This is a genomic window from Sorangium sp. So ce693, assembly GCF_051521375.1.
Taxonomy (GTDB): domain Bacteria; phylum Myxococcota_A; class Polyangia; order Polyangiales; family Polyangiaceae; genus Sorangium; species Sorangium atrum.
This window is the reverse complement of sequence record NZ_CP150347.1, coordinates 6,655,807-6,771,149: the sequence shown is the minus strand read 5'-3', so window position 1 is coordinate 6,771,149 and position 115,343 is coordinate 6,655,807. Positions and strand designations below refer to the sequence as shown.

At 70.9% G+C, this 115,343-nt stretch carries 86 protein-coding genes (2 of these 86 only partly in view); 34 read left to right on the top strand and 52 right to left on the bottom strand.

Annotated elements, in window-relative coordinates:
• The 4 genes from WMF14_RS25100 to pilB form a co-directional block, all read right to left on the bottom strand.
• A protein-coding gene (locus WMF14_RS25100; protein ID WP_012237102.1) for a DUF4398 domain-containing protein crosses the window boundary here: on the bottom strand, positions 1 to 243 show its 5' portion. 84 nt of this gene lie to the left of the window's left edge; the window shows 243 of its 327 coding nt (coding positions 1-243); it begins with the start codon at positions 241 to 243; the stop codon falls past the left edge of the window.
• A gap of 108 nt (positions 244 to 351) precedes the next feature.
• Positions 352 to 1,044 (bottom strand): transcriptional repressor LexA, encoded by a 693-nt coding sequence (gene lexA, locus WMF14_RS25095; RefSeq protein ID WP_272093389.1) that lies wholly within the window; start codon positions 1,042 to 1,044, stop codon positions 352 to 354.
• A 197-nt stretch (positions 1,045 to 1,241) separates the two neighbouring features.
• Positions 1,242 to 2,381: a type IV pilus twitching motility protein PilT gene (locus WMF14_RS25090; protein ID WP_272093388.1), complete on the bottom strand. Its 1,140-nt coding sequence runs from the start codon at positions 2,379 to 2,381 to the stop codon at positions 1,242 to 1,244.
• 4 nt (positions 2,382 to 2,385) lie between these two features.
• Positions 2,386 to 4,086, bottom strand: coding sequence for a type IV-A pilus assembly ATPase PilB (gene pilB / locus WMF14_RS25085; protein ID WP_437790089.1), 1,701 nt, complete (start codon positions 4,084 to 4,086; stop codon positions 2,386 to 2,388).
• Between the two features lie 105 nt (positions 4,087 to 4,191).
• On the opposite strand from pilB, the gene WMF14_RS25080 reads away from it, so the two are divergent.
• Positions 4,192 to 5,415, top strand: coding sequence for an FHA domain-containing protein (locus WMF14_RS25080; RefSeq protein ID WP_272093386.1), 1,224 nt, complete (start codon positions 4,192 to 4,194; stop codon positions 5,413 to 5,415).
• The gene (locus WMF14_RS25075; RefSeq protein ID WP_437790087.1) at positions 5,412 to 6,743 is read left to right on the top strand and encodes a serine/threonine-protein kinase; all 1,332 of its coding nucleotides are present in this window, start codon (positions 5,412 to 5,414) and stop codon (positions 6,741 to 6,743) included. The genes WMF14_RS25080 and WMF14_RS25075 overlap by 4 nt, the downstream gene beginning before the upstream one ends.
• Before the next feature lie 14 nt (positions 6,744 to 6,757).
• On the opposite strand, the gene WMF14_RS25070 is transcribed toward WMF14_RS25075, so the two are convergent.
• Entirely contained in the window at positions 6,758 to 6,946 is a 189-nt protein-coding gene (locus WMF14_RS25070; protein ID WP_437790085.1) for a hypothetical protein, read from the bottom strand.
• Between the two features lie 266 nt (positions 6,947 to 7,212).
• Between WMF14_RS25070 and WMF14_RS25065 the strand changes: the two genes are divergently transcribed.
• Positions 7,213 to 10,014 carry a tetratricopeptide repeat protein gene (locus WMF14_RS25065; protein ID WP_437790084.1) on the top strand — a complete coding sequence of 934 codons (2,802 nt, stop codon included), beginning with the start codon at positions 7,213 to 7,215 and terminating at the stop codon, positions 10,012 to 10,014.
• A gap of 117 nt (positions 10,015 to 10,131) precedes the next feature.
• On the opposite strand, the gene WMF14_RS25060 is transcribed toward WMF14_RS25065, so the two are convergent.
• Both WMF14_RS25060 and WMF14_RS25055 read right to left on the bottom strand, forming a co-directional pair.
• Complete coding sequence (locus tag WMF14_RS25060) at positions 10,132 to 12,279, bottom strand: M3 family metallopeptidase (RefSeq protein ID WP_437790082.1); 2,148 nt, start codon at positions 12,277 to 12,279, stop codon at positions 10,132 to 10,134.
• A 186-nt stretch (positions 12,280 to 12,465) separates the two neighbouring features.
• Entirely contained in the window at positions 12,466 to 13,980 is a 1,515-nt protein-coding gene (locus WMF14_RS25055; protein ID WP_437790080.1) for a PPC domain-containing protein, read from the bottom strand.
• 444 nt (positions 13,981 to 14,424) lie between these two features.
• Between WMF14_RS25055 and WMF14_RS25050 the strand changes: the two genes are divergently transcribed.
• Entirely contained in the window at positions 14,425 to 14,700 is a 276-nt protein-coding gene (locus WMF14_RS25050) for a hypothetical protein (protein WP_437322513.1), read from the top strand.
• Between the two features lie 40 nt (positions 14,701 to 14,740).
• Here the strand turns inward: WMF14_RS25050 and pruA are convergent, their stop codons facing one another.
• The gene (gene pruA, locus WMF14_RS25045) at positions 14,741 to 16,381 is read right to left on the bottom strand and encodes an L-glutamate gamma-semialdehyde dehydrogenase (protein ID WP_437790078.1); all 1,641 of its coding nucleotides are present in this window, start codon (positions 16,379 to 16,381) and stop codon (positions 14,741 to 14,743) included.
• A gap of 197 nt (positions 16,382 to 16,578) precedes the next feature.
• On the opposite strand from pruA, the gene WMF14_RS25040 reads away from it, so the two are divergent.
• Positions 16,579 to 17,583, top strand: coding sequence for a DUF2804 domain-containing protein (locus tag WMF14_RS25040; protein ID WP_437790076.1), 1,005 nt, complete (start codon positions 16,579 to 16,581; stop codon positions 17,581 to 17,583).
• Between the two features lie 33 nt (positions 17,584 to 17,616).
• Here WMF14_RS25040 and ligA read toward each other — a convergent pair whose 3' ends face one another.
• Positions 17,617 to 19,641 carry an NAD-dependent DNA ligase LigA gene (gene ligA / locus WMF14_RS25035; RefSeq protein WP_272093378.1) on the bottom strand — a complete coding sequence of 675 codons (2,025 nt, stop codon included), beginning with the start codon at positions 19,639 to 19,641 and terminating at the stop codon, positions 17,617 to 17,619.
• Between the two features lie 13 nt (positions 19,642 to 19,654).
• Positions 19,655 to 20,140, bottom strand: a complete 486-nt coding sequence (locus tag WMF14_RS25030) for an NUDIX hydrolase (protein WP_272093377.1) — start codon at positions 20,138 to 20,140, stop codon at positions 19,655 to 19,657.
• Positions 20,141 to 20,292: 152 nt separating this feature from the next.
• Between WMF14_RS25030 and WMF14_RS25025 the strand changes: the two genes are divergently transcribed.
• Positions 20,293 to 20,985 (top strand): hypothetical protein, encoded by a 693-nt coding sequence (locus tag WMF14_RS25025; protein WP_437790074.1) that lies wholly within the window; start codon positions 20,293 to 20,295, stop codon positions 20,983 to 20,985.
• A 63-nt stretch (positions 20,986 to 21,048) separates the two neighbouring features.
• Complete coding sequence (locus tag WMF14_RS25020; RefSeq protein WP_437322507.1) at positions 21,049 to 21,867, top strand: carbon-nitrogen hydrolase family protein; 819 nt, start codon at positions 21,049 to 21,051, stop codon at positions 21,865 to 21,867.
• Between the two features lie 84 nt (positions 21,868 to 21,951).
• On the opposite strand, the gene WMF14_RS25015 is transcribed toward WMF14_RS25020, so the two are convergent.
• The 3 genes from WMF14_RS25015 to WMF14_RS25005 form a co-directional block, all read right to left on the bottom strand.
• Positions 21,952 to 22,527: a helix-turn-helix domain-containing protein gene (locus WMF14_RS25015; RefSeq protein ID WP_437790071.1), complete on the bottom strand. Its 576-nt coding sequence runs from the start codon at positions 22,525 to 22,527 to the stop codon at positions 21,952 to 21,954.
• A 393-nt stretch (positions 22,528 to 22,920) separates the two neighbouring features.
• The gene (locus WMF14_RS25010; protein WP_272093373.1) at positions 22,921 to 24,858 is read right to left on the bottom strand and encodes a DNA gyrase/topoisomerase IV subunit B; all 1,938 of its coding nucleotides are present in this window, start codon (positions 24,856 to 24,858) and stop codon (positions 22,921 to 22,923) included.
• 2 nt (positions 24,859 to 24,860) lie between these two features.
• Positions 24,861 to 27,263: a DNA gyrase/topoisomerase IV subunit A gene (locus WMF14_RS25005; protein ID WP_437790069.1), complete on the bottom strand. Its 2,403-nt coding sequence runs from the start codon at positions 27,261 to 27,263 to the stop codon at positions 24,861 to 24,863.
• A 309-nt stretch (positions 27,264 to 27,572) separates the two neighbouring features.
• Between WMF14_RS25005 and bamA the strand changes: the two genes are divergently transcribed.
• Positions 27,573 to 30,221, top strand: coding sequence for an outer membrane protein assembly factor BamA (bamA, locus tag WMF14_RS25000; RefSeq protein WP_437790067.1), 2,649 nt, complete (start codon positions 27,573 to 27,575; stop codon positions 30,219 to 30,221).
• 212 nt (positions 30,222 to 30,433) lie between these two features.
• Complete coding sequence (locus WMF14_RS24995) at positions 30,434 to 31,216, top strand: rhomboid family intramembrane serine protease (protein WP_437790065.1); 783 nt, start codon at positions 30,434 to 30,436, stop codon at positions 31,214 to 31,216.
• A gap of 42 nt (positions 31,217 to 31,258) precedes the next feature.
• Here the strand turns inward: WMF14_RS24995 and WMF14_RS24990 are convergent, their stop codons facing one another.
• The 9 genes from WMF14_RS24990 to WMF14_RS24950 all read right to left on the bottom strand — a co-directional run bounded on the left by WMF14_RS24990 (position 31,259) and on the right by WMF14_RS24950 (position 43,040).
• Positions 31,259 to 31,570, bottom strand: coding sequence for a hypothetical protein (locus WMF14_RS24990; RefSeq protein ID WP_272093369.1), 312 nt, complete (start codon positions 31,568 to 31,570; stop codon positions 31,259 to 31,261).
• Between the two features lie 123 nt (positions 31,571 to 31,693).
• On the bottom strand, positions 31,694 to 33,613 hold the full coding sequence (rpoD, locus tag WMF14_RS24985) for an RNA polymerase sigma factor RpoD (protein WP_437301468.1): 1,920 nt from the start codon (positions 33,611 to 33,613) through the stop codon (positions 31,694 to 31,696).
• A gap of 118 nt (positions 33,614 to 33,731) precedes the next feature.
• A complete protein-coding gene (dnaG, locus tag WMF14_RS24980; RefSeq protein WP_272093368.1) occupies positions 33,732 to 35,681 on the bottom strand; it encodes a DNA primase in 1,950 nt (649 codons plus the stop codon).
• A 199-nt stretch (positions 35,682 to 35,880) separates the two neighbouring features.
• Positions 35,881 to 36,438: an ATP synthase F1 subunit epsilon gene (gene atpC, locus WMF14_RS24975; protein ID WP_272093367.1), complete on the bottom strand. Its 558-nt coding sequence runs from the start codon at positions 36,436 to 36,438 to the stop codon at positions 35,881 to 35,883.
• A gap of 7 nt (positions 36,439 to 36,445) precedes the next feature.
• On the bottom strand, positions 36,446 to 37,870 hold the full coding sequence (gene atpD, locus WMF14_RS24970; RefSeq protein WP_272093366.1) for a F0F1 ATP synthase subunit beta: 1,425 nt from the start codon (positions 37,868 to 37,870) through the stop codon (positions 36,446 to 36,448).
• A gap of 242 nt (positions 37,871 to 38,112) precedes the next feature.
• Positions 38,113 to 38,943 carry a 16S rRNA (adenine(1518)-N(6)/adenine(1519)-N(6))-dimethyltransferase RsmA gene (gene rsmA, locus WMF14_RS24965; protein WP_272093365.1) on the bottom strand — a complete coding sequence of 277 codons (831 nt, stop codon included), beginning with the start codon at positions 38,941 to 38,943 and terminating at the stop codon, positions 38,113 to 38,115.
• A gap of 9 nt (positions 38,944 to 38,952) precedes the next feature.
• Complete coding sequence (locus WMF14_RS24960) at positions 38,953 to 40,623, bottom strand: DUF58 domain-containing protein (protein WP_272093364.1); 1,671 nt, start codon at positions 40,621 to 40,623, stop codon at positions 38,953 to 38,955.
• Positions 40,624 to 40,629: 6 nt separating this feature from the next.
• A complete protein-coding gene (locus tag WMF14_RS24955) occupies positions 40,630 to 41,607 on the bottom strand; it encodes an AAA family ATPase (protein WP_437322495.1) in 978 nt (325 codons plus the stop codon).
• Positions 41,604 to 43,040, bottom strand: coding sequence for a DUF4350 domain-containing protein (locus WMF14_RS24950; RefSeq protein ID WP_272093362.1), 1,437 nt, complete (start codon positions 43,038 to 43,040; stop codon positions 41,604 to 41,606). Before WMF14_RS24950 ends, WMF14_RS24955 begins: the two co-directional genes overlap by 4 nt.
• 276 nt (positions 43,041 to 43,316) lie before the next feature.
• On the opposite strand from WMF14_RS24950, the gene WMF14_RS24945 reads away from it, so the two are divergent.
• From WMF14_RS24945 to WMF14_RS24900, 10 genes are all read left to right on the top strand, one after another.
• Positions 43,317 to 43,499, top strand: coding sequence for a hypothetical protein (locus tag WMF14_RS24945; protein WP_157906850.1), 183 nt, complete (start codon positions 43,317 to 43,319; stop codon positions 43,497 to 43,499).
• A 401-nt stretch (positions 43,500 to 43,900) separates the two neighbouring features.
• Positions 43,901 to 44,167, top strand: a complete 267-nt coding sequence (gene rpsP, locus WMF14_RS24940) for a 30S ribosomal protein S16 (RefSeq protein ID WP_012237071.1) — start codon at positions 43,901 to 43,903, stop codon at positions 44,165 to 44,167.
• Between the two features lies 1 nt (position 44,168).
• On the top strand, positions 44,169 to 44,420 hold the full coding sequence (locus WMF14_RS24935) for a KH domain-containing protein (protein WP_012237070.1): 252 nt from the start codon (positions 44,169 to 44,171) through the stop codon (positions 44,418 to 44,420).
• 12 nt (positions 44,421 to 44,432) lie between these two features.
• Positions 44,433 to 44,945, top strand: a complete 513-nt coding sequence (gene rimM / locus WMF14_RS24930) for a ribosome maturation factor RimM (protein ID WP_272093361.1) — start codon at positions 44,433 to 44,435, stop codon at positions 44,943 to 44,945.
• Positions 44,946 to 44,985: 40 nt separating this feature from the next.
• Positions 44,986 to 45,780 carry a tRNA (guanosine(37)-N1)-methyltransferase TrmD gene (trmD, locus tag WMF14_RS24925; protein WP_437790060.1) on the top strand — a complete coding sequence of 265 codons (795 nt, stop codon included), beginning with the start codon at positions 44,986 to 44,988 and terminating at the stop codon, positions 45,778 to 45,780.
• Positions 45,777 to 46,352 carry an RNA methyltransferase gene (locus WMF14_RS24920; protein WP_437790059.1) on the top strand — a complete coding sequence of 192 codons (576 nt, stop codon included), beginning with the start codon at positions 45,777 to 45,779 and terminating at the stop codon, positions 46,350 to 46,352. Before trmD ends, WMF14_RS24920 begins: the two co-directional genes overlap by 4 nt.
• 71 nt (positions 46,353 to 46,423) lie before the next feature.
• A complete protein-coding gene (gene queG, locus WMF14_RS24915) occupies positions 46,424 to 47,605 on the top strand; it encodes a tRNA epoxyqueuosine(34) reductase QueG (protein WP_437790057.1) in 1,182 nt (393 codons plus the stop codon).
• Positions 47,606 to 47,677: 72 nt separating this feature from the next.
• Positions 47,678 to 48,625, top strand: coding sequence for a lysophospholipid acyltransferase family protein (locus WMF14_RS24910; protein WP_272093357.1), 948 nt, complete (start codon positions 47,678 to 47,680; stop codon positions 48,623 to 48,625).
• Positions 48,626 to 48,714: 89 nt separating this feature from the next.
• A complete protein-coding gene (locus WMF14_RS24905; protein ID WP_272093356.1) occupies positions 48,715 to 49,440 on the top strand; it encodes a DUF72 domain-containing protein in 726 nt (241 codons plus the stop codon).
• The gene (locus WMF14_RS24900) at positions 49,437 to 50,486 is read left to right on the top strand and encodes a hypothetical protein (protein WP_272093355.1); all 1,050 of its coding nucleotides are present in this window, start codon (positions 49,437 to 49,439) and stop codon (positions 50,484 to 50,486) included. Before WMF14_RS24905 ends, WMF14_RS24900 begins: the two co-directional genes overlap by 4 nt.
• Before the next feature lie 320 nt (positions 50,487 to 50,806).
• Here the strand turns inward: WMF14_RS24900 and rpmB are convergent, their stop codons facing one another.
• The 3 genes from rpmB to WMF14_RS24885 form a co-directional block, all read right to left on the bottom strand.
• A complete protein-coding gene (rpmB, locus tag WMF14_RS24895; RefSeq protein WP_012237062.1) occupies positions 50,807 to 51,031 on the bottom strand; it encodes a 50S ribosomal protein L28 in 225 nt (74 codons plus the stop codon).
• Positions 51,032 to 51,344: 313 nt separating this feature from the next.
• Positions 51,345 to 52,427, bottom strand: coding sequence for a hypothetical protein (locus WMF14_RS24890; RefSeq protein ID WP_437790055.1), 1,083 nt, complete (start codon positions 52,425 to 52,427; stop codon positions 51,345 to 51,347).
• 13 nt (positions 52,428 to 52,440) lie between these two features.
• Complete coding sequence (locus WMF14_RS24885; protein WP_437790053.1) at positions 52,441 to 53,301, bottom strand: N-formylglutamate amidohydrolase; 861 nt, start codon at positions 53,299 to 53,301, stop codon at positions 52,441 to 52,443.
• 158 nt (positions 53,302 to 53,459) lie between these two features.
• Between WMF14_RS24885 and xerD the strand changes: the two genes are divergently transcribed.
• Positions 53,460 to 54,350: a site-specific tyrosine recombinase XerD gene (gene xerD / locus WMF14_RS24880; RefSeq protein WP_437790051.1), complete on the top strand. Its 891-nt coding sequence runs from the start codon at positions 53,460 to 53,462 to the stop codon at positions 54,348 to 54,350.
• Between the two features lie 13 nt (positions 54,351 to 54,363).
• Here the strand turns inward: xerD and WMF14_RS24875 are convergent, their stop codons facing one another.
• From WMF14_RS24875 to WMF14_RS24840, 8 genes are all read right to left on the bottom strand, one after another.
• Positions 54,364 to 56,133: a serine/threonine protein kinase gene (locus WMF14_RS24875; protein WP_437790049.1), complete on the bottom strand. Its 1,770-nt coding sequence runs from the start codon at positions 56,131 to 56,133 to the stop codon at positions 54,364 to 54,366.
• Positions 56,134 to 56,137: 4 nt separating this feature from the next.
• Positions 56,138 to 56,767, bottom strand: coding sequence for a hypothetical protein (locus WMF14_RS24870; protein WP_437790047.1), 630 nt, complete (start codon positions 56,765 to 56,767; stop codon positions 56,138 to 56,140).
• Between the two features lie 170 nt (positions 56,768 to 56,937).
• On the bottom strand, positions 56,938 to 57,984 hold the full coding sequence (locus tag WMF14_RS24865; RefSeq protein WP_437790045.1) for a DUF4340 domain-containing protein: 1,047 nt from the start codon (positions 57,982 to 57,984) through the stop codon (positions 56,938 to 56,940).
• Positions 57,981 to 59,966: a Gldg family protein gene (locus WMF14_RS24860; RefSeq protein ID WP_437790043.1), complete on the bottom strand. Its 1,986-nt coding sequence runs from the start codon at positions 59,964 to 59,966 to the stop codon at positions 57,981 to 57,983. The genes WMF14_RS24865 and WMF14_RS24860 overlap by 4 nt, the downstream gene beginning before the upstream one ends.
• Positions 59,963 to 60,688, bottom strand: a complete 726-nt coding sequence (locus WMF14_RS24855; RefSeq protein WP_272093347.1) for an ABC transporter permease — start codon at positions 60,686 to 60,688, stop codon at positions 59,963 to 59,965. Before WMF14_RS24855 ends, WMF14_RS24860 begins: the two co-directional genes overlap by 4 nt.
• A complete protein-coding gene (locus tag WMF14_RS24850) occupies positions 60,685 to 61,767 on the bottom strand; it encodes an ABC transporter ATP-binding protein (RefSeq protein WP_437790041.1) in 1,083 nt (360 codons plus the stop codon). The genes WMF14_RS24855 and WMF14_RS24850 overlap by 4 nt, the downstream gene beginning before the upstream one ends.
• A 271-nt stretch (positions 61,768 to 62,038) precedes the next feature.
• Positions 62,039 to 62,929: a hypothetical protein gene (locus WMF14_RS24845; protein ID WP_437790039.1), complete on the bottom strand. Its 891-nt coding sequence runs from the start codon at positions 62,927 to 62,929 to the stop codon at positions 62,039 to 62,041.
• Positions 62,930 to 63,189: 260 nt separating this feature from the next.
• Positions 63,190 to 63,501 (bottom strand): cupin domain-containing protein, encoded by a 312-nt coding sequence (locus tag WMF14_RS24840; RefSeq protein WP_437331064.1) that lies wholly within the window; start codon positions 63,499 to 63,501, stop codon positions 63,190 to 63,192.
• Positions 63,502 to 63,709: 208 nt separating this feature from the next.
• Here WMF14_RS24840 and WMF14_RS24835 point away from each other — a divergent pair, with 208 nt between their 5' ends.
• A complete protein-coding gene (locus WMF14_RS24835) occupies positions 63,710 to 64,870 on the top strand; it encodes a BMP family ABC transporter substrate-binding protein (protein WP_437804290.1) in 1,161 nt (386 codons plus the stop codon).
• A 211-nt stretch (positions 64,871 to 65,081) separates the two neighbouring features.
• On the opposite strand, the gene WMF14_RS24830 is transcribed toward WMF14_RS24835, so the two are convergent.
• The 5 genes from WMF14_RS24830 to WMF14_RS24810 all read right to left on the bottom strand — a co-directional run bounded on the left by WMF14_RS24830 (position 65,082) and on the right by WMF14_RS24810 (position 70,206).
• Entirely contained in the window at positions 65,082 to 65,756 is a 675-nt protein-coding gene (locus tag WMF14_RS24830) for a cysteine hydrolase family protein (RefSeq protein WP_272093342.1), read from the bottom strand.
• Positions 65,753 to 67,342, bottom strand: coding sequence for an ABC transporter ATP-binding protein (locus WMF14_RS24825; RefSeq protein WP_437804288.1), 1,590 nt, complete (start codon positions 67,340 to 67,342; stop codon positions 65,753 to 65,755). The genes WMF14_RS24830 and WMF14_RS24825 overlap by 4 nt, the downstream gene beginning before the upstream one ends.
• A 2-nt stretch (positions 67,343 to 67,344) precedes the next feature.
• Entirely contained in the window at positions 67,345 to 68,040 is a 696-nt protein-coding gene (gene biuH, locus WMF14_RS24820; protein WP_437790036.1) for a biuret amidohydrolase, read from the bottom strand.
• Positions 68,041 to 68,176: 136 nt separating this feature from the next.
• Complete coding sequence (locus WMF14_RS24815; RefSeq protein ID WP_437804286.1) at positions 68,177 to 69,106, bottom strand: ABC transporter permease; 930 nt, start codon at positions 69,104 to 69,106, stop codon at positions 68,177 to 68,179.
• Positions 69,106 to 70,206 carry an ABC transporter permease gene (locus tag WMF14_RS24810; RefSeq protein WP_437790034.1) on the bottom strand — a complete coding sequence of 367 codons (1,101 nt, stop codon included), beginning with the start codon at positions 70,204 to 70,206 and terminating at the stop codon, positions 69,106 to 69,108. Before WMF14_RS24810 ends, WMF14_RS24815 begins: the two co-directional genes overlap by 1 nt.
• A gap of 484 nt (positions 70,207 to 70,690) precedes the next feature.
• Here WMF14_RS24810 and WMF14_RS24805 point away from each other — a divergent pair, with 484 nt between their 5' ends.
• The 4 genes from WMF14_RS24805 to pbpC all read left to right on the top strand — a co-directional run bounded on the left by WMF14_RS24805 (position 70,691) and on the right by pbpC (position 82,911).
• Entirely contained in the window at positions 70,691 to 71,674 is a 984-nt protein-coding gene (locus WMF14_RS24805; protein WP_437790032.1) for a hypothetical protein, read from the top strand.
• A 260-nt stretch (positions 71,675 to 71,934) separates the two neighbouring features.
• The gene (locus WMF14_RS24800) at positions 71,935 to 74,340 is read left to right on the top strand and encodes a GH116 family glycosyl hydrolase (protein WP_437790030.1); all 2,406 of its coding nucleotides are present in this window, start codon (positions 71,935 to 71,937) and stop codon (positions 74,338 to 74,340) included.
• A gap of 201 nt (positions 74,341 to 74,541) precedes the next feature.
• Entirely contained in the window at positions 74,542 to 80,310 is a 5,769-nt protein-coding gene (locus tag WMF14_RS24795) for an MG2 domain-containing protein (protein WP_437790028.1), read from the top strand.
• A 3-nt stretch (positions 80,311 to 80,313) separates the two neighbouring features.
• Positions 80,314 to 82,911 carry a penicillin-binding protein 1C gene (gene pbpC / locus WMF14_RS24790; protein WP_437790026.1) on the top strand — a complete coding sequence of 866 codons (2,598 nt, stop codon included), beginning with the start codon at positions 80,314 to 80,316 and terminating at the stop codon, positions 82,909 to 82,911.
• An 87-nt stretch (positions 82,912 to 82,998) separates the two neighbouring features.
• Here pbpC and WMF14_RS24785 read toward each other — a convergent pair whose 3' ends face one another.
• Complete coding sequence (locus WMF14_RS24785) at positions 82,999 to 84,273, bottom strand: DUF1501 domain-containing protein (RefSeq protein ID WP_437790025.1); 1,275 nt, start codon at positions 84,271 to 84,273, stop codon at positions 82,999 to 83,001.
• Positions 84,274 to 84,281: 8 nt separating this feature from the next.
• Entirely contained in the window at positions 84,282 to 86,624 is a 2,343-nt protein-coding gene (locus tag WMF14_RS24780) for a DUF1588 domain-containing protein (RefSeq protein ID WP_437790023.1), read from the bottom strand.
• 427 nt (positions 86,625 to 87,051) lie between these two features.
• On the opposite strand from WMF14_RS24780, the gene WMF14_RS24775 reads away from it, so the two are divergent.
• Complete coding sequence (locus WMF14_RS24775; protein WP_437331053.1) at positions 87,052 to 88,353, top strand: sigma 54-interacting transcriptional regulator; 1,302 nt, start codon at positions 87,052 to 87,054, stop codon at positions 88,351 to 88,353.
• A 48-nt stretch (positions 88,354 to 88,401) separates the two neighbouring features.
• On the opposite strand, the gene WMF14_RS24770 is transcribed toward WMF14_RS24775, so the two are convergent.
• From WMF14_RS24770 to WMF14_RS24760, 3 genes are all read right to left on the bottom strand, one after another.
• Positions 88,402 to 89,061, bottom strand: coding sequence for a hypothetical protein (locus tag WMF14_RS24770; protein WP_437790021.1), 660 nt, complete (start codon positions 89,059 to 89,061; stop codon positions 88,402 to 88,404).
• Between the two features lie 68 nt (positions 89,062 to 89,129).
• Complete coding sequence (locus WMF14_RS24765; protein ID WP_437790019.1) at positions 89,130 to 90,278, bottom strand: GNAT family N-acetyltransferase; 1,149 nt, start codon at positions 90,276 to 90,278, stop codon at positions 89,130 to 89,132.
• Positions 90,268 to 91,404, bottom strand: coding sequence for a quinone-dependent dihydroorotate dehydrogenase (locus tag WMF14_RS24760; RefSeq protein ID WP_437790017.1), 1,137 nt, complete (start codon positions 91,402 to 91,404; stop codon positions 90,268 to 90,270). The genes WMF14_RS24765 and WMF14_RS24760 overlap by 11 nt, the downstream gene beginning before the upstream one ends.
• Positions 91,405 to 91,700: 296 nt before the next feature.
• Between WMF14_RS24760 and WMF14_RS24755 the strand changes: the two genes are divergently transcribed.
• On the top strand, positions 91,701 to 92,993 hold the full coding sequence (locus WMF14_RS24755) for a M18 family aminopeptidase (RefSeq protein ID WP_437804284.1): 1,293 nt from the start codon (positions 91,701 to 91,703) through the stop codon (positions 92,991 to 92,993).
• Between the two features lie 201 nt (positions 92,994 to 93,194).
• On the opposite strand, the gene WMF14_RS24750 is transcribed toward WMF14_RS24755, so the two are convergent.
• The gene (locus tag WMF14_RS24750) at positions 93,195 to 94,247 is read right to left on the bottom strand and encodes an agmatinase family protein (protein WP_437790015.1); all 1,053 of its coding nucleotides are present in this window, start codon (positions 94,245 to 94,247) and stop codon (positions 93,195 to 93,197) included.
• Between the two features lie 414 nt (positions 94,248 to 94,661).
• Between WMF14_RS24750 and WMF14_RS24745 the strand changes: the two genes are divergently transcribed.
• The gene (locus WMF14_RS24745; RefSeq protein WP_437790013.1) at positions 94,662 to 95,606 is read left to right on the top strand and encodes a fatty acid desaturase family protein; all 945 of its coding nucleotides are present in this window, start codon (positions 94,662 to 94,664) and stop codon (positions 95,604 to 95,606) included.
• 240 nt (positions 95,607 to 95,846) lie between these two features.
• Here WMF14_RS24745 and WMF14_RS24740 read toward each other — a convergent pair whose 3' ends face one another.
• Both WMF14_RS24740 and serC read right to left on the bottom strand, forming a co-directional pair.
• Positions 95,847 to 96,167: a KGG domain-containing protein gene (locus WMF14_RS24740; RefSeq protein WP_020737259.1), complete on the bottom strand. Its 321-nt coding sequence runs from the start codon at positions 96,165 to 96,167 to the stop codon at positions 95,847 to 95,849.
• A gap of 546 nt (positions 96,168 to 96,713) precedes the next feature.
• Positions 96,714 to 97,799, bottom strand: a complete 1,086-nt coding sequence (serC, locus tag WMF14_RS24735; RefSeq protein ID WP_272093292.1) for a 3-phosphoserine/phosphohydroxythreonine transaminase — start codon at positions 97,797 to 97,799, stop codon at positions 96,714 to 96,716.
• Positions 97,800 to 97,992: 193 nt separating this feature from the next.
• Between serC and WMF14_RS24730 the strand changes: the two genes are divergently transcribed.
• Both WMF14_RS24730 and WMF14_RS24725 read left to right on the top strand, forming a co-directional pair.
• Positions 97,993 to 98,967, top strand: a complete 975-nt coding sequence (locus WMF14_RS24730) for a ferritin-like domain-containing protein (protein ID WP_272093291.1) — start codon at positions 97,993 to 97,995, stop codon at positions 98,965 to 98,967.
• A 14-nt stretch (positions 98,968 to 98,981) separates the two neighbouring features.
• Entirely contained in the window at positions 98,982 to 100,148 is a 1,167-nt protein-coding gene (locus WMF14_RS24725; protein WP_437790011.1) for a 1-aminocyclopropane-1-carboxylate deaminase/D-cysteine desulfhydrase, read from the top strand.
• 34 nt (positions 100,149 to 100,182) lie between these two features.
• Here the strand turns inward: WMF14_RS24725 and WMF14_RS24720 are convergent, their stop codons facing one another.
• Positions 100,183 to 100,815, bottom strand: coding sequence for a hypothetical protein (locus WMF14_RS24720; protein WP_272093289.1), 633 nt, complete (start codon positions 100,813 to 100,815; stop codon positions 100,183 to 100,185).
• Positions 100,816 to 100,974: 159 nt separating this feature from the next.
• On the opposite strand from WMF14_RS24720, the gene WMF14_RS24715 reads away from it, so the two are divergent.
• The gene (locus tag WMF14_RS24715) at positions 100,975 to 102,186 is read left to right on the top strand and encodes a hypothetical protein (protein WP_437790008.1); all 1,212 of its coding nucleotides are present in this window, start codon (positions 100,975 to 100,977) and stop codon (positions 102,184 to 102,186) included.
• A gap of 59 nt (positions 102,187 to 102,245) precedes the next feature.
• Here WMF14_RS24715 and WMF14_RS24710 read toward each other — a convergent pair whose 3' ends face one another.
• Positions 102,246 to 103,298 carry a rhomboid family intramembrane serine protease gene (locus tag WMF14_RS24710; protein ID WP_272093287.1) on the bottom strand — a complete coding sequence of 351 codons (1,053 nt, stop codon included), beginning with the start codon at positions 103,296 to 103,298 and terminating at the stop codon, positions 102,246 to 102,248.
• Between the two features lie 193 nt (positions 103,299 to 103,491).
• Here WMF14_RS24710 and apaG point away from each other — a divergent pair, with 193 nt between their 5' ends.
• On the top strand, positions 103,492 to 103,875 hold the full coding sequence (gene apaG, locus WMF14_RS24705) for a Co2+/Mg2+ efflux protein ApaG (protein ID WP_044965505.1): 384 nt from the start codon (positions 103,492 to 103,494) through the stop codon (positions 103,873 to 103,875).
• A gap of 239 nt (positions 103,876 to 104,114) precedes the next feature.
• Here apaG and clpA read toward each other — a convergent pair whose 3' ends face one another.
• From clpA to WMF14_RS24685, 4 genes are all read right to left on the bottom strand, one after another.
• Entirely contained in the window at positions 104,115 to 106,436 is a 2,322-nt protein-coding gene (gene clpA / locus WMF14_RS24700) for an ATP-dependent Clp protease ATP-binding subunit ClpA (RefSeq protein WP_437790006.1), read from the bottom strand.
• On the bottom strand, positions 106,433 to 106,756 hold the full coding sequence (gene clpS, locus WMF14_RS24695; protein ID WP_272093285.1) for an ATP-dependent Clp protease adapter ClpS: 324 nt from the start codon (positions 106,754 to 106,756) through the stop codon (positions 106,433 to 106,435). Before clpS ends, clpA begins: the two co-directional genes overlap by 4 nt.
• A gap of 272 nt (positions 106,757 to 107,028) precedes the next feature.
• Positions 107,029 to 109,605 carry a glycogen/starch/alpha-glucan phosphorylase gene (locus WMF14_RS24690; RefSeq protein WP_437790004.1) on the bottom strand — a complete coding sequence of 859 codons (2,577 nt, stop codon included), beginning with the start codon at positions 109,603 to 109,605 and terminating at the stop codon, positions 107,029 to 107,031.
• Positions 109,606 to 109,833: 228 nt separating this feature from the next.
• Positions 109,834 to 110,697, bottom strand: coding sequence for a hypothetical protein (locus tag WMF14_RS24685; protein ID WP_437790002.1), 864 nt, complete (start codon positions 110,695 to 110,697; stop codon positions 109,834 to 109,836).
• Between the two features lie 692 nt (positions 110,698 to 111,389).
• Between WMF14_RS24685 and WMF14_RS24680 the strand changes: the two genes are divergently transcribed.
• Positions 111,390 to 111,650, top strand: coding sequence for a hypothetical protein (locus WMF14_RS24680; protein WP_437790000.1), 261 nt, complete (start codon positions 111,390 to 111,392; stop codon positions 111,648 to 111,650).
• Positions 111,629 to 115,343 carry the 5' portion of an RHS repeat-associated core domain-containing protein gene (locus tag WMF14_RS24675; protein WP_437789998.1) on the top strand. 755 nt of this gene lie beyond the right edge of the window, so the window shows 3,715 of its 4,470 coding nt (coding positions 1-3,715); it begins with the start codon at positions 111,629 to 111,631; its stop codon lies off the right edge, out of view. Before WMF14_RS24680 ends, WMF14_RS24675 begins: the two co-directional genes overlap by 22 nt.

Below are 115,343 nucleotides of genomic sequence, written 5' to 3'. Positions count from 1 at the left end.
CGCGTCGCCGTAGTCGGCGGCCGCGGCCTCCTCCCGAGCCTTCCAGAGGTGCTCGCGCGCGGTGTAGTACTCGTACGGCGCATACTTCTCTGCGCCGAGCGCCTCGGCCGTCTCGAGCTTGCTCGAGGCCGAGTTCGCGGTGAACGCGTAGAGGGTACCGCCGCAGCCGCCCGTGAGGGCCGCCGCGAGCACCATGCCCGCGCCTGAAATCCAAGTCCCGAATCGCCGCCCGTGCGTCGTCACGATCGCGTTCTTTCTGGAGCGGGCACCTAAGACCGTCTGCCCGGCCGTCGCGACGCTATCAAGGCCGCTCGGCGCACGTCAACCGGCTCGGGGAAGGGAAGTGTGAGGTCAGAGCTTCCGGTAGACGCCGACGACCACGCCCAGGAGCATCGCGGGCTTGAAGTCGCTCGCCCGGACCAGGATCGGGGCCATCGCCGCGTTCGCCGGCTGGAAGCGCACGTAGTCCTTCTCGGGGAAGAAGTACTTCACGGTCGCCTCGTCGCCGATCAGCGCCACCACGATGTCGCCGCGCTGCGCGGTGAGCTGCCGGCGCACGAAGATGTAGTCGCCGCTGAAGATGCCCGCCTCGATCATCGAGTCGCCGGTGACGCGCAGGCCGAACACCTCGCGCCCGCCGCGCACGAGCGTGCGCTCGATCCGGACCGTATCGAGGACGTGCTCCTCGGCGAGGATGGGCAGGCCCGCGGCGATCCGGCCGACGACCGCGATCTCGACGAGGTCGTCCTCCTGGTCGTTCGCGGGGGCGTCGTTCCCGCCGTTCACGAGCGCGCCGCGGAGATCGGCGCCGCCGCCGGAGCCGGCGCCGTCGAGATCCCGCGGCCGGAGCGCGCGCGACTTCATGTCCTCGCGCGTGAGGTAGCCCTTGCGCTCGAGCGCCCGGAGGTGATCGTTCACCCCGTTCGTCGAGCGAATCCCCATATGCGCGCCGATCTCGCGCAGCGTCGGCGGGTACCCGCGCTCGCTGATCGACTGCCGGATATAGTGAAGCACCTGCTGTTGTCGCTCGGTGAGCCCCTGCATCGGGCGGAACCTACTGAACGGTTGGGTAGATGTCAAAAAAGTGTGGAGCCCTCTCGCCAGGGGCTCGATTTTGCTGCGAATTTCTGGAAGCCAGCGGCGCTCGTCCGCCCGTCCGTCCGCCTCCCGCCGCGCCGCGCCGTGAGCCCCGAGGCGCGTCGAGCGTGCAGGGTGAACCGAAGGGCAGGGGCCCGCTGTGGTCAAGGCTGCTTCGGGACGTTGTTCCGTGAGCTCATCGCCTGACGGGGCTCCAGCATCGCCCGGATCTCGTCGGCGTCGGCGGCGGCGGCGAACGCCTCCTCCATCGTGATCATCCGGCGCTGGTAGAGGGACACGAGCGACTGGGCCATCGTCTGCATGCCGCTGCCGGCCTGGCCCACCTGCATCTGCGAGTAGATCTGGTGGAGCTTGTCCTCGCGGATGAGGTTCCGGATCGCGGCGTTCGGGATCATCACCTCCATCGCCATGACGCGCCCCGGGCCGTTCGCGCGCGGCAGGAGGAGCTGCGTCATCACGGCGACGAGCGTGAACGAGAGCTGCTGGCGCACCTGCGACTGCTGGTGCGGCGGGAAGACGTCGATGATGCGGTTGATCGTCGAGATCGCCGAGTTCGTGTGGAGCGTGGCGAACACGAGGTGGCCGGTCTCGGCGATCGTCAGCGCCGACTCGACGGTCTCCAGGTCGCGCATCTCACCGACGAGCACGACGTCCGGATCCTGGCGCAGGGCGTACCGCAGGGCGTCCTTGAACGACGCGGTGTCGGAGCCGATCTCGCGCTGGTTCACGAGCGACAGCTTGTGCGGGTGCAGGTACTCGATCGGATCCTCGATCGTGAGGATGTGCAGCCGCTGCTCCGCGTTGATCTTGTCGATGATGCTCGCGAGCGTGGTCGTCTTGCCCGAGCCCGTCGGGCCCGTCACGAGCACGAGGCCGCGGGGCTTGGCGGTGATGTCGAGCACGACCGGCGGCAGGCCCAGCTCGTCGAAGTTCATGATCCGGAAGGGGATCTGCCGGAAGGCGGCCGCGACGGCGCCGCGCTGCATGTAGATGTTGGCGCGGAAGCGGGCGAGCCCCTTCATGCCGAACGAGAGATCGAGCTCGTTGCGCTGCTCGAACGCCGCCACCTGCTCCTCGCTCAGCACCGAGTAGCAGAGCTGCTTCGTGTCGCTCGGCATGAGCGGCGGGAGCTTCAGCGGCACCACCGTGCCGTCGATGCGCAGGAGCGGCGGCGTGCCGCTCGTGATGTGCATGTCGCTCGCGCCCTTCTCCACCATCGCGCGGAGGAGCTGCTGGAGCGTGTACCGGAGGCCTTCCTGCTGTCCGACGAGCTCGGTGGTCATGCGCTCAGTCCCCCATCGTCACGCGGCCGACCTCCTCGGTCGTGGTGACGCCCGCGAGCACCTTCTCGATCCCGCTCATCCGGAGGGTCAGCATCCCGCCCTTGATCGCGGCGGCCTTGAGCTCGGCCGTGGACGCGCCCTGGAGGACCATCTCCTTCAGCGCGTCGGTGAAGCGCATGACCTCGTAGAGCGCGACGCGGCCCTTGTAGCCCGAGCCGTTGCACGTCTTGCAGCCCGCGCCGCGGACGAGCTCCGCGCGCGCCACCTGCTGCTCGGTGAAGCCGAAGTCGAGGAGCACCCTCGCGTCGACCTTCAGCGGGACGCGGCAATCGGAGCAGATCTTGCGCGCGAGGCGCTGGGCCAGCACGAGGTTCACGCTGGCGGTGATGAGGAACGGCTCGACGCCCATGTTGAGGAGGCGCGAGATCGTCGACGGCGCGTCGTTCGTGTGCAGCGTCGAGAGCACGAGGTGGCCGGTGAGCGCGGCCTTGACCGCGATCTCGGCCGTCTCGAAGTCGCGGATCTCGCCGACCATGATGATGTCCGGGTCCTGCCGGAGGAACGACCGCAGCGACATCGCGAAGTTCAGCCCGATGTCGTCGTGCATCTGCACCTGGTTGATGCCGTGCAGGTTGTACTCGACAGGGTCCTCGGCGGTGCTGATGTTCGAGCCGATCTGGTTGAGCTCCGAGAGCGCCGAGTAGAGCGTCGTCGTCTTGCCGGAGCCGGTCGGGCCGGTGACGAGGACCATGCCCCACGGCTGGCCGATCGCCCACTTGAAGTCCGCGAGCGGCTTCGGGTCGAAGCCGAGCTTCACCATGTCGAGCTGCAGGTTCGACTTGTCGAGGAGGCGGAGGACGATCTTCTCGCCCCAGATCGTCGGGAGCACCGAGACGCGGAAGTCCATCTCTCGGCCCCTGCCCATCTTCAGCTTGATGCGGCCGTCCTGCGGGAGCCGCCGCTCGGCGATGTCGAGCGAGCTCATGATCTTGAGGCGGCTCGCGATCGCGTTCTTCAGCTTGATCGGCGGCTGCATCTCCTCCATCAGCACGCCGTCGATGCGGTAGCGCACGCGGAGCTTCTTCTCGTACGGCTCGACGTGGATGTCGCTCGCGCCCTTCTTGATGGCGTTCAGGAGGATCGCGTTGACGAGCCGGACCACGGGCGCGCCCTCGGCGGCCTTCTCCAGCTCGAGGACGTTCACGTCGTCGGCCTCGACCTGGAAGCCGACCTCCTCCTCCCCGAACTCGCTCAGCACCTCGTCGTAGGAGGGCCCGACGTTGTAGGCGCGCTCGATCGCCTCCGTGATGCCGGTCTCGGACGCGACGACGGGCTCGACGTTGAAGCCCGTGAGGAACTTGATGTCGTCGATCGCGTGGAGGTTCGTCGGATCGGCCATCGCCACGACGAGCGCCGTCCCCGACCTGGAGATGGGGATGATCTTGTGCTTCTCGCAGACGTCCCGCGAGACGAGGCGCGAGACCTCCGCGTCGATCTCGTACTCGTCGAGGGCGACGGCCGGGACGCGGTACTGCGTCGAGAGGAAGCTCGTGATCTCTCCGTCGGAGATGTACCCGAGCTTGGCGAGCGCGTACCCGAGGTTCTGACCTGTCTTGCGCTGCTCCTCTTGGGCTTGCCTGAGCTGCTGGAGGCTGATGAGCTTTTCGCGGACGAGCAGTTCGCCGAGGCGGTTCGTTGTCGACATCGAGGCCGCAAATCCTGCGGGTGACGAGGGAGGGAGTCAACGCTGGCGGTTGGGGCCGGCGCGCATCAAGGGTAGGATGTCGGATGGTGGCGAGGATGGCGCTGCGTGAGTCTTTTTGAGTGGTTCGGGCTCAGGCGGGGGGACAGCCGACGCAGGGCGGCCGAGGCCAAGGAGCTCGCCGGCGATCTCGCGGGGGCGGTCGAGCTGTACCTCGACGCCGGGATGCCGGACGACGCGGCCCGGGTCCTCCTCCTCCGGGCGGACGCCGAGCGGAGCGTCGAGAAGCGGATCGCCTTCTGCGCGTCGGCGTCCCGCATGGCGGAGAGCCCCGAGCTCAAGCGCTCGGCGCTCGGGCGTAAGGCGCTGCTCGCGTTCGATCTGGTGCGCGCGCGGGGCGCGAGCGTGATGCGGAGCGAGGCGCTGGCCGTCGCGCGCGAGCTCGAGGAGGCGGGCGAGCTCGAGCGCGCGGCCGACGCGTACGCCCTGGTGGGCGACACCGAGTCGGAGACGCGGGTGCTGGCCGCGGCGGGCGCGATCGAGCGCCTCGAGGAGCGGCTCCGCTCCGCGATGACCGTCGAGAGGGACCAGCGAGAGCTCGCCGCGGTCCTGCGGTCGATCGCGGATCTCGACCGGATGGCGGAGCGCCGCGAGGCGATCGGGGTGGCCGAGGCCTGGATCGCCGGGAACCGCGGTGGCGAGCAGGTGGCCGACGCCCTGCGCGCGATCCGCGCGCGGCTCCTCTCGGGGCCGATCCTCTCGCTCGAGCTCGGCGGCGCCCTCCTGCGGTGCGCGCTCGGCGACGAGGTCACGATCGGCCGCGGCGAGGCGACCATCGTCATCGCGTCCCGCGCCGTCAGCAGGACGCACGTGCGGATCCGGCGCGGCCCGTCCGGCGTCGAGGTCGAGGATCTCGGGACGCGCAACGGCACGACGCTGGCGGGCGCGCGGCTCACGGGGCCGCTGCCCGTCGGCCGCGGCGTGCAGCTCCTGCTCGGCGGGGAGGTGCCGTGCGCGATCGCGCCGGGGACCGGGGAGGGGTGCGTGGTGGAGATCGCCGGCGATCGCTTCACGGCGCCGCTCGGAGATCTGCCGGTCGGTCCCTGGCGGATCCGCCTCGATCGGGCGGGGGCATCGTCCTTCGTCGCGCTGAAGACGCCGCCGGGGGCGCCGCCGCCGTTCCTCGGCGACTACCAGCTCGCGCCGTCGGTCGAGCTCTGCGCGGGCGACGCGATCGCCTCGGCGCGCGGGGGGACGGCGGTCTTCCGGCTACCCCCCGCCGGCGAGGCAACGTCGATCCGGCGCGGCGGCGCCGAGGGCGGCCCGGCGTGAGCCTGTGGCGCCGGCTCAAGGAGCGCCTCGGCGGCGCCGCGCCGGACGGCGGTGCGCCGGCGGACGCGAGCGGCGGCGCCGCGCCGGGCGGGGCGGACGTCGGGGGCAGCGCGCATCCGGCGCGAGCGGAGCGGCCGCAGGCGCGCGCGTCGCGCGAGAGCGACGACATCGCGCGCCTGCGGAGCTCCGGCGCGCGCGAGGGGCCCTCGACGGACGAGGTGATCGCGGTGCTCCGGCGGGCGCGCGGGACGCTCCGGGAGGCCGAGGCCGTGGCGCACCTCGTCGCGGCGATGGAGGAGCGGGTGCTGCCCGATCCGATCCGCGTGGCCTGCGCGGATCTGCTGGCGGCTCGGGGCGACGAGCAGGGCGCGCTCGCCGTACTGGAGGGCGCCGCGTCGCGCGAGCGCGGGGGCGCGTCGCGCGCGCAGCCGGTGTCCTCGACCGAAGGCCTCGTCCTCGCGGCCGATCTCTACGCCTCGCTGGGGCAGCTCCCGCGCGCGGTCGGCGCGATCGAGCGGGTGCTCGTCCGGGAGATCGGCGCGCCAGGCGCGCGCGAGCGCCACCAGCGCTGGCGGGCGGCGCTCGGCGCGGATCGGCCCGCCGCGGTCGCCCGCGTGGACGACGCGACCGTGGTCGCGCCCTCGGCGGGCAAGAGCCCGTTCCGCCTGCTCCGCGAGGTGGCGCGCGGCGGCGCTGGCGCGGTCTACGAGGCCGAGGACGAGGCGCTCGGCCGGCGCATCGGGTTCAAGGTCTACCACGGGCGGGGCAGCGATCGGGCGCACCTCACCCGCGAGGTGCGGCTCGCCGCGGCGCTCGCGGGCCCCGGCGTCGTGCGGGTGTTCGACGCGGACCCCGAGGAGGGCTGGATCGCGCTCGAGTGGATCGCGCGGGGGTCGGTGAAAGACGTGCTCCGCGCGGGCGACGCGGCGGCGCTCGCGCCGATCGCGCGGTGGGCGCGTCCGCTCGCGCGCGCGCTCGCCCGCATCCATGAGCGCGGCTACGTCCACGCGGACGTGAAGCCGGCCAACGTGCTCCTGCGCAACCTCGGCGAGCCGGTGCTCACCGATTTCGGGCTGGCCAGGCCCCGTGGCGCGCCGTCGGCCGGCGGCAGCCCAGGGTACGTCTCACCCGAGCGGCTCGCCGGGCGGGCGAGCGATCCGCGCGATGACGTCTATGGCTTCGGCCGCGTGCTCGAGGACGTCCTCGTCCACCTCGATCCCCTCGGCGGGGAGGGGCTCGCCCCGTGGAAGGAGCTGTCGCTGCGGTGCCTCGGCCCGGACGACGACCGGCCGCCGGACGGCGCCGCGCTCGTCCGGGCCGCCCGCTGAGCGCCGCGGCGGGCTCAGCAATCTTCGAGGCAGCGCTGATACCGATCGAACGCGGCCGCGTCGGTTCCATCGAACGCGCCGCAGGGAGCCTCCGCCGCGCACGCCGCCGCGCACCGGGCGCGGCCGTCGCACGACGCCTCGGCGGAGATGCCGCTGCCGTGGAAGCCGCACTCCTCGGTGTGCTCCGTCGCCTCGTCGCACACGCTCCCGCAGCCGGGCGCGAGGGCGACCGCGAGCGCAATTGACGCGGCTGACGCGGCGCGAGCTGCTCGTGCGCTGCCGGGTGCTTCCGTCCACCAACGACGCCTGCCTTCGCTCATGCCTGCTCTCTGCCGGGCCGATCTCTCGTTCGGGGGACCTCACGCTGCGGCGTGGTGCGGCGCAGCGTGGCAACCCGCTTCGCTTCGGGCGCGGCCCTGGGTAGATTGCTCGCCTGCATGCGCGTACGCAACGAGAAGAGGGCGCCCTGATGCGCTTGGCCATCGTCGCCACGCCCAGCCTGCACCGCGATCAGCGGCCGGCGCCCGGCTCGCTGGACGGAGATCTCATCCGCGCCCGCCTCTCGCTGGACGACGCGGGCTTCCGGGTGATCGACGTCGATCCCGCCCGGGATCTCGCGGAGCAGCTCGACGCGCTGTTCGATGAGGTGGTCGCGACGCGGAGGACCCTGGTCGACGCGGAGGACGCCGCGCGCGACGATGCATCGACCCTGTTCCTCTTCTACGCCTCCAGCGCGGTCGCGCTGTCACCGGACGGGGAGCTCTTCCTCTGCCTCGACCCCGAGAACCCCGGCCTGGGCGACGCGCTGGGCGACATCGCCGCGGTGTTCCGCGATCGCGCGCGCGGCGAGGTGCTGTTCGTCCTCGAGTGCCACCACGGCCCCGGGGCGACCTCGCGCGCCGTCGTCGCCGCCGCGGAGCAGGCGGTGGCGTCTTCCGTGACCGGGGTCGAGCTCCTCGTGGCGGCGCACCCGATCGGCTCGCTCGACGCGGATCTGCCGTCGGTGCTCACCCGCGCCTTCGTCGAGCACCTCGACGAGGCCGAGCCGGAGCGCGGCCTCACCGCGGAGGCGATCTTCCGCCGCGTGGAGGGGAACACCGAGCTCGCCAGCGCCATCCCGTGCTTCGCACGGACGGGCGGGCAGGGCTCCTTCTCGGTGCTCGTCCCTCGCGGTGGCGCCCCGGGCGCGCCCCCGGCGGAGGGGACCGAGGCCGCGCCGCTGGACATCGCGGACGAGCGGGACGCCGCCACCACGCCGGCGCCGGCGCCGGACGATCCGGTCGCGCAGTACCTCGCGGCCGGCGACATGCTCGCGGCCGCCGGGGACCTGGAGGGCGCGCTCACGGCGTACAGGAAGGCGCTCGCGCTCGTCGGCGTAGCGCACCGGGACGCGCGCGCGGAGGTGCATCTGCGGATCGCCCAGACCAGGTGGCGCCAGGAGCGGCACCGCGAGGCGATCGAGAGCTTCGACAAGGCGCTCGCGCTCGCGCCGGAGCACCGGCCCGCGCTCGAGGCCCTGGTCGAGCTCCACCTCACCGGGCGCGACTTCGTCCGGCTGCGCATCGCGGAGGAGCGGCTGCTCACGCGCGTCGAGGGGGACGGCGATCGCTTCGGGTTCCTCGTCCAGTTCGCGGAGCGCTGGGAGGGCATCGCCGGAGAGCCGGCGCGCGCGCTGGAGCTCCTCGAGCGGGCGCGGGAGCTCCGCCCCGACGACACCGCTGTCTTGCGCAGCCTGGGCCGGCTCTACCAGGCCGCGGGCGACGTCGATGCGTCGATCGAGGCGCGCCGCTGCCTCATCGAGAGGATAGAGGAGCCGAGGCAGCGGGCGGTCGCGCTCCTGGAGCTCGCGCGCGCCGCGATGCAAGGCGAGGCCCGGGCGACCCTGACCGAGGTCACGCGGGAGCGGGACGGGATCGAGCTGCTCGAGCGCGCGCTGGACGCAGATCCCACGTTCCTCGATCCGCTCTCCCTCATCGCGATCCTCCTCTCGGCGCGGCAGGAGTGGGGCGAGCTCGAGCTCGCGTACCGGCGCATGCTCGATCGAGCGCAGCGCATCCCCGACCTGCGCGTCCGGAGCGACGTCACCTGGGAGCTCTGCCGCCGCCTCGGCATGCTCTTCCGCGATCACCTCGAGGATCCCACCTCCGCGCTGGAGGCGTTCGAGGGCGCGGTGGACGAGCGGCCCGACGACGTCCCGGGGCGGCTCAGCGCGGCGTCGCTCGCGCGGACCGCCGGCCGGCTCGAGCGCGCCGCCGCGCACCTCCAGGCCGCGGCGGTGCTCGATCCCGGCAACGTCCAGGTGTTTCACGACCTGTTCGACACGTTCCAGAAGCTGAGGCAGGTCGACCAGGCCTGGTCCGCGGCGAGCGTGGCCGTTTACCTCGGCGCGGCCGAGGCGCGGGAGCGCTTCATCTTCGAGGAGCACCGCCCGGCGGGCCTCGTCCAGCCTGCGCGCGGGCTGAGCGTCGGGACGTGGGACCTCCTGCGAGCGGGCGATCGCGATCGCGCCCTCGAGGAGGTCCTCGCGTCGGTCGCCGGCGCGGCGATCCGCGCGCGGTTCGCCCAGCGCGTGCGGGAGAAGCGGGTCCCCCAGCTCGATCCGGCCGCGCGCGCCGACGCGGAGCGGAACGCGGCGGGCGTGGTTCGCCTGTTCTCGTGGGCGAGCCGGTGTCTCGGGATCGCCTCGCCGGCGGTCTACCTCCGCAAGGACGCGCCGATCGCGGTCGCCGCGGTGGCGGTCGAAGAGCCGAGCGTCCTCGTCGGCGGCGAGGCGCTCCGCGGGAGGACGGCGGCCGAGCTCGCGTTCCTGGTGGGCAGCCACGTCGCGTACCACGTCGGCCCGCACCGGCTGCTGCTCCATTTCCCGTCGCTAGAGGAGCTCGGCGTCTGCCTGGCGGCGGCCGTCAAGGTGGCGAGGCCGTCGGAGCTCGTCCCCGCCGATCTCGAGGGCGCGGTGCTCGCGCTGGTGCCCCTCCTCGACGAGCGCCTGACGGAGAGCGAGCGCGACGCCCTGGAGGCCGCGGTGTTCGAGCTCTACGAGATCCGCGCGCCGCTCGATCTCGCGCACTGGGTGGGATCGGTCGAGCGGTGCGCTGCCCGGGTCGGCTATCTGCTGACCGGCGATCTCTCGGTGGCGGCGTCGTCGCTCTCGCGGGGAGACGCGCCGGGCGTGCTGACGGCCGAGGAGAAGATCGGCGATCTCCTCTCGTTCACGGTCTCGGACGCCTACCACGCCTTGCGCGAGGAGCTCGGCGTCGCGATCGAGCCCTGAGCTTTCCCGTCAGGCGTCCGATCACGGATGGCCAGACCCCTGCGCCGCTCCGCGGCCGAGCGCTCAGCGCAGGCCTTGCCATCGCCGAGCGCTGCGTCCGCTCCGCGGCTGGCCCGTTCACTCCTTGCCCTGGAGGTAAGCGAGGTACGCGTCGTGGCTCGGCGGTCGACCGAGGAAGCGGGCGACGAGCGCTCCCGCCTCGACGCCGCCGCCCTTCGCGAGCACCTCGTCGCGGAAGGCGCGCGCGACGGCAGGGTTCAGCAGGCCTTCCTTCTTGAAGCGGGTGAGCACGTCGCGCGAGAGCGACAGCGCCCACTGGTAGCCGTAGTAGCCCGCGTCGTAGGTGATGAGGTGTCCGAAGCTCGACTGGAGGTGCGTCCCCTTCACGAAGGCAAAGGACTCGTTCGCGCGCTGCGCCTGCTCCACGACCAGGGTCGCGTCGAAGCCAGGATCGCGGGTGTGGAGCTCCAGATCGATCGACGCGAGCGTGAGCTGCCGCTGCGTCGCGAGCGCTCGACCGAAGCCTCGCGCGCGGGTCATCGCCTGGAAGAGGGCGTCCGGGATCTTCTCGCCGGTCGCGTGGTGCTTCGCGAACAGATCGAGCACCTCGCGCGACCACGCCCACTCCTCGAACATCTGGCTCGGCGCCTCGACGAAGTCGCGCACCGTCGCGGTCCCTGAATAGGAGGCCAGCTCCGAGCGCGTCAGGAGGTGGTGCAGCACGTGCCCGAACTCGTGGAAGAACGTCACCACGTCCTCGTGGGACATCAGCGCCGGCTGCGCCCCCGGCTTCGGGAAGTTGCACTCGAGCGCCGCGACGGGGGTCTGCCACGACCCGTCGTCGAGCAGCTTCGCCGTCCGCACGGCGAACATCGCGGCATGTTTGTACTTGTCGGGCCTGCTGTAGAGGTCGAGGTAAAACTTGCCGATCAGCTTGCCCTCGGAGCGCACCTCGTACGCGGTCACGTCGGGGTGCCACGCCTTCGCGGGGACCTCCTTGTACTCGAGGGCGTACATCCTCGCGGTGATGTCCATGAGCCCCTGCTTCACCGCGCCGAGCTCGAGGTAGTCCGAGAGCGCCTGCGAGTCGAACTGGTACGTGGACGCGCGGACACGGTCCTCGAGGAAGTAGCGATCCGAGGGGGGGAGCTTGTCGGTCGGCTTTCCCCCGAGCCGCACATGCTCCTTCATCAGCGCGGCGAACTCCGCCTTGGCGGGCTCTTTCAGCGCGGCCCTGACCTGGTCAAGGAAGCCGCGCACGGCGCCGCTCGTCTTGGCCATTCGCGGCTCGATGGCGTAGTCGGCCCAGCTCTTGTAGCCGAGCATCTTCGCCTTCTCGGAGCGGAGCGCGAGGAGGCGATCGATCAGCTTCACGTTCTTCTCGCCGCCGCGGTTGGTGAACAGGACGTAGAGATCGAGCGCGGCCTTGCGGTCCTTGGCGTAGGTGACGAACGGGAAGAAGTCGGGGTAGTCGGTGGTGATCTCGACCTTGCCGTTCGCCTTCGGCGCGTGCTTCGCCACGTACTCCTTGGGCAGCCCCTGGAGGGACGCGGGCGCGATCTCGATCGATGCGGTCGACGCGGACAGGTTCGACATGAACTCCTGTCCGATGCGGGTGATCTGCTCGCTCACGTCGCGGAGGCGCTGCTGTCGGTCTACCGGCAGCGACAGCCCGTTGCGGCGGAAGTCGCGGAGGACATCGGCGAGCAGCCAGGCGCGCTCACCGTTCAACGCCTCGCGCGCGTCGCCTCTCTCGGCGTACGCCTCGATGACGGCGGCGAGATCGGCGTCCAGCCACATCGCGGTCGTGAACCTGTCGACCTTCGGCTCGCAGAGCCTCGCGGCCTCTCGCACCGCCGCGTCCGGGTGCGCGACCCCCATCAAGTACGGGAACTCGCCCGCGCTGTTCACCTCGAGCGCGGCGTCGTCGAACCGCCCGAGCGTCGCGGCGTAGGTGAGCTTCTCCGGCGGCGCGCCTCGGAGCGCCCGGATCGCGGCGAGGTGCCCCTCTGCGGCGCGCAGGTGCTCGTCGCAGAGCTGCTTCACTCCCTCCACGGTGAGCCCCTGCGCCACGGGATCGAACTCGGCGCGCGGCGTCGGCTCGGGCGGCGCGGTCGTCGCCGGCGTCGACGTCGCCCCCTGCGGCGCGGCGCCGCCGGTCCTGGCCGGCGAGGAGACCTCACCGGTCTGGGTGCCAGCGTTGCAGGCGACGAGCAGGAGAAGGGAGAGGAGCCCTGAGCGCGCGGGTGTGGTGCCGACCTTCATGTCGGTCGGGCTATACCACGGGGAGCGGGGAGGCCCGGGGGCAGCCGCCGGCGATCTGCTCCCGCGGGTCTGCCGACGACGGAGCGCGGTGCCGGCCTTCGAGCGCGGTCTTGCGCCGCGTGCTCCAGAGCACCCGGCGTGAGCGCCCGGTGGACGGGCGCTCACGCCGCGAGGTGCTTCAGACCCTCAGTTGGTCTCCGGCGGCAGGTAAGCGAAGAGGCAGTTGTACCCTCGGCTCGTCACGTCGGCGGCGGGCGTTCCGGCCGATACCTTGACGAGCAACCGGTTGTCCGCCGCGCCCTCCGGGATCGCGACCCGCTCGACGTACAGGTTTTCGTCTTCGGTCTCCGTCGCCGAGTAGGTGGCGGTGTCGATCGGTGCGCCGTCTCCGTTCAGCACCTCGGCGCTGAGCTCGCGGACCCCGGACCCGTTGCGCTGCGCTTCGCAGATGACCGAGAACGTCCAGCCCGCCTCCACGTCGTCGAGGGGGACCGCATAGATGTCGACGTCTGCGGTCTCTCCGTCGACGATCTGCCCCTCGATCGCGTAGCTGACGCCGCCTCCCCCGTTGGGGAAGGAGACCAGGCCGGCTTCCGGCGTCTCAATGACACCGTTGGTCTCGTCCTCGGCCTCGAGGGGATCGGAGTTCGTGCGGTTGTGCAGCAGGATGTAGAAATCGTTCTTTCCCACCTCGCCCGCAGGGCGCTTGACGAAGACGAAGTACTCTTGCCCGGCTTCCACCGGGAGGGCGATATCGCCGCCCGTCGACGGATCCACCTTCGCGTAGGCGTTGGTCAGATCGGTCGAAGCGAACACGGCGATCTCGCTGACGTCCACCGTCGCGCCGTTGCCCTCGATCCCCGTCGGCTGGTCGGCGATCAGCTGGGCGAGGATGGCGTTGTCGACCGCCGGGGTCTCCGGCGGGGTGAACGAATACACATCGACGTCGGTCGCGCTCTCGAAATTGCCGAACGCGAAGGTGGTGAAGTGGCCCGACTCGTCGTCGTTCAGCTCATAGTGCAGCTGCACGGCCTGCTCGGCGTCATTGTTGGGCTCCGTATCGCCGATGAGGCTATCGGTGTCGCTCTCCGCCACATCGAGCGGGATGAGCCGCAGCCCATAGTCGAAGCTCAGGACGTCCGCCGGGTTGAAGCAACCGTCCGGGAAGGCGAACTGCGGGAAGGCCGCGTTGCAATCCTGGACGACGATGAAGTACTCGCCGTCCGCTGGCAGGACGGTGAGGAGCTCGCTGTCGTTGGTGAAGCCCCGGGCCGGATCGTCGTTTTGCGCGAGCTGGTTCCCGTCGGCGTCAAGCAACGTGATGACGGTATCGGGGTATGTCGGATCCCGCTCGTCATCCGAAGGCCTCGCGTCGCTCAGGATATACACGGGCTGACCCTTGGCTCCGGTGAAGCTGTAGTAGTCAGCGTCCGTGTCCAGCGGCTCGAGCGTCCCCGAAAGCCAGTTGTCCTCGGGTTGGATCGGCTCCGCTTCTTCGAGGCTATCGTTGCCGTCGTCCACCTCGCCCGCGCCCGTGGAGGTGCTGCCGGCGACGGGGCCGGTGGTCGCGGAGGACGTCGTGGTGCTCCCGGCTCCTCCCTCGCCACCGCCGCCGTCGCCCTCGTTGCCTCCGCCGCAGCCTGCGGCGGTCGCCGCGATCGTGCCGAGCACGAAGAAACCCAGAAAATGCATCGACTTCATGGCACCTCCAACGTTTTCTATCCCACAGCGACCCCTGGTGTAGCGGCGTGGGAAATATACACCTACGCTTCTGCTCGTCCTGCGCGCCATGGGAGCGCACGCTTTTGACGGGCGGAGATCTGGAGCATACGTAATGGTCGGGTGCTGCTCCACAACCGAATGGTCGAGGTCGGATCGCCCTGTAGAGCTCGGTGGCTGGCGAGTCGGATGGCAATGACTCCGGGCATGACTCCTGAGAAGAGACCCCCATCTTCGCTGGTGCGCTTAACGACTCGGGCGGAACACGAAGTTCGCGGGTGGGCTCACCGGCTCGATTCGCCTCCGGCGGCGCGCGCTTCCAGGAGGGATCCGGGGCAGGGGCGAGCCGGCGCCCCGCGGCCGCCCTCTGCTCGCCTCTCGCCGCCGGCTCGGCCGCGTGCTCCGATGGCCGTCGGAGCTTTCGTTATGCCCCGTCCCGCGCTCGTCTTGGCCCTGCTGCTCTTCGCTCCCATCCCTGGCTGCTCGCCGGACATCGACGCGTGCGACGTCGTCTGCACGAAGAACGCCGAGTGCCAGACCGACAGCCCTGGAAAGGACACGTGCGTCGCGCTGTGCCTCGAGCTGTCCGACCGCGCGTCGTATGCCACGGCCATCGAGCGCACGGCCGAGTGTTACGAGGAGGAGGACCGGTCCTGCGCCGACCTCGCGGGTGGCGTCTGCGACTATTCGCCGGAGGATTGATCGACGAGGCCCGCCGCGTCGTCGGCGCGCGGCGCGCTGCCTACTCGGCCGCCATGAACGGATAGGCGACTGCGCGCGGCGGGGAGAACGTCTCCTTCACGACCCGGGGGGAGACCCAGCGGAGCAGGTTGAACAGGCTGCCTGCCTTGTCGTTCGTGCCGGAGGCGCGCGCGCCGCCGAACGGCTGCTGTCCGACGACGGCGCCGGTCGGCTTGTCGTTGATGTAGAAATTGCCCGCGGCGAAGCGGAGCGCGTCGCTCGCCGCCTCGATGAACGCCCGATCCCGCGCGAACACGGCGCCGGTCAGGCCATACGGCGACGTCTCGTCGCAGAGCGCGAGCGCCCTGTGCTCCTCGCCGTCGGGGTAGACCCAGACCGTGAGCACCGGCCCGAACAGCTCCTCCGCCATCAGCGGGTGGCGCGGATCCGTGGTCTCGATCAGCGTCGGCTCGACGAACCAGCCGTCGCTCCCGTCGTGCGCGCGCGCGCCGCCGCCGCACACGATCGAGCACGCCGCGTCCGCCTTCGCCGCGGCGATCCGCCCCGTGAGCCGCGCGTGCGCTCGCTCGTCGATCACCGCGCCCATGAAGTTGCGGAAGTCGGCGACGTCCCCCACGCGGATCGCCCGGATGTGGCCCACGAGCCGGTCCTTGAGGGCCGGCCAGAGCGAGCGGGGGATGTACGCGCGCGACGCGGCCGAGCACTTCTGCCCCTGGAATTCGTAGGCGCCCCGGACGAGCGCCACGGCGAGCGCGTCGACGTCGGCGCTCGCGTGCGCGAAGACGAAGTCCTTCCCACCGGTCTCGCCCACGATCCGCGGGTAGCTGCGGTAGCGCCCGATGTTCTCCCCGATGCGGCGCCAGATCGACTGGAAGACCGCGGTCGAGCCGGTGAAGTGGATGCCGGCGAAGTCCGGATGATCGAGGCACGCGTTCGAGACCAGCTCGGGCGGGCCCATGACGAGGTTGATGACGCCGCGCGGGAGGCCCGCCTCGATCAGCAGCTCCATCACGAAGTGCGCGGAGTACAGCGCGTTCGCGGACGGCTTCCAGACCACGGTGTTGCCCATCAGCGCCGGGGCCGCGCACAGGTTGCCCGCGATCGCGGTGAAGTTGAACGGCGTCGCCGCGAAGACGAAGCCCTCCAGCGGGCGAGGCTCCGCGAGGTTCCATACGCCGGGCGCGCTCGCCGGCTGCTCCGCCGCGATCCTGTGGGCGAAGTGGACGTTGTAGCGGAAGAAGTCGATGAGCTCGCAGGCCGAGTCGATCTCGGCCTGGTACGACGTCTTGCTCTGCCCGAGCATCGTCGCCGCGTTGAGCGTGGGGCGGTACCGGGTCGCGAGCAGCTCGGCCGCCTTGAGGAACACGGCGGCGCGCTCGGTCCACGGCGTCCTCGACCAGGCCGGGTGCGCCCGCCGGGCGGCCTCGATCGCGCGCGCGACGTGCTCGGCGCCACCTTGGTGAGCCCGGGCGAGGAGGAGGTCGCGCCGGTGCGGCGCGCGGACCTCGTCGAGCGCTCCAGTCCGGATCGCTTCGCCGTCGATGACCATCGGGATCTCGATCGTCTCCCGCGCCCGGCGGTCGAGCTCCGCCTTGAGGGCCGCGCGTTCCGGGCTGCCAGGCGCGTACGTGAGGACGGGCTCGTTCAGAGGGCTCGGGGGCGTGGCGATGGCGTCGATCATGACGCGAGTCTAGCGGGGGAGCCGAGGGCGCGCAGGCTCCGGCGCCGCTGCTCTCCGCCGCGGCGTGAGCCAGATGGCCGCGGCGGAGAGCGCTCGGCGCAATCACGCGATTCGCGCGATTCGCGCGATTCTAACGATGTCAGGTTTCCGGCGTCCCTCGCCTTGGGCAACGACGACGTCGCCGCTACTCTCGTCCGATGCGCGAGCTCATCACGCCGCCCGATGCGATCCTCGACCCGATCACGGGAGCGGCGCGCGTCGGGTCGTACCGGGGCGATCTCCCCCGCGTCGACCCGGCGCTCCTCGCGCCGCGCTGGCTCGATCGGCTGCTCAAGCACAAGCGATGGGTCTACGTGGCGATCGCGTCCGGCGAGGTGTTCGTCGCCGTCGCGGTCGTGCAGCTCGGCTACCTCTCGATCGCGTTCAGCGTCGTCTTCGACAAGGCCGGCCGGCGGCTGCTCGTGGATCGCGCGGCGTTCGGGCCGCCCTTCGCGGCGAGCGTGGGCGAGGCGAGCGGCGAAGGCTGCTCCGCGCGCGTGTGGCTCCCCCACGCGCGCGTGCGGATCGAGCGGCCGCGCAGGGACGCGACGACCGCGGTGACCGCCGCCCTGCGCGGCATCGAGCTCGAGGCGCGGCTCGACGGTCGCGGGGCCCCGCCGGCGCTCTCGGCGATCGCGCAGGCCTCGGATGGCGTCCTGATCACCAGCGAGAAGCGCCTGCTCCTCGGCGTCGAAGGCGAGGCGTCGGTGCTCGGTCGCCGTATCTCCCTCGACGGAGCGATCGCCAGCTACGACTACACGGGCGGCCTCCTGCGGCGCCGCACGACCTGGCGCTGGGCCCTCGCGCTGGGGCGCGCGGAGAGCGGCGAGCGCGTCGGCCTGAACCTGGGCGAAGGCTTCGTCGGCGACGCCGAGTGCGCGATCTGGATCGACGGTGAGCTCATCCCGCTCGCCGAAGGCCGGTTCACCTTCGACGCGGCGCGGCCGCTCGACCCGTGGCGCGTCCGGACCGCGGACGGCGCTGTGGATCTACGCTTCGCCCCCGGCGCGGCGCACTCGAACCACACGAACCTCGGCTTGCTCGCGTCGGAGTTCATGCAGCCGATCGGCCTCTATTCGGGCACGATCCGCCTCCCGGACGGGCGGCTCCTCGAGCTCCGCGACGTCCTTGGCGTCACGGAGGACCAGGACATCACCTGGTAGGGGTCGACGGATCGAGCCGGCGGCTCACCTCGGTCAGCCGCCGCGGCGCTCGGCGATGAGCCTGTCCAGATCGTCCTCGGTGATGAGCTTCGTGCCGTACTTGCGCGCCTTCACCGCCTTGCTCGACGTGGACGCCACGTCGGCGATGACGAGGTAGTTGAGCTCCTTCGTGACGCTGTTCAGCACCCGGCCGCCGTTCGACTCGACGAGGTGGGTGAGCTCGCCGCGGGGGCGCGCGCCCGCGCCGGTGAAGCAGAACGTCAGTCCGGCGAGCGGGCCCTCGGCCTCGGGCGCGACCGGCACGATGCCGGCGGCGAGCAGCCGCGCGATCTCGTCGCTGCGGGCGCGCAGCCCTCGAATGATGCTCGCGGCCTTGATCGCGCCGAGGCCCGGGATGCTGGCGAGCTCGTCCTCGCCGGCGGCGAGCAGCTTCTCGATCGTCGTGTACCCCGCCGACACGAGCAGCCGTGCGGTCTGGATCGCGAACCCCTCGATGCCGAGCGCCGCGAGGAACACCGGCAGCGCGAGCGGGAGGCGGCTCTTCAGCTGCTCCAGGCACTTCGTTGCGCTCTTCTCGCCGCGCCGATCGAGGTCGGCGATGCTCTTGACCGTGAGCTTGTAGAGGTCGAGCGGCTCTCGCACGAGGCCCGCGGCGACCACCTGCTCGATCAGCTTGTCGCCCCACTCCAGCGCGCCGATGGCGTCGATCCAGTTGTGGATGCGCCCCTCGATGAGGGCGCGGCACGCGGCGTTCCGGCAGAGGAGGTACTCTCCCTCGACGACGAGCGGCGCGCTGCAGACCGGGCAGGCCGATGGAGGGACGGCGACGGGGCCGCGCTTCTCGACGACCTCCTCGACGTACGGGATGACGTCGTTGCGGCGCGAGACCAGCACCTCGTCGCCCACCCCGATGCCGAGGCTCCGCACGTTGGCCGAGTTGTGCAGGGAAGCGCGCCGGACGTTCGCGCCGGCGAGCTCCACCGGCTCGACGATCGCCACCGGGGTGACCCGGCCGCTCGGCCCGGTGTCCCACTGGATCGCCACGACCGTCGTCACCTTGGCGGGCGACGCGAATTTGAAGGCGACCGCGCCGCGCGGCCGGCGGTTGACGTCGCCGAGCAGGCCCTGGACGTGGAGCGAGTCCACGTAGACGACGAGCCCGTCGATCTCGTAGTCGAGGCCTGCGCGGAGCTCGCTCGAGTAGCGCCGGTAGAGCTTCACGACGTCATCGACGCTGCCGTACGCGGTCTGCGGCGTCGCGAAGCCGAGCTCGCGCAGCCAGGCGAAGCGCGCCCGGCACGTCGGGATCTCGAGGTGATCGGCGACATCGTAGAAGAGCACGGTGCAGTGCTCCGCCCCCTGGCCGTCGAACCGCTTGGCCGCGCCCGCGGCCATGTTGCGCGGGCTGGTGACGCCGGGGAAGTGGCGCTTCATGTCCGAGAGGCGAAGGATGATCTCTCCGCGCACGGACAGCCGGCCCTTCTCCCGGATCCGCGAGGGGATCCCCTTCATCCGCGCGACGTTCGCGGTGATCCGCTCGCCCCAGTCGCCGTCGCCGCGGGTGATGGCGTCGACGAGCTTGCCGCCCTTGTAGATGACCTCGATGGAGATGCCGTCGAGCTTCTCCGCCACGAAGAGGTCACCCGCGACGCTCGAGATGGATCCCGGCGCCGGCGGCGCCGCACCCGTGCCGCCGTGCCCGTCCTTCACGAGGATCTCGTCGCACCGGGCGACCCAGCCCAGGAGCTCGTCCTCGGAGACGACCTTGTTGAGCGAGCCCATCGGGATCTCGTGCCGCGCCTTCTCCCACTCGGTGATCAGCGAGGCCGAGCCGACCCGGGCGAGCACCGGGTGCGCCGGATCGAGGGCGCGGAGCTCGTCCTCGAGGGCGTCGAACGCCGCGTCCGAGATCTCGGGGCGCCCCGCGTAGTAGCTCGCCCTGTATTTCTCGACGCGCTCGGCGAGCTCCTCGATCCTCGCCTTGTGCTTCGGATCCGTCGCGAGCCCGCCCTGAAGCGCGTCGCGCGCTCCGGCGTCGTCGTGGTGTGCCTGCGTCATCGCTTGCCTCGGCTCACTCGAGCTCCGTGTCGCCGGCGCGCCGGGCGGCGGCGAAGAGATCCCCCATGTCCATCGCGAGCTCGGACGGGAGCTCGTCTTCCCGGAACAGCCTTGCCTCGCGGATCTCGAGCGGGTTTTGCGGGGGGCGCGTCGGCGCGGCGATCCGGGCGGTGACGACGACCGTCACGGCGTGGAAGCGGACGTCGCGATCAGGCCGCGAGTACACGCCCACGACCCGTCCGAGCTCGACCTCGGTGACGCCGGCCTCCTCGGCGAGCTCCCGCACGATGCTGTCGCGGAGCGTCTCTCCCCATTCAAGGGTGCCTCCCGGGAGCGCCCAGGTTCCGGTGTCGCTGCGGCGAACGAGCAGCCACCGGCCGTCGGCGGTCTGAGCGGCGGCGGCGATCCCGACGACAGGTCGCCGGAGCAGCGCGCGGGCGACCTCCTTGGCGAGGGCGAGCACGGAGCGCGGCAACAGCGACAGGGGAGCGATTTCCATGAGAATTTTTGTGACGTGCGGGGAAAGCATAGGAGCGATCGGGCGCCGCCGGGAGAGGGTTCCGTGCGGCCTCGGCGGATCCCGCGGACGTCCATGAGCCGTGCGGCTCAGGCTCGGTCGCGGGAGAGAGGCAGGCTACGCTCGTCCCCATCATGGCGATCGTGCGGAGGGCGATGCGCGCTCCTGTCGGGTTGTACGGCTGCGCTGTCCGCTACGGCGTGATGGCCTTCGGGGCGGCGCTCGCGCTCGCGTCGCTCCCGAGCTGCTCCGACGAGCGGCCCCCGCCGCCGCGCCCTCAGGCGGGCAGCTCCACCAGCGCAGGCGCCTCGGGGGGAGCGCCGCCCGATATGGGCACCGACGAGGGGCCCGCGAATGTCTGCGAGTGCCTCGCGGCCTATGGCGGCGAGGCCGGGCGCTGCGGCGATTGCTTCAACGAGCATGCGTCCCGCGGTGGGCGCTGCGAGGCGGAGCTCGCGGCGTGCGACGGGGAGCCCGAGTGCAGGCCGATCAGCCTGTGCCTCAAGGGGTGCGGCCACAACAAAGCCTGCCAGACGGCGTGCGTGTTCCCGGACGATGCGGGCGCCGCTCACCGGATGTTCCAGCGGGTGCTCGCCTGTGTGTGCGCCGCGTGCGGCGCCAGGTGCGCCTACTCGGGCGCGCCGCTCGAGTGCGCCGCGCCCGACGAGGTGGACGGCGGCGGTGGAGCCGCGGGCGCCGGCGGGGCAGGTGGCGCTGGCGCCGGCGGGGCCGCGGGTGTCGGCGGGGTAGGTGGCGCTGGCGCCGGCGGGGCAGACGGCGCTGGCACCGGCGGGGCTGCGGGAGCGTCCGGAGATCCAGGAATCTGATGAGCCCTCCGCTCCCCTCCGGCGCGTGGTCCGCGCCGGTTCCCCATGCGGTAGGCTTGCCGCATGGAGAAACCGGTGATCTGGGCGGCCCTTCAGCTCTCCAGCCAGGAGAACGTGAGCGAGAACCTGGCGCGGGTCGAGGTGCTCGTCGTGGAGGCGGCGCGCCGTGGGGCGACGACGGTCGTGCTGCCCGAGAACTTCGCGTACATGGGCAACGAGGAGGGGAAGCGCAACATCGCGGAGGACCTCGACGCCGGTGGCGGTCCGATCGCGCGTCGTCTCGCCGACGCGGCGCGCTCCGCCCGGGTGACCATCGTGGCCGGCGGCTTCCCTGAGCGCGCGCACGATCCGGCGCGGCCGTACAACACCTGCGCGGTCTTCGGGCCCGACGGCCGGCTCACCGCGCGCTACCGGAAAATTCACCTCTTCGACGTCGAGATCGCCGACGGAACGAAGTACCGCGAGTCGGCGTCGACGACCGCCGGGGAGCGCCCCGTCGTCACCGAGATCGACGGCGTGAAGCTCGGGCTGTCGATCTGCTACGACGTCCGGTTTCCGGAGCTCTACCGCGCGCTCTCGTCCGCGGGCGCAGAGGCGATCGCCGTCCCTGCGGCGTTCACCCTGCTCACCGGCAAGGACCACTGGCTGGTCCTGCTCCGCGCCCGGGCCATCGAGGCTCAGGCGTACGTGGTGGCCGCGGCGCAGTGGGGCAAGCATCCAGGCGGGCGGGCGACGTTCGGGAAATCGTGCGTCATCGATCCGTGGGGTGAGGTGATCGCGCAGGCCTCGGAAGGGGAGGGGATCGCGATGGCGATGCTCGACCCCTCCTACCTCGATCGCGTCAGGGCGAACCTACCTTCGCTCACGCACCGGAGGCTCTGATCGTCATGTCATGGGGGTAAGCACTTTGTCCTCGCACCGGAGGTCGCGTGACGGCGCTTCCTATGGCCGATCTCTGCCGTCTGCTCACTCGGCAGAGGCGTCGCTCGGCTCCGCCTCTCCGGCCGAGGGCGGCGTGCTGCCGCGCTTGGACAGGAGGGCGCGGAGCTCTGCAGGCCTGCGGAAGCCGATGCGGCGGGCGACCTCTCCCTCGGTTAGCCCCTCATGCAGGAGCGCTCGCGCGCGCTCCGCACGCACCTCATCGTAATAGACGTGGGGCGATGACCCGAAGGCGGCGCGGAAGAGCCGTGCGAAGTGAAACTCGGACAGATCGAGGTCCAGCGCGACCTCGTAGGAACGGATCCTCTGGCCTGCTTCCGCGGCGCTGCGGATGCGGTCGCGGCCGAGCAGGATCCGCTCCGAGGTACTGCGCGGGAGCGGGGCTGCGGAGCGCAGTGGTGGCGAGGATCGCGAGGCGCCGGTCGCTGCAGCGCGCTCGCGCGGCGGCTGCGCGCTGAGGCTCGGCGCAGCGACGCCAGGCGTGGGGAGCGACGCCGGCCGGACGGCAGGCGCGCCGCTCGGAACCGACAGGGAACATGCGGCCGGCATGCTGTGGGACGAGGAGGGTGCGATCGGAGTCGAGATGGGAAGCGCAGTCGTCACGAGTACCTCTCCAGCGGTGTAAGGGCGGTGTCTCGCGGTCATCGCGGCCACCGGCGCGACGTATTGCAACCAGCAGGCCGCAAGCTGACGCAGCGCTCTCGGCTCACGCGGTTCGGCATTCAGCAGCACAAAATGCCGCGATTGCCCGGCAACCTGCTCGCGACGTCCGACGGGGTGTGGCCTGCCGTTCACGTGGCACAGGCGCCAGAGATCACCCGCGGTTGGCACATTGTGTCTTCACGACGTGCGCGCCGTGGCGGTCGCCTGCAGCGCGACATCCTCGCGGCGAGCTCATGACGGTCATTGGAAATGAATGCGGGAGCGCGCTCCCGCATCCAACGACGTCCGCGCGAGGCGCGGAGTCTCCGCGACCTCTCGAACGAAGGATCGATGTCAGACGTCGATCTCGGCGTTCGGCGCGCGCTCCATGATGAAGCGGAAGCGCGCCTGGGCGTCCTTGCCCATCAGCTCGTTCAGGATGCGATCGGTCTCGATCTCTCCCTCGATCACGACGCGCAGCGCGCGCCGGCGTCGGATGTCGAGCGTGGTCGCCTTGAGGTCCTCCGCGGGCATCTCACCGAGCCCCTTGAACCGCGAGATATCCGCCTTGGCCGTCTTGGGGAGCTTCGCGAGGACCCGGTCGCGCTCCGCATCGTCGAGCGCCCAGTGCGTCTCCTTGGCGACATCGATCCTGTAGAGCGGCGGCTGCGCGAGGAACACGTGCCCGCCGCGGAGCAGGCCGGGCAGGTGCCGGTAGAAGAACGTCAGCAGCAGCGTCGCGATGTGCTGGCCGTCGCTGTCGGCGTCCATGAGTAGAAAAATCCTTCCGTAGCGCAACTTGGAGGCATCGAAGTCCTTTCCGAAGCCGCAGCCCAGCGCGCTCACGATGTCCTGGAGCTCCTTGTTGCCGAGCACCTTCGATGTCGAGGCCTGCTCCGCGTTGAGCACCTTGCCCCGGAGCGGGAGGATCGCCTGAGTCCGGCGATCGCGGCCCTGCTTGGCCGAGCCACCGGCGCTGTCGCCCTCGACGATGAAGAGCTCGCTCTCGCTCGGATCGGTCGAGGCGCAATCGGCGAGCTTCCCCGGCAGGTTGAGCCGGTGCGACACCGGCGTCTTGCGCAGGACCTGCTGGGTCGCCTCGCGTCGCGCCTCCCTGGCGCGCGCCGCCAGGATCGCGCGGGCCACGATCGACTCGCCGGCCGTGCCGTTGTGGAGCATCCACTGCTCGAGCGCCGGCCGGACCATGCCCTCGACCGCCGGCCCAGCCTCCGCGTTGTTGAGTCGATCCTTCGTCTGCCCCTGGAACTGCGGGTCCTGGATGTAGATGGACAGGACACCCACGATCCCCTCGCGGATGTCGTCGGCCGTCAGCGTCACCCCCTTCGGCTGGACCTTCTTCGCGTCCATGAACGCGCGGACCGCCTTCACGATCGCGGCGCCGAAGCCGGACTCGTGCGCCCCGCCCGCGTGCGTGGGGATGCCGTTGACGTACGACTTCACGTACTCGTCGGTCGACTCGGTCCACTGGAGCGCGGCCTCCAGGCGGATCTCGCCCTCGCGCGCGACGTAGAAGATGGTCGGGTGCGTCACCGCCTTGCCGCGCTGGGCGATCAGCTTCGGCAAGAAGTCCGCGATGCCGTTCGGGTGGAGGAGCTCGATCGACTCTCCGGACGAGAGATCGCGGAACGCGATCTCGAGCCCTCCATGGAGGTACGCCTTGGCCTCCAGGCGCTCGCGGATGGTCTCGGGATCGAAGCGCCGGCCCTGCCCGAAGATCTCCGGATCGGGTCGGAAATGGACGCTCGTGCCGTGCTTGCGGGTGGGCGCGCCCTTCTTGAGCTTGCTGGTCGGCGCGCCGCGCGAGAACGTCTGCTGGTGCTCGAAGCCGTCGCGCAGCACCCGGACCTCGACGAGCTCGGAGAGCGCGTTGACGACGCTCGAGCCGACGCCATGGAGCCCGCCTGAGACCTTGTAGTTGTCGCTCCCGAACTTCCCGCCCGCGTGCAGCGTGCAGAGGATGAGCTCGAGCGCGGGGCGCTTGTACCTGGGATGGATGTCCACGGGGAAGCCGCGCCCGTCGTCGGTCACGGTGGCGCCCTGGAGATCGGCGTCGAGCGTCACCTCGATCCGCTTCGCGTGCCCGTTGATGGCCTCGTCGACGGCGTTGTCGACGATCTCCCAGAGCAGGTGGTGGTAGCCCCTGACGTCGGTGCCGCCGATGTACATGGCGGGGCGCTTGCGGACGGGCTCCAGCCCCTCGAGCACCTCGATGTCAGCGGCCGTGTAACGTGCGCCCGAAGCGGCGCGGACCGGGGGATTCGTGGCGGCCATGTTCAGCTCACCTCCAGCGTCGGTACGACGACGGCCGGCGGCACCACGCGGACGAAGCGGTCGCGTCGTGCGATCGGCTCGCCCTGCGTGCCGCGCTGGCCGGCGATTTTGCTCGCGGCGATCTCGAGCGTCTTGCCCTTCTCCGTCTCGACCGTGATCGCGTCGTTCGGCCCGAGGGCGAGCGCGGCGCCGACCAGGCGCTCCCCCTCGGCGACCCGCATCACGACCGAGCCCTTGCCCGGGCCCGAGAGCAGCGCGAGCTCCTCCACGGCCACGCTGAGCGCCCAGGCGTCGCTCGACGCGCAGAGCACCCGGTCGGCGCCGTCCACCGCGTGGACGAAGAGCACCTCGTCGCCCTCGTTCAGCTTGGCGAAGCGGCGCCCGGAGCGCGTCGACGGATCGCGGTGCGGCCGCAGCGAGAACCTGAAGCCGAGGCCTCCTCGGGTGATCGCCAGCGCGAAGGGCGGCTCCGGCTCGGCGGAGTCCGGGGTCTGCGCCGGGACGTCGAGCGCCCTCGGATCGAAGGACATCAGCGCGATCAGCCGCTCGCCGTCGGCCAGCTTGAACAGCTTCTGCACGGGATCGCCGTAGCCGGTCGACTGCGGCACGTCGTGGATGCGGCACACGTAGCACGCGCCGAGGTTCGAGAAGAACGCGACCGTCGACCGCGTCGAGCCGGCGACGACCGCGAGGACGCTGTCTCCCTCGCGGATGCGCGTCGAGGCGAGATCCTTCACCTCGCGGACCCGCTTCACCCAGCCCTGCGCCGAGAGGATCACGTTCGCGTCCTCGGCCACGATGAAGTCCTCGGCCTGGTACTCGGGCTCGTCGATCGAGCCGACCACCTTCGTGCGGCGCTTCTCGCCGTAGGATCCCTTGATCTCGACGAGCTCGTCGCGGACGATGCCCCAGCGCTTCGCGTCGCTCCGGAGCAGCCCTTCGATCCGCTTGGCCTCGGCGCGCTTCTCGCCGAGATCCTTCTGCACGAGCAGGATCTCGAGCCGCGCCAGCCTGTAGAGCTTGAGCTCGAGGATCGCGTCCGTCTGCTCCTCGTTGAGGGTGAAGCGCTTCATCAGCTTCTCGGCCGCGTCGGCCTTGCCCTCGCTCTTGCGGATGATCCGGATCACCTCGTCGAGCGCGTCGAAGATCTTCTCGAACCCCTCGAGGATCGTGATCCGCCGCCTCAGCTCGCCGAGCTCGAACTCGAGCCGCCGCGTCACCGTCGCGTAGCGGAAGTCGAGGAACTTCGTCAGGATCTCGTGCAGGCCGAGCCGCCGCGGCGCGGCGATCTCCGCGTTGTCGGTGGGCACGAGGCAGGTGAGGTTCACCTGCACGTTGATCGCGAGCGGCGTCTGTTTGTAGAGGTACGCCATCACGAGCTGCGCGTCGGCGCCGCGCTTGAGCTCCATCACGATGCGCACCTCGCCGGTCGACTCGTCGCGCACGTCCACGAGCGTCGGCAGCTTCTTGGAGAGGATCACCTCGGCGATCTTCTCGACGATGGCCTTCCGCTCGACGCCGTACGGGATGGAGGTGATCACGATCTGCGGAGCGGCGCCGCGCTTGCCGTCGCCCTCTTCCAGCTGCCACTCGCCGCGGAGCTTCAGCGAGCCCTGGCCGGCCGTGTAGACGGCCTCGAGCTCCTTCTTCGTCGCGTGCAGCTGACCTCCGGTCGGGAAATCCGGCCCCTTCACGTACGACAGCAGCCGGTGCGTGGTGAGCTCGCGGTTCTCGATCAGCGCGACGCACGCGTCGATCACCTCGCCCAGGTTGTGCGGCGGGATGCTCGTCGCCATCCCGACCGCGATCCCCTGCGAGCCGTTCACGAGGAGGTTGGGGAAGCGCGACGGGAGGACGATCGGCTCGAAGCGGGTCCCGTCGTAGTTGGGACGAAAATCCACGGTGCGCTGGCCGAGCTCGCTGAGAAGCTCCAGCGCGAGGGGCCGGAGCTTCGCCTCGGTGTAACGCATCGCGGCGGGCGCATCGCCGTCCACGGAGCCGAAGTTCCCGTGGCCGGCGATGAGCGGCGCCCGCATCACGAAGTCCTGCGCGAGCCGGACCATCGCGTCGTAGATCGCGACGTCGCCGTGCGGGTGGTACTTGCCCATCACGTCACCGACGACCGCGGCGCTCTTCCGGTACTTCGCGTCCGGACCGAGGTGCAGGTCGTGCAGCATCGCGTAGAGGATGCGGCGCTGCACCGGCTTCAACCCGTCGCGGACATCGGGCAGCGCGCGCGACGTGATGACACTGAGCGCATAGTTCAGGTACCGGCGCTGCGCCTCTTCGGCGAGCGAGGTGTCGGGCGCCGGGGGCGGCGGCGGCTCGCTGTCACCGGGCCGGCCGCCACGGCGGCCCTTGCGGGACGCGTCACCGTCGGACGGAAGGGAGGGGGTTCGAGACACGCGATGCTCCAGGGAGTGCGCGGGCACCGACGAACAGGTGCTCCGATGTTCAGGTGAACGCTAGCGAGCCTCGGCAATTACCCAGGGGCTCGCGCTCGGTCAAGGCTGCCTCGCGGGAATTTCTGGCGGCGAGTGCTCGCCTGCGCTCGTGCGGACCCTGGCATAGCGTCAGACGGCCGCGAGATCGACCCGAACACAGAGCAGCGGAGCGCGACCTGACGGCGGCGCCTTGATTTCGGCGTCCGCCCTTGAGACTCACGGCGCGCTGGGCTACGGGGTGGCGCCTTGTACGCGACAGGCACCCGTCCCATGCTTCGCCTTCTCGGCCGCAGGCTGCGGCTCGTCTGGCTCGGCCTCTTCCTGGTGTTCGTTGCAGTGGCGGCGATACGGCCCCGGCTCGCGGCAGCCCAGGTGCCAGGAGGCGCTCCTGGCGCGCAGCCGCCTCGGGGCGGCGCCGCGCCCCCTCCCGCCCCGGCCAGCGCTGCGCAGCCGTCCGCGCCGGCCGACGCGGCCGTGGGAGCCCAGCCCGGCGCCGGTACACCTGCGCAGGTCGCCGCCGACGCCGTCGAGCCGACGATCCACCTGGCGCCCACGGAGGCCGAGCTCGCTCGGGGGCAGCCGGTCGTCCAGGTCGCCATCGCTGGCAACCGGCGTGTCTCGACCGAGGACGTGCTCGTCTACCTGGGGCAGACGCGGGTCGGCAGGCCGTTCACCCCCGAGGGGCTGGCGCGCGACGTGCGCGAGCTCTGGGACTCCGGCCTGTTCGACGACGTCGAGGTCGACCTCACCCGCCGCGACGACGGCGTGAGCCTGAGGGTGCTGGTCCGCGAGCGCCCGAGCATCAAGGCGATCGAGTTCTCCGGCAACAAGGAGATCGACAGCGAGGATCTCACCGAGGCGCTCTCGGTCGAGATCAAGACCGGCACGATCCTGAGCTACGCGGCGATCCGGCGCGGCGTGCAGAAGCTCCGCGACAAGTACGCCGAGGAGGGCTTCTTCCTCGCCGAGGTCAGCTACGAGGTCAAACCGGAGCGAGAGAACCAGGTCACCCTCAAGTTCACGATCAAGGAGCACTCGCCGGTCACCGTCCGGCGCATCACGTTCATCGGCAACCACAACATCTCGGACGAGGAGCTCCGGGAGGTCATGATCACGGGGCAGGGGGGCTTCTTCGCCTTCGGCACCGGCGGTCCGTTCCGCCAGGACGCGTTCGAGCGCGACGTCCTCGTGATCAACGCGCTCTACTACGATCGTGGCTTCCTCGCGGTGCAGGTCGCGACGCCCAGGGTGATGCTCACGCCCGACCGCACGGGCATCGAGGTCACGATCACGATCAACGAGGGGCCGCGCTTCCGCATCCGCTCGCTCCGCGTCTACGAGCGCGACGCCGACGGCCGCGAGATCGAGCCGCTCGGCGGGCGCCGCGCGCTGCGCGAGATGGTGCGGGCCAAGCCGGGCGACTGGTTCAACCGCGCCGAGCTGGCGAAGGATATCGGCGCGATCCAGACGCTCTACCGGGACGCCGGCTACGCCAACGTCGAGGCGGCGCCCGACACCCAGCTCGACCCGGACAGGCGCGAGGTCGACATCACCGTCGGCATCCGAAGAAACCAGCTCGTCTACTTCGGGCGCATCGAGATCCGCGGCAACACGAAGACGCGGGACAAGGTGATCCGCCGCGAGATGGAGGTGGAGGAGCGGCAGCTGTTCAGCGAGACGAAGCTGGAGCGCTCGAAGCAGCGCATCACGGCGCTCGGCTACTTCGAGCGGGTCGACATCTCCACCGAGCAGGGCGACGACCCCCAGCACATCAACGTCAACGTCGACATCGGCGAGAAGCCGACGGGCACCTTCCAGATCGGCGCGGGCTTCTCGAGCGTCGAGAACTTCATCGCGACGGCGCAGGTCCAGCAGGCGAACCTGCTCGGGAGCGGCCAGTCGCTGTCGCTCCAGGCGCAGATCTCCGGCTCGCGGCGCCTCGTCGACGTCCGCTTCTTCGAGCCGTACCTGTTCGATAGCCCGTTCTCCGCGGCGGTGAGCGTCTACAACCAGCTGCGGACCTACACGGAGTTCTCGCAGACCTCCACCGGCGGCTCGCTCACGCTCGGCTACCCGCTCATCGAGCCGGAGCTGCGCGCGCAGCTGACCTACACGCTGGAGAACGACGAGATCTCGTCGGCCACGAATACCGGCCTCGGCACGGCAGAGGAGCGAGCCTCGTTCCAGCGGCTCCCGCTCTACAACCTCTTCAACGCCGGGCTCACGTCGAGCATCCGCCCTGCGCTCACCTTCGACACGCGCAACAACCAGCTCTTCCCGACCTCGGGCATTTACCTGCAGGGCTCGGTGGAGCTCGCCCACAGCGCGTTCGGCAGCGAGAACGAGTTCCTGCGGTACCGCGCCACGGGGCGGTTCTACTACCCGATCACCGACAGCCTGGTCCTCAAGCTGAACACCGAGGCCGGCATGGTGACGAGCCCCAACCCGCAGGGCGTGCCGATCTTCGCCCGCTTCTTCCTGGGCGGCATCCTCGATGTACGCGGCTTCGAGATCCGGGACATCGGCCCGCGCCTTCCGCTCCGCGAGTCGCTCGATCCGAACTCGCTGCCTATCGCGAACGGCGCGAACATCGGCGGCAACCTGATGTACTACCAGAACCTCGAGCTGGAGTTCCCGATCCTCGAGGCCGTGCAGATCAAGGGCGTCGTCTTCACGGATCTGGGCAACGCCTGGAACCTCGAGAAGCTCTACTGCAACGCCGCCCCCGCATCGCCGCACGACGTCACGAACCCGTGCTTCTCGGCCGAGCGCCTCCTCGACGTCCGCACCTCGTGGGGATTCGGGCTCCGGTGGTTCTCCCCGCTCGGACCGCTGCGCTTCGAGTGGGGCTTCCCGTTCAAGCGGCTGCCCTACGAAGAGACGTACAAGTTCGAGTTCAACATCGGCAACTTCTTCTGAGCGGCTAGCCAGCGGGCGCAGCAGGGACGTGCGCGCTCCCCGGGAGGTTGCCGGGGGGCTGGTGCGCGGTCGGGCGGACCCTACCCCAGAGCGTCCTGGATGGCGCGCAGCGGCGTCGCGGCCGCTGGAGGGCGATCGGCGCGGGGCGGATCGCCGTGGAGTCCGGGGGGCAGCGGTTGCTCGTCGGGGGCGCCGCTGTTAGGTGGAGATCCATGCGCCCGGAGCACAGCTCGATGGGGTTCCCCAAGCCAGGCAAGGCCCTGCTGGGGATGATGATCGCGATCGGCTGTATCTGGGTGATGTTCACCCTGGGCCTGAACTGGGGGGGCGCCGGCGAAGGCGTGCTCGAGCCGTTCCTCGGCATCAGCGAGAAGGTGCTCCACGGTCAGGTGTGGCGGCTGCTCACCGCGCCGCTCGTCCACAACCCGAGCGATCCCTGGCACTTCGTCACGACGCTGCTCGGCCTGTATTTCCTCGGTCCCTCGCTCGAAGAGCGCTGGGGAGCCAGGCGCACGCTGGCGTTCCTGTTCGGCTCCGCCGCCTTCGCGTTCGCGCTCCAGGTGGCGGTGGGCGCGCTCCTCCCGAAGATGGCGCGGCCCGTGTTCTACGGCGGGCTCGGGATGATCGAGGCGGTCGCGGTCGCGTGGGCGCTCGCGCACCGACATGCCACGGTCCGCCTCTTCTTCGTCCTCCCCGTGACGGGCACCATGCTGCTCGTCTTCATCTTCGGGATCTCGGTGCTCAACGTCATCGCCATGCGCGCGCCCCCCGAGGGGCTGATCACGCCGTTCGGCGGCATGCTCGCGGGTTACCTCTTCGGCGACTTCTCCCCGCTGCGCCGCTTCTATCTACGGATGCGCTTCCGTCAGCTGCAGGCGCAGTCCGCCGCGCTCCGCCGTGTCCCTGCGGCGCGCGGCCGCTCCGGGGGCGTCCCGCTGCGGGTCATCCCCGGCGGCCAGAAGGACCCCCCGAAGGACAAGCGCTATCTCAACTGAACGGGTCACGGAGCGCCCCGCCCCGGCCACGCTCCCAGGTGTTCAGGGCGTGGCGCACCGGCGGAGCTCTTCGAGCGTCTTCGCGCGGGTAAGGCAGCCGAGCTCGCCAGGGTCCACCTTGCTCCCGACGAGCTCCCGCTTGCAGTCGGATGTCCACTCCGACGAGAGCCTCTCGCCCTCGCTGTCGATCACCACGGAGGCTTTCCCCGGGCCCCCTGGAGCGGTGGACCCCACCCGCTTTGCCTCCGCTGCCCATGCGGTGCGCATGCCCTCGCCGATCGCGCGGCAGTCTTCTTCAGATATCGTCTTGCGGCAGCCACCGAGGACCGCGCCCGCGAGCACGAGGAGGGTCACGGCGGCGCGCAGCGCGCCAGGCGAGCGCCTGCCCGCGCGAGCGAGTGATTGGCCAGCGCGAGGCCAGCAGCGCGGCCTGCGCGGGAGAGCTGTCTTCGGTTGGCGAGCAGGCCAGCCCACGGACTAGCTGTCGATGAAGCTCTTGAGCTGCTTCGAGCGGCTGGGGTGCCGGAGCTTGCGAAGCGCCTTCGCCTCGATCTGCCGGATGCGCTCGCGGGTGACCTCGAAGTCCTGACCGACCTCTTCGAGCGTGTGATCGCTCTTCTCGCCGATGCCGAAGCGCATCCGGAGCACCTTCTCCTCGCGCGGCGTCAGCGTCTTCAGGACCTTACGGGTCTGCTCCGCGAGGTTCATGTTGATCACGGCCTCCGCGGGCGAGATCACGCTCTTGTCCTCGATGAAGTCACCAAGGTGCGAGTCCTCTTCCTCGCCGATGGGGGTCTCGAGCGAGATCGGCTCCTTCGCGATCTTCAGGACCTTACGGACCTTGTCGAGCGGGAGCTCCATCTTCTCGGCGATCTCCTCGGGGGTCGGCTCGCGGCCGTACTCCTGCACGAGGTAGCGCGAGGTGCGGATCAGCTTGTTGATCGTCTCAATCATGTGGACCGGGATGCGGATCGTCCGCGCCTGGTCCGCGATCGCGCGGGTGATCGCCTGCCGGATCCACCACGTCGCGTACGTCGAGAACTTGTAGCCGCGCTTGTACTCGAACTTGTCGACGGCCTTCATGAGGCCGATGTTCCCTTCCTGGATGAGGTCCAGGAACTGGAGGCCGCGGTTCGTGTACTTCTTCGCGATGGAGACCACGAGGCGGAGGTTGGCCTCGACCAGCTCCGCCTTGGCGCGCTCCGCCATCCGCTCCCCCTCGCGGATGTTCTCGTAGGTATCGCGGATCGCCGCGACGTCGATGTTGAGCTCTTCCTCGACCTTCTTCAGGCCCTTCTGGGCGTTCTTGATGGTCGATTCGAAGTCGTTGAGCTCCTCGCGGTTGACGTTGAGCTTCTTGGCGAGCCGCCCCTCGAGCGCACGGTTGCCCTTCACCTTGATGAGCTCACGCTTGAGCTCGCCTTTCGAGAGCCCGGTGCGCCGCTCCAGCTCCGTCGCCCCCGCCTCCGCCTTCTCGACCTTCGAGATGAGGCTCTTCAGCTTCTGGACGATCTTGTCGATCGTCCGCTTGTTGAGGCGCATCTCCTCGAGCGTCGTCACGAGCTCGGCTGTCGCCTGCGTCACCTCGACGTCGATCTGCTTGCGGCGGACCTCCGTCTTCACCTCTTTGCGCTCCTCCAGGAGCTCCGCCTTCTTCTTGTCGACGCGCTTCACCTTGTCGATGAGGCGGATGATGCGCCGGTCGGCCTCCTCCTCGTCGAACTCCTGGTCGTCGTTCTCGGCGTCCTTGATGAGCTCCTTCACCCGGATCTTGTGCTTCCGGAGCTTCTCTCCGAGATCGATGATCTCGCGGACGGCGATGGGGGAGTCGAGGATGGCGGCGTTGACCTTCTGCTCGCCGATCTCGATCCGCTTCGCGATCTCGACCTCGCCCTCGCGGGTGAGCAGCGAGACGCTGCCCATCTTCCGGAGATACATCCGGACGGGGTCGTTCGACTTCGAGTAGTAGTCGACGTCCTCTTCCTCGCGGTCGGGCGTGACGACGAGCTTCTTCTCGCCCGCCTCCTCGTCCGCGATGCGCTTCGGCGCGATCTTCACCTGGGTCGCGCCGTCGACGATCTCGATGTCTTCGTCGCCGAGGGCGCCCACCACGTCGTCGAGCTGATCGGGCGCGACGTCCGCGGGGAGCGCGTCGTTCACCTCGTCATAGGTGAGAAAGCCTTTGCTCTTGCCGGTTTCGACGAGCTTTTCGAGCGTCTTCCGGTCCTTCTCCGACCGCTCGGCCCGGATGCCCGCGTCTCCTTTGTTGCTAGGGCGCGCCCCCCCCTCGGCGTGCCCGCGTGTCGATGCGTGCCGCGCGCCGTTCAGCGCGCCGCCCCCCGCCGCCCTCGCGACCCCGCCTGCCCGACCGGAAGATTGCTTGGCCTTGCTCGCCATTACCTCATGCTCCACTTACGGCGACCAGCTCGCCGCGACCGACAAGACACCCAATGACTCCGATAAACTCTAGGGATCACGCACGTCGGGCCGCCACGGCGAGGCGACCCGGAACGCATCAAGGAAGACCGAGACCCCCCGCTCTTCGCTGGAATAGCTCACGCAGCAAAGCGTTTTCAGCATCAGCGTCGACCGCGCTCTTCTGGAGCTGGCTCACGACGGCTGCTTTTTGGCGCGCCAGGGCTTGTCTGCTCAACTTTTGTGAATTCTCCAAGAGCGTCGCCTTGGCCGTTGAGGCCGCTTCGAAGACAGGCGAGACCAGCCGTCCAGCCGCGAATGAATGGATCGGAGCCGGGACTTGCGCAAGAAATTCGCTGGCGGCAAGACCCATTTCAAAAGTGAAATTTTGACGCGCCGCAACAATCGCCAGGGCGACGTCGCCTTCGAGGCACTCCAGCGCTGTCTGGAGATCGTCGTCGGCCAGAAGCTCAGGGAAATCGAGGATCGCGCCCAGGATCTCCAGGCTTACCTCCTGGATTTGAGCGCGTGATCGCGCGCGCTCCCACGTCTCGGTTGTCTGTCCGGACGGGATCACCTCGCGGGTTGGCTGGTTCCGTGGGCGGGAGAGGGATTCCTCGACGACGCGCTCCAGCTGCCGGAGGTCGTCCGGTGAGCGGCCGCCGATCACGAGCTTCGAGGAGAGGCGATCGGCGTAGAGCTTCGCCATCATCCTGAGGTTCGGGTCGTCTTCGTCGGCGAGCAGCGCGGTCACGGCGCGCACGCGGGCGAGCTGCTCGGGCAGCGACGAGCCTCCGAAGGTGTCGCCGTCGAGCGCCTCGTCGATGAGGTGCTCGAGCAGGCCGCGCGCCGCCTTGACGATGCGCGCGATCGCCTCCGGGCCGTGCTTGCGCGCGAGGTCGTCCGGATCGACGCCGGAAGGCAGCACGGCGACGCGCGCGCTCAGCCCCGCCTCGCGGCACGGGGCGCGCGCCGCGCGCGTGGCCTTCTTGCCGGCCGCGTCGCCGTCGAACAGCAGGATGACCGCGGGCGCGAAGCGCTTGATGAGCTTCGCCTGTCCGGGCGTGAAGGCGGTCCCGAGCGGAGCGATCGCCTGGCCGATGCCGCGCGCGTGGAGCGCGACGACGTCGAAGTTGCCCTCCACGAGGATCGCCTCGCCGCGCTGGCGGATCGACTGGCGCGCCTGGTGCAGCCCGAAGAGGTGCTCTCCCTTCGTGTAGATGGGCGACTCGGGGCTGTTGATGTACTTGGCCGGCGCGCCGTCGGCCTGCGGCGCAGGGCCGGTGAGGCCGAGCGACGAGAGCTCGGAAGGGCTGGGATCGGGCAGCGCGCGTCCGCTGAACGCGATCACCCGGCCCATCACGTCGGTGACGGCGAACATGAGCCGGTGGCGGAAGCGGTCGTAGTGTCCGCTCCCCGATGAGCGCGGCACGAGGAGCCCGACGCGCTCCGCGAGGACCGGAGAGACGCCTTGCTGTCGCAGGTACGTGGAGAGCCCGTCCCAGCCGAACGGGGCGTAGCCGATCCGGAACGCCTGGAGGGCGTCGGCGATCGGATCAACGGCTCCATCGCCGTCGCGGAGGGGCAGGCCGCGCCGCTGGAGCTCCTCGTGAGCGTAGCGCGCGAGCGGGTGAGGAGCGGTGCCCGGCCCCCCGCGGAGGCTGTGCTCGAAGAACGTCGCGGCGAGGTGGTTGACGGCGTAAAGGTCGTCCTTCGACCTGCGCGCCGCCTGCGCCTCGCGCCGCTCGGCCTCGGTCAGCGACTCCGCCACCTCGATGCCGGCGCGCTCGGCGAGCGCGCGGACCGCCTCGGCGAACGTCCGGCCTTCGAGCTTCATCACGAAGTCGATGGCGCTGCCGGTCTCCTTGCAGCCGAAGCAATGATAGAACCCGCGGTTCGGGCTCACGTGGAAGCTGGGCGTCTTCTCCTTGTGAAAGGGGCAGAGCCCGGTGAAGGAGTGCCCTCGGCGGGCGAGGCGCACGCTTTCGCCGATGAGCGCTACGAGATCCGTGCGCTCTTTCACGAGCGCGATCGTCTCCGGAGAGATCATGGGCTGCCTTGGGGGCTCCGTGGGTGCGGGGCCCGCAGATCATCACGGGTGGACTCAGACGGCGTGGCGGCGTCCGCGCCAGCGCCTCGGCGGTACGGGCAGCTCGCGAAGCGGGAGACCCCCCAGTCCCTCGCGGCCTGTGTGGAGACAAGTGTCCTGTGCGGCGGCCGCACGTGCAAGGCGGTAGCCGCCAGAGACGTCACTTCGGATCGGGGAACGGAGAGCCGGGCTTCTTGTGGTCCGTGAGGCTCTCGTCGGGCTGGGAAGCCTCGACCATCTCGTCAACAGGCGGCGCCTCGGCGTGCTCGGCCAGGAAGCGCGTGTCTTCGCGTACCATCGGAGGGGGCGGATCGCCGATGAGCTCGAGCTCGGTGGCGAGCCACTGCTCCTCTTCGATGAGCGCCCGGCGGCGCGGATCAGTCAGGTCGCCTTGCCAGTGGTCGAGCTCGGTGTCGACCTCCTTGAGCCGGAGGCGTACCCTCACGACGTCGACGTCATCCTTCACCGCGAAGCGCTCGGTGAGGAGCAGCGCGGTGTCGTCGGCGACCTCGACGAAGCCGTGATGGACGGCCAGGCGGTGCTCCTGGCCGTTCTGGTGGTAGGTCACGAGGCCGGTCCGGAGGGCGGCGAGCAGCGGGAGGTGACCCGGGAGCACACCGAACTCGCCGGCGACGCTCGGCGCGGTCACGTCCGTGACCTGCTCGCGCAGCGCGACGCCGGTCGGCGTCACGATCTCGAGGAGGATTGTGTCGGCCATGGCTGCGTCAGGACGCCCTCTGCGAAGCGCGAGCCTTCACGTCCTCGATGCCGCCCACCAGGTAGAAGTCCTGCTCCGCGACATGGTCGAGCTTGCCGTCGAGGATCTCCTCGAAGCCCGCGATCGTGTCCTTCAGCGGCACGAGCTTGCCCTCGAGGCCGGTGAACTGGGCGGCGACGAAGAACGGCTGCGACAGGAACTTCTGGATCTTGCGGGCGCGCGCCACGACGAGCTTGTCGTCCTCGCTGAGCTCGTCCATGCCGAGGATGGCGATGATGTCCTGGAGGTCCTTGTAGCGCTGCAGCGTCTGCTGGACGCGTCGCGCGACGGAGTAGTGCTTCTCGCCGACGATCTGGGGATCGAGCATCGTCGAGTTCGAGTCGAGCGGATCGACGGCCGGGTAGATGCCGAGCTCCGAGATCGCGCGCGAGAGAACGGTGGTGGCGTCGAGGTGGGCGAAGGCCGTGGCCGGCGCAGGGTCGGTCAGGTCGTCGGCAGGGACGTAGATCGCCTGGACGCTGGTGACGGAGCCCTTGGTCGTCGAGGTGATGCGCTCCTGGAAGGCGCCCATCTCCGTCGAGAGGGTCGGCTGGTAACCGACGGCGCTCGGGATGCGCCCGAGGAGCGCGCTGACCTCGGAGCCCGCCTGGGTGAACCGGAAGATGTTGTCCACGAACAGGAGGACGTCCTGCCCCTCCTCGTCGCGGAAGTGCTCGGCCACGGCGAGCGCCGAGAGCGCGACGCGAGCGCGAGCGCCCGGGGGCTCGTTCATCTGGCCGTAGATCAGCGCGGCCTTCGAGATGACGGGGCTCCCGTCCGCGAGCTTCGACTCGCTCATCTCGAGGAAGAGGTCGTTGCCCTCGCGCGTCCGCTCGCCGACGCCGGCGAAGACGGACACGCCGCCGTGCGCCTTCGCGACGTTGTTGATGAGCTCCAGGATGAGCACCGTCTTGCCGACGCCAGCGCCTCCGAAGAGGCCGATCTTGCCGCCCTTGCGGTAGGGGGCGATCAGGTCGATGACCTTGATGCCCGTCTCGAAGACCTCGACCTTGGTCGACTGCTCGATGAACGGGGGCGGCTCCCGGTGGATCGGCGCCAGCTTCTTCGCATGAACAGGCCCGGCTTCGTCGATCGGCACACCGACGACGTTCAGGATCCGGCCGAGGCACTCGTTGCCGACCGGCACCATGATGGGCTTGCCCGTGTCGCGGACTTCCATCCCGCGCACGAGGCCGTCGGTGGAGTCCATCGCGATCGTGCGCACCGACGACTCGCCGAGGTGCTGGGCGACCTCGAGCACGAGGTTGTCCGGCTCAGCCGAGATGCTCGGGTTGCTCAGCTTGAGCGCGTTCAGAATCTTGGGCAGCTGGCCAGCCGGGAAATCGACATCGACGACCGGTCCGATGACCTGGGTGATCTTTCCAACAACCATGGAGCGGGAGTCCTCCTCGTACGTGCTTTGACGAGTCGCGGGGCCCACTAGCACGGACCTGCGCGTCCGACTAGTGCCGTCTGCCAGAAATTCTGCGGGATTTTTGACAGCCGCTTCGCTGCGGACGCGCGGTATCGGGCGTGTTTTCCGGAGGCTGGGCTCCGCACGGGACGTCCGGGGGCGACGTCCATTCGCGGTGGTTCTCCGGCTCCAGCGAGGGAGAGCAGGCGCGCGGTGGGCGCTCAGCGTCCTGTGGAAGCGGCGATCCGCGCAAACGCCTCCACGCTGAGCGTCTCGCCGCGCGCGTCGAGCGAGATGCCGGCGTCCTTCGCGTGCCGCTCGAGCTCCTGGGCGGACCAGCCATAAAGGTTCTTCCAGGCGTTCCGGAGCGTCTTGCGGCGCGCCGAGAACGCGGCGCGCACGGCCGCGCGGAAGGCGTCCGTCTCCTCGGCGCGCCGCGGGCGCCACGGCGTCAGCACGACGACCGCCGAGTCGACCTCGGGCCTCGGGTAGAACGCGCCGGCGCGCGCGATCAGGAGGCGGCGCACGTCGAACGCGGCCTGCACGAAGACCGAGAGCGCGCCGTAGTCGGCGCTGCCCGGGGCGGCGACGAGGCGCTCCGCGACCTCGAGCTGCACCATGAACACCGCGCGATCGATCTGGTGCGCGACGGTGGTCGCCTGCTCGAGGAGCCGGCCCGTGATGTGGTACGGGAGGTTGCCCGCCACCGCGTGCGGCCGCGCGCGGCCGGAGAGCGCGCCGACCCAGTCCACCTGCGCTGCGTCGGCCTCGAGCAGCGTCAAGCGGCCTTCCTCGATCGGCCCAGCGAGCTGCTCGCGCAAGATCGGGACGAGGTCGCGATCGCGCTCGATGGCGACGACGTGCGCGGCGCGATCGAGGAGCGGCCGCGTGAGCGCGCCGAGCCCTGCTCCGATCTCGATCACCGCGCCGCCCTCCGTCGTCGTGGCCGCCTCGGCGATCCGGCGTGCCGCATCGACGTCGACGAGGAAGTTCTGCCCGAACCCCTTCTTCGGGGAGAGACCGCGTGTGCGCAAGAGCTCTGCGATGGCCATCTCTCGTCCTCAGATCTGCGGCGGGTGCGCCCCGTCGTGGGCTGCTTCTGCGGCTCTGCTCGGCGCGGCCGCCGCGCGCAGCCGCACCACGCGCACGCCGACCCTGCGGAGAACGGCTTCGCGGCGCGTCTGAGCCACCCGCGCGCGGATGAGCACCGCCTCGGCCGCGATCGGCGCGAGCTCCTGGAAGGCCTTGTTGGCGGGCGTGGGGCCGCTCTGCCCCTCGTCGCCGTCGCTCTCCTGCGGTCGCGGCGCCTCCCAGGGAGGGCCGAGCCCTGGCTCGAGATCCGGGAGCGTCCACACCACGTGGACCGCCTTCCGCGAGAGCCGACGCACGGCCTCCGAGAGCTGGCTCAGCTGTGCGTCGGCGGGAGGCGACGCGAGGACGTAGACCATGCTCGCGCGCGGCTTGACGCGCGCGATGTGCGTGAGCGACTCGGCGACCGCCACGGCGGGATCGCGCCGATCCGGCTCGGCGCGCGCGGGCGACTCGATGCCGTAGCTCGCGAGGTAGCGGCGCAGGGTCCGTTCGCGCTGCGAGCGCCCGAGCGGCGCCGGAGCCGAGAAAGGCGCACGCGCCCGCATCGACTCCGCGCGGGCCGCCAGCCGATCGATGTCGCCGCGGCGCAGATCGTCGAGGCCGCGCGCGTCGAGCGGCCTGAGGTGCTCGATGACGCGCGCCGCGACGTCCGGCTCGTCGAGCTCGCTCCGCTCCGCGTCGTACGTGCCGCACCCGACGGTGAGCGCTTGCGCGATCTTCTGGCCATGCCCTGGGCCGTGGTCGGGCGCGATCGTCACGCGCGGGCCTGGCGCCAGGATGATGAGCCCGACGCGATCACCGCGTCCGAGGTGCCTCGTCGCGATGGCCGCGGCCTCGTCGATCATGACATCGAGCGGAGCCCGGCCGAGCGGGCCCGCCCAGAGCTCCACGGCCGCGTCGACGAGGATCCAGACCACATCCCGCTCCTCGCGCTCGAACTCCCGCACGAGCAGTGTGCCCCGGCGCGCGCTCGCCTTCCACGCGATCTTCCGGAACGGGTCCCCCGGCTGGTGCTCTCGCAGCTCGCGCAGGTCGTCTCCTTCGCCGCGTACGCGCCCGGGCTTGCCTGAGGCAGCGAGGAGGTGACTGCGTCCTCCGCGCGGCTGCGTCAGGTAGGGCATGAAGGGCCGCGGGAGCACCTCGATGCCGTACGGGTTCGCGAAGGTCAGGGGTACCTCGAAGAGGCCCGGGGCGCCGTGCACCTCGAGCGCGAGCCCGTGGAGCCCGTGCTGCCCGACGCGCGGCGTTCGCACGATGACCTTCACCTTGAGCCGACCCGAGGCGGAGACTTCGCCGCGGTTCGGCTCGATGCGCACGTCGAGCTGCGACGACGCGATGGTGCGCAGCTTGACGTAGCGAGCCGCGAGGGTGTCGCGGTTCCGAACCTCGGCCTCGATCTCCACGGTGCCTCCCCGCGCAGAACGGAGGATTCGCCGCGAGCCGCCCCAGAGCATCTCGAACCCGGCCGCGCGGATGCGCGCCACCGACACCAGCGTCACGCCGCGGGCGAGCGCGATCGCGACAAGGATCGCCCCGCCCCAGCCGACGATCGCCGGCTCGCGCGCGATGAGCCCGGCGCCCATGACCGCGACGCCGGCGATGGCCAAGTGGGCGGCGGTGCGGGTGGGGTAGAGCTGCATGCGGATCTACGCCGGCCGCGCCGCGCGCCTGTACCCCACGCGCTGAACCGCCTCGTCGATGACCGTGTCGCGCGCCTTGGGGTCCACGTCGGCCTCGGGTACCAGCACGAGGCGATGGGCCAGCGTCGCTTGCGCCATGCCGCGCACGTCGTCCGGCGTGACGAACGGGCGCCCGCCGATCACCGCCGCCGCCTTGGCCGCCTGGACCAGCGCGAGCGTGGCCCGCGGCGATGCGCCGAGCAGCACGCGAGGGTGCGTGCGCGTGAACGCGGTGAGGTTCACCGCGTACTCGTACAGATCCTCCTCGACGTGGATCCTTCGCGCGACACCCTGCAGCATGAGGAGGTCCTGGACGGAGAGCGTCGCCCGCGCCCGCGGCGCCTCGACGTTGTGCGCGCGGAGCATCGCCACCTCGTCCTTGTGCTGCGGGTAGCCGAGGCTCACGCGGATGAGGAACCTGTCGATCTGCGCCTCGGGCAGCGGATAGGTCCCCTCCAGATCGATCGGGTTCTGTGTCGCGAGCACCATGAAGGGCGACGGCAACTCGAAGCGATCGCCTTCGATCGTCACCTGTCGCTCCTGCATCGCCTCGAGGAGGGCCGACTGGGTCTTCGCCGGGGCGCGGTTGATCTCGTCGGCGAGCACGAGGTTCGCGAAGATCGGACCGGGGCGCAGCGTGAAGGTCCCTTCCTTGGGCGACAGGACATAGGTCCCCGTGATGTCGGCGGGCAGGAGGTCGGGCGTGAACTGGATCCGCCGGACCGACGCGCCCAGCGCGGCTGCGAACGCCTTGACCAGCGTGGTCTTCGCGACGCCGGGGACGCCCTCCAGCAGCACGTGCCCCTGCGCGAGCAGGGCGGTGAGCATCAGATCGATCGCGCGCGACGATCCGATGTAAACGCGCGTGATCTCTCGCCGGACCGCCTCGATCCGCTCCTTGGCCGCGGAGATTTCGTCGACGGCGACGGCCTGCACCTGGTTCATCGAGCGCCTTTGTCTGAGTGGGGTGTTGCGAGCTTCGCGTCTGTCGGCGACGGGGGCGCCGTCGCAGGATCAGGGGGCGCGCCGGCGTGACGTCCGCGCGACGGTTTCCGGCCGTCGGCGCCGCAAGCGGCGAGGACGTTCCGCACGACGTCGGCGGCGTGCATGAGCGTGGGCCTGGACACGTTCGCCGGTTTGCCGGCGACGACGGACGCTTCGACTCGGTACATGGTGCCCAGAACATCCTTGAAGGCCGAGAGGGCTCGCTCGTCAAGAGATCCCTCTCGCGCGACCAGCCGCGTGACCGTCTCCTGCGCCGGATTCGCCTCCAGGCCGAACCGCAACGACAGCGCCTCGAACAGGGCGCTCTTCAGCTCGAGGAACGCGAGCCCTCGCGGGGAAGAGGGGGCGGCGAGGACGGCGACGCGCCCGGCTGCGCCTCCCTGCGCGACGAGCGGCGTCGGGCGGGCGTACCGGGGGAGCGGGCTCCGGTAGGGCCGTGCGGAGGCGCGCGCGGTCCAGATCGCGAGGCCGAGGCCGGCGAGCGCCGCGAGCGCGAGGAGGGCGCCGCCTGGAAGCCCGTCGCGGCGGGCGTCCTCGACGGCGCTCGCGAGCGCCTTGACGTGCGCGTCGAAGTCCTTGCGGAGCGACGTCTCGCCGCCGAACGAGCTCTCTTCATCGAACCGGTTCGCGACGATGTGGAGCCGCCCTCGGCGCGGCTCCGCCCCATCCTCGTCGACGAGGTAGCGGGTCAGGCCCGAGGCGAAGGCGCGGTTGCCGGGGTACCTGAGCATCATGTTCATCAGCGCGGACGGGTCGCCCATCGCGAAGAGCCGTCCCTTGCCGACCTGCCCGGCGACGGCGAGGATCACGTCCGGCTCGCTGACGGCGCGGATCCGCAGCACGGGCGAGAGGTTCGGATGCCGGAGGCCGGTCGCGTGGTTCGTGACGAGCCGCTCCACGTGGCTGACGACGGGGTGCCGGCCGACGGAGTGGCCCCCGACGGTGTCGGCGACCGGCTCCGCGATCGCGAGGGAGGGTCGGTTCCGGAGCGCGGCGAGCGGCCGGGCCGGCGTGGGGATGCGCTCGATCTGGAACCGCCTGAGCGTGTCGTCGCCGCGTCCGAAATCGTCGATGATGGCGAGCCGTCCCCCGGCCTTCATGAAAGAGGTCGTCTCGTCAGCGTCGAGCGTTTGCAGCGGGTGGAGGACCAGGATGCCGTCCTCGGGGCCGACCTGGCTCCAGTCGAGCACAGCGACGGGGTGGACCCTCGCGGCCCCCAGCTCCGCGCGCGCGATCTCGAGAAGCTCCGAGCAACCCTCCCAGCTCGGGTCGTTCACGTCGAAGGCGGCGCCTGCTGCTCGGGCGGGCGCGAGCAGCGCCATCAGTGCGACCAGCGCCGCCAGGAAGGAGCAGGATGTGACCTGCGAGCGCACCGGCCGACGCCGATCTTTCCGAACAAGTTCGGGAGCGGAGCCGGAACCGGCTCCAGGACCAGAAGCAGAACCCGACCCTGAGCCTGAGGAACATGCGTGCGCAAACCACGCGCCGTGCCGCGTCATGAGCGCCGCGAACATACCACTGTCGGCCCGACCGATAACCTTGACCCGCCATCCCACATTGCTAGATTCGCTTCTAAGAGCGGGGTGCTTTCTCGCAGACCTCGTTCCACCAATTCAGCCGAGCACTCTACGAGGTGGAGGGGTTAGTCGATGCTTCCTCCGTTCATCATCGAGCAAATACGGCAGCGCGAAGAAGAGAAGGATCGGTCCAGAAGAGAAGAAATTCGACCGCGCCTCGAGCTGCCGATCGAACGCTACCCTGCACCTCGTCGTCTTCCGGACTCGGAAGAGGACGATCCCAACCGGGGCGTCATCATCCTCGATCTGGGCTGACGCCACGGGTAGCACGCGCTCCCGCGTGAACCTCCCGGAGACGCCGCTCCAGCAAACGCGTTCTGGACGACGTACTTCCCCGACACTCATCGTTTTTCGCGAATTCCACGAAGTTGACGGCCGTGCATGCACGCGGATGTCGGCTCGGCGCTCGCACCGGGCTCGTCCGGCGAGGACGGTCGGCGACCGGCAAGAGCGTCCTTGCGCTGGCTGCGGTGGCCCCAAAGTTGTCCTCCGCGGACGTGCCGTGCGCGTGCGGGGTTGACCCCCACCAGGATCTTCGCCTAGGTTGCGCCCCCACTTCTGGCGCCGAGCACTGAACGAGCTACGCTCGGGCGCCTCCAGAGCAGGCCGTGCACAACGTGCGCACGGGCTCTTCCATATCGATCGAGGTTCTACAGATGGCCGTTCATATTCGCCTCGCCCGCGCGGGCACCAAGAAGACGCCCTTCTACCGCATCGTCGTCGCCGACCAGCGCAGCCCGCGCGGCGGCAGGTTCATCGAGCGGCTGGGCACGTACGACCCGCGCCGGACCGAGATCCGCCTCGATGTTCCCCGCGTGAGGCACTGGATCTCGAACGGCGCCCAGCCGACGCACACGGTGGCGCTGCTCCTGAAGCACCCTGGGCTGGCCCAGGCGGCCGCCCCCGCGGACGCCGCGAAGTAGCATGGCCTCGTCGACGTCTCCGCTGGTCGATCTCGTCGCGCTCGTTGCCCGCGCGCTCGTCGATCAGCCGGACCGGGTCGTCGTGCGCGAGGTCGCGGGAGATCGCTTCCCCCGGATCGAGCTGACGGTCGCGCGCGAGGATATCGGCAAGGTGATCGGCAAGGACGGGCGCACTGCGCAGTCGATCAGGACGTTGCTGAGCGCCGCCGCGAGCAAGTCGGGGCGCCGCGCGCACCTCGACATCCTCGACTGAGGCGAGCCCGACGTGGAGCGACGCTACGTTCCGGTCGCGGATGTCGCCCGTCCGCACGGCGTCCAGGGGGAGCTGCGGCTGCGCCTCTACAACGAGGCGTCCGACCTGCTCCTCACGCGCCCTCCGATCAGGCTGCGCCTTCCCGACGGCTCTGCGCGCGACGCGAAGATCGTCGCGACGCGGCCCGTCGACAAGGCGCTGCTCGTGCGGATCGCCGGGATCGACGATCGGGACGCGGCCGAGGCGCTGCGCGGAGCGACGGTGTGCGTGCCGCGGGATGCGTTCGCGCCGCTCTCCGAGGGCGAGTTCTACGCCTGCGACGTCGAGGGGGCGCGCGTGATGACGCCCGATGGCGGCCTGCTCGGGCACGTGAAATCGCTCCAGTCGTACCCGACCTGCGACGTGCTCGTCGTGGAGAGGCAGGGCGCAGATTCCATCGAGATCCCGCTGACCGAGAGCTTCGTCAGCAGCGTGGACGCGGAGCGGCAGGTCGTCCAGCTGGCGACGCTGGAAGGCCTCGTCTGAGCCGCCGCTCCACGCAAGGGAGCCCGCCTCGGCAAGTTTGATGCGCATCGACGTAGTCACCCTGTTTCCGGAGCTGTTCGAGGGGTTCCTGGCGATCGGCATGGTCGGGCGCGCGCTCGCGTCGGGCGCGCTTGCCGTGCGGACGCGCAGCCCGCGTGAGTTTGGCATCGGCCGGCACCGGAGCGTGGATGACACGCCTTACGGCGGCGGCTCCGGCATGGTGATGCGCGTCGACTGCATCGTCCGCTGCATGGAGGCGCTCGACGAGGCCGCCGCCGAAGGCGACGCGCCGAACCCGCCTCCCGGGGCCGAGGCGGGAGGGGCCTCGGTGCCTCTGCCGCGCGCGCACCGGGTGCTGCTCACGCCGCAGGGGCAGCCTTTCCGTCAGGAGAAGGCCATCGAGCTCGCGGCGCGCCCTGCCGTCGCGCTCGTTTGCGGTCGCTACGAGGGGTTCGACGAGCGGGTCCGCGCGTTCGTAGACGAGGAGATCTCGCTCGGCGACTTCGTGATGACCGGCGGCGAGGTTGCGGCGATGGCGGTGATCGATGCGTGCGTGCGCTTGCTCCCAGGGGTGCTCGGAAACGCTGTGTCGGCGGAGCACGAGTCGCACAGCCCGGCGCTTTCAGGGCTCCTAGAGTACCCGCAGTACACCCGTCCCGTGGAGTTCCGTGGGCACAAGGTGCCCGACGTGCTGCAGCAAGGAAACCACGCGGCCATCGCGCGCTGGCGACGAGCGGAGGCCGAGCTGCGCACCGCCGAGCGCAGGCCCGACCTCTGGCGCAAGGCGCGGGGGGGAGAGCCGCCCCCGGATGAGAGCGGCGAGGTCCGGCGATGAGGCTCGCGCTGGCGCTCGTTCACTACCCCGTGCTCGACCGGTCCGGGGAGACGGTGACCACGGCGATCACGAACCTCGACCTGCACGACATGGCGCGGAGCGCGCGCACGTACGGGGCCGAGCGGCTCTTCGTCGTTCATCCGGTCGCCGCTCAGCGCGCGCTGGCAGAGCGGATCAGGGAACACTGGGTGATCGGCTCCGGCAAGCGCCGGATCCCGGATCGCGCTGTCGCGCTCGATGTGCTGAGCGTGGTCTCCAGCCTGGACGACGTGTACTCGGCGCTGAGCAGCGCAGGCCGGGGCGGCGTCGAGGTCTGGACGACCGCGGCGGCCTCGCGAGGGCTCCCGGTGACGAGCTACGCAGCGACCCGGGCGCGCCTCGCGCAGGCGAGCGATCCGGTGGTGATCCTGTTCGGCACAGGCTGGGGCCTCGCGCCCGAGGTCATCGCCGATGCCGACGTCCGCATCGAGCCGATCAGGGCGGAGGCGAGCACCGGCTACAACCACCTGAGCGTGCGCGCCGCGTGCGCGATCACGCTCGATCGGCTGCTCGGCGACCGGAACACCGGGTGATCCCGCGTGGCGCGCGGTCGTCGAGCGTGGATCCAGCACCGCCGCGCGCCCTTCCGGTCCATCCTCCTGCGATGAGCGAGTGCGATGCCCATCGTGCCGCCGGGGAGGCGAGCGCGGCGCGAACGACGCCCGACCGGCTGGTGCGCGAGCAGGCGCTCGCGCTCGGCTTCGATGTCGTGGGCGTCGCGCGCGCCGACGAGCCGCTCGGGGTCGAGCACGCACGGTATCTGGAGTTCGTCGCGCGCGGCATGCACGGGGAGATGGGTTACCTCGCGGACTACGCGGAGCAGCGGCGCCGGCTGGACACCGGCGCGATCCTCGAAGGAGCGCGCTCGGTCGTGTGCGTCGGCCGCAGGTATGCCCGGCCCAAGGAGAGCGAGCGGCGCGACCCGCCGCTCGCGCAGAGCGTCGCGCGGTACGCGCGCGGGCAGGACTACCACAACCACCTGAAGCGGCGGCTCCGGCGGCTCGCAGCGTTCATCCGATCGCTCGCGCCATCCGTGCTCGCGCGGCCGCTCTGCGACGTCGAGCCGGTGATGGAGCGCGTCTGGGCGGCGCGCTCCGGCATCGGCTTCGTCGGCAAGAACGGGCTGATCATCACGCCGGGGCAGGGGAGCTACCAGCTGCTCGGCGAGGTGGTCACCACGCTGGAGCTCGTCCCCGACGTGCCCATCGCGGAGCGCTGCGGCTCGTGCACGCGCTGCCTCGACGCGTGCCCGACACAGGCGTTCGACGCGCCCTTCGTGCTCGATCCGCGGCGCTGCGTCGCGTACCTGACGATCGAACAGAGGAGCGCGCCGGCCGAGGCGCTGCGGTCCGGCATGGGTGAGCACCTCTTCGGCTGCGACGTCTGCCAGGAGGTCTGCCCCTTCAACAGGACCGCGCCCCCGCCGCTCGAGCGCACCGCGCCGTTCCATCCTCTGGCCCGATGGGAAGCGCGGGACGTCGACGACCTCGTGTCGCTCGACGAGCAAGCGTTCGACGCGCTGACCGTCGGGACGCCGGTCCGGCGCGCGCGACGCGGCGGGCTCGCCCGAAACGCGACGATCGTCGCTGCGAACCGGCTGGCGAGCGGCGCGGAGGGCGCGGCCGCAGCGAGCGCGAAGCGCGCGCTCGTCGCGGCGCTCGCCCATGACGACGCCTCGGTGCGCGCCGTCGCCGCGTGGGGGATGAGCCACGCAGGAGGCGGCGAGCCGGCGAGCCCGGGCATGCCGAGGCCTGATGGGCCGATCGAGGATCCCGGTGCAGGTTGAGGCGCGCCGCCCGCCGCGATCGAGCGCGGCGCGGAAGCGCGGCGCTGCTCGGGCGCTCTTCGCGGGCGCGCGATGATCCGCTACGGTGTCCGCCGGCAAGGCGCCGCGCGCACGAGCACCAACGTGGATCTCCCCTCCAGGCTCCGAGCGCTCCTCGACGATCTACGCCGGCACGATTCCGTCCTCTGGCGGCGGGCAGTCGACGCCGGGGTGACCTACGGCCCGGACCTCCTCGTCCGGCACAGCCCTGCTTTGTTCGGGCTCGTCGTCGGGGCGGTGTTGCCCGAGCAGCGGCGGGCCGTCCGCAGGAACCTGCGGCTGGCGCTGGGCGAGCGGGGGACGCTCGACGAGTACCGCGACGTCGCCCGGGTGTTCATCAACTTCGCCAGCTGTCTCACGGACGCGTTCATCGCGGGCAGCAGCCGGCCCGATCGGCTCACCGGCCTGTGCGTGAACGACGAGCACTTCACGAACGCGTTCCGGCGGGGCCTCGGCGTGATCGTCGTCACGGCGCACACCGGCGGCTGGCAGGCCGCCGCGCCGCTGCTGCGATCGGTGCACGCCGCCGACGTGCTCATCGTGATGCAGCGCGAGCGCGACCAGCGAGCGCAGGCCATCCAGGACGGCACGCGAGATCGGGTCGGCGTACGGATGCAGCACGTCGCCGACGATCCGCTCGCGGTGCTCCCGCTGCTCGCGCACCTCAGGCGGCAGGGCGTCGTGGCCATCCAGATCGATCGGCTTCCGTCCGGGATGCGCGGGCGCGACGTCGAGCTCTTCGGGCGGCCCTGGCGCGTCCCGGAGGGCCCGCTTCAGCTCGCGGCAGCCAGCGGCGCGCCGATCGTCCCCGTGTTCACGCGGAGGACCGGCTTCATGGAGTACGAGATCTGCATCGCGCCGCCCATCTCGCTCCCCCGCAAGCCAGGATCGTCCGAGCTCGACGTGGCAGCGCGGCAGATCACGGCGGAGATGGAGCGTTTCCTCCGGGACAACCCGACGCAGTGGTTCCACTTCGAATAAATCAAGGATTTTGCTCCCCAAATGAGAAATCGCGCCGCCGTCGGGCACGCGCTGCATCGGAGCGCAAGCTGGGTTAAGAGTCCGCGCTGATGGCCCGCCTCCTCGTCGGACTGCCCTCGCTCAAGGGCGATATCCAGAAGTACAAAGATCGCTTCGATCTGGTCGAGCTCCGCCCGCTCGATACGTCGCTGCCTCGCGCGACGACCCTGCGCAAATGGCGCAAGGCGGTGCCGCCGGGCTTCGTCTTCAGCGTGGTGCTGCCGCGCGTGGTCGGCGAGCTCGCCGGCGGGCGCGAACTCGACGAGGCGCTCTCGGCCTCGCTCGAGGTGGCGGCCGTGCTCGAGGCGCGGTGCGTCCTGCTCCAGACGCCGGCCTCGCTCCGGCCGACGGCGAGCAACCGCAAGAAGCTCGCGGCGCTCTTCGAGCGCCTGCCCGCCGAAGGGGTCGTGCGCTGTTGGGAGCCCTCCGGGATCTGGGAGCGCGACGACATCGTCGCGACCGCGCGCGCCGCGAAGGTCATCCCTGTGCTCGACGTCGCCCGCGACGCGCCGCCGCCCGGGCCGATCGTCTATACGCGGCTGCGCGCGCTCGGGCGGTCCTCGTCGATGGGAGCGGCCGCGCTCGAGCGGGTCGCCGAGCGTCTGCGCGGACGGCGTGAGGTGTTCCTGGTCGTCGAGGGCGACCGCGCGCCGCAGATCAAGTCGCTGCTCGCGGCGGCGCTCGCGCGCACGCCCGATCGCTCGACGGCGTCGGCTGTGGTAAGGCCGACCATGCCCATGCCCAGCACCCTCGTCGCCGAGGACGAGGAGCAGTGATCCGCGGCGCGGCAGCCACCGCGAGCGACGCCTTTGCGGCTTCGGCCGCTCGGGCCGCGCTCGAGTCCTCCGGCAGCGCGATCGACGCGATCGTCGCCGGCTTCTTCGCAGCGGCTGGAGCGCAGCCCGACGTGCTGCTGGCGCCCGCCGTCGCGCTGGCGGCCGGTGTCGGCGTGGGCGCGAGGGCGTTCGATGGACGGGCGATCCAGCCTGGGCGCGGCGCGCCGCGGCCGCGCGGGTTCGTCGACGGGCAGAGCGTCCCGGAGGCCGCGCACGTCGCTGTTCCGCGCTCGCTCGGCATGCTGGTCCTGCTGCACGGCTACCTCGGACGCGCGCGGCTCCGTGAGCTGGTTCGCTCCGGTGTGGCCGCGGCCGAGCGCGCGGGCGCGAGCGGGCGCGCTGCGCTGCTCCGCGAGGTCGGCTCGCTGGGCGCGGTGGCGCTCCGGGCGCGTGATGTGGAGCGGGCGCTGCTGGCCGTCGGCGGGTCGGTCGCAGGGGGGACGCTGACCGCCGAAGACATCGCTGAAGCGGTGCCCGCCGAGGTGGAGGCCGTGTCGACCACGATCGCGGAGGGCGCGACCGCGCTCCAGGCGCCCTGGCCGGTCGGGGACGTGGCGCGACCGACGGACGCCATCGTCGCCTGCGACGGCTGGGGCACGGTCGCAGCGCTCGCCTACACGCGCACCGACGATGGCATCACCGTCCCCGAGCTCGAGATCGTGCTCGGCCGCGACGCCGTCCCGGTGCGCCGCGGGATCACGCGCCTCGCTCCCGGTACGCCCCTGCCCGCGGCCGCGCCGATCGGGATCCTGCAGCGCGGCGCCTTCGCGGCTGCGATCGCGCTCGCAGGCAAGCCCACGATCGAGGTGAACGTCCTCACCGCGCTTCTCGGCGGCACCGCGCTCGAGGCTGCCCTTCATGACGTCCGCACGCAGCAGGGAGCCAGCGCCGCCATCGCCGTCCTGCGCGACGAGCGCGACGCGCGCACGGCCAACCTCGCAGCTGGCTTCATGGCCGGGGCAGGGACGCAGCCGGCAGAGGGGTGAGGCGCAGCGGGCGTCGGTCGGCCGAAGCGGAGATCGGCCGGCCACGTGGCTGCCGTAAGCCGCCGCAGCGCGGGCCATCGAGGGCGCCGTGGAGGAGCGCTGATGCAGCGAGGCGCGGCGAGCCGCTGCGCAACGTGCGCTGCGTCCGACGCCTGCCAGCTCGCGCCGGCTGCATACGCCGCGTGCCGTCACGCACGCGGCGCTTCTAGGGCTGGAGATGGATGGAGGCGAGCCCCGAGAGGGGGAGAACAGAGCGCGGCGCGCATCCAGCCGCGAAGCGGCGGCCGACATTCAGGTCGGCCGCCGCGCCGACGCTGGGCCTAGAGCGCGACGCCGTAGCGCTTTGCGTAGGCGACAACGCCGATCTTGTCGATCGTGCGGATGTCGCGCGTCGTGAGGTTGAGCTTCACGAAGCGGTTGAGCTCGGGGACCCAGACGCGCCGCGTCTGGATGTTCACGAGCTGCCAGCGCTTGGTCTTGATGTTGGAGTGGGAGACGTTCTGCGCCAGAAGCTTCCGCTTCCCAGTGATGTCGCTCTTCGCCATGACGTCCTCGGTTGGAAGGGGCCCTGCCTCGGTGCCCCGACCGTAAATCGAACTAGCTGGCCGGGCGCACGCCCTGCGCGGGGGAGCAGGGGGGCTCGGGAGCGCGGGAAAGTGAAGGAAGCCGGGGGACATGTCAAGCGTCCTCCGGGGGTCACTGCCGCAGCGGACTGGAAATCTCCATCGGCGAGGTCGAGCGCGCGCTGTTGCCGGCCGGATGCAGGAAGGGATGGGGGAGGGCTCGGGTCGCAACCCGGCCCGGACGAGCCTCTCCCCTCGGTGTCCCCGACGCCTTACGCGTCTCCCGACGCGCGGCCTAGGTCAGCCACTCGCCGCCCGAGGGCGGACGCCGATCGCGCCCGTCCTTCTCGTTCTCGGGACGGCGCGAGTGCAGATCGATACGCCGGGCGTCGGCTGCCAGGCGCCAGGCCAGGATCTGGAACAGGCCGAGGCTCGTGATCGCGGACGTCGCCGCGAACGCAAGGCCCGCGGAGAGAACGATGACGATGTCCCGGGGCGAGAAGGCGTCGAGAAGCGCGAGCCGGCCAACGACCAGGTCGGCCATGAAGGCGAGCACCACAGCGACGGCAAGGAACGACCCGGCGCCCGTCGTCTCCGCACCCATGAACCCGGTAAGACTGGACAGGACCGCCAGGATCACCAGCAGGGAGCCGAGATGGCCCAGGTGTGGATCGTGCAGAGCCAGCTGGACGATCGCATGCCCGAACGATGGGAGCGTGACGAGGAAGGCGGCCACGAGCAGCCACCGCGCGCCGCTGTAGGCCCTGTAGCGAGACCGGAAGACGAGCGCCGCCGGGAGCGCTATCGCCGCGACGGCCCGGGCGGTCCCCCAGCCCACCGCGGTCCCCGAGCTCTGGAGGCCGATGACTGTCGCGATCGCCCCGAGCACCACCATGGCGACGGCGCGCTGCCGGTAGCTCACCGACGTGAGCGCGGTGAACAGCGCGACGATGCCCAGGACGAACGCAGGCGGCCCCGCGACAACGCCGTCCGGGCGGAGCCCAGCGATCGACAGGCCGCCGAGCAGAAGGAAGCCGGCGCCCACCGCGGCACACCAGATCCGCGCCGCGTCCTGAGCTGGACGCATCGGCGCCAGGTCCTCCATGAGCGCTTCGGACGCGAGCAGCGGCTTGGTGACGTGCTCACGCGTGCTCGGGGGCGCCGCCTCGACCTGGATGGCCGGGTTCGACTCGAGGCGCCGATCGACCGGAGCGACGCTGATCGACGCCGCAGCGGGCTCTTCCTGGGCGCGGTCGGCCGGGCTGTCGCCGGCTGTGGCGCCCTCCGGCTGCGCTGGTGCTGCCTTTTCCCGTTCGGCGATCGCGCGACGGCTCGCTGGCGGGCGGTCGCGGCTCGCCTCTCCGAAAGGCTTTTCCATTGATGGAGCTGGATCAGATCTCACGGGCGTCGAAGGGAGTGCTGCGGAGCTGACCGAGCAGCTCGGCTGAGGTGAGCCGTGCGACCAGGGTGCGCCCGAAGTCTCGCACGGCAGGGAATCCTTGCCCATCCATGGCAAGGGATTGCTCGTCCATGTACAGCCGGCGTGCAATCTCGATTTGCACGGCGTGGACGGCACGGTGCGGTTGGCCGTAGTGCGCGGTGCTGAAGCCCCCTTTATAGGGGTCATCATGGCGCACGGAGAAGCCGCAGGCGCGCGCGTGCTGATCGACCGCGTCGATCACCGCGCTCGCGGCGGTCGTCCGCCCGCGCGTGCCGGGGACGATGTCGGCCCGACCGAGCGCCCCCTCCGCGTGGCCGCGGCGGCTCTGGCTCGGCATCGAGTGCGCGCAGAGGAGGATCGCGAAGCCGAAGCGCTCGCGCTTGCGGGCGAGGAGCGCGCTGAGGGCCCCGTGATAGGGGCGATAGAAGCGGTCGAGCCGGCGCTCCACCTCCTGCCGCGGCAGCCGGGCGGCGAGGATGGGCTCGCCGTCCGTGGTCATGCGCCAGATGAGCCCCCGCGGGAAGGGCGCCCGGCCGCCGCCCTCGACCGCGTCGCCGTCGCAGTCGGCCTCGCTCCGGTTGAGATCGACGACCAGCCGGCTCATCCGGGAGAACAGGAGCGTCGCCCCCTCGGCCGGAGCGTCCTGGAAGAGCGCGTCGACGTACAGGTCCGCGTCGCGCCCGATGCTGCGCGCCGGCGCGATGGTCCAGGACAGCGACTCGGGATCCACGTGGACGCCCGCGTGCGGTACCTCGACGAGGACCGGGCTTTCCGCTCCGCGGGGCTCGATGACCTCGAAGGCTGACACCACGAGGCCCACTGTGACGCATTCCGCGTCCGGCTGGAACCAGGACGGGGAGGTGAAATGCCGGAAGAGAGAAAGACGTATTGCCGTTCGGGGCGTTCTGGGCCGCTCCGCTCCGGCCCGGCTTTCTGGCGCGCTCCGCCGCTTTCGAAGTACCGTTGGCCGTGGACCTCGCGACCTGGGTGGACGCCTACCTGGATCACCTTCGCGTCGAGCGGGCTCTGGCGCCCCTGACGCTGGAGGCGTACGGCCATGATCTCGCGAAGCTCGTCGCTCACGCCGAGGCGAACGGGATCACGACCGTCGACGGGCTCGACCAAGCGCTGATCGGCACCTACCTGGTCGCGCTCGGCCAGGCCGGGATCAGCGCCAGCTCGGCGGCGCGCCACCTCTCCGCGGTCCGCGGCTTCATCCGCTTCCTGCTCCGCGAGCGCAGTATCGAGCGGGATCCGTGCGCGCTGGTCGAGCGACCCAGGGTCGGGCGGCGGCTGCCCAAGGTGCTCTCGTTCGACGAGATCGCGCTCCTCATCGAGGCGCCCGAGCAAGGGACGTTCAAGGGGCTGCGCGACCGCGCGATGCTCCATGTGATGTACGCGGCCGGCCTGCGCGTCAGCGAGGTGGTGCGCCTCAAGCTCGCGGACATCGACCGGCGCAAAGGGATCGTGATGGCGCTCGGCAAGGGGAGCAAGCGGCGGCTCGTGCCGCTCGGCGAGCCGGCGCTCGCCGCCATCGACGCCTACCTGGAGCTGCGCTCCACGCACCCGCGCAGCGCGGCGACCCAGGTGCTGTTCCTCTCGCCGCGCGGCGGGCCGCTCACCAGGCAGGCGGTGTGGAAGCTCCTCGGCGGATATGCGCGCGCCGTGGGCATCGCCAAGCCGAGCTCGCCGCACAAGCTCCGTCACTCCTTCGCGACCCACCTGCTCGAGGGGGGCGCGGATCTCCGGAGCGTCCAGGCGCTCCTCGGTCACGCGAACGTCGTGACGACCGAGATCTACACGCACCTCGCCGACGACCACGTGCGCGCCGCGTACCGGCGGGCACACCCTCGCGCGTGAGCGCGCAACATGGCTATTTGCAGCGTTTGAGGAATTTGCCGCAAGGCTTGCTCGCCGCCTGCCCCGCTGGCTGAGCCGGGGGGATCTCGGTGAGCTGGAACTCTTGCACGAGCGGCGTTCCGGCCTTGACGACCACGCTCATGCTCCGCGGGAAGTAGCCGGTTCGCTTGACGCTCACCTTGTGCACCCCAGGGGTGAGCCCGAGCTCGACCTCCGGGGCCTGAGTCACCTTGCCGTCGATGGTGATCTCCTCGCAGGCGACGGGCTTGCAGGAGATCTTCACCGTCGCGTCGGTCGCCACGCCGGCGTCGGTCGCGGCGCCGGCATCGATCGGAAGCTCGGCGCTCGGGGTGCCGGCGTCGGCGGCCGGCGCGCTGGGGGCTGGCTCAGGCGGAGCGGGCTCGGCCGACAGCGCGGCGGGAGCTGCCGCGGAAGCGCTGGTCGAGGCGCTGGGGCTCGGCTGCGCCTTGTCCTTGCGGTCCAGGACGTACCACGCGGCGGCCGTGCCCCCGACGAGCAGCACCCCAACGATGCCCACCATCAGCGAGGCCGCCTTGCCCCACGGCGACCGGGGCGCGGTGCTGACCGCCGTCAGCGCGGGGATGCCGCTTCCACGGGACGGCGTCGGGCTCTGGGCCGAAGGCGACGGCGCCTGTCCGGCGGGCGCATCGGCGGAAGGATGCGGCGAGGGCGCGAGCGGCGGCGAAGGTGAAAACGGCGAGGGCGCGAGCGGCGGCGAAGGTGAAAACGGCGACGGCGACGGCTGCGGCGAGGGTGAAAACGGCGAGGGCACCAGCTGCGTGGCGTCGCCGGGCGGCAAGGGCGCGGGCGCGCTCGCCGCGGAGACGGCAACGGGCGGCGGCGCGGGCGCGACCGCCTCGTTCACCGAAGGGGACAGGGCGAGCGTCGAGCCGACCTCGATCGCGGCCGCCGAGAAGCCGCTGAGCATGGCCGCGAGCTCGCTCGCCGAGCGGAAACGCTCGCGTGGATCGTGCGCCAGCGCGCGCGCGAAGGCGCCGTCGAGCACGGGGCTCAGCGGGATGCCGAGCTCCGCGGCCCGCACGGACGCGGCGAGGCGTGGCGCCATGAGCTCGCGCTGCCAGGCCTGGACGTCCACTTGACCCTGGCAGGAACGCCAGTACGAGCGGCCCGTGAGCGCGAAGAAGGAGACCAGCGCCGCGGAGAAGATGTCGGCGGCCGGTCCCGCCTGGCCGCCCGGCTGAAGCTGCTCGGGCGCCAGCCACGGGGCGGAGAGGACGTACCCCTCCTGCGTCGGCAGCATGCTCCGCGCGAGGGGCGGCCCGAAGTCGGTGAGCTTCACGCTGCCCGGAGCGCTCGGGTCGATGAACAGGTTCGTCGGCTTGAGGCCGTGGTGGGGGACCTCGCGGGCGTGGGCCGCGTCGAGCACCGCCGCGAGAGAGCGGAGCATCGAGCCGACCTCCTCGAAGCCCATCGGCCGGCGTCGCACGAGCTCGCCGAGCGACGGGAACGGGATCATGTCCGTCACCGTGAAGGGCGCGGCCGTCGCCGGGTCGTAGCCGGCCTCGAGGATGTGCGCGGCGAGCTCCGGCGGCAGCCGGTTCGTCTCGGCCACGTACCGCTGGAGCTGCTGCATCGCGTCCGCGCGCTGGCCGACGACCGGCGAGTACAGCTTGAGGGCGACGTCGCGCGCTTGCGCCGTCACCGCGCGGAAGGTGGCCGTCGCGCCCCCGTAGCCGAGGAGCGAGCGGACCGAGAACCTCCCCGCGATGACGCTGCCCGGCGCGACGTTCGGTGCCGTCACGCGATCACTCCGCCGCGACCGAGATCGACTCGATCGATTGCAGGATGGTCTCGTCGGCGCCGGAGTTGTCGTCCTCGGGGACGAAGCCGAGCCCCAGCACGATCTCCCCGTCCTTCCCGGCGTCGCCGAAGATCAGCAGCGGGCCCTTCCTGGCCCCGCGGGTCGCGCCCTCTTTCTGCCAAAGGCCGATCTTCCGCCCGGCGACGTCCTTGATGTCGTCGGGCTTCTTCCAGTTCACCTTCTTCTTCGGCAAGGTCACGTTGATCTCATGCGCCAGCGCCTCGAGCGCGGCGTCGCGCTTCTCGATCGCCTGCTTGCCCTCGCCCGCGTCGATCTGCGCCGTCGCGAAGGCCGGGCCCTCGTCCGCGGCCTGCGCGATCGTGGCGCTCTCGGCCTGGGCGTAGGTCCAGCCCTTCGCGGGCGTGAACACGAGCGAGCTCTGGGCGATCTTCGCCCGGGTCGACGCCTCTGCCTGGCACTGCTCATCGAGCGCCTTGCAAGGCTTCGGAGCAGGGGGAGGCGGAGGCGGAGGCGCCGCGGTCACGGTCGGCGGCGGCGCCACGGGTTGCGGTGGAGGCGGCGAGCTGCACGCCGCGGCGAGCGCCGCCGCAGCGCCCAGCGCTAGGGTAGGCAATCGTCGGAAGAACATTGCGCCCGAGCGTTGCAGGACCGGACCCGGTACGGCAAGTAAAGAGCGACTGGGGGAGACAGCTTGCGCCGCAGGGCGCGGCCGGCGCCGCGCGAAAGGCCGATCGCGCCGACCGCGCCGGATCAGCCGCCCGGCGCGGTCGCGAGGCGCAAGGGCTACTTGACGACGGCGCCGACGTCCTGTTCGACCTGCTCGGCGACGCCGACCGGCACCTTGCCGTAAAGGCGGGTGCGCTCCGTGACCAGGAAATAGTCGGGCTTGCCGCTCGCGCCGGGGGGCCCCTTCACGAGCTCGGCGAAGCCGATGTCGCCAGAGCGGCCTGTGTACTCGATCCGCACCACGACCTCCTTCTGCTCCGGGGCAGCGGCCACGTACTCGGTGGGACGGAGGCGGTCGAGCTTGGTCATCCAGTTGCCGACCGTCTCGTCGTTCTGCTCGGGGCTCGCCGGATCGGCCCAGAATTTCTTGCCCTCGTCGCCGCTGCGCACGACCTCGCGGCGCTTGTCCCCGGCGATGACGCGCGCCCTGGCGAGATCGACGTCCTTCCACTCGTGCAGATCCCGCTCCAGGAGCCGTGACTCCGCGGTGTCGAGATCGCGGTAGATGTCGCCCTTGATGGCGTACACCTCGCCCGTGGCCTCGTCGCGCGCGTACCGGTCCGCGCCGCCGGGCGTCGCGCCGCCGAGGACCAGCTTTCGCTCGGCGCCGCGCAGCTTGACGGTGAGCGTGCCCTCCGGCTCGGCCAGGCCGAACTCGGCCGCGCGGTCGTCGCCGATGCGGCCGATCGAGCGCAGCGCCTTCAGCGGCGCGATCGCCTCGGCGAGCTTGTTGCCGGCGGCCACCGAGACGAACGTCGTCGTCTTCACCGTCGGCTCAGCCTGCGCGGGCGGCTCGTCGTCCTGCTCCGCGTCGTCTGGGTTCTGGTGCGGGTCCTTCGGCTTCTCGGCCGGGGGCGTCGCCTTGCGCTCCGTCGTGCCGACGAAGTAGCGGCCCTCCTTGTCCTTCTTCGCCTCGAGGACGACCGTCTTCGATTTCCCCTCGAAGGTGACGCGCTCGACGTCGTCGGCGCGGCCGGCCCAGACGGTCACGTCCGCGACCGAGAGGGCGGCCGCCTTCTCGTCGCGCGTCCAGGCGAGGACCGCGAACAAGGCCGCGACCACAACAAGGCCGAGGTGCACGAAAAAGCTGCGTTCCAACCTCATGCGCGCCTCCCGCTCGCGCGCCGCCCGCGGCGCGTGATGAAGAGCCCGAGACCCAGCACCATGGCCGGCGCCACGAGGATCGTGGCCCAGAACCAGACCTGGTCCTTCTCCTTCGTGTGCTCGATCCGGACGTCCTCGCTCGTCGTGATCTCCCCGGCGTAGCTCTCCTCGCCGCCGAGCCACCGGAGCGCGTCGAGCGCGAGCACGATGTTGGGTTCGTTCCTGAACGCCGCGTCGCTGAACACGTCGGCGTCGGCGACCACGAACGCGCGCAGCTCCTTCTTCTCCTTGTCTTCCCCGCCGGGCGCGAGCTCCTTCGAGACCGCCGCGGCGAGGTTGTAGGCGCTGCGCTTCTCGCTGTCGGCGTCGAACTTGAAGTTGCCGTTCGCGTCGGCGAACGTCTCGCCAAGCGAGCGGACGACGAAGTCGATCTTCTGGTCGCCGCCGTCGCGCTTGTCGAGCGACGACGCGCCCGGGAAGATCGTCGGCGCCTGCTGCGCGTGGCGGCTCAGCGTCGACACCGAGGCGTGCGAGGAGTACCGCGTCGTGACCAGCATCGCCTGGTCCGAGTCGTTGTAGCGCCGCCGCACATAGACCCGATCGTTCGCCAGGACCTCGGGCTTCCACGTGAGCCCCACGGCGCCGGCGAGCGGATCCAGATCGACCTTGGCGTCCGGATCGAGCGCGAGCAGGAGGTGCCCGCCCTCGTCGGCGTGCCGCTTGAGCGCCGCGACCTCCTCCGGGAGGAACGCCTTCTGCGGGCCGAGCACGATGACGACGCTCGCGTCCTTCGGGATCTCGCTGCCGAGCCCCTGGGCGAGCCCGAGGTCCTTGACGATGTAGTTCTGGGACTCGAGCAGCTTGCGGAGGTTCTTGGTCGTCCGCCCCTCGGGGGAGCTGGCCGACTCGTTCAGCTCGCCGTGGCCGACCGTCAGGTAGGCGGTGCGCTGCGGTCGGATCACCTTGAGCAGCACCTTCTGGAAGTCGGCGTCGAGGCTCTTCAGCTTGGCGCCCGCGCTCTTGATGTCAGAGCCGACGGTGAGCGTCTCGCGCGAGCTGTCGCGCGAGAGCACGATGACGCCGTCTTGCGTGACCTTCGCCTCCTTGGCGAGCGCGGGGACGAGCAGGCGATCCTGCATCTCCACGGTGATCTGCGGCGACGCGGACTTCACCTCGCGCAGGTAGCCCTCCACCTCGGCGCCGACCTCGTTCTGCTGCGGGAAGAAGGCCGTGATCTTGAGCGGCGCGGTCAGGCTCTCGGCGACGCGCTTCGTGGACTCGCCCGGGCGGGCCGTGCGGTAGTACGAGAAGTCCGCCTTGAGATCGAGCTGGCTCGCGGCGAACACGAAGAGCGCCGAGTAGACCGCGGCGAACGCGAGCGTCACGCCCGAGAGCGTCGCGGCGCGCACCCGCCGGCCCTCGATGCGCTCGGCGCGCCGCATCGGCGCGAGCGCCGCCTCGCCGAAGAACAGCGGCACCGTCGCCATGACGAGGAGCGCGATCCAGGCGACCGTCGTGGCCGCGTGGATGCGCGCGCGCATCTCGGGCGCGGCGCGCGAGGCGCCGAGCATGGCCTGCCCCGCGTCGGTCGTGGTGAAGTAGGCCGCCACCGCGACGACGCCGAGCGCCGACAGGATCGCGAGCGCGCGCTCGACCGCGCGGCGCTCGCCCGCCTCGCGCACCGCCGTCGCGAAGCGCAGCGCCGTGACGAGGACCAGGGTCAGGAACCCGAGCCCCGACAGGGCATAGCGGAGCCACTCGATCGTGGGCACCACGCGCTCGCCGAGGAAGATGGCGAGGAGCGCGCCCGCGTACGCCGGGACCATCCAGCCCCCCGCGCGGATCGCTGGCGCTGTGCGCGGCGCGGCAGGCGCCGGCTCGCCGGCCGGCGGGGCCTCCCGCCCGGCGTCCGGCGGGAGCGCGGAGCCCGCTCCCTCGCCGCGGATCTCGGCCTCGTCGGCCTGAGCTTGCTTGTCCTTCACCGCCACCTCCGCGCCTTCAGGGTGTGGGTCGCCGCGAGCAGGAAGAAGTACGCGACCGCGACGTAGTACAGGACGTTCTCCAGCCGGAGCACGCCGTTCAGGAACGGCTTCTGGTTGAGCGGGTAGAGGTTCAGCGCGCTCACGAAGTCGTTGAGCGGCGGCTCGGTCACGCGGGCGACGAGGAACAGGAAGCCGAGCGTCCCGATGATCGCCGCCCCGAGGATGACCGCGATGACCTGGCTCGCCGCGAGGGTCGAGGCGAAGAGCCCGATCGCGAGCGACGCGGCGCCGAGCAGCAGCACCCCGGAGTAGCCGACCAGGATGTGCCCGACGGACACCTTGCCGTTCACGAAGATGAGCAGCGGCATGTAGATGGTGATCGCCGTCATCAGCGACACCAGCGCGAGCGCGGCGAGGAACTTGCCGGCGATGATCTCGCCGTCGCGCACGGGCGCGGTCTTGAGCAGGATGAGCGTCCCGCTCTCGCGCTCGCCGGCGATGAGCCGCATCGAGAGGATGAGCGCCGCGACCATCGTGATGAACGCCGTGCCGTCGAAGAACTTGAGCAGCACCTCCGCCGACAGCCGCGCGCCCGAGCCGAGCGCCGCGACCTGGAAGTAAATGCCGTCGATGAGCAGCGCAGCGGCAGCGACGACGTACCCGAGCGGTGATCTCAGGTACGCGGACAGCTCCCGCCGCGCGACGAGCAATGTCCCTCTCATGTCTCGCCCTCGCCTTCCTCCGCCTGCTCGTCCGCAGGGGCCTTCCTTGGGTCGCCGCCGGCCCTCGCCCTGTCGGCCGCGGCGGACCTGTCCTTCGCCCCGGGCGCCCCACGCGAGGCGAGCCGCAGGAACACCGACTCGAGCTCGCGCTCGCTCCGCTTCACCTCGAGGATGCCGATCCCCGCCTTCACGAGCTCGGCGCACAGCGCCGCGCGCACGTCGCGGTCGGCCTCGACCGCGAAGCTCACGACGTCGCTCCCCGGCTCGGTCGTGGTGAGCTGCTCGACGGACGTGACGCCCTCGACCGCGCGCGTGATGTCGAGCGCCTTCGTCGCCTCGCCGCGCGCCACGCGGTAGCCCGCGCCCTCGGCCGCGGGGCCGCGCACAGTGAGCTCGACCCGGACGCCGTGGAGCAGCTTGGCCGAGAGCTCCTGCTCGGTCCCCTGCGCGCCGATCTCGCCGTCCCGGATCACGAGGATGCGATCGCACGTCTCGCTGATCTCGGAGAGGATGTGGCTGGAGAGCAGGATGGTGTGCTTGCCGCGCAGGCTCCGGAGCAGCGCGCGCATCTCGACGATCTGCACGGGATCCAGGCCGCTGATCGGCTCGTCGAGGACGAGCAGCCGCGGCTTGTGCACGATCGCCTGCGCGATGCCGACGCGCTGCTTGAAGCCGTGGGACAGCGAGCTGATGGGATCCGCGGCCACGTCGTGGAGCTGCGTCACCGCGAGCGCCTCGGCCACCCGCGCGTCGGCCGCGCCGGCGTCGACGCCCCGCAGGCGCGTCGCGAAGTGGAGGAAGGCGCGCACGCTCATCTCGTCGTAGAGCGGCGGCCTGTCGGGGAGGTATCCGATGCGGGACCGCACCTCGTGGGGGTGGTCGACGACATCCAGTCCGTCCACGAGCACACGGCCCGCGGACGGGAGCAGATCGCAGGCGAGGATCCTGAGCGTCGTCGTCTTGCCCGCGCCGTTCAGGCCGAGCAGACCGACGATCTCTCCCGCCTCGATCGAGAACGACAGGGGCCCGATGGCCTTCCGGTCGCCGTAGTACTTGTATAGGTCGCTGATTTCGATCACGGCCGTGCACCCCTCCGCGAAGGGAAGACTCTCCGCGCCGGCGATTCGGATGCCGCAGAGCGCGGCGGTCCAGGCGCCAGCGGCCCCTTACAACAGCGGGTGGCGGAAATCATTCCCGACGCGGCGCGCGGGGGGCGCTCGGGAGGGCGGTCTTCCCCTCTGACGCGTCGAACGGGACACTCGGTGAAGCGGTGAGCGTAGCGACCAGGACGTGATGGATGTCAGCCTGCTGCGCGGCGGGGTCGGCGATCCGGCAGCGCTCGCCCCGCCGTCAGCAGTGCTCGGCGATGATCGCCCAGCAGGCGTCCGCGAACTCGCGGTACGTCGATCGGTCGAGCGTCGCCTGCGTCACCGGCATCACGTCCTGGTGCTCCGCGAGCATCGGGCGCAGCGCGCCCTCGATGTCCGCGCTCGTCTCGATCCACAGGAACTCCTCGATGCCGTCGGTGATCTGGCCGCGGATGAGCCTCGGCACCTCGCTCAGCCGGACCTTCTTCGGGCTCCGCCGCGCGATCGACGAGGCGATCTGCTCGGCGTGCGCCGGCCACCGCTTGAGCGCGTTATGGAACGTCGAGCCGACGAGCCGGAGGATCTGCTGCGCGAGCATCGCCACGCGCGGGCGCTGCACGCGCTCCTCGTTCTCCGCCACCATCGCCAGGTAGTCGTCGCTCAGGAGCTTGCGCAGGTCGCTCGAGAGGATCTGCTGCGACTCCGGCGTCATCCGCAGATCCGCGACGTGCGCGAGGAAGATGTCCCGCAGCATGGTCAGCCGCGCCGTCACCGAGCCGGTCGGGGTCGTGTCGAGGATCTCGGCGAGCGGGTCGATCAGCCGGCGCCCGAAGGTGGTGAGGATGTGATCGAGGATCCGCTTCTGGTGCTGCTTGTGGCCGAGAACGGAGAGCGCGCGTGTGATGTGCGCCTTGCTCGGCGCGTCGACGAGGATCTCCAGCGGCTGGTCCTGCGCCTTCCCCTCGTACATGCGCAGCGACGCGAACATCTCGCGGAACGCGTCCGCCGCGGCTGCCCCCTCGCCCGACTCGCCATAGACCCGGATGACGAGCCCCGAGTCGGGGCCGGCGTCGAACAGCCGCCGGAGCTCTTCCCGGATGTCCTCGTCCGTGACGAGCGGCCCCGGAGGGAGCGATTTCCCGCGTGAATCCATGCGCCTCCAGCCTACGGCAAAGCGCGGCGGTCCTGAACCTCTGTGCCCCGAGAAAGCGAGCGCAGGGGGGGCGCGCTCGCGGTCCGGTGAGGACGTGCCTGCGGAGATGTCGTACCCCGCACCCAGGTCAGGCCGGCGTGGCCTCGCTGGCCTTCGTGTCTGGAAGCGGCGAAGCCCCGCAGGGCGCGAGGAGGTGGAGAGGAGATGTCCAGACGCGGGCGGCGCGCTTACATCAGATGAATCAGATGAATCAGATGGAATCAGATGAAGACGACGGGCTGCTCCCAGATCGCGAGGACGATGCAGCCCTCGGCGCTCGAGACGCTATGCCGGCTGCCCGGGGCGTTCATCACGAGCGTGCCGGCGCGGTGGTGTCCGCGCTCGTCCGACTGCGAGCCCGCGAGCACGAGGATGTGCTCGTGGCCGCGATGGACGTGCTGCGGCACGGACGCGCCCGGCGCATAGCGCAGGAGCGCGGCGGAGGCGCCTGTGTCGCTGCTACCATAAAGGCGATGAATATCGACGCCCTCCCGGAAGCGCCGCCAGGGGACTGACTCCGGATGAGCGGCCATCGTTGCGACATTCGCAATGATGAATGGCAACTGCACAGGCACAAAATCCCGCGTCGCTGCTGAAAATGTAGCTGTCATCGCGAATCTCCCGTGTTGATGGAACCATGCCACAGCGCGCGGCGTCCACTCAACGGTAATCACGCGAAGTGCGCAAAATTCACGCGTGGGAAAAGTTCCAGAAATGAGGAGTCGCGTACACATCCATGGAGTGAAGAGCACACCGAGAACTCCTCTGTTGCCCGCGGCCGTCGTGGCACGGGGGCAGCGCTTCCTCGCCATCCTCCGTCCACTGCTCCTCTCGCTCTCGCTCCTGCCGGCGGCCGGCTGCAGCAAGGAGGGGTCGAGCGATCAGCCGCTCACGGTGGGCTTCATCTACGTCGGCCCCAGGGACGACTACGGTTACAACCAGGCGCACGCCGAGGGGGCCGCCGCGCTCGCCAAGCTGGCCGGCGTGAAGACCCGTGAGGAGGAAAACGTCCCCGAGACGGTCGCCGTGCAGAAGACGCTCGAGAGCATGATCAACCTCGATGGCGCGACGGTGATCTTCCCGACGTCGTTCGGCTACTTCGATCCCCACATCCTCAAGGTGGCGGAGAAGTTTCCGGACAAGATCTTCCTCCATTGCGGCGGCCTCTACGACGCGTCGAAGCACCCGAGCAATGTTGGCAGCTATTTCGGTTACATCGACGAAGCCGAGTACGTGTCCGGCATCGTCGCGGGGATGACCACGAAGAGCGGCAAGCTCGGGTTCATCGCGGCGAAGCCGATCCCGCAGGTGCTCCGCAACATCAACGCCTTCACGCTGGGCGCCCGGAGCGTGAACCCGAGCGCGACGACGGCCGTGGTCTTCACCGGCGACTGGTCGATGCCCGTCAAGGAGGCGGAGGCGGCCAACAGCCTCATCGATCAGGGCGTCGACGTCGTGACCGCGCACGTCGACTCACCCAAGGTGATCATCGAGCTCGCGGAGCGGCGCGGCGCGTTCAGCACCGGCTACCACACCAACCAGGCGACGCTCGCCCCAAGGGGGTACCTGACCGGCGCCGAGTGGAACTGGTCCAAGGTCTACACCGACTACCTGACGTTCATCCGCGAGGGGAAGCCGTATCCGCACCTCCTGCGCGGCGGCTTCAAGGAGGGGTACATCAAGATCTCACCCTACGGCCCCGCCGTCTCCGAGGAGGCGAAGAAGAAGGCCGAGGAGGCGAAGGCGAAGCTCACAGACGGCACGCTCACCATCTTCAAGGGACCCATCATGAACAATGAAGGCAAGGTGGTGATCGCCGATTCGGTCGCGCAGCAGCAGACCGACATCGTGCTAGAGAGCATGGACTACCTCGTCGCAGGCGCCCTCGGCTCCACCCACTAGAGCGGTGGCCACCCGCTTCGGATACGGGCCCATCTCGACGTTTTCGGTGCTCAGCGCCCTTCCGTGCGCTTCCGCGCCGAAAACGCCGATCTGGGCCCGTCTCCTGTGCGGGTGACCACCGCTCTGGAACGGGTATCGAACAGCCGTCTCCTGTGCGGGTGACCACCGCTCTGGAACGGGCATTGAGCAGCCGCTCTGAAACGGGCCGCGATCAGAGCGCTTCGAGGACGGCGGCGGCGGGGGCGGTCCAGCCGATGATCGCGCCCTGAGCGCGGACCATCTCCAGGGTCGCCGCCTTGAACTCGGGGAAATAGCTCTCGGTGGCGTCCTCGATCAACAGGCACTCGTAGCCGCGATCGTTCGCCTCGCGCATCGTGGTCTGGACGCAGACCTCGGTCGTCACGCCCGCGATGATCAGGTGGGAGACGCCGAGCGCCGCCAGCCTGGCGTCGAGCCCCGTCCGGTAGAACGCGCCCTTCCCGGGCTTCGGTACGACGAGCTCCCCCGGCGCCGGCGCGAGCTCGGGCACGAAGTCGTTGCCCGGCTCGCCCAGGACCAGGATGCGCCCCATCGGCCCGACATCGCCGATCCGCATGCCAGGAGCACCCCGGCTCCGCTTCGCTGGTGGGCAATCCGAGAGATCCAGCCTGTGACCCTCCTTCGTGTGGATGATGGGTAGGCCGTGGTCGCGGAACGCGTCGAGGACGCGCCGGACCGTCGGCACGATGCGCTGGAGCCGCTTGACGTCGTTGCCGAGCGCCGCACCGAAGCCGCCGGGCTCGAGGAAGTCGCGCTGCATGTCGATGACGAGCAGCGCCACCGCGTCCCGATCGGCGACGCGGAAGGGGTACGGCTTCGCCGCGATCTCGAGGGGCCGCGCCGTCATTGGTGCCCCGCCATCGCGCGGCCGATCTCCGCGACGTCGGCCGAAGCGATCGGCGACTCGTGGACGATGCGGCCTTCGCTCATCACGAGGACACGGTCGGCCATGGCGAAGATCTCGTCGAGATCCGCGCTCACGAGGAGGACGGCGGTCCCGCGGTTGCGCGCCTTCAGGATGCGGGAGCGGATCTCGGCCACGGCCGCGAAATCGAGCCCGAAGCAGGGGTTTGCGGCGACGAGGAGCTCGATGTCCTCGTCCATGCCGAGCTCGCGCGCCAGGACCGCGCGCTGCACGTTGCCGCCGGAGAGCTTGCCTATCGTGGCGTCGACCGAGGGCGCCTTGATGGCGTACTCCGCGGCGAGGCGCTCGGCCGACCGCCTCAGCGCCGCGCGGCTCACGCCCCAGCGGAGCCGCGTGAAGGGCGGCCTGTCGAAGACGCGGAACCCGATGTTCTCCGCGACGGACATCGCGGGGACGCAGGCGTTGCGCAGCGGCTCCTCGGGCAGGCACCGCACCCGGTGCTCCCGGATCTGCGCGCGCCCGGCGCCGTACGGCTCGCCATGGACAAGCACGTTGCCTGCCCGCGCGGGCCGCTGCCCGGCGAGGACCTCGACGAGCTCCTCCTGGCCGTTGCCGGAGACGCCGGCGATCCCGACGATCTCGCCGCGATGGACCGTGAGCGTCACGCCGTCGAGCGCCGGCCGCCCGCGATCGTCGCTCGCGGCGAGCCCCTCGACGCGCAGGATCGGCTCCCCGGCGGGCGCGTCGCCGCGCGCTGCGGAGACCTGCGCCGGCTGCGCGCCGACCATCATCTCGGCCATGGCCGCCGGCGTGAGGTCCTTGACCTTGCCTCGGCCGGCGACCCGGCCGCGCCGCAGCACCGTGACCTCGTCGGCGAACGCCGTCACCTCGCGGAACTTGTGCGAGATCATGAGCACGCTGATCCGCTGCTCGTCGGCCATGCACCGGAGCATCCCGAGCACCTCGTCGGCCTCCCCGGGCGTGAGCACGGAGGTGGGCTCGTCGAGGATGACGATCCTGCTGCCGAGGTAAAGCTGCTTCAGGATCTCGAGCTTCTGCTTCTCGCCCGCGGCGAGCGCGCGGACGGTCCGCTCCGGATCGAGCCGGAAGGGCATGCGCGCCATGAACGCGCGGATCGCCTCGCGCTCCTTGCGCCAGTCGATCACGAGGGGGAGCGAGGCCCGCGCGAGCACGAGGTTCTCGGCGACCGTCATGTTCATGACGAGGGTGAAGTGCTGGTAGACCATGCCGATCCCCAGCGCCTGCGCGTCGCGCGGGCTCCTGATGGACAGGGCCGCGTCGCCGACCCTCACCTCGCCGGCGTCGGCCTGGTGATAGCCCATGATGCACTTGACCAGCGTGCTCTTGCCGGCGCCGTTCTCGCCGAGGAGCGCGTGGAAGCTCCCGGGCGCCAGGCGCAGCGAGACGTCGTCGAGCGCGAGCAGCGGCCCGAACCGCTTCGTGATCCCCGCGGCGGAGAGCGCCGGCGGCGGCGTGGCGGGGCTGGGTTCCCGGGCGGCGGCGCGGGGCGGCCTCGCCGCGGGGCTCGAGAAGACGCGTGGGTCCATGGTCACGAGAGCGCCTCCAGCAGCGCGGCGGAGGTCGAGACCGCGCCGAACACGCCGTTCTGCATCTTGATCATCTTCAGCGCGGCGGCGTGGTTGCCAGGGTCCGTGGCCGCGCAGCAGTCGGAGAGCAGCAGGCACTCGTAGCCGCGGTCGTTCGCCTCGCGCAGGGTGGTGTGCACGCAGACGTCCGTCGTGATCCCCGTGAGGATCAGGTTCTCGATGCGGCGCTGGCGGAGGATGAGATCGAGATCCGTCGCGCAGAACGAGCCCTTGCCCGGTTTGTCGATGATCGGCTCTCCGGGCAGGGGCGCGAGCTCCGGGATGAGCTCCCACCCCGGCTCTCCGCGGACGAGCACCCGCCCGCACGGCCCGGGATCGCCGATGCCCACGCCCGTTCCGCGACCGCCGTCGGTCCGGCGGGAGCGCCACCGCTTGTTCGCCGGCAGATCGGAGAGGTCCGGCCGGTGGCCCTCGCGCGTGTGCAGGACGTGATAGCCGCGGCGGCGCAGCTCCGCGAGCGTGCGCTGGATCGGCGCGATGCACGCCCGCGTCAGGGAGATGTCGTAGCCGAGCAGGTCGATGTACCCGCCCTTCCCGCAGAAGTCGGTCTGCATGTCGATGACGATCAGGGCCGTCGTCTCGGGGCGGAGCGCGCCGTTGTAAGGCCAGGCGTAGGGATCAGCGGCCACGTAGGGCATCGGTCGAGTCCTCCTGTCATTCAGCGTTTCGCTCGTCTCGTGCGGTTCGCTCGTCTCGCGGGGCTCGCTCCTTTCGTTCGTCTCGTACGGTCCACTCGGTTCACACGGTTCGCTCAGCGCGCGCCGCCTCGCGCGATCAACGCGCGAGCGTGAGCTCGGCGGGCTGATCGCGCAGGGTCTGGGTCGCGGAGCTCGCCACGACCATGATGGCCAGCGTCACGATGTACGGCGCGGCGTTGAAGAGGTGGTATCCCCAGGTGATGCCCACGGACTGGAGCGCCGGCCCGAGGGCGCTCGCGCCGCCGAAGAGCAGCGAAGCGAAGAGGCAGCGCACCGGGTTCCAGCGCGCGAAGATGACGAGGGCGACGGCCATGAGCCCCTGTCCGCTCGAGAGGCCCTCGTTCCAGCTGCCAGGGTAGAAGAGCGAGAGGAACGAGCCGCCGACGCCGGCGAGGAAGCCGCCGGCCATGGTAGCGCGCCGCCGGACCAGGTTCACGTCGACCCCCATCGCGCGGGCGCTGTCGGCGCTCTCGCCCACGGTGCGGAGCACGAGCCCGAAGCGGGTGCGGTTCAGCGCCCAGAGCAGGAGCGGGGCGAGCGCGGCCCCGATGAGGAAGAGCGCGTTCACCTGGAGCGCGGAGCGGACCTGAGGGAGATCGCTGAAGAAGCCGAGCGATATCGCGGGCAGGCGGGGCGCCGTCGGCTGGATGAGCGGCTTGCCGAGGAAGAAGGCGAGGCCGACGCCGAAGAGCATGAGCGCGATGCCGACGGCGATGTCGTTGACGCGCGGCTTCGAGCAAAGCCACGCGTGCAGCGCGCCGAGCGCGGCGCCGATGGCGCCGGCGGCGAGCACGCCGAGCCAGGCAGAGCCCGTGAGGTAAGAGACGCCATAACCTCCCATCGCGCCCATGACGAGCGTGCCCTCCAGGCCGAGGTTCACGCGGCCGCTCTTCTCGGTGAGGCACTCGCCGAGGCTCACGAAGAGGAATGGCGTGCTGATGCGGATGGCCCCGGCGGCGACCGCGAGGGGGATGCCCCAGAGACCCAGTGCAGTTGCGTCGCTCATCATGCCACCGAAGGCGCCGGAGCCGCCTGACGGACCTTGGGCTCGCGGGCAGCGAGGGAACGGCCGTAAAGCGTCTCGCTCGCGAGGATCGCGATGAACAGGATCCCCTGGAGCACGCTCACCGTCGCGTCGGGGAGCCGCGCCGTCCGCTGCAGCAGCCCGCCGCTCGCGCCGATGCCGCCGAGCAGGAGGGAGACCGGTATGATCGCGAGCGGGTTGTGGCGCGCGATGAACGCGACGAGGATGCCGGTGTAGCCATAACCGCTGATCAGCGACGCGTTGGCCCGGCCGTGGACCGCCGCGACCTCCACCATGCCGGCGAGCCCAGCGCACGCTCCGGCGAGCGTGCAGGTGAGCACGACGAGGCGCTTGACCGGCAGTCCGGCGAGGAGCGCCGCGCGGACGTTGCCGCCGCTCATCGCCGCGCCGAAGCCGAACGTCGTCCGGTGCATCAGCACATAACAGAGCGCGCAGGCGAGCACCCCGTAGGCGAGGCCCCAGTGGACCTCGAGGCCGGGCAGGCTCCCCAGCGCGTTCTCGGCGCCGATGGAGGCGGTCGAGGGCTTGTTGAGGCTCGCCGGGTCGCGCAGCGCGCCCTCGACGAGGTGGTTCAGGATCGCGATCCCGATGTAGTTGAGGAGCAGGCTGCTGATCGTCTCGCTCACGCCGCGGTAGACGCGCAGCGCGCCGGCGAGGCCGATCCAGAGCGCCCCGGCGGCGAGCCCGGAGACGAGCATCGCGGCGAGCACGGCGGCGGGCGGCGCGCCCCACGCCCGTGAGGCCAGCGCCGCCGACGCGGCCGAGAGCCCGCCCATGACGAGCGCGCCCTCGCCGCCGATGACGATCAGGCCGAGGCGTGCCGGCAGCGCCGTGCAGAGCGCGGTCAGCATGAGCGGCGCGGCCCGAAGGAGGGTGTTCTGGAACGAGAACCACGTGCCGAAGGCGCCGCGGACCATGTCGTGATAGACGCTCAAAGGGTTCGCCCCCTGGGCGGCCACGAACGCGCCGAACACGAGGAGCGAGGCCGCGAGGGCCCCGAGGGGGATGGCGATCGCTTCGGTCGTCTCACGCCCGAGCGGCCCGTGCGAGATGACTTTCACGCTGCCGAGGATAAGGCATCCATTATTTCCACACGTTTTCGGGGAGCTTGCTGGTCGTGACAGGACGGACAAGAGGGGCGCCTCGCGCCCGGACAACCCGCCCGGCCGGCGAGCGGCGCGCCCTTGTCATGACGTGCGACACCACGGGGGCCCACCGGGTCGAGTGATGCTGTCGTGTAGTGGCGGCGCTGCGATGTGGCGGTAACGCTGCGATGTGGTGGCCGCGGCGACCGCGAACGGTTCGCACAGCGCGGCGGTCTCCGCCTTGCACTCGCCGTCGCCTGCCGGTGAGTTTGCTTGGCGATCATTGCGTAGACGGCGAAGAAAGCGGCGAGCGCTCGCGCGCCTGAAAGATCCGGGAACGCCGAGGTCCGCGCCGTGCGGCCCCGGCGAGTTTCGTTCCTGTGCCCACGTGCACAGCGCGCCGCGCAGAGGACCGCCGATCGATCCCACCCGCAAACCCCTGATTGGAGGTAATGCTGTCATGCGGTTCGAACGATCGATTTTGTTCCTGCTCGGCGCTGGCGTCCTCATGGCGTCTCGCCCGGCGGTGTCGGCGGACCTGACCTGCTCGTCGAGCGCGACCCTGGAGGCGCTCGTGACGTGCATTCGCGATCAGATGCCCGGCAGGGACTCAGGCATCTTCGTCACCCCGAGCTCGACGCAGCTGAGCGCGTGGCGGGGCGTCGTTCGCGCCATGATGGGCGGCAGCTGCAATATAGTGCTTCCGTCCAGCCTGTCGTCGTCAGCGCGGATCCGGCTCCTCCGCGACGTCGATAATGGACGAAGATACTGTGTGCTCATGGAGGTCGGCGATCGGAACAGCGACGGAGTCGTCGATCTCGGGCTGGGCACGTTCATCGTGGACGCGGCTGCGGAGCGAGAGCTCGCTCATTCGGCGCCGCATGCGACAGCGGACCTGGAGACGGAGATCCAGGCCGTCAGCATCTTCAAGGCGACGAGATCCCGCAGCTTCCTGATGGCCGGCGCTCACCGCGATGCGAGCTTCACCGACAGCGCTTGCCAGAGCTCGACCATGATCTCGGACGTGGCCCACAACGTGACGAACGCGTTTCACGCGACCTATCTGGAGCTCGCGGCCTTTTACGGATCCAAGCCCTGGTGGGCCGTTCAGTGGCATGGCATGGCGAGAGACACCTGCGCGGAGGACGTGTTCGCCTCGCACGGCATGGATGTCGCCCCCGTCTCGGGTGACAAGATACTGGAGCTCAGGCGCAACCTGCTGGCCGACAAGCCCACCTGGCGGGTCGGTGTTCCCGGCAGCAGCGATTGTTCTCTGAACGCGACGACCAACGTTCAAGGCAGGCTCCTCAACCTCGTCTCGTCGAGCCAGGTCTGTGGTCGCTCCGCCGCGAGCTATAGCGGACGCTTCGTGCACATCGAGCAAGATCCGGCCTTCCGCCTCGCCGACTACTGGATCAATGCGGTCAAAGCCACCTGGCCCTGAGCGCCGCTCCTCGGCCGCGAGCTGCGGAGCAAGCCTGATGATGACAATGAAGATCATACGGGCCTCGCTCGCGCGCTCGAGTTGTCCGCACCGTGGAAGATGCCCGGTGCATTTCGCGTCGCGTTAACACTGCCCGGATGATCGGTGACGCGGGAAGAGGGGTTTTCCCCGGAAACGACGGAATCTTCCACCGGTAACGAAGTGAATGCATTGCCATTGGTACGGTGACGTGTGGTCGCGAACCGCATATGCTCGCCGTCATGACATTGCCCCTTATCCCACTACGCTCTCTGGGTGTCGTCGCTGCCGGTGCCGTCCTCGTCGCCGCGACAGCCGCGTCGTGCGGTGGAGGTAGCTCGAGCTCGTCCTCGTCGGATGGCGGCTCGGGGCCTGGCGGCGCCGGAGCCGGAACGGGAACTGGAGCTGGAACAAGCCAGGGCCCAGCGAGCAGCTCGTCGTCAGCGGCGGGCACCGGCGGCGCTCCGCCCGCGGTCGGCTCCGGCGGCGGCGAAGGCGGCGGCCCGCCGGCGCACGTGCCGGGCGAGCCGATCTCCATCCCGGCTCAGGCGTGGAGCAGGGGTATCACGGACGGCGTCTACGAGGACGGCGCGCCCATCGGCGGCTTCGGCGCCGGGACGATCACGTGGCGGTTCGACGGAAGGTTCTACAAGGGTCGCCTCGATATCGGGAGCAGCGACCAGAACGTCGACAACAACGCGGGCTTCTTCATGTACCAGAAGGCCGAAGGGGGCGACGCGCAGACGAAGCGCCTCGATAAAGACGGCCTGGGCCAGGGGCAGGCGACGTACTCCTCGCTCTTTCCGCGCTCGTGGGTCGATTACCACGGCGCGGCATTTCCCTGCAAAGCGAAGGTCGAACAATACAGCCCCATCATCCCGGGCGACTACAAGAAGACCAGCTATCCGGTCGGCGTCTATCGGTGGGAGATCACGAATCCGACCGGAGCGCCTTGTGACGTCGCCGTGATGCTGACCTGGAAGAACGATCACGGCGGCAACGGCGCCATGGTGCAGACCTCCGGCGATGACGTCGGCCTTGTCCTCACGCGCGGCGGCGGGGCGCCGAACGCCGAGGGGCAGGGGGAGTTCACGCTCGCCAGCCGGAAGGCGCCGGGCGTTGTCGTCTCGTACCAGTCCGCCGACAGCGTCGCCGCCCTGCAGAGCGAGCTCGCCAACGACGGCGCGCTCGCCAACACGACGGGAGGGCACTCGCTCGGGGCGATCGCGTTCAAGGCCACCGTGGAGCCGGGGAAGAGCGTCATTGTGCCGATCGTGCTCGCGTGGGATATCCCGGTCACGCAGGCGGGCTCGGGGGACAGATGGTACCGCGCGTACACGCGCCGCTTCGGGCGGACGGGGAACGCCTCGTGGACGATCGCGGCGGAGGCGCTCGCCGAGCACGAGCCGTGGCTCTGGGCTATCCAGGACTGGCAGGCGAGCGTGCTCGACGACCCGAAGTACCCGGAGTGGCTCAAGGGCGCTCTGTTCAATGAGCTCTATTACTATGCCGTCGCGGGTACGTACTGGGAGGCCGGCGCTGCGTCCGGCCAGCCGGACGACCCGGACGAGGACATGTTCACCAGCCTCGAGTCGTACATCTACCCGTTCTACGGGACGTCGGACGTGCGCTTTTACGGCTCATGGGCCCTGTTCTCGCTCTGGCCTGACATCGACAAGCAGGAGGTGCGGCAGTTCTGCGACAGCGTGACGACCACGCGCTCCGACAGGCCGCGCGCGATCGGGACGACCGCGCACGACTTCGGAGACACCGATACCGTCTTCCGCAAGTGGAACGCGTACACGTACCGCGACTCGACCAACTGGAAGGATCTCAACTCCAAGCTGGTCCTGATGGTCTATCGCGACTGGGCGCTCACCGGGAAGACCGACAAGGAGTTCCTCGATTACTGCTGGCCCGCCGTGAAGATGGCGATGCAGAAGGTGAAGGGCCAGGACGGCGACGGGGACGGGCTGCCGGAGAGCAACGGCATCGATCAGACGTACGACGACATGGATCTGCACGGCAACACCGCGTACTGCGGGGGCCTCTTCCTCGCCGCCAGCGAGGCCGCGAAGGAGCTGGCGACCGCGGTCGGTGACACCTCGCTCGCGGGCACCTACCAGACGTGGTTCGATCAGGCCAAGGGCGGCTTCGAGTCGAAGCTCTGGACGGGGGCGTATTACAAGATCGACACGGGGAGCCGGGACACGAGCCGGATCATGTCGGACCAGCTCGCAGGCCAGTGGTACGCGCGCGCCCTCGGGCTGCCGCCGATCGTCGACCCGAGCCACGCGGTGTCGGCGTTCACGAAGATCTACGAGAACAACTTCAAGCGGTTCGACGGCGGGACCCGCGGCGTCGTCAATGTCATGACCGCCAATGGCTCGGTCGACGGAACGAGCAACCAGACGCGGGAGTGCTGGGTGGGCACGTCCTGGGGCGTGGTGTCCGGCATGATCCAGGAGGGGCTCGCCGCGCAGGCCGGCGAGATCGGCGCGAGCCTGGTCGACACGATCTGGAAGACCGACGGCCTGTGGTTCCGCACGCCGGAGGCATGGGAGGGCAACGGCAGCATCCGCGCGCCCTACTACATGCGCGCCACCACGCTGTGGGCAGCGAAGCACGCGTACGATATCGCGCCGTAGACCCGCGATATCGCCCTCGCGAACACGGCGTTGCCCCCCGGCTCGCCGCCGCCCCCAGAGCGGCGGCGGTCGCGGCCAGAGCCCGCGCGCCCGCGCGTCACCGGGGGTCGTCGGGTGTGTCTCGCCTGCCACATCGCGCTCCGGATCCCGCCGCGGACTCGCCTCTTGCGCCCGCGGCATCCCCATTGCTGAGTCGCGGCCATGTCCGTCGCTCCGCGCCTCCGATCTGCGCCCGCCGTTCTCGCGGCCATCGCCCTCAGCCTGGCGTGCGTTCAGGGCGCGCGCGCCCCCAACGTCCCGCCCCGAGGGACGCTCGCTCCCGGAGCGCTCGATGTGGGCGGAAAGGCCGCGGCAGGGCCGTTCGCTGTGGTGTTCGGCGCGCCCCGCGGGCAGACGACGAGCCCCGCCGAGATCAGCCTGGTCTTCAACCGGCCGATGCGGTCGCTCGATCTCGCGGGCAGCGAGGCCGCGGCGCCCGCGGTCCTGAAGCCGTCCGCGCCTGGAAGCTGGCGCTGGGTCGGCACGAGCGGCCTCACGTTCGTCCCGGAAGGGCGCCTGCCGCGCGGCACCGAGTTCACCGTCGAGGTGCCTGCGGGCACCCGCGCGCTCGACGGCAGCGTGCTCGCCGAGCCGTACTCCTTCACCTTCCGCACCGAGCTGCCAGCGGTCGCGCGCGTCGAACCCTGGTCGGGCAAGGACGACCTCAAGCCGGACGCGCGGTTCGAGCTGCGGTTCAACCAGCCGGTCGACACCGCCGAGATCGCGCGGCGCGCGTCCCTCACGGTGGGCGATAGAAAAGACAAGGTGGCGTTCGAGGTGCGGCGCCCCGACGCGAAGAACGAGATGCTCGCCGAGCTCGTCCCCCGCGCGCCGCTGCCGCGCGACAGCGAGATCGAGATCGCCGTGGCGGAGGGCCTCCGCGGCCGTGAGGGGCCGCTGCCGGCGGGCGAGGAGCAGCGGTTCACGTACCGCACCTACGGGCCGCTCCGAGCGCTGCGCCCCCAGTGCGATCGCGACACGCCGCAGGGGCGCTGCGCGGCCGACGGCGGGTTCACGCTCGCCTTCTCGAACCCCGTCAAGTTCGCGGACGCGAAGCGGGCGATCTCGGTGGAGCCCGCCGTCAAGCTGCGGTGGCCGACGTGGATCGAGGACGACGAGCCCACGAGCCACATCCCCCTCGGCGGCGCGTTCGCCCCGGGTCGCAGCTACCGGGTGCGCGTGGCCGCCGGGCTGCGCGACGTGCACGGGCAGGCGCTCGCCGGCGTCGTCACCGAGGAGATCGCCTTCGACGATCGCTGGCCCGAGGCGCAGATCGGCCTCGTCGGGAGCGTGTTCGAGCCGGCCCAGCGGCGCGAGATCCCGGTCGTGTCCGTGAACGTGCGCGAGCTCTCGCTCGCGGTCGGCGCGATGACCGAGGAGATGATCCTCGCGCTCCAGGGCGATCCGCACAGCCCGGGGCGCAGCCCGAAGATGAGCGAGATCGCGGCGCTGCCCTCCGGCAAGCAGACGGTCCTGCGCCCGGCCGCCGCGACGAACGCGCCGGCGACGCACCTCGTGCGCGCCGCCGAGGTGCTGGGCGGCGAGGGCAAGCGCGGGCCGCTCGCGATCGGGATCAGCTACACCAGCCGGCCCGGGACGCGGCACGCGCGCGCCACCTCCGAGGCGGTGATCGCGCAGGTGACCGACCTCGGGATCAGCGCGAAGGTCTCGCCGAGCGGCTCGCTCGTGTGGGTGACGCGCCTGTCGACGGGCGCGCCGGTGCCCGGGGCGCGCGTGTGGATCCGGGCACCGGGCGCGCCCGCTCCCGCGGAGGTGGCGACCGACGCCGAGGGGTTCGCGATGGTCCCCGCGACGGCGCACGGTCCGGAGGCCACGACGACGCTCGGGCGCAGCGTGGTCTTCGCGCGCGCGGGCGACGACTGGACGTACCGGAGCGTCGCCGACTCGCTCAACGGGTGGCGCTTCGGCGCGGCGTCGGACTTCAGCGAGGCGCGCCCGTTCGGGATGATGTTCTCCGATCGCGGCATCTACCGGCCGGGCGACACGGTGCGCGTGAAGGGGATCTTCCGCGAGGAGAGCGCGCGCGGGGCGAGGACGCCTGCCGGCAAGAGTGTCGCGCTCAAGGTCGAGGGGCCCGACGGCGAGGCGCTCGTCTCGCTCTCCCCGACGCTCGGCGCCTTCGGCACGTTCTCGGCCGACGTGAAGATCCCCGAGAGCGCGCGGCTCGGCACGTACAGCCTCGCCGCCACGGTCCAGGGCGGCGAGGCGGGGTGGGTGGACGTGTGGGGCAGCGTCGAGGTCGCCGAGTACCGACCTGCCGAGTTCAAGGTCGGCATCGAGAGCGACAGGCCGAGCTATGTCCGCGGCGACAAGGCGCGCTGGACCGCGCGCGGCGATTACCTGTTCGGGGCGCCGATGACGAACGCGGAGGCATCGCTCTCCGTGACGCGCGCGCCGGCGTCGTTCTCGCCGCCGGGGATCGAGGGGTTCACGGTCCGCGAGGACGAGCTCACCGGCGCGCTGCGGGACCAGGCGCCGCGCGAGTTCGAGGTGCAGAGCGCGCGCGAGAAGCTCGACGCGGCCGGGCAGGCGGCGATCGGCGCGGCGCTCTCCATGCCCGGGCAGCGCGGCACCGAGCTCGTCACGTGCGAGGCGTCGGTCACCGACGTGTCGCGGCAGGCGATCGCCGGGAGCTCGACGGCGCTCGTGCACCCGGCCGAGTTCTACGTCGCCCTCAAGGAGCCCGAGCGCTTCGCGAAGGCGGGCGACGTGCTGCGCCCCGAGATCCTCGCGGTCGATCCGAAGGGGGCGCGCGTCGCGCAGGTCGCGGTCCGGGTCGAGCTCGTGCACCGCACGTGGACGCTCGCGCGGGAGGAGAGCGGCAGCGCGTACCGCAGCGTGAGCGCGCCTGTCGACAAGATCGTCGCGCGGTGCGGCGTCACGACGGCGGCGGCGCCGCGGAGCTGCGAGCTCACGGTCCCGTCGGGGGGCTATTACCTCCTGCACGCGACGGCCAGGGACCGCCGCGGCAACCCCGTCGGCGCCGCCGCCGGGGTCTACGCGCTCGGCGAGGGCAGCGGGGGCTTCGGCGACAGCGACGAGCTCAAGGTCGACCTCGTGCCCGACCGCGACAGCTACGAGATCGGGCAGACGGCGCGCCTCATCGTGAAGTCGCCGTTCGCGTCCGCCGACGCGCTGGTCACGGTCGAGCGCGCCGGCATCTCCACGCACCGGAAGGTGACGCTGTCGGGCGCCATGCCCGTGATCGACGTCCCGATCACGGAGGACCTCCGGCCGAACGCCTTCGTCTCGGTGCTGCTCCTGCGCGGGCGGACGAAGCCGCAGCCCGCGCCAGGGAAGGGCGGGGTGCCTGGGCCCGACGTCGGCGCGCCGGCGTTCCGCCTCGGCTACGCCCCTCTCCGCGTGAACCCGGAGGCGCAGCGGCTCGCGGTGCGCGTCCGCGCCGACAAGGCGGACGCGCGCCCCGGCGATCCGATCCGCGTGGACGTCGACGTCCGCGATCGCGCCGGCCAGCCGGCCCGCGCGGAGGTCACCCTCTACGCCGTGGACGAGGGCGTGCTGTCGCTGACGGGGTACACGACGCCGGATCCGATCCCCGTGTTCGGCGCGCCGCGCCCCTTGAAGGTGGCGACGATCGAGACGCGCGAGGCGCTCGCCCGCGTGCGCAACCCGTTCGCGGACCTCGGCGCCGACAAGGGGCGCGCGGGCGGCGGCGGCGCCGAGGGCGGCACGGGCGTGCGCCGCGATTTTCGGCAGAGCGCCTACTACAACCCCGCGCTCGTCACCGACGCCTCCGGGCAGGTGCACGCGAGCTTCAAGCTGCCGGACTCGCTCACGACGTACCGGGTCATGGCGGTCGTGGCCGCCGAGGACGATCGCTTCGGCTACGGCGAGTCCAGGGTGACGGCGAGCCGCCCGCTCATGGCCCGGCCTGCGCTGCCCCGCTTCCTCCGCGCGGGCGACGCGATCGACGCGGGGGTTGTCGTGACCTCGAAGGGGCTCGGGAAGCCCGCGACGGTCGAGGTGGAGGTCACCGCGTCGGGGCTGACGCTCGCGGGCAGCGCCAAGCGCACGGTCGAACTCGCCCCGGGCGGGTCGGCCGAGGTCCGCTTCGCGCTCTCGGCGCCGCGGGCAGGCCCCGCGACGCTGCGCTTCCGCGCGACCGGCGGCGGCGCGTCGGACGTCGTCGAGGTGAACCGCGAGATCAAGGCGCCCATGGCGCCGGAGGCCGTGGCGCTCTACGGCGACACGACGACCGCGAGCGCAGAGCGGCTCGGGGACCTGTCGGCGATCCGCGACGACACGGGCGGGCTCGCCGTGAGCCTCGCGCCGACCGCGCTCGTGGGCCTCGGCGGCGGCGTGGAGCAGCTCCTCGAGTACCCGTACGGCTGCACCGAGCAGCTGACGAGCCGGATGGTGCCGCTCCTGTCGCTTCGCGATCTCGCGAAGGCCTACGGGATCGCGCTGCCGAAGGATCTCACGGCCGTCATCGGCAAGACGGTCCGGGAGATCGTCTCGCACCAGCGCGGGGACGGGGGCTTCGGCTTCTTCGCCGAGTCGGACGGCGCGGACCTGTGGACCACGGCGTACGCGCTGTGGGGCCTCACCGAGGCCAGGCGCTACGGGGTCGCGGTGCCGCCCGACGCGGTGGAGCGCGCGACGTCGTACCTGCGCCAGGAGCTCAACCGGACCGGCGCCGACCCGCTCCTCCGGGCGACGGCGCCGTTCCTCGTCGACGTCCTCGCGGCGAGCGGCGCCCCCGACCCCGGGCGCGCGAGCCAGCTGTTCGACGAGCGCGACAAGCTTCCGCTCTTCTCGAAGGCGCTCCTCGCGCACGCGATGGTGATCGGCAAGAGCGACAGGGGCTCCGTGGATCAGCTCGTCCGCGAGCTCGAGGGCGCGCTGCACCTCGACGGTCCGGTCGCGCGGGCCGTCGACAACCACGGCGACGCGTACGCGGTCCTCATGGACTCCGAGGCCCGCACCTCGGCGCTCGTGCTGCGCGCGCTGCTGGCGGCGCGGCCGGCGCACCCGCTCGCGCCGCGGCTCGCGGCGGGGCTGCTCGCGGATCGCCGCGGTGGCACGTGGCGCAGCACGCAGGAGACGGCCTGGGCGCTGCTCGCGCTCGATCAGTACCGCAAGGCGCAGGAGAAGACGGCGCCGGACTTCGACGCGCGGGTGTTCCTGGGGCAGGCGGAGCTGTTCTCCGCGCCGTTCCACGGCCCCACGACGGAGCAGGTCAAGACGTCGATCCCCGCGGCGCGGCTCGCGAGCGCCGCGGGCGCGCCGCTCGCGTTCGCGGTCGACGGGCGCGGCCGCCTCTTCTACGAGGCGCGGCTCCGCTACGCGCGCAAGCAGCTCCCGACGGCGGCGCTCGACCGCGGCTTCTTCGTCGAGAAGTCGCTCCGCGCCCTCGCTCCCGAGGACCTCGCCGCCGTCGTCGGCGGCGCGTCGACGTCGAGCGAGCGCGCGGCCCCCGCGTCGGTCGCGTTCGCCGGCGGCGACCTCGTGCTCGGCGAGATCGTCGTGGTGACGCCCTCTCCGCGCGACTTCGTGGTCATCGACGATCCGCTGCCGGCCGGCCTCGAGGCGGTCGACGCGCGGCTCGCGACGTCCGCGCGCTCGCTGGACGTCGACGCGGCCGAGGCCCAGGCCGAGGCGGATGACGCCGACGTCGATCGGGACGACGAGCGCGCGACCGGCCGCGTCTACGACCCGAGCCGCTTCGTCCGCGAGATCCGCGACGATCGCGTCCTGTTCTTCGTCGATCACATGGCCGCCGGGATGTACCGGTACCGGTACCTCGCGCGCGCCACGACGCTCGGCTCGTTCGTGGTCCCGCCCGCGCGCGCGGAGGAGATGTACAGCCCCGAGGTCTTCGGCCGGACGGGCGCCGTCACGGTCCAGGTCTCCAGCCGAGGGCCGGACGCGGCGCCGCGTCCGCGCTGAGCCGTGAACGCGCCCTCCCCGCCGGGGCCCGGTCGCGCAGGGCGGTGGCTTGCGCGGCTCGGCCCGCGCGCGCGGCGGATCCTGCGCCGCGCGGCGCAGATCGCGCTCGCCCTCGCCGTCCCGCCGTGGCTCCTGCTCGCCGCCCTCGCGGCGCTCACGCCGCTGCCCCCGGAGCTCGGGGCGACCGAGGACCACGCCGTGTCCACGGTCCTCCTCGACCGCCACGGCACGGTGCTCCGCGAGCTGCGCGCTGGAGACGGCGCGCGGGCGCGCTGGCTTCCGCTCTCCGAGGCCGGCGATCGCATCCAGCGCGCGCTCCTGGCCGCGGAGGACAAGCGGTTCGCGCGCCACCCCGGCGTCGATCCGATCGCGATCGCGCGCGCCATCGGCCAGCTCGCGGCCGAGCGGCGCGTCGTCTCGGGCGGGTCCACGATCACGCAGCAGCTCGCGCGCACGCTCGTGCCGCGCCCCCGCACCGCGCGCGGCAAGCTCGGCGAGGCGGCGCTCGCGCTGCGCATCGAGGCGTCGCTCTCGAAGCGCGAGATCCTCGAGCAGTACCTGAACCGCGTCGCGTTCGGCCCGGGCCTGCGCGGGGTCGAGGCGGCGAGCCGCTTCTACTTCGACAAGCCCACGCGCGACCTGTCGCTCGCCGAGGCCGCCGCGCTCGCCAGCATGCCGCGTGGCCCGGCGCTGTACGACCCGCGACGCGGCACCGGGCCGCTCGAGCGCCGCAGGAACCGCGTCCTCGATCGCATGCTCGCGGCCGGCCTCGCCGGCGAGGCCGAGGTGACCCGCGCCCGCGCGGAGCCCATCGCGCTCGCCCCGAAGGGGGGCGGCCTCGGCGCGCCGCACCTCGTCCGCGCCGTGCTCGGCGGCGCCCTGGGCCCGGGCGCGGGCCATCACGCCGAGGGCCCCGGCGCCGCGTCACCCCTCGTCCGGGCGACCTCGATCACCCTGACGATCGACCGCGGCCTCCAGCGCGAGATCGAGGTCCTCGCGCAGCAGACCGTCCGCGGCCTCTCGGAACGCGACGTCGGCGCGGCGGCGGTGGTGGTGATCGAGAACGCGACCGGCGAGATCCTCGCGTACGTCGGCTCGCACGACATCGACGACGCCGCCGGGCTCGGCCACAACGACGGCGTCCTCGCGCTGCGCCAGCCCGGCTCTGCGCTGAAGCCGTTCGTCTACGAGCTCGCCATGGAGCAGCTCGGGTTCACCGCCGCGACCGTCCTTCCCGACGTCGAGCTCTCGTTCCCGACGGCGGACGGCAACTACGCGCCGCGGAACTACGACGGCCGCTTCCACGGCCCCGTCCGCCTGCGGGACGCGCTCGCCAACTCGTACAACGTCCCTGCGGTCTGGGCGGCGGCCGCGCTCGGCCCCGAGCGCGTCCTCGCGCGGCTCCGGGAGCTCGGCCTCCGCTCGCTCGATCGCGAGCCGTCGCGCTACGGCGTCGCCATCGCGCTCGGCGACGGCGAGGTCCGCCTGATCGACCTCGCGAACGCCTACGCCACGCTCGCGCGGGGAGGCATTTACCTGCCGGTGCGCGCGGTGCGCTCGTTCGCCCCCTCGTCGTCTCCGTCGCCCTCCTCGCAAGCGGCGTCTCCCGTGGCGCCCGCGCGCAGCGGGAGCGGCGCGCCCGCCGAGCCGCCCGCGGCGCCGCCCGAGCGCGGCGCGCGCGTCCTCGACGCCGCGCGCGCCCGGGTGATCGTCGACATCCTCGCCGACGACCGGGCGCGGCTCGCGTCGTTCGGCGAGGGCAACGCGCTCGATCTCCCGTTCCCTGTGGCCGCGAAGACGGGCACGTCGAAGGGCTTCCGCGACAACGTCGCGGTCGGCTTCACGCCCGACGTCACCGTCGCCGTCTGGGTCGGCAACTTCGACGGCTCGCCCATGGGCGGCGTCAGCGGCATCACCGGCGCGGGCCCGCTGTTCCGCGACGCCATGCTCGCCGCCGCGCGCGTCCGGCCGCCGCGCCCCTTCGATCCCCCCGATCCCGAGCAGCTCGCCGAGGTCGAGGTCTGCGCCCTGTCCGGCATGCGGCCGACCGCCGCGTGCCCGCACCGCCGCCACGAGCTCCTCCCGCGCGGCGACGCCGCGGCGCTCTCGCCGTGCGACATGCACGAGGCCGTGCGCATCGATCGCCGCAACGGCCTGCGCGCCGGGGCCTGCCCCGACGCGGCGGTCGAGGAGCGCGTCTTCGAGCGCTACGACGCGGAGCTCACCGCGTGGGCGCGCGCCGCCGGCCGCCCCCTCGCGCCCGAGGCGGCGTCGCCCCTCTGCGGCGCGCTCGCCGGGCTCGACGGCGCGCCCGGCGCTCCTCTGACCGGCGCCGGCGCCGGCGCGCGCGTCCGCGTCGCGTACCCGCCCGACGGCGCCCGGTTCGTCCTCGACCCCTCGATCAACTCGCTGCAGGCGATCCGGCTGCGCGCCGACGTCCCTCCGGGCGTGCCCCGCGTGCGCTTCGTGCTCGACGGGCGCCCCATCGAGGTCGGCCCGCCGTTCGCGCTCGACTGGCCGCTCGTCGCCGGCGCGCACCGGCTCCGCATCGACGCGGACGGAGCGGCCGCCAGCGAGGAGATCGCGTTCTCGGTGGAGTGACCGGCGGGCAAGGCGACATCCCGTCTCCTCACCCGCGCTGCAGACGATGGCGTCGGCGGCGGTGCGGCGCGCCGCCCGCGGGCCACGTCACCCGAAGATGGGCAGGTCTTCTTCCTCGGAGAGCGGGAATCGCTCCACGAGCGGATCGTCCGCGATCCCCGCCAGCTTGCGCAGCGCCTTGTGGATGTGCCCCGGCTTGAGCCGGACGCCGCCCTCCTTGGGCTCGAGCGTGACCGGATCGACATCGAGCGGGTTATGCCGGTCGTCCGTCGCGCCGATCACCCGGTTCCCCGCGATGCCTGCGCCGGCCAGGATCATGCTGGTGATGTTCCAGTGGTCCTTGCCGTTGCCCTCGTTGTAGCCCGGAGTCCGCCCGAAGTCCGAGCCCACGACGAGGACGATCCGGTCCGCGATGCCCTGCTCCTCCGCGGCGGTCAGGATGAAGTCGATCCCGTCGCAGATCTCGGTGAGCCGCGGGATGTGGTTGTCGTCGTGGTTCCCGTGGGTGTCGAACCCGCCCACCGACAGGTTGGCGCTCACGCAGATGCCGGCGCGGTAGGCCGCGAGCGCGACCTGCGCTTGCCGCCGCAGCGACGCCTTCTCGAACTCGGCGGGCAGGTACTGGATGAGCTGCTTGAGCTCGTTCTGCCCGACGCGCGACGTGAAGAGCGTGCTCATCGCCTGCTTGACGTGGGGCAGCCGCTGCTGCTCGAGCTTCGCCGCGTGCCGCGCCTGCCGCGCCTCCAGGATCCGCGTCATCGTGGCGTCGGTGTGGTATTGCTCGCGGTTCTCTTCGTTCCCCGGATCGATCCTGTTCGGATAGGCGAGCCGCTGCAGGAGGCCGGTGTCGGGTATGCGGGTGACGGCCACGACGTTCGCCGTCGCGTCGTAGCCGCCGTTGCTGATGAACCCCATCGGCAGCGCGCCGCCGTGGACGCCGGCCACGAGCGCCGCGAAGCCCGGTTTGCCCTCGCGGAGCGTGCCGCACCACGTGTTGCGCACGCCGGCGTCGTGGCTGTTCGTCCCGGTGTCGATGCCGTTGATGATGAGCAGCTTGCTGTAATGCTTCTTGAAGAACGCGTCGTTGCCGCCGACCGGCGCGTACTTGAGATTGCCGGCGGTCCCGATCGCCTCGCGCAGGTAGCTGCGGTTCATCGCTTGCCGGGTCTTCTGCTCCTCTTCGTCCAACGCGCCCTTGGGATCGCAGAGGCTCGTCGGGTCCCAGCCGCCGCTCGCGTGGATGTGGACCCAGAGCGGGCCCTCGTAGGGGCCGGCCGCGGCGGCGTCCCTCGACAGCACGCCCCCTGCGACGACGCCGAGGCCCGCCATAGATGCCAGTTTGAGGAAATCTCGACGTTCCATGGCTGCTCCTACTGGTAAAGAAACCTGAAGTCCGAAAGGAGATAGGTCATGACGCTCATCCACGCGCGGATCGTGTAGTTCTCGTCGCGCGTGAGCTTCTGATCGTCGGGGAGCCCCTCTCGAGTCCAGTAGTCGTTGTGCACCTGGCAGGGGCCGGGCAGCGATTTCGAGAGCCGGCCCTCCTCGCCCTCCGGCTTCGCCATGCCCGCCTTGCCCTCCTCCCACGTCTCGAGGAAGACCTTGTACGTCCGCTCGATCTCGGGATCACCGAGCTCGAGCGACTCGCCCAGCACCCGCTTGTGCAGGTACTGGATGTTCTGCTTGATCCCCTCGACGGCCGGCAGCACGTCGAAGTCGTTCGTGTCCCGCGGCTCGAACGTCGTCTCGACGTACGGGAAGAGGAGCCGCTCCTCCTGCGGCAGGTAGAGATCGCGCGGCACCGCGATGCACGCCATCTCGTTCGCCATCCGGTCGGCGATGTTGGCCATGATCCCGTTCGGCTCCGTGATCCGCTGGATCACGTCCTGCGAGTCGATGCCGCCGTACAGCATGCGGTAGGCGTCGCGCCGGAGCAGGAAGTCGTAGCGGACGCCGTCGTCCTCGAACGCCCGCGGGCGCCACGGATAGCCCGTCACCGCCCAGATCTTCCGGTGCAGCTGCTCGGGCCCGAGGAACCGCGTGCCGCCGAGCTGCGTGAGCGCCTCGCCCCGGGACGCCTGCGCCACGTTGCGCGCCCGGAAATAGGGGCTCTTGACGATGGCCTTGACGACCGTCTTCAGGTTGTAGCCGCTGTCGGCGAAGTCGTGCGCCATCGTGTTGAACGCGTGGTACTGGGCGAGGTACGCCCGGAACTTGGCGTTGAACTCCGGATCTTCGTTGGTCGGCGCGACGAGCGGCTGTTGCCCGGTGAGGCCGCTGTACATCGTGTAGACCGCCGAGAGCGCGAAGCGGGGGTCGTCGGCGACCCGCTTCGCCACCCACGAGAGCGCGCTCGGGAACTCGCTGAACGGCACCGATTCGGCGCCGAAGCCCGGCGGCCGCATGTCCTCGTACCAGGTGTCGTCCTCCTTGTACCGGCCCGCGGAGTCGAAGCTGTGGAACCCGCCTGACAGCGGGTCCAGGGCGGCGTGGCAGACGGTGCACGCCGCGTTGTTCATCGTCGGGTTGAAGTCGGTGATCTTCGTCTGATCGAGCGGCTGCTCGGCCGTCTTCAGGATGTCGGTGCCGAGGAAGAACTGATAGACCATCCTCGCGCGGTGGCGGTTCCTGTTGGTGTTCGTCGTCGGGTGCCTGGACAGGAAGACGGGGGAGGTGAGCACGCCGGCGAGCGGGATCGGATCGCGCTTCGCCGGGACGAACTCGTCCGGATCCGCGTCGTTCTTGAACTCGGCCGTCACGCCGTACGCCCTGGCGGAGAAGGGGCTCACGACCGTGTAGTCCGCGGTGAGGACCTCCTTGAAGGACCTGTCGTTCCGCACGATGTAGGCGATGAGCTCGAGCGGCTCCCTGCCGACGGCCCGGTTCGTCCAGCTCTTCAGCTTGTTGGCGACGTCCTCCAGGTCCCGCGCGCCGTACCTCGCGACCAGCGCCGGATCCTGAGGGAGGCTGTTGTACCACTTCGGATCGTACGCGTCGCTCCGCAGCAGATCGACGGCCTCCTCGCCGTTCAGATAACGATCGGTGAGGAAGAGATCGTTGTAGATCTCCTTCAGCCGCACATAGAACGTCTCCTCGGTGAGCATCTGGTCCAGGATCGGATCCAGCGCGGCCATGCCGCTCTCTGCGACGGCCTCCTCCTCGGCCTCGGTCGGCAGGCGCCCGGCGAGCTCGAGGCTCGCCGTGCGGAGCGTCTCCACGGGCCCGCTCATCACCACGCCGGCGAAGGACGCGTTGACGTCCGTCTCGCAGGACGACGGCTCCTTCGTGCGCTCCACCATCGCCCGGAGCGCCTCGACCTCGGGGCTGTCCGAGGCGAGGACCTTGCCGCCGCCGTGCTCGATGGCCTTCGTCGGCTTGAGGAGGACGTACGACTCGCCGCCGAGCTCGAGCCCGGCGAGCGACTTGAACGTCGCGAGGTTCTTGTCGAGGAACCCCGCCTCGCTGCTCCCGGCGAGGATCAGCTTGGATTCCGCCGCCTGCCCCTGCGGGTTATGGCAGCCGATGCATTTCGTCGAGAGGACGGGGACCCACACCTTCTCGGCGAAGAATTGCTCGTCGGAGATGCACGGGCCTTCGGCCTCGCTGCTGCAACCGGTGGACACGGACGCGAGCGCGCTCGCGCCCGCGGAGAGCCCCAGGAGCCCCAGGGCCGTCGCGGCGCGCTTCCGGAGTGACCATCCTATTCTCGGCATAAGCATCCTCGCCGGGAGCGCTCGCGCGACTCCCACGTTGAGGGGACCGGGAGAGCGGAGCCCCGAACCGCGTTGAAAGAACCACACACCGACAGCCCTATCGCAGGGCGCCTCCGCCCCGCGATGGTCGGGTCCTCGTTCATCGACCATCGACACCCGATGAGGCGAGCTGGACGAACGCCCGCTTCATCGCTTGCGTAGACCACGTACTCTAACCTCTCGAGGGCCTCTCCCGCTATGCGCTCAGCACATCGCTTGATCAGAATTTCTCGTTGTTACCTCTAGTGGCTGTGAAGTTTTGCGACGAGAGGCTGCGGCTCCTCCGGAAGCCACGTACCCGGTGCGCCCAGGTGGGCGCTCGCTCCCGCGGGCGGGCGGAGCGTGCGTGGATGTGGTCAAGACCAGGGAAATCGAATAACCGTTGGATATGAGCTCGACGAGGGATGCGACCCGCGCTCGCGCGGTTCAGTGGTTTGTTCGCGGCGGCACGCTGCGGTCGACGGGCCGGGATCCCGTCAAGATCGGCATCGCGCCGATCGTGGTGGGGCGCGATCCGAGCTGCGGTGTGGTCGTCGACGATCCGGAGGTCAGCTCGACGCATTGCGATCTTCGCGCGGAGGGGCCGGGCGTGCTCGTCCGCGATCTCGGCAGCAAGAATGGGACGTTCGTGTCGACGGTCCGCATCCGCGAGGCGATCTTGACGGCCGCGTGCGCCATCCAGATCGGCGGCTCGGTGCTGAGCTTCGAGCCGCTCGAGAAGGAGCGCGTCGACGTCGGCTTCGACGAGAGCTTCGGCCCGCTGATCGGCGCCTCGCCGCGGATGCGCCACCTGTTCCGCCTGCTGCGCGAGGTGGCCTCGACGGAGCTCTCGCTGCTCATCACCGGGGAGACGGGCACGGGCAAGGAGCTCGCGGCGCAGGCCATCCATGACGTCTCGAGCCGGCGCGGCGGCCCGTTCGTCGTCGTCGACTGCGCCTCGCTGCCGGGCGCGCTGGCCGAGAGCTTCCTCTTCGGGCACGAGCGCGGCGCCTTCCCCGGGGCGAACGATCGGAGGAGCGGCGCCTTCCACGAGGCGAACGGCGGGACGATCTTCCTCGACGAGCTGGGCGAGCTGCCGCCCGATCTCCAGCCGAAGCTGCTGCGCGCGCTCACCGAGCAGAAGGTGAAGCGCGTCGGGTCGCGGATCTACGAGCCCGTCGACGTGCGGATCATCGGGGCGACGCGCCGCGACCTCGGCCGCAGCATGAACACCGGGCGCTTCCGGAGCGATCTCTTCTTCCGGATCGCCCAGATGCGCATCGAGCTGCCGCCGCTCCGCGAGCGGCGGGAGGACATCCCGCTGCTCGTCGAGCGCGTCTGCGAGCGCCTGGGGTGCCCCGAGCGCGCCGTGGAGATGGTCAATCTCATCACCACGACGCTCGGCCAGCACGATTTCCCCGGCAACGTCCGCGAGCTCATGAACGTCACCAGCGTGGCCGCGAGCCTGCCGCCCGGGGCCGAGGCGATCGCCTCGATCCTGCCGCTCGAGGGCGGCGGCGACGTGGTCGTGCCGACGTCGGCGTTCGGCGAGGCGAAGCGGAGCGCCGTCGCGGCGTTCGAGCAGCGTTACTTCAGCGAGCTGATCCGCGCGACGGGCGGCAACGTCAGCGAGATGGCGCGCCGCGCGGGCATGGAGCGCCACCACGTGCGGATGTTCTTGAGGAAGCACGGGCTCACCGCGAAGCAGTGAGGGCTCGGCGGGGCGAGGGCGCGGAGCCGCGAGGGCGCCGAGCGTGTCCTAGGCGCCGCCCGCGCCGCCGCTGCCGGTCGGTCCGCCGCCCGCGCCGCCGCTGCCGGCCGGGTCGCCGCCCGCGCCGCCGCTGCCGGCCGGGTCGCCGCCCGCGCCGCTGCCCGTCGTGGCCGTGGTCGTGGCCGGGCCCCCGCCGCAGCGCTCCACGCCGCGGCAATCCGCGCAGGAGCAACCCTCGAAGTACTCCGCGCACGAGCCGTTGTCCGTGCAGTGATCCGTGCACCGCGGGGTGCCCGTGCAGTCGGGGCAGGTGCAATCCTCGTTGACGTTGCATCCCTCTGCGTCGTTGCACCCGCGCCTCGGGCTGCAGGCCGCGACGGTGCCCGCGCAGTCCTGGCAGGTGCAATCCTCGCCGTCGGGGGCGTCCGGCCGCATGTCGCAGGCGCCGTCGTCGTTGCAGCGGCCGAGGCAGCTCGCCGTGTCGGAGCAGTCGGGGCAGCTGCAGCTCTCGGGGACCTGGGCGAGGATCGTACACCGCCCATCCGGGCTGCCGCCGAAGCAGCCGAAGCCGAGCGAGCCGCCGGCGCCGGCGACCGTGGCCGCCACCGTCGTCGAGGTCGTATCGGTCGCTTCATTGCTCGAGCAGCCGCCGCTCGCGGCGAGCCCGAAGACGATGGAGGAGGCGAGGAGTGCAAGAAAGGCGCGCATGTCCGGCAGCATCCCTCTCCAGCGCGCGTCACGTCAACACCGCACGTCGCGTTGCGCCAGGAGGGCGCTCAGCGGAATGCCACGCTCCTGTCCGCCGTCTTCGCGCGGACGGCCGCGCGCTCGCGCGCGAGGAACTCGCGCACCGCGGCGTCCAGGCGCGGATGCGCGATGTGGTGCGCGCTGTGGGTGACGCTCGGCGCGAAGCCGCGAACGAGCTTGTGCGACCCCCCTGCGCCCGGCTCGAAGCGGCGCAGTCCCCGGGCGATGCAGTCCTCGACCGGGTGATAATAGCAGACGTTGAAATGCAGGAACGGGCGCTCCTCCGATGCGCCCCAGTAACGGCCATAGAGCGTCGTGGGCCCGGCGAGGTTGAGCGCGCCCGCGATGGGGCGTTTGCCCTCCCGCGCGAGGACGATCTCGACGCCTCCCTGGGCCCCGCCGCCGCGCAGGCGGGCCGTGATCTCCTCGAAGAAGGCGCGGTTCAGGTACTGCCGGCCCCAGGCGAACTTCTCCACGGTGGAGACGTAGAAGCCGAACATGGCATCGACGATCTCCGGCGTGATCTCCGCGCCGCGCAGCGTATCGATCGACAGCCCCTGCCTCGTGGACTCGCGCATTTCGCGCCGGATCTGGTGCCGCCGCTTCGCGTTGAAGCGCGCGAGGAAGTCGTCGAGCGTCCGATACCCCTCGTTCTCGAACTGGAACTGGACGCCGCAGCGGTGCGCCATGGCGGCATCGGAGAGGGCGGCGGCCTCGTCCTCGGTCGGGAACAGGACGTGGGCGCTCGAGATGCGGCTCCGCGCGACCAGCTTGCGGAGCGTCTCGGCGAGGACGGGGAGGAGCGCCGGGCGGTCCTCCGGCCGCCGCACGAGCAGCCGGGGCGTCGTCGCGGGCGTGAACGGCACCGCGACGACCAGCTTCGGGTAGTACGGCGCGCCGATCTGGTGGGACGCGGAGGCCCAGCCGTGGTCGAAGACGAACTCTCCCTCGCTGTTGTCCTTGAGGTAGGCGGGCGCCGCGGCGAGCAGCGCCCCCTCGGCCCGGAGCGTGATGTGGTGGGGCAGCCAGCCCGCCTCCTCGCCCACGCACCCCGTCCGCTCGAGCGCGTCGAACCACGCCCACGTCAGGAACGGCGCCTCGCTCACCCCGTGGAGCGCGTTCCACTCGCTCTCCGGGATGTCGCGGATGGTGTCGTGGACGTGCGCTTCAAGCTCCATGGCCGATCATAGCAGCGCGCGTCGCGCCGCCTGGCCGGCTCACGAGATCCTGGATCGACCGCGCGCCGGAGCGGGCCACGAGGTCCGACAGCCCGCGCGCGATCGCGGCGGGGAGGAGGGGGCCGCCGTAGATGAAGCCCGTGTAGAGCTGCACGAGGTCGGCGCCCGCCTGGAGCTGGTCCATCGCGTGCTCCGCCGACTCGATGCCCCCGGCGCCGATCACCGTGACGCCGCTCCCGAGGCGCGCGCGGATGCGCCGCACCATCGCGAGCGAGCGCTGCCGGAGGGGCGGGCCGCTCAGCCCGCCGGCGCCCATCGCCTCGACGGCCTCCGGGCTCGTCGCGAGCCCGTCGCGCCGCACGGTCGTGTTGGTCGCGATGACGCCGGCGAGGCCCACCTCCTCGACCACGGCGAGCAGCGCCTCGAGCTCCTCGTCGCCGAGGTCCGGGGCGACCTTGATGAGCAGCGGCAGCGGCGCCCCGGCGGCGCGGTTCTCCCGCGCGATCGCGGAGAGCAGCGCCCGCGCGATCGCCGGCCCCTGCATCGCGCGGAGGTCCTTCGTGTTCGGCGACGACACGTTGATCACGACGAAGTCGGCCGCGCGCCGCGCCTCCCGGAAGCTCGCGAGGTAGTCGTCGATCGCGGGCTCGATGGGATCGAGCGGCGCGACCCTGGACTTGCCGATCGAGATGCCCACCGGCACGCCCACGGCCGCCGCGCCGCCGCGGCCGAGGAGCCGCTCCGTGACGCGGGCCGCGCCCTGGTTCGGGAACCCGAGCCGGTTGATGAGCGCCCGGTCGGCCGGCAGCCGGAAGAGGTTCGGCGGCGGGTTCGCGGCCTGGGGCTGCGCCGTGACGGTGCCGAGCTCGACGAAGCCGAACCCGAGGGCGGCGAGCGCGCGGGCCCGGCGCGCATCCTTGTCGAAGCCGCCCGCCACGCCGAGCGGGGAGGGGAAGTCGAGCCCCATGGCGCGCACCGCGATGCGCCCGTCCCGGGGCGCGAGGCGGGCGTGCACGAGGGCGCGGAGCGGCGCTGCGTGCTCGAGCGGGGCGAGCGCGAGCATGCCGAGCTCGTGCGCAAGGCTGGGCGGCAGCGCGAAGAGGAGCGGTCGGACGAGGCGGTACATCGGGGCGCGTCTCCGTTGCGGGTTGCGGCGTGCGGCGTGCGGCGTCGGAGGGAGGTCCTGCGAGCGGCGCGGTGGTGGCGGATACCATGGCGCACCGGCCGCGTGGGCCGCCATCTCGGCGTGCGGCGTGAGCGAGCGCGTCCGCGCACGGAGGCGCGTGCCGGCGCGCCGGGCGGGGCTCGGCTGCTCTGCTAGACTCCGCGCCCTCCATGACGTCCCCCGAGATCCTCGATCGCGCAGGCGATCCCAGGCCACTGACCGACCTTGGCGAGCGCTTCGCGAGGAGCGCGGACGAGATGGCGGCGCTGCGCGAGCGCGGCGTCGCGGCCGCCCGCGATCTCTGCGCGTTCATCGATCGCTCGCCGACGCCGTACCACGCCGTGCGCGAGGTCGCCTCGCGGCTCGTGGCGGCCGGCTTCTCGGAGCTCGGGGAGCGCGACGCGTGGGCGGTCGCTCCGGGCGATCGCCGCTTCGTCATCCGGGGCGGGTCGACGATCGTCGCGTTCGTGGTCGGGGCCGAGCACCCGGCGCTCGGCGGCTTTCGCGTGATCGGCGCGCACACCGACTCGCCGAACCTCCGGGTGAAGCCGAGCGCCGAGCTCTCGCGGAGCGGCTACCAGCAGCTCGGGGTCGAGGTCTACGGCGGCGTCCTGTACTCGACCTGGCTCGACCGCGATCTCAGCGTGGCCGGCCGCGTCCACGTGCGCAGGGACGGGCGGATCGAGCGCCTCCTCGTCGACCTGGGCCGCCCGGTCGCCCGCGTCCCGAACCTCGCGATCCACCTGAACCGCGGGGTCAACTCCGAGGGGCTCGTGCTGAACGCGCAGAAGCACCTCGTCCCCGTGATCGGCCTCGGCAGGGAGGCCGATCTCAACGCCCTGCTCGCGCGCGCCATCGACGCGCCGCGCGACGCCATCCTCGGCTTCGATCTCTGCCTGTACGACACGCTCAAGGCGTCGCTCGGCGGCCTCTCCGACGAGTTCATCTTCGCGTCCCGCCTGGACAACCTCGCGAGCTGCCACGCCGCGACGGCCGCGCTGATCGGCGCCGCTCCTTCCGCCGCGACGCGCGTCATCGCGCTCTACGATCACGAGGAGTGCGGCAGCCGGAGCGCCGTGGGGGCAGCGGGGAGCGTGCTCCGCGACGTGCTCGCGCGGATCGTCGACGTCTACCCGGCGCGCGAGCCGCAGGCGTTCGCCCGCGCGATGGCCGGGTCGCTGCTCGTCTCGGCGGACATGGCGCACGCGGTGCACCCGAACTACGCCGATCAGCACGAGCCGCGCCACGCCCCGCAGATCAACCGCGGGCTCGTGATCAAGTCGAACGTGAACCAGTCCTATGCGACCGACGGCGCGACGGCCGCCGCGCTCGAGGCGCTCTGTCACGACGTGGGCTACGCCCCCCAGCGCTTCGTCGTGCGCAGCGATCTCCCCTGCGGCAGCACGATCGGCCCGATCACCGCGGCCTCGCTCGGCATCGCCACGGTCGACGTCGGCGCGCCGATGCTCAGCATGCACTCCTGCCGCGAGATGGCCGGCACGCTCGACGTCCACCTCGCGCTCGAAACCTACCGCCGCGCGCTTTCTTGAGGCGGGCACCCGCTGCGGATACGGGCCCACCTCGGCATTTTCGGTGCTCAGCGTACGAGAGTACGCTTCCGCGCCGAAAACGCCGATCTGGGCCCGTCTCCTGTGCGGGTGCCCGCCGCGATCGCCTCTCTGGGGGAGAGTGCGCGCGTGCGCGCGGAAGAGGGCGGGTGCCGCTTCCGAGGGGCTGACGCGCTCGCTTCGTTAACGGCCGCGGGTGTCGTGGGAGAGGAGCGTGAAGCCGATGAGCTTGTAGAGGAGGCGGGCGCCGACGTTGCCGTCCCAGTCGTCGTTGTCGTCCTTCGGCGCGACCTCGTTCAGGTCGAAGCCCACGATGCGCCGGCCGCTCTTCTGGATGCGGCCGATCAGGGCGACGGCTTGCTGGAACGTCAGGCCGCCGGGGACGGGCGTGCCGGTGCTCGGGCACAGCGTCGGATCGAGGCCGTCGATATCGAAGGTCACATAGACGTCGTCGGGGAGATCCTCCACGATCGAGTCGGCGATCAGGTGGAACGGCTCCCCCTCGAAGAGCCGATCGGCGATCGATGCGTCGATGTGGGCGACGATGCGCCCGTTCGACTCGCGGATGAACCGGAGCTCGTCTTCGCTCATGTCGCGCAGCCCGACCTGGACAATCCGCGGGATCTTCGGGTGGTTCGTCGCGACGTTGTGCATGATCGAAGCGTGGGAGTCGGTGAATCCCTCGTACGCGTTGCGGAGATCGGCGTGCGCGTCGATGTGCAGGATCCCCATTCCCGGGTAACGCGCGGCGTGCGCCGCGATCGCGCCGTAGGGGGAGGAGTGGTCGCCGCCGATGACGCCGACGAGCTTGCCCCGCTCCATCCATCTCATGGCGATCTCCGTGACGCGCTCGTTCAGCAGGCGAGACAGCGCGTTGACCGCCGCGAGGCGCGCCTCCAGGTCCCGGTCGCCGGCGACCTCGCCGTGCGCCGCGATCACCGGCTCGGCCGCCGCGGAAGCCTCCGCGTTCCAGCGCACGATGTCCGGATCGACGTCGAGCATCGCGATGCCCTGCTCGTACGGTCTGCCCGTGTGCAGATCGAAGAGGTCGACCTGCCGGCTGGCCCGCAGGATCGCCCCCGGGCCCTTGGCGGCGCCGCGGCGGTAGGACACCGTCGGCTCCCACGGCACCGGAACGAGGACCACCCGGGCGTCCTCGGCAGTATGTGGCAGCCCGTAAATCCCGTTTCCGATGGCGGGACCGTTGGGATCGAAACCGAGAGGGGATGAGCTCACGCGGCCACGTTGGCGGTTCGCGACCAGGTCGTCAAGCGCGAGCCGCCTCCGGCCCAGCGCACGCCGGAGCGCGCCGGAGCGCGCCGGAGCGCTCCACCGCACGCGCCGCCGGGCACCGGCGGAGCGGCTTCCTCACCGGCACACCGGCGGAGCGGCTCCCACGCCCGCACACCGATGCGAGGTGCGTAGAGACGATCGCACCGAGCGCGAGACATCGGCGTGAAACACGGATGTCGGGTGAGGATGGCGCGACGCGCGCGTCGGAAATGCAACTTCTGGCTTCCAGCTGCGACGAAATGCGCTAGGAAGAGCGCCGAGAAGATGGGCCGCTGCGCCCGTCCGGGCCGGCCAGCGCTGCTCGGCGCTGCCGGTCGGTCCGGCGCGCGGTCCTGGTAGTAGCCGCGAAGAACAGCCATGCTCCGGTACCGCGCCGATATCAAGACGCTCCTTTTCGTCGCGACGTATTTCGTGCTCGTGACGGTACAATGGGTCTACGCGCCGCGCGCGCTATGGCTCGCGATTCCGCTCCTCGCCGCGACGTGCGTGTTCTCGTTCCTCGGAGCGGTCGCGACCCACAACGCGGTCCATTGCCCGGTGTTCCGGCGGCGATGGATGAACCGCGCGTTCCAGATCGCGCTCACGCTCACCTACGGGCACCCCGTCAGCGCCTACGTCCCGGGCCATAACCTCAGCCACCACAAGTACACGCAGTCCTCGCGCGACGTGATGCGGACGACGAAGGTGCGCTATCGGTGGAACCTGCTGAACGGCCTCTTTTTCATGAGCCGCGTGGTCCGGGACATCCTGCCCGCCGACATGCGCTACTTCAAGGCGATGTACCGACGGAACCCGCCGTGGTTCCGTCAGATGCTCCTCGAGTCGGCGGTCTTCCTCGGCGCGATGGGGGCCCTGCTCGCGCTCGACTGGCAGAAGTTCCTCCTCTACGTCCTGATCCCGCACCAGTATGCCGCGTGGGGGATCGTGACCATGAACTACCTCCAGCACGACGGCTGCGACGAGAGCAGCGAGTACAACCACTCGCGCAACTTCGTCGGCCGCCTGGTCAACTGGTGGACGTACAACAACGGCTTCCACTCCGTCCATCACATGGAGCCGGGCCTCCACTGGAGCCTTCTTCCCGCCGAGCACGCGAGGCGCGTGGCGCCCTTCATCCACCCGGGCCTCGACCAGCCGTCGCTCCTCGCCTACCTCTTCCGCAGCTTCGTCTGGCCTGGCAAGCGCCTGCGCTACGACGGCGCCCCGGTCGTGCTCCCGCCGGAGGAGCCCGACGAGGAATGGATCCCTGGCCCGAAGGAGACGCCCGGCGACGTCTCGCTGGGCGCGATCGCGCCCGGCTGAGCCCGCCGGCTCCTGCCCCGCGCTGGAGGCTCGGCGCCGCCCTCCTGGGGCGGCGCGTCGGGCGCCTGGCCGAGTTCTGCTGGGGTGGGGCCACGCCGGTGTGGCGCGCGGTCCTGCGGCGCCTGGACGCCTCCCGAGAGGCACCTCGCGGCGACGATCGGGAGGCCTGGGTCGTGGCCGTCGCGAGGGGGTAGGGGGCTGGCCCGGCGCCGGGGGCGCCGGGCCCTTCGCGTCCCCCGGTCAGCGCGGCTGATTCTCCCGCGGCTGGTCTCCCCGCGACTCGCCTCCCCGGCGGCCGATCTCGGCCATGTGCTGGCGATCGCCGCTCACGGCCTCGCCGCCTTTGCGGCCTATCTCGGCCATGTGGGCCCGGTCCTGGCTCACGCGCTCGCCGCCCCGGCGACCGATCTCGGCCATGTGCTTGCGGTTCTGGCTGACGACCTCGCCGCCCTTCTTGCCGGCCGCGCGGGCCTCGTCGCGCGTGAACTCGTGCGCCGTGCCCTTCTCGTGGGCTGCCTTCCCGCCCTTGCTGGCGATCTTGCGCTGACGCTCCTCGTCCATGGCAGCGAAGCCGCGCTGCTGCCGCTCGTGGGCAGCTCGCTGCGACGCTGACGAAGGCGGGGGTTCGCTCGGCGAGGCCCCTCTCTCCTCCTGCCCCTCCTCACTCCTGGAAATCATACGATCATCCATGCTCGCCATCATCCTCTCCTTACGGTTGGCTCGCTCGATTCAGGTCTCCGAACGGGGCCTGCGAGCCGGTAAAGGACGGCGTTCCCCCCGTCCCCTCCCGGGCCGGTCGAGACCGGCGATGGCCGCTCTCTCCCGGTGTCGGTCGGGGAACGGCGTTCGCCGTCCCCTCCCGGTGTTGGTCGGGGAGCGGCGTTCGCCGTCCCCTCCCGGCGCTGGTCGGGGAGCGGCGTTCACCGCCTCCCTCCCAGCTGCGGAAAGGCCGACAGACCCTTTCCGCGAAGGCCTGTTGTGCCGGGCGGAACAACGTCAAGCGGGCTGAAGGTTGGGACGCGACGAATTAGGGGGAGGTTCACCTAGCGTGTTTTGGAAACAGCGGTGAACCTGGAAATACCGAGAACGTCGTGCTCCCGCAGCGAGTCAAGCCCTCTTGGCGAAATCCCGCATGAACGCCGTGAGGCGCTCCACCGATGCAACGGGTACTGCGTTGTAGATCGAAACCCGGATACCCCCGGTCGACCTGTGTCCGGCGAGCCCCACCATACCCTCCTTTGCGGCCTCGGCGACGAAGCGTTTTTCCATCTCCTCGCTGGCCAGCCGGAACACCACGTTCATGAACGAGCGGCTCTCCTTCTCGACCGGCGCCCGGAAGACGTCCGGGTGCGCGTCGATGGTTTCGTACAGCAGCTCACCCTTCTTGCGATTCCGTCGCTCGACCTCCTCGAGCCCACCGATCTCAAGCGTATACGCGAGCACGTTGCGCATGAGGTAGATTGCGAATGTCGGAGGTGTGTTGTAGAGCGAGTTGTTGGCAGCGTAAGTGGCATAACGGAAAATGACGGGAATGTCTTTTCGCGCGCTGTCAACGAGATCCTTGCGGGCGATCACGACCGTGATCCCGCTCGGCCCGATGTTCTTCTGGGCGCCGGCGTAAACCAGGGCAAACCTGGAGATATCCATCTTGCGCCACAGGATGTCGGACGACATATCCGCGACGAGCGGCACGTCGCCCGTATCGGGCAGCCAGTGCCACTGCGTGCCGAACAGCGTGTTGTTCGTCGTCATGTGGACGTAGGCGGCGTTCGGATCGAGCGAGAGCTCTCCCTGGTGGGGGATGCGGGTGTACCGCTTGTCGACGGCTGTGCTCCCGGCCACGCGCACCGTCCCGACGCGCTTCGCCTCCTCCAGCGCCTTCTCCGACCAGCCGCCGGTCACGATGTAATCGGCGCTCCTGCCGGGCGGCAGGAGGTTCATCGGCACGACCGCGAACTGCATGGCCGCGCCGCCCTGCATGAACAGCACGTGGTAGTCGTCGGTCAGGCCGAGCAGCTGCCGGAGCAGCGAGATCGCCTCGTTGTGCACCGCCTCGAACGCTTTGCCGCGGTGGCTGTGCTCCATGATCGACATGCCCGTCCCCTCGAAATCGAGGAGCTCGCGCTGCGCGCGCTCGAGGGCGGGGAGGGGGAGCCCGGCAGGGCCGGCGTTGAAGTTGTGGACACGCGCCATGGTGCTTCTCCTGAGGTTCAAGTCGGCGATTCCTGATGCCGCCGTATCGGCCGTATACCACGGGGGGCACCGCCTCCGCCGGACGGGCCGAGCAGGAGCGCAGCCGCGGCGGATGGAGCCGCGCCGGGTCCGGCGTCTCGGACCTGCCCGCGGCCGCGATCTGGGCTAAATTCACCGCTCCGGAGGGCGAGTGATGCTGGTGACCCGCGAAGAGATGGCGTTCGATTTCCAGGGCGCCAGGCTCGATCCCGTCAAGGACAAGGACGTGATCGTCTGGGCCGTGCAGCAGTTCCTCTACGGGGAGATCACCGGCGTCCAGATAGGGCACTGGCTCTACAACGCCCCCGACCTGGAGTCCGCGCGCTTCCTCGCGCGCCAGGCCGTCGAGGAGTTCCAGCACGTCGGCAACTTCCTCCGCATCCTCGAGATCCTGGGCGCGCCGCCGGACAAGGCCGCCTGGAGCGTGCGCTTCCTCGCGACCGGGCTGATGGGCGGGGACTGGGCCGAGCATGTCGCCCTCGAGATGGCCCTCGGCGAGGGGCTCGTCCTCCAGGCCTTCTACGCGATGATCGAGACCGTGGATGAGCCGGAGATCGTCGCCATCCTGAAGCGCGGCGTGCGGCAGGAAGAGCGGCACGTCGACTTCGGCGAGCAGCAGACGAGGAAGGCCATCGCGGGCAGGCCGGCGCTCCGGAGGCGGCTGCTCGGCCTCGCGCTGGTGTCGCTCTGGGGCGTGTCGCGGCTCGAGGCGTTCATGAAGAAGCGCCTGCCGATGGATCATCCGGCGCTCAAGCGCCTGCCCGATCTGGTGCGCCATACGGTGCGGATCGCGGAGCTCCGGCTCATGCGGATCGGCCTGACCGAGGCGCCGATCTCGTCGATGTCGGCCGGCCGCAAGCTCGCGCTGGTGGCGGAGGCGTACGCGGGCAAGCTCGCGCTCGGCCTCGCGTCGTGGGTGCTCTCGGTGCTGCTCTTCCCGCTCCGGCTGCTCGGCCTCGCGGGGCCGAAGCGGCTGACGGACACCTACCTGAGCGATCCCCTGGTCGCGCGCGGCGGCCGCCTCGGCGCTGGCGCGGAAGCTGGCACGGACGACGACCCCGGCGACGCCGGTGAGCAGGCGGGCCCGGGCGGCGCGCAGGCGGGGCACGGCGCGGCGGCGCGCGCCTGAACGCGAGGTGGAGCGTGGCTGACGGCGAGGACGAGGAGCGAGCCACCCCCGCCGGGGCGGCCTTCGCGGCGGGGCCTCGCGGGGCGCGCCCCGCCGTCTTGCCCGCGTTGCCCGCGTCGCGGGAGCTGCCGCTCTTCGCCGAGCTGCCCGAGCTCTCGGGGCAGGTCCCGTGGCGCCCCCTCGCGCACGCGCCGACGCCGGTCGTCCCGTGCGCCGCGATCGAGGGGTACCTCGGGCGCGGCGGCGTCTGGGTGAAGCGCGACGATCTGATCTCGCCGCTCTACGGCGGCAACAAGGTGCGTCGCTTCGAGTTCCTGCTCGCGGACGCGGAGCGGCGCGGGGCGAGGACGCTCGTCACCGTCGGCGGGCTGGCGTCGACGCAGGTCACCGCCACGGCCCTCTTCGGCCGCGCGCTCGGCTTCGCCGTCACTGCGGTCCTGTTCGACCAGCCGATCACCCGGTTCGGCCGCGGCGCGCTCCTCGCCGACGCGGCCAGCGGCGCCGAGCTCGTCCATGGCGGCGGCTACGCGACCACCGCGGTCCGGGCGATCCGGGCGCTGCGACGGGCCGAGCGGCCGTATTTCATCCTGCCAGGCGCCTCGTCCGCCCTCCCGTGCCTCGGCTACGTCGACGCGATGCTCGAGCTCGCGGCGCAGGTCCAGCGCGGCGAGGCCCCCCGGCCCGATCGCATCGTCGTCCCCTCGGGGACGGGCGGCACGCTGGCGGGGCTCGCGCTGGGCGCCGCGGTGCTCGGCTGGCCGACCACGATCGTCGGCGTTCGCATCACCGAGCGCATCGCGTCGAACCGCGCCGTCGTCCGGTACGAGATCGGCAGCATGAAGCGCTTGCTCGCCCGGCGCGCGCCGCGCTTCACGCGGCGTCGGCTCCCGCCGGTCCGCTTCGAGATCGATCACCGCGCGATCGGCCCCGGGTACGGCATGCCGACCCCCGCGTCCATCGCCGCGATCCCCGAGGTGGAGCGGCTGATCGGCGTGCCGGGGGAGGTCACGTACAGCGCCAAGGCGCTCGCCGCGCTGCGCGGGATCGCGCAGGAGCGCCCGCGGGAGACGATCCTCCTCTGGCAGACGCTCTCGAGCGCGCGCCCGCCGCTCGCAGAGGGCGGCGCGGCGGCGCTCCCGCCGGCGTTCGCGCGGTTCTTCGAGGGGGAGATCGCGTACTGAGGGCGCGGCGTGGTCGACGCGCCGCGCCGCGGCGTCACTTCAGGCGCAGGCTGTTCACGAGCTTGTCGAAGTCGGCGCGCGCCCCGGTGACCGTCTTCTCGGGGCCGGTCATCTTGAAGAACCAGAGCCCGCCGGACGGCGTCTCGGCGATCGCGCCCAGGAGGGCATAGTTCGGCTTCGGATCCGAGGCGGGCATGCCGGGCATCCCGGAGCCGGCGAACGTCCCCTTCACCTCGACGACCGTGACCTTGAGATCGCCGGCCTTGAGGTCGGTGCGCTTGGGAGAGTCGTCGCTCTTCTGGGAGAACTGGCCAGCCCAGCGCGTGATGTTCGCGTCCACGCTGCCGCCCGCCTGGCTCACGCTGAGCTCGGCGTCCTCGGTGTCCCCGGCGGCGCGCTTGATCTTGTACGTGGCCTTGCGCATCGCGTTGGGGTTCGGCGCGCTCTCGAAGCTCGCGGGGGCGTCCCATGCGAGCTCGCCGCCGCCCGCCTGCTGGCCGCTGGCCGGCGCCGGCTTCGGAGCGGGCGTCGCCTCGGCAGGCGCGGCGGGCGTGCTGGTCGTCGGCGGCTCGGGCGCTGATGTGGCTGTCGGCTCGGGGGTCTTCGAGCACGCCGCGGCGAGCGCGGCGACGAGCGGCAAAACCATGGCGGAGCGGAGCTTGATCATCGTGGGAGGCCTCGGCGGGGTTCGCGGCGACTGTAGTCGCCGTGCCCGCGGCCTCAAGCCGGATCGGACCACGGGGAAGTCCCGGCGCGCTCTTGCCGGAGGCGCCCGGCGGGTCGTTCAGCCGCGCGCGTTGCCGTGATACCACCAAAATACAAATTCATGGACCCCACCTTCCGGCGCGCGTTCAACGCTGCCTTCGGGCCGTCGACCTACGCGGACTACCTCGGCCGGCTCGAGCGGCGGCTCGGGTGCGCGATCCCGTTCCGTGTCGCCGAGACGCCGCTGTTCCTGCCCGACAGGCTGCGCGAGGACCTCGAGCGCTCCGCGACGGAGATCGTTCGGCAGATATCGAGCCCTGAGCTCATCGAGCAGATGAAGCGCGCCGTCCCTCCGCACCTCGACGTCCCGGGCATGGATCCGCTCCCCAACTGCGCGCAGGTGGACTTCGCGATCGTGCGCGGCCCGGACGGCGAGCTCACGGGCAAGGTGGTCGAGCTGCAGGCGTTCCCGTCGCTCTACGCGCTCATGCTCGTCCAGGTCGAGATCATGGCCGAGGTGCTCGCCGGGATGCCGGGGCTCGACCGGCGCTGGTCGTGCTGCTTCGGGGGCCGGAGCACCGCCGACGTCCTCGCGCATCTGCGCCGCGCGATCCTCGCGGGAGAACCCGAAGAGTCGGTGATCCTGCTCGACCTCGCGCCGGAGAAGCAGAAGACGTACCCCGACTTCGTGGCGACGAAGCTCCTCGTCGGCGTCGACGCCGTCTGTCCGACGGCGCTCGTCCGGGAGGGCAACCGGCTGTTCCGCCGCGTGGGCGGGCGGCTCGTCCAGGTCCGCCGCCTGTACAACCGCGTCGTGTTCGACGAGCTCGAGTCGAAGCGGGTCGAGCTCCCGTTCCGGTACGGCGATCCGCTCGACGTCACGTGGTGCTCGCACCCGAACTGGTACTGGACCTGGTCGAAGTACACGCTGCCCTACATCGATCACCCCGCGCTCCCGCGGTCGCGGACGCTGAGCGCGCTGGACGGCGCGCCTCTGGATCTCGAGCGCTACGTGCTCAAGCCGCTGTTCTCCTTCGCGGGCTCCGGGGTGAAGGTCGACGTCACGCCCGAGGACATCGCCGCGATCCCGGAGGGGGAGCGATCGCGCTGGCTGCTCCAGGAGAAGGTCGCTTACGAGCCGGCGCTCGTGATGCCCGACGGGAACGGGGTGAAGGCCGAGGTCCGGATGATGTTCCTGCGCGCGCCGGACGAGCCCGATCTCTCGCTGGTGCTCAACCTGGTGCGGCTCTCGCGCGGGAGGATGCTCGGCGTCGATCAGAACCGCGACCTGACCTGGGTCGGCGGCACCGTCGGGATCTGGCCTGTCGACTGAGGTCGCGCGCGAGGGCGTCTCGCGCGCGCCGCGCGCCGAGGACGAGCGCCGGCGCGCGCTCAGGCGATGAGCGCGATCTGCCACGCGCCGAGGACGATCGCCGCCGCGGTCGCTCCCAGCGCCACCTGGACGACGGGGCGCCGCGGCGCGGGCCGGTTGCGCAGCGAGAGGCCGGCGACGACCCCGATCGCGGCGCCGCTGAGCAGCCCGAAGGCGTGCGCGCCGAGGTCGGAGCGTGGGCTCGCGCCGAGGGCGCCGAGGAGCGCGAGGCCTCCCACGAGCGGCGCGACGAGGTGGAGGAGGTGGCGCTTCTCGCCGCTCTCCCTGTCGTGCGCGCGGTCGAGCATGAGCTGCGTCGCGGCGAGCAGCCCGATCGCGCCGAACACCGCGGTGGAGGCGCCGATCGAGGCGTGGTGCTGTCCCATGCTCTGGTGCCAGAGCGCGTTCGCGAAGTTCCCGATCGCGCCCGAGGCGACCACGGCGAGCGCGGCGCCGCCCGGCCCGAGGCGGCGCTGCACCGCGGACGCGAAGACCGTCCCGGAGATGACGTTGCCGAGCACGTGGGCCGAGTCGGCGTGCAGCGTGAGCGCGGTGATGGCGCGCCACGGCTCCGGTCCCACGACGAGGTCGGCGACGGAGGTGCCGCGCTGGAACCAGCGTCCGCCGCCGCTCGCGGGCCCGGTGACGAGGAAGAAGAAGAGGGCGAGCGCGGCGAACGCGACGCCCGCGACCATGGACGGAGGGTGGCGCAGGCGCTCGCGCGGGCGGCGTGGGGGCCAGTCGCGGTTCTCCGCCTCGTACCGATCGATCGAGCCTGCGGCGAGGGCGTAGTCCTCGTCGCGCACGAGGATCACCCAGCCCGCCGGCGTGTACCGCACGGCGTGCCAAAGCTCGCTCGACTGGAGGACGAGGGCCCATTCGCGGACCTTGCGCTCTGGCATGACGGGCCCGATGGCCGTGAGCCCGAGGCCGTGATTTTCCGCCTCTCCGGAGGAGGCATCGCCGTTCTGGATCATCGCCGTCCTCTCCCAGCGCGCCGGCGGCAGGATCGCGATCGGGACGAACGGCTCGCCAACTGCATCTCGAACACAGACACGGTTCTGTTCGCCCACGGCGGGTCCTCCACGGTTCGTCGACCCCAGGTTCATCGAAACGTGCGGATGAGCCCGGAAGCTGTCAACGCCGGGTCTCCGGGAGCCTGACCGTCTCGTCGTCACGCCCAGCGCGGCTCTCGCCGCCGGCTCTGTGCGCGCGCTGCGCGGCCGAGCCCTTGTGCGCGCGCCGCAGCGGTGGCAGTGCGTGGTTGTGTCGACGGCCATCACGCAGGGCATCCGGGTCACCGTCTCGACGGTCTACGTCCCCACGCAGTCATCCCCGACGGAGCACCGCTACGTCTTTGCTTACACCGTGCGGATCGCCAACGAAGGCACCGAGCCCGCCCAGCTGAGGACGCGGCACTGGATCATCACGCACGGCAGCGGAAAGGTGGAGGAGGTGCGCGGCCCTGGCGTCGTCGGCCAGCAGCCCTCGCTCAAGCCTGGCGAGCACTTCGAGTACACGAGCGGCTGTGTGCTCGAGACCCCGCGCGGCACGATGCGCGGCACCTACCAGATGCACCGCCCCGACGGCCGCGTCTTCGACGCCGAAATCGCGTCGTTCACCCTGGCGATGCCCCACTCCCTGAACTGACCCCGCCCCGCCCCCCGCCCCCCTAGGAAGAGCCAGCGGGGAGGGTGTGCCCGTGCGCGCGGGCGGCGGGGTAGGGCCCCACGAACCCGAGCGCCGGCCCGCATCGCAGCCTATCGCTCCCGACCCGCCCCTCCCCGTACCCACGGCAATCGCCTCCCAAAAGGCGCGAGTTCGTGGGAGGGGCCCCCGCCGCCCGCGCGCACGGGCACACCCTCCCCGCTGGCTCCGTCGCAGCCGTCCTAGCCGACCGTCTCCGGCTCGACCGCCCCCCCCTTCGCCTTGGCCTTCTCCGCCTCCGCGCCCCCCCCGTTCGCCGCCGAGAACTTGAACGTGAACTCCCCGTCTTCGAAGTCGACGGCGACGTTCCCCCCGTTCTCGAGGGCCCCGAAGAGCAGCTCGTCCCCGAGCCGTCGCTTGATGTCGTTCTCGATGACGCGCCCGAGCGGCCGCGCCCCGTTCGCCGGATCGTACCCTCGCGTCGCGAGCTCCGCTCGCGCCCGGTCCGTCACCTCGACCGTCACCGACCGATCCGCCAGCATCGCCGCGAGCTCGCCGATGAATTTGTCCACGATGCTGCCCATCACCGACGGATCCAGCGGCCGGAACATGATGCGCGCGTCCAGCCGGTTCCTGAACTCCGGGCTGAACGTGTTCTTGTAGGCCTTGTCGTCGTCGCCCGCCGTCCCTCGCTCGCCGAAGCCGACGCGCGTCTGCGCGAGCTCCCGCGCGCCCACGTTGCTCGTCATGATCAGCGCCATGTGGCGGAAGTCGCTCTTCTTGCCGTTGTTGTCGGTCAGCGTGCCGTGGTCCATCACCTGGAGCAGGACCTGGAAGACGTCCGGGTGCGCCTTCTCGATCTCGTCGAGCAAGAGCACCGCGTGCGGCGTCTTCGCCGCCGCCTCCGTGAGCAGGCCGCCGCGGTCGAAGCCGACGTAGCCGGGCGGCGCGCCGATGAGCCGGGAGACGGTGTGGCGCTCCTGGTACTCGCTCATGTCGAACCGCAGGAACCCGATGCCGAGCGCCTTGGCGAGCTGCTTCGCGAGCTCCGTCTTGCCGACGCCGGTCGGCCCCGAGAAGAGGAACGAGCCGATCGGCTTCTCCGGCGCGCGCAGCCCCGCGCGCGACAGCTTGATCGCCGACGCGAGCTGCTTCACCGCCTCGTCCTGCCCGAAGATCACCGAGCGCAGCGATTCCTCGAGATCCTTGAGCTGCGCCTTGTCCGACGTCGACACCTGGCGCGGCGGGATCTGCGCCATCTTCGCGATGACGAGCTCGATGTCCGACGCCTCGACCGTGTACCCGTCGCCGTGGCGGAGGCGCGCCGCCGCGCCCGCCTCGTCGAGCAGATCGATCGCCTTGTCGGGCAGCCGGCGATCTTGCAGGTACCGCGCCGACAGCTTGGCCGCGGCCTCGATCGCCTCGGCCGTGTACGTGATCTTGTGGAACTCCTCGTAGCGCTTCTGCAGCCCCTTCAGGATCTGCGCCGTCTCGTCGACCGAGGGCTCCGACACCTCGATGCGCTGGAAGCGCCGCGCGAGCGCGCTGTCGCGCTCGAGGTGGCCGCGGTATTCCTGGAACGTCGTCGCCCCGATGCAGCGCAGGCGGCCCGAGGCCAGCGCGGGCTTGAGCAGGTTCGACGCGTCCATCGTCCCGCCGCTCGCCGCGCCGGCGCCGATGATCGTGTGGATCTCGTCGATGAAGAGGACCGAGCCCGGCTGCTTCTCGAGCGCGCGCAGCACCGCCTTGAGGCGGTTCTCGAAGTCGCCGCGGTACTTCGTGCCTGCGAGCAGCGCGCCCATGTCGAGCGCGTAGACGGTCGCGTCCTTGAGCGGCGCGGGCACGTCCTTCTTCTCGATCCGCTGCGCGAGCCCCTCCACGATCGCCGTCTTGCCGACCCCGGCGTCGCCGATGAGCAGGGGGTTGTTCTTGCGCCGCCGCGCGAGCACCTGGATCGTGCGGGCGACCTCGTTCTCTCGGCCGACCAGCGGGTCGATGCGGCCCTCGGCCGCCTCCTTGTTGAGGTTCATCGTGAACGCCGCGAGCGGATCCTTGATCGGCTGCGCGGCGCCGGGCTCGCCGCCCTCCTCCGGCGGCTCCTCGCGGAGGCCGTCGTCCTGGCCCGTCTTCGAGATGCCGTGCGAGATGTAGTTCACGACGTCGAAGCGGCTGATGCCCTGCTCGCCGAGGAGCGTCACCGCCGGGCAGTCGCGCTCGGCGAACATCGCCACCAGCACGTTCGCCCCCTTGAGCTCCTTCTTGCCCGAGGACTGCACGTGCATCGCGGCGCGGCCGACCACGCGCTGGAACCCGAGCGAGAGCGTCGGGCTCGTGTCCGTGTCCTCCGGCAGCACCTCGATCTCCTCGTCGAGGAAGCGCTCGAGCTTCTTCTTGAGCAGCGGGGTGTCGCCCCCGGCGTGCCGGAGGACCTCGGCCGTCTCCTCGTCGAAGAGCAGCGCGTAGAGCAGGTGCTCGATGGTCACGAACTCGTGCCGGCGGCGCGAGGCCTCCCGGGTGGCGAGCGAAAAGGCGATCTCAACTTCGGGGCTGATGCGCATGGTCATTCCGGCTCGGCGGTCAACCGAAGGGGCATCGCGTGCTCCTTGGCGAAGTCCTGGACTTGGGCGACCTTGGTCTCGGCGACATCCTTCGTGTACACGCCGGCGACCCCGTGGCCGCGGTGGTGCACGCTCAGCATGATGTGCGTGGCCTCCGTCTCGGTGCGGTGGAAGAACTTCATGAGGACGAGCACGACGAACTCCATCGTCGTGTAGTCGTCGTTGTGAAACACGACCTTGTAGCGGCGGGCCTTCTCGACCTTCCGTTCCCGCTCGGTCGCGAGGTCGCCCTGCTTGTCTTCTCTTTCCTCAGGATCGTTCGGCATAAATCCGTCGGGAAGGATAGCAAGAGCCCCGCCCCGGCGAGCGGCCGACGAAGCTGGCTCATGCCCCGGAAGCATGCTCCGCCGCGGCGCCGTTCGCCACGCGTGGGCCTGGATTTTCCGTCCGCTGTGGCGCCCGGCTCATGGAACCGGGCCGAGGTGCTGCTGGGTTCGTTCGCGGGCGCCGGCCTGGCCTGGCTGGCTCCGGCCGGCGGGGCGCCGCCGCCCCGCCGCGGGCGCGCGAGCGGCCTGCGGCGGAGGGCGCGCCGGCGTCGTCACACGAGCGACATGGCTGCGCCGAGGTCGATCTCGACGGGCGTGAGGCCCCAGATGTCGCGCGCGTACTCGCGCACCGTGCGGTCCGAGGAGAACTCGCCCACGCGCGCGATGTTGAGCGCGGACTTGCGCAGCCAGCTCTGCCGGTCGGCGTAGGCCGCCTCCACGTCGCGCTGACAGGCGGAGTAGGCCTTGAAGTCGGCCAGCATCATGTACTCGTCCCGGCCGAGGAGCCGGTCGAGCAGGGGCTGGAAGAGCTCGCGGTACTCCGGGGAGAAGAAGCCCGACGAGATGAGCTCGATCACCTCGCGCAGCTCCGGATCGGCCAGGACCGCGGAGCGCCCCTCGAAGTGCTCGTTGCGGCGGGCGATGACCTCGTCGGCGGTCAGGCCGAACAGGAAGAAGTTCTCCGGGCCCACGGCGTCGCGGATCTCGATGTTCGCGCCGTCGAGCGTGCCGACGGTGAGCGCGCCGTTCAGCGCGAGCTTCATGTTGCCGGTGCCCGACGCCTCCATGCCCGCGGTCGAGATCTGCTCGGAGACGTCGGCGGCGGGGATGATGCGCTCGGCCAGCGAGACGCGGTAGTTCGGCATGAACGCGACCCGGAGCCCGGTGTGGCGCCGGTCGCCGTTCACGACGTAGGCGACGGCGTGGATGAACTTGATGATGAGCTTCGCCTGCCGGTAGCCGGGCGCCGCCTTGGCGCCGAAGATGAAGGTCCGCGGCATGATCTGCTCGCCGCGCTTCTGGCGCAGGTAGAGCGCGACGATGTGGAGCGCGTTGAGCAGCTGGCGCTTGTACTCGTGGAGGCGCTTGATCTGGACGTCGAAGATCGAGGCGGGGTCGACGTGGATGTCGAGCTCCTGCGCGATGACCTTCGCGAGCGCCACCTTGTTCGCGCGCTTCACCGCGGCGATCCGCTCGATGAACTCCGGGTCCTCGAGGTGGCGCTCGAGCTCGCGCAGCCGCTCGAACTCCGTCACCCACTTCGGGCCGACCTTCTCGGTGACGAGCGCGGCGAGCGCGGGGTTGCAGGCGAGCAGCCACCGCCTGAACGTGACGCCGTTCGTCTTGTTGTTGAACCGCTCGGGCCAGAGGTCGTAGAAGTCGCGGAGCAGGTCGCGCTTGACGAGCTCGGAGTGGAGCTTGGCCACGCCGTTCACCGAGTGCGAGCCGACGACCGCGAGGTGGGCCATGCGCACGTGCCGCTCGTGGCCTTCCTCGATGAGGGACATCCTCGCCACGCGGTCCTGGTCTTGCGGGTGGGCGTCCATCACCTCGCGCAAAAACCGCCGGTTGATCTCGTAGATGATCTCGAGGTGCCGCGGCAGGAGCCGCTCGAAGAGCGCGACGGGCCAGCGCTCGAGCGCCTCGGGCAGCAGGGTGTGGTTCGTGTACCCGAAGGCCCCGACCGTCTGCTTCCACGCGTCCTCCCAGGCGAGCAGGTGGTCGTCGATGAGGACGCGCATCAGCTCGGCGATCGCGATGGCGGGGTGGGTGTCGTTCAGCTGGATCGCGTTCTTCTCGGCGAAGCGCGAGAAGTCCGGGTGGACGCGGTTGTAGCGGTTCACGATGTCGGCGATGGAGCAGGCGACGAAGAAGTACTCCTGCCGGAGGCGCAGCTCCTTGCCCTTGTCGAAGTTGTCGTTCGGGTAGAGGACCTTGGAGATGACCTCCGACTGGTTCTTCTCGTGGACGGCGTGCACGTAGTCGCCCGCGTTGAAGAGCTCGAAGTCGAACTCCTCGCCCGCGCGGGCCGACCAGAGGCGGAGCGTGTTGACGGTGTTCGACTGGTAGCCCGCGATGGGCGTGTCGAACGGGACGCCGATGACCTGCTCGGAGTGGCGCCAGACCACGCGGAAGCCGCCGCGCTTGTCGGGGACGCGCTCGGTGTAGCCGCCGAACGAGACCGGGACGGCGTGCTCGGGGCGCTCGATCTCCCAGGGGTTGCCGAAGCGCAGCCACTCGTCGGCGCGCTCGACCTGGTAGCCGTCGCGGATGACCTGCTCGAAGATGCCGAACTCGTACCGGATGCCGTACCCGTAGGTGGGCAGGCCGATCGTGGCCATGGAGTCGAGGAAGCACGCCGCGAGCCGACCGAGGCCGCCATTGCCGAGCCCGGCGTCGGGCTCTTGCTCGACGAGCTCATCGAGGTCGAGGCCGAGCTCGCCGAGCACGGTCTTGTAGCTGTCGTAGATGTCGAGCGCCTGCAGGTTGGCGACGAGCGCCCGGCCGAGGAGGAACTCTGCGGAGAGGTAGTAGCCGCGCTTGACGTCCTGCTCGTAGTAGGTGTGCTGCGTCTTCGTCCACCGGTCGACGAGGCGATCGCGCGCCGACAGGGCGAGGGCCACGTACCGGTCGAACGGCGTGGCGGTCATGGACTCCCGGGCGCGCGAGTAGTGCAGGTGATCGGCGAAGGCGCGGCGCAGCGCGACGGGGTGCATGCCGGTACGGGCGTCCGGCGCCGCGTGGCCGCGGAAAAATGCGGCGGGGGTGTCGCGCTGCTGAGCGTTGCTGTCTCGCTGAGCGGGGGTTTCTCGCTGACGGTTGGGGTCGGCGTCGATCGGGTTGGCCATGGCGGCGCACTTTAGACGGATCCGGCTCGCTCTGGTTGGCTGCGCGACGTGCTCGGATGAGGTTCCGTGTGGGCGGGGGTTGCCGATCGTTCCTGGCCGCCGGTGTAGTACGAGCGGAATACAGGCCGGCGGCCTGGAGCTGCGGGCGGGAAGGCGTCCTCTAGGGGACGGCTGGCGCGGGGCGGGGCGCCGCGCGGGCCCGGGTGGGGGCGCACGGCGCCGTGCGGGTCATGGATCGGCGGTGATCCCCGGCGGCGCGGGCGGGGCAGGCGCGGCGCTGGCCGGTTTCGCCTTCACGGGCGGCTGCGCGGCCGCGGGCGACGGGGTGCGGGCGCCGATCGGCGGCACGTGGGCGTCGAGCTGGCGCAACCCGAACACGGCGACGCCGGCTTCTCGCAAGTGGTCGTAACGCCGGTTCACGACGGTCCAGAACTGGTCGCGGACGACGGCTTCTGGGGAGCGCTCGGAGGGCTTCTGCTGGGCGCCCCGGGGCTTGAGCTGGACGAGGAGCCAGCTCGCGTGATCCGCCATCGCGGCGAGGTAGTCTGGCGAGAACGGGTGTTTGCCGTCGAGGGTCTCCGCGAGCTCGTGGAACAGCCCGGCGATATCGACGCCGTCACGCGCGCTGTCGACCGGGCCCGAGCCGCGGCGGATCGCGGCGACACGCTGCTTGGGCACGAGCTTGAGCTCCGCGAAGATCTCGAGTTGTCGCAGCGTGAGATCGCGCATGGGGCGGAACTTCTCGAGGCGGGCCTCGATCTCGCGCTCGCTCGCGGCGGCCACGACGCGCCCTGCGGCGGCGACGAGCCCGAGCGCGAGGCTCGGGAGCTCGAGCATGTCGTCGATCGGGCACAGCGGCAGCTTCTCCACGACGCGGCCGAGGTGGGGGCGTATCGCGCCGACGCCGCGGTCGACGTTGGCGCGGACGAGATCGACCGAGAGCCGGCATATCTCGGCGCGATCGGCCGGGACCTCCGCCTGCACCAGAGGCAGGAAGTGGCGGTAGGCCTCGTTCGCGTCCGACGTGGTGAAGATCTGGCTTGCTGACACAGACGGCTTGGTGTTCTTCGATTTCGATCGGGTCTTGGTCATGGCCATTCTCGCAACCTAGGCGCCGCGCGAGCACATGTCATCTCGAATCTCGTGCCCAGGGGGAGAAGGCAGGTTTTCGACGGGTGCGAGGGGAGCACGCTGTCGAAGGTCGGCAGGAGGCCAGTGGGAGGCCAGCAGGAGGCCAGTGGGAGGCCAGCAGGCGGCCAGCAAGAGGCCAGTGGGAGGCCAGTGGGAGGCCAGCAAGAGGCCAGTGGGAGGCCAGCAGGCGGCCAGTGGGAGGCCAGGAGGCGGCCAGCGGCTCGTCTCGAAGGGAGGGTGAGGTCTCGCGGGGAGACGTGAGATTGTCGCGGACGAAGGGGGGACCCTTCGCGTCGAGACCGGAGGTGGTCTCGAGGGAAGGGTTGGGTCTCGCCGGGAGACGGGAGATCGTCGTGGAGGGAGACGGGCCCCTCCACCTTTCGATCGGAGGTGGTCTCGGAGGAAGGGTTGGGTCTCGCCGGGAGACGGGGATCGATCTCGGCGGAGAGTCGATTGCAGGAAGTGAATTGACTCGCCACCATGACCGTGGTGTTTGCCAGCTCCCCGGCGAGCTGCTCTTCAATGGCAGCGGAGCGCAACGGATTCGGCGGGACTGCGTCGGTGGAAGCCCCGCCCCATGGGTGGACGATATGAAGACTGAACCTCGGCGCGAGGCCGTCCGGACGGCCTCGCAGCGTCCTCGGCGGTTCTCGATGCGTGCATTGACGCTGGCGTCCTCGATGGCGTCGTCTCTACGCTGGTCTTTGGCCATTCTCGTGCTGGTCCTCGTCGCGTGCGGCACGCACGAGCGGCAGGCTGTCGACGGGCTCGGCACGGCCGTCTCGGCGGCGACGGTCACCGTGCCGCCTGTCCTGCGCGATCCGCTGGAGATGCCGCAGGCATCGATCGTCCGCGGCGACGATGTCTGGAGACGAACGCGTCGGGAGGGAAGGTGGTCGAGCCGTTCGACCTGAACCGCGACGGGCGCGACGATCTCCTCGTGTCGATCTCCGGCGCGTTCAACCCCTGGCCGTCCGAGCCCCGCTACATCGATCGCATCATCGCGCTCCTCTCGCGCGGCGATGGCACGTTCCTGCGCGAGGAGATCGGATGGGAGGAGCCGGAGATGGGGACGCACTACTCGCCCATCCCCGCCGGAGACGCGATGTGGCGCGGCGACTTCGACGGTGACGGCCGCGCGGACGTGCTCACACGGGACGGGTCTTCGCTCGAGGTCACGCTCGCGGCCGGGCCGGACGTGGAGCTCCTCAGCGGCGTCTCGGACGGCGATCAGCCGAGATCCCGCCGCGTGCAGGTCCGGTACGGCCGGACGGATCCGGCGTCGGCGCCTCGGGCTAAGTGCACGTATCCGCAACTGTGTGTACGCCGTGGGGTGCCGGTGGTGGCGTGGCTGGGCGGGCTCGAGAGGCCCGGCGGGACGCGCTACCGGTTCGAGGACCTGCGGACGGACCTGCTCGGGCGCGGAGCGCTCGGGTTCGGGCGGATGATGGAGTGGAGCAGCGCGTGGCCCGTGGAGCGGGTCACCACCTTCGACCATGCGACGCGGGTGGGCACGACCTATCCCTTCGCCGGGCGCCCGCGGTCGATCCAGGAGGTCACGCCGATCCTGCCCCACGGCCCGCTGGGCGCGCGCGACTGCGAGCCGCTGACCGACGGATCGTGCACGCTCGAGGAGGGCCCCGCGAGCGCGCGGGCGCGGGTGGTCCACCAGGAGCTCGATTACCAGGTCGTGCAGCTCAACGGGGGTCGCAGCTATTTCGTTGCCACGTGGGGGATGGCGCGACGCGAGTACGAGGACCCGGAGGTGAGCATCGACTGGAACGAGGAGGCGCGCACGCACTGCGTGGACGTGGACGACCCCGGCGGCGCGGCGCCGATCCGGCAGAGCGCGACGTACGAGGTCGACGACTATGGCAACCTGCGGAAGGAGAGCGTTCAGACCGAGGGAGGCGTGCGCCGCGAGGTGACGAGGACGTTCGACGTGCGGCCTGATGTGTGGCTCGTCGGGCTGATCGACACGCAGGCGGAGCGCGCGTACGAGGTCGGCTCGACCCTGCCGGGGAAGCTGCACATCGACTACCACCATGACGAGCGCGGGCTACTCGACGAGGTGAAGATCGAGCCGGACAGCACGGACGCCGATGTCCGGGAGACGACCTCGCTCGTCTACGACGAGGCTGGGCGGCTGACGCAGGAGAGGCGGGAGGCGCCCGGGGAAGCGCCGCGGATCTGGAACTATGAGCACGACGATATGTCGGGCGAAGGGATCTTCGTCAGCCAGACGTGGAACGGGCTCGGTGTGTCGCACTGGACGTACACGCACCCGGCGTACGGGGTGCTGATCGGGGAGATCGATGTGAACGGCGCGTGGTCGACGCGGGTGCATGACGATCTCGGGCGGCTGAGGAGGACGATCTCCGGCACCGGCGCGGTGAGCGAGACGGCGATGGCGGCGTGGGTGGACGCCGGCAAGACGGCGGGGCTGACCGTGGAGACGACGCTGTCGCGCGGAGGCCGCGCGGCGGCGACGCTCGACGAGCGGGGCCTTGTGGTGGAAGAGGCGGAGCGGTCGTTCGACGGGCGGATGAAGGTGCGCGCGCGATCGTACGACGTGTTCGGGCGACTGCTGTCGGTGAGTCGGCCCGGGTTCGGCGCGGCCGCCGAGGAGAAGGCCGAGCGGACGTACGACAGCCTGGGCCGTGTGCTCTCGGAGACTGGGCCGGACGGCGCGCGCCAGCGGTACGAGCACGAGCTGCTGCAGACGATCAAGATCGACCCGGAAGGGCGGCGCAGCCGGAGGGTCGTGGATCCCGAGGGGCGGCCGCGCGAGACGGCGGTGGAGGTGGACGGCGCGTGGCAGTCGACGATGTTCGCCTACGGGCTGAACAGCAAGCTGTGGAAAGTGACCGACCCGAACGGGAACGTGACGGAGATGGAGCACGACATCCGCGGGCGGCGCACGACCGTGCGCGACCCGGACGCCGGGACGCGGCGGACGCGGTACAACGGTCATGGAGAGATCCGGGAGGAGGTGAACGCGCTCGGAGAGTGGACGGTGGTGGTGCGGGACGCGATGGGGCGGAGGCGCCAGGTGAAGAGCGTCGACGAGGTGACGACGTTCACGTGGGACACGGCGTCGCACGGGGTGGGTCAGCTCGCCGGCGCGGTGACCCCGGATGGGACGGTGGTGTCCTATGCGTACGACGAGATGGGGCGCGCCTCCGAGGTGCGGACGACCATCGAGGGCGAGGAGTTCGCGGTGGGGGTCACGTACACGCCTGACGGGCTGCGCGATGAGCTCCTGTACCCGGAGGTGCCGGGGCGGGATCGCTTCCGCGTGAAGCACGTGTACGAGGACGGATCGCTGTCGGAGCTGCGCGCGAGCCAGGATGACGGGACGACTCGGCTCCTGTGGAAGGTGCACAAGAGGAACGCGGATGGGGCGCTGCTGGCGGCGACCTTCGGCAACAAGGTGTTCGCGCAGCGGACGTACGATCCGGTGACGGGGCGGCTGGAGACGGCGCAGGCGACGAAGAGCGAGCCGCTGCAGGCGCTGACGTACGCGTACTACGAAGACGGCCGGGTGCGCGAGCGGCGCGACAGCGTCGCGCTGCGGATCGAGACGTTCCAGTACGACGATGCGGGCCGGCTGGAGAGGTGGGACCTCGCCGCGCCGGAGGGTGCGCAGGGAACGGAGTACGGTTACGACGAGCTCGGCAACCTGCGCACGGTCGCGGTCGACGGGGTGCTGGCGGAGGAGAGCCGCCACGATCCGGCGGGAAGGCCGCACGTGGCCGTGGCGCAAGACGGGGTGGCGTTCAAACACGACGCGGCCGGGCGGCTGGAGTGGTCGAGCGAGGGGCTGACGATCGGGTACACAGCGTTCGATCTGCCGAGGTGGGTAGAGAAGAAGGGCGAGCGCTGGGAGTTCCTGTACGACGCGTTCGGGGCGCGGGTGAAGAAGACGCACGGCGAGGAGGAGACGATCTACATCGGCGGCGTGTACGAGCGGCGCACGGACGCGGGCGGGACGCGGCACGTGTTCCGCGTGGCGTCGCCCGAGGGCGAGGTGGCGCAGGTGGTCTTCGCGGGCCCCAAGGACGAGCGGACGCTGTATGTGCACAGCGACCCGCTGGGGAGCGTGGGGGTCGTGACGGACGAGGCGGGCGAGGAGGTGGAGCGGCTGCACTACGAGCCGTTCGGGCGGCGGATCGAGGCCGACGGCAAGGCGCCGGGCGTGGCGAAGAGCGAGGTGAAGCACGGGTTCACGGGGCACCGGCACGACGACGAGCTCGGGCTCATCGACATGCGCGGGAGGCTGTATGATCCGAACCAGCGCCGCTTCTTGACGCCGGACCCGCTCGTGACCGACCCGCTGTGGGGGCAGAGCTACAACCGGTACAGCTATGTGATGAACGATCCGGTGAACCTCGTGGATCCGACGGGGTTGTACTGGAAGAAGGTCACGTATACCGACGGCAGTACGGGGTGGGCGGAGTTCGACGACACCACCGGAGCGCTGATCGGGATAGAGGCGGAGACCATCGAGGTCGTCGCGCCGTCTGGGGGGCAGCCTCCGCGTCCCGGTGGCGCGGGTGAGCGAGGGGGCCCGGAGATCAGGAGAGATCTGGCGCAGTTCTTCGCGG

Coding starts and splice junctions, on each gene's coding strand:
- lexA (WP_272093389.1), bottom strand. CDS start 1,044: ATGCAGGGGCTCACCGAGCGACAACAGCAGGTGCTTCACTATATCCGG.
- WMF14_RS25090 (WP_272093388.1), bottom strand. CDS start 2,381: ATGACCACCGAGCTCGTCGGACAGCAGGAAGGCCTCCGGTACACGCTC.
- pilB (WP_437790089.1), bottom strand. CDS start 4,086: ATGTCGACAACGAACCGCCTCGGCGAACTGCTCGTCCGCGAAAAGCTC.
- WMF14_RS25065 (WP_437790084.1), top strand. CDS start 7,213: ATGCGCTTGGCCATCGTCGCCACGCCCAGCCTGCACCGCGATCAGCGG.
- WMF14_RS25060 (WP_437790082.1), bottom strand. CDS start 12,279: ATGAAGGTCGGCACCACACCCGCGCGCTCAGGGCTCCTCTCCCTTCTC.
- WMF14_RS25055 (WP_437790080.1), bottom strand. CDS start 13,980: ATGAAGTCGATGCATTTTCTGGGTTTCTTCGTGCTCGGCACGATCGCG.
- WMF14_RS25050 (WP_437322513.1), top strand. CDS start 14,425: ATGCCCCGTCCCGCGCTCGTCTTGGCCCTGCTGCTCTTCGCTCCCATC.
- pruA (WP_437790078.1), bottom strand. CDS start 16,381: ATGATCGACGCCATCGCCACGCCCCCGAGCCCTCTGAACGAGCCCGTC.
- WMF14_RS25040 (WP_437790076.1), top strand. CDS start 16,579: ATGCGCGAGCTCATCACGCCGCCCGATGCGATCCTCGACCCGATCACG.
- ligA (WP_272093378.1), bottom strand. CDS start 19,641: ATGACGCAGGCACACCACGACGACGCCGGAGCGCGCGACGCGCTTCAG.
- WMF14_RS25030 (WP_272093377.1), bottom strand. CDS start 20,140: ATGGAAATCGCTCCCCTGTCGCTGTTGCCGCGCTCCGTGCTCGCCCTC.
- WMF14_RS25025 (WP_437790074.1), top strand. CDS start 20,293: ATGGCGATCGTGCGGAGGGCGATGCGCGCTCCTGTCGGGTTGTACGGC.
- WMF14_RS25020 (WP_437322507.1), top strand. CDS start 21,049: ATGGAGAAACCGGTGATCTGGGCGGCCCTTCAGCTCTCCAGCCAGGAG.
- WMF14_RS25010 (WP_272093373.1), bottom strand. CDS start 24,858: ATGGCCGCCACGAATCCCCCGGTCCGCGCCGCTTCGGGCGCACGTTAC.
- bamA (WP_437790067.1), top strand. CDS start 27,573: ATGCTTCGCCTTCTCGGCCGCAGGCTGCGGCTCGTCTGGCTCGGCCTC.
- WMF14_RS24995 (WP_437790065.1), top strand. CDS start 30,434: ATGCGCCCGGAGCACAGCTCGATGGGGTTCCCCAAGCCAGGCAAGGCC.
- rpoD (WP_437301468.1), bottom strand. CDS start 33,613: ATGGCGAGCAAGGCCAAGCAATCTTCCGGTCGGGCAGGCGGGGTCGCG.
- dnaG (WP_272093368.1), bottom strand. CDS start 35,681: ATGATCTCTCCGGAGACGATCGCGCTCGTGAAAGAGCGCACGGATCTC.
- atpC (WP_272093367.1), bottom strand. CDS start 36,438: ATGGCCGACACAATCCTCCTCGAGATCGTGACGCCGACCGGCGTCGCG.
- atpD (WP_272093366.1), bottom strand. CDS start 37,870: ATGGTTGTTGGAAAGATCACCCAGGTCATCGGACCGGTCGTCGATGTC.
- rsmA (WP_272093365.1), bottom strand. CDS start 38,943: ATGGCCATCGCAGAGCTCTTGCGCACACGCGGTCTCTCCCCGAAGAAG.
- WMF14_RS24960 (WP_272093364.1), bottom strand. CDS start 40,623: ATGCAGCTCTACCCCACCCGCACCGCCGCCCACTTGGCCATCGCCGGC.
- WMF14_RS24955 (WP_437322495.1), bottom strand. CDS start 41,607: ATGAACCAGGTGCAGGCCGTCGCCGTCGACGAAATCTCCGCGGCCAAG.
- WMF14_RS24945 (WP_157906850.1), top strand. CDS start 43,317: ATGCTTCCTCCGTTCATCATCGAGCAAATACGGCAGCGCGAAGAAGAG.
- rpsP (WP_012237071.1), top strand. CDS start 43,901: ATGGCCGTTCATATTCGCCTCGCCCGCGCGGGCACCAAGAAGACGCCC.
- WMF14_RS24935 (WP_012237070.1), top strand. CDS start 44,169: ATGGCCTCGTCGACGTCTCCGCTGGTCGATCTCGTCGCGCTCGTTGCC.
- trmD (WP_437790060.1), top strand. CDS start 44,986: ATGCGCATCGACGTAGTCACCCTGTTTCCGGAGCTGTTCGAGGGGTTC.
- WMF14_RS24920 (WP_437790059.1), top strand. CDS start 45,777: ATGAGGCTCGCGCTGGCGCTCGTTCACTACCCCGTGCTCGACCGGTCC.
- queG (WP_437790057.1), top strand. CDS start 46,424: ATGAGCGAGTGCGATGCCCATCGTGCCGCCGGGGAGGCGAGCGCGGCG.
- WMF14_RS24910 (WP_272093357.1), top strand. CDS start 47,678: ATGATCCGCTACGGTGTCCGCCGGCAAGGCGCCGCGCGCACGAGCACC.
- WMF14_RS24905 (WP_272093356.1), top strand. CDS start 48,715: ATGGCCCGCCTCCTCGTCGGACTGCCCTCGCTCAAGGGCGATATCCAG.
- rpmB (WP_012237062.1), bottom strand. CDS start 51,031: ATGGCGAAGAGCGACATCACTGGGAAGCGGAAGCTTCTGGCGCAGAAC.
- WMF14_RS24890 (WP_437790055.1), bottom strand. CDS start 52,427: ATGGAAAAGCCTTTCGGAGAGGCGAGCCGCGACCGCCCGCCAGCGAGC.
- WMF14_RS24865 (WP_437790045.1), bottom strand. CDS start 57,984: ATGAGGTTGGAACGCAGCTTTTTCGTGCACCTCGGCCTTGTTGTGGTC.
- WMF14_RS24855 (WP_272093347.1), bottom strand. CDS start 60,688: ATGAGAGGGACATTGCTCGTCGCGCGGCGGGAGCTGTCCGCGTACCTG.
- WMF14_RS24845 (WP_437790039.1), bottom strand. CDS start 62,929: ATGGATTCACGCGGGAAATCGCTCCCTCCGGGGCCGCTCGTCACGGAC.
- WMF14_RS24840 (WP_437331064.1), bottom strand. CDS start 63,501: ATGGCCGCTCATCCGGAGTCAGTCCCCTGGCGGCGCTTCCGGGAGGGC.
- WMF14_RS24830 (WP_272093342.1), bottom strand. CDS start 65,756: ATGACGGCGCGGCCCCTCGAGATCGCGGCGAAGCCGTACCCCTTCCGC.
- WMF14_RS24825 (WP_437804288.1), bottom strand. CDS start 67,342: ATGGACCCACGCGTCTTCTCGAGCCCCGCGGCGAGGCCGCCCCGCGCC.
- biuH (WP_437790036.1), bottom strand. CDS start 68,040: ATGCCCTACGTGGCCGCTGATCCCTACGCCTGGCCTTACAACGGCGCG.
- WMF14_RS24815 (WP_437804286.1), bottom strand. CDS start 69,106: ATGAGCGACGCAACTGCACTGGGTCTCTGGGGCATCCCCCTCGCGGTC.
- WMF14_RS24805 (WP_437790032.1), top strand. CDS start 70,691: ATGCGGTTCGAACGATCGATTTTGTTCCTGCTCGGCGCTGGCGTCCTC.
- WMF14_RS24800 (WP_437790030.1), top strand. CDS start 71,935: ATGACATTGCCCCTTATCCCACTACGCTCTCTGGGTGTCGTCGCTGCC.
- WMF14_RS24795 (WP_437790028.1), top strand. CDS start 74,542: ATGTCCGTCGCTCCGCGCCTCCGATCTGCGCCCGCCGTTCTCGCGGCC.
- WMF14_RS24785 (WP_437790025.1), bottom strand. CDS start 84,273: ATGGAACGTCGAGATTTCCTCAAACTGGCATCTATGGCGGGCCTCGGC.
- WMF14_RS24780 (WP_437790023.1), bottom strand. CDS start 86,624: ATGCCGAGAATAGGATGGTCACTCCGGAAGCGCGCCGCGACGGCCCTG.
- WMF14_RS24775 (WP_437331053.1), top strand. CDS start 87,052: ATGAGCTCGACGAGGGATGCGACCCGCGCTCGCGCGGTTCAGTGGTTT.
- WMF14_RS24770 (WP_437790021.1), bottom strand. CDS start 89,061: ATGCGCGCCTTTCTTGCACTCCTCGCCTCCTCCATCGTCTTCGGGCTC.
- WMF14_RS24765 (WP_437790019.1), bottom strand. CDS start 90,278: ATGGAGCTTGAAGCGCACGTCCACGACACCATCCGCGACATCCCGGAG.
- WMF14_RS24760 (WP_437790017.1), bottom strand. CDS start 91,404: ATGTACCGCCTCGTCCGACCGCTCCTCTTCGCGCTGCCGCCCAGCCTT.
- WMF14_RS24755 (WP_437804284.1), top strand. CDS start 91,701: ATGGCGGCGCTGCGCGAGCGCGGCGTCGCGGCCGCCCGCGATCTCTGC.
- WMF14_RS24745 (WP_437790013.1), top strand. CDS start 94,662: ATGCTCCGGTACCGCGCCGATATCAAGACGCTCCTTTTCGTCGCGACG.
- WMF14_RS24740 (WP_020737259.1), bottom strand. CDS start 96,167: ATGGACGAGGAGCGTCAGCGCAAGATCGCCAGCAAGGGCGGGAAGGCA.
- serC (WP_272093292.1), bottom strand. CDS start 97,799: ATGGCGCGTGTCCACAACTTCAACGCCGGCCCTGCCGGGCTCCCCCTC.
- WMF14_RS24730 (WP_272093291.1), top strand. CDS start 97,993: ATGCTGGTGACCCGCGAAGAGATGGCGTTCGATTTCCAGGGCGCCAGG.
- WMF14_RS24720 (WP_272093289.1), bottom strand. CDS start 100,815: ATGATCAAGCTCCGCTCCGCCATGGTTTTGCCGCTCGTCGCCGCGCTC.
- WMF14_RS24715 (WP_437790008.1), top strand. CDS start 100,975: ATGGACCCCACCTTCCGGCGCGCGTTCAACGCTGCCTTCGGGCCGTCG.
- clpA (WP_437790006.1), bottom strand. CDS start 106,436: ATGACCATGCGCATCAGCCCCGAAGTTGAGATCGCCTTTTCGCTCGCC.
- clpS (WP_272093285.1), bottom strand. CDS start 106,756: ATGCCGAACGATCCTGAGGAAAGAGAAGACAAGCAGGGCGACCTCGCG.
- WMF14_RS24690 (WP_437790004.1), bottom strand. CDS start 109,605: ATGGCCAACCCGATCGACGCCGACCCCAACCGTCAGCGAGAAACCCCC.
- WMF14_RS24685 (WP_437790002.1), bottom strand. CDS start 110,697: ATGACCAAGACCCGATCGAAATCGAAGAACACCAAGCCGTCTGTGTCA.
- WMF14_RS24680 (WP_437790000.1), top strand. CDS start 111,390: ATGCGTGCATTGACGCTGGCGTCCTCGATGGCGTCGTCTCTACGCTGG.